At 72.3% G+C, this 113,537-nt stretch carries 112 protein-coding genes and 1 pseudogene (2 of these 113 running past the window's edge); 92 read left to right on the forward strand and 21 right to left on the reverse strand.

The genetic code is table 11. The features are described from left to right. The 6 genes in view from ABD086_RS23170 to ABD086_RS23195 are tightly spaced (at most 57 nt apart) and all read left to right on the forward strand, a layout consistent with a single transcriptional unit that may run on beyond the window. A protein-coding gene (locus ABD086_RS23170) for a class I adenylate-forming enzyme family protein (protein WP_343910644.1) crosses the window boundary here: on the forward strand, positions 1-1,314 show its 3' portion. It extends 258 nt beyond the left edge of the window; only the last 1,314 of its 1,572 coding nucleotides appear in the window; the start codon falls outside the window, past its left edge; it ends in the stop codon at positions 1,312-1,314. Next, positions 1,311-3,713, forward strand: a complete 2,403-nt coding sequence (locus ABD086_RS23175; RefSeq protein WP_343910646.1) for a xanthine dehydrogenase family protein molybdopterin-binding subunit — start codon at positions 1,311-1,313, stop codon at positions 3,711-3,713. The genes ABD086_RS23170 and ABD086_RS23175 overlap by 4 nt, the downstream gene beginning before the upstream one ends. 2 nt (positions 3,714-3,715) lie before the next feature. Next, a complete protein-coding gene (locus ABD086_RS23180) occupies positions 3,716-4,495 on the forward strand; it encodes an enoyl-CoA hydratase/isomerase family protein (protein ID WP_343910648.1) in 780 nt (259 codons plus the stop codon). A 7-nt stretch (positions 4,496-4,502) separates the two neighbouring features. Next, positions 4,503-5,411: an FAD binding domain-containing protein gene (locus ABD086_RS23185; protein WP_343910650.1), complete on the forward strand. Its 909-nt coding sequence runs from the start codon at positions 4,503-4,505 to the stop codon at positions 5,409-5,411. Beyond that, complete coding sequence (locus ABD086_RS23190; protein WP_343910652.1) at positions 5,408-6,622, forward strand: 2Fe-2S iron-sulfur cluster-binding protein; 1,215 nt, start codon at positions 5,408-5,410, stop codon at positions 6,620-6,622. The genes ABD086_RS23185 and ABD086_RS23190 overlap by 4 nt, the downstream gene beginning before the upstream one ends. Positions 6,623-6,679: 57 nt before the next feature. After that, positions 6,680-7,477 (forward strand): 2-keto-4-pentenoate hydratase, encoded by a 798-nt coding sequence (locus ABD086_RS23195; protein WP_343910653.1) that lies wholly within the window; start codon positions 6,680-6,682, stop codon positions 7,475-7,477. Here the strand turns inward: ABD086_RS23195 and ABD086_RS23200 are convergent. Genes ABD086_RS23200 through ABD086_RS23210 form a run of 3 tightly spaced genes read right to left on the reverse strand, consistent with a single transcriptional unit; the run spans position 7,392 to position 10,146 of the window. Continuing rightward, positions 7,392-8,717: an alpha/beta fold hydrolase gene (locus ABD086_RS23200; protein WP_343910655.1), complete on the reverse strand. Its 1,326-nt coding sequence runs from the start codon at positions 8,715-8,717 to the stop codon at positions 7,392-7,394. The genes ABD086_RS23195 and ABD086_RS23200 overlap by 86 nt on opposite strands. Beyond that, complete coding sequence (locus ABD086_RS23205; protein WP_343910657.1) at positions 8,714-9,493, reverse strand: IclR family transcriptional regulator; 780 nt, start codon at positions 9,491-9,493, stop codon at positions 8,714-8,716. Before ABD086_RS23205 ends, ABD086_RS23200 begins: the two co-directional genes overlap by 4 nt. Continuing rightward, positions 9,490-10,146 (reverse strand): hypothetical protein, encoded by a 657-nt coding sequence (locus tag ABD086_RS23210; protein ID WP_343910659.1) that lies wholly within the window; start codon positions 10,144-10,146, stop codon positions 9,490-9,492. The genes ABD086_RS23205 and ABD086_RS23210 overlap by 4 nt, the downstream gene beginning before the upstream one ends. Before the next feature lie 109 nt (positions 10,147-10,255). On the opposite strand from ABD086_RS23210, the gene ABD086_RS23215 reads away from it, so the two are divergent. The 15 genes from ABD086_RS23215 (at position 10,256) to ABD086_RS23285 (ending at position 24,911) form a co-directional block, all read left to right on the forward strand. Further along, the gene (locus ABD086_RS23215; protein ID WP_343910661.1) at positions 10,256-11,338 is read left to right on the forward strand and encodes a catechol 2,3-dioxygenase; all 1,083 of its coding nucleotides are present in this window, start codon (positions 10,256-10,258) and stop codon (positions 11,336-11,338) included. After that, on the forward strand, positions 11,338-12,249 hold the full coding sequence (locus ABD086_RS23220; RefSeq protein WP_343910663.1) for a catechol 2,3-dioxygenase: 912 nt from the start codon (positions 11,338-11,340) through the stop codon (positions 12,247-12,249). The genes ABD086_RS23215 and ABD086_RS23220 overlap by 1 nt, the downstream gene beginning before the upstream one ends. Before the next feature lie 10 nt (positions 12,250-12,259). After that, positions 12,260-13,315, forward strand: coding sequence for a histidine phosphatase family protein (locus tag ABD086_RS23225; protein ID WP_343910665.1), 1,056 nt, complete (start codon positions 12,260-12,262; stop codon positions 13,313-13,315). Continuing rightward, the gene (locus tag ABD086_RS23230) at positions 13,312-14,427 is read left to right on the forward strand and encodes a PEP/pyruvate-binding domain-containing protein (protein ID WP_343910667.1); all 1,116 of its coding nucleotides are present in this window, start codon (positions 13,312-13,314) and stop codon (positions 14,425-14,427) included. Before ABD086_RS23225 ends, ABD086_RS23230 begins: the two co-directional genes overlap by 4 nt. An 86-nt stretch (positions 14,428-14,513) precedes the next feature. Then, positions 14,514-16,328, forward strand: a complete 1,815-nt coding sequence (locus ABD086_RS23235) for a PEP-utilizing enzyme (RefSeq protein ID WP_343910669.1) — start codon at positions 14,514-14,516, stop codon at positions 16,326-16,328. A 37-nt stretch (positions 16,329-16,365) separates the two neighbouring features. Continuing rightward, on the forward strand, positions 16,366-17,622 hold the full coding sequence (locus ABD086_RS23240; RefSeq protein WP_343910671.1) for a Rieske 2Fe-2S domain-containing protein: 1,257 nt from the start codon (positions 16,366-16,368) through the stop codon (positions 17,620-17,622). After that, positions 17,615-17,911, forward strand: coding sequence for a hypothetical protein (locus ABD086_RS23245; RefSeq protein WP_343910673.1), 297 nt, complete (start codon positions 17,615-17,617; stop codon positions 17,909-17,911). Before ABD086_RS23240 ends, ABD086_RS23245 begins: the two co-directional genes overlap by 8 nt. Then, a complete protein-coding gene (locus ABD086_RS23250; RefSeq protein WP_343910675.1) occupies positions 17,912-18,577 on the forward strand; it encodes an HAD-IA family hydrolase in 666 nt (221 codons plus the stop codon). Continuing rightward, entirely contained in the window at positions 18,570-19,538 is a 969-nt protein-coding gene (locus ABD086_RS23255; protein ID WP_343910677.1) for a PDR/VanB family oxidoreductase, read from the forward strand. The genes ABD086_RS23250 and ABD086_RS23255 overlap by 8 nt, the downstream gene beginning before the upstream one ends. After that, positions 19,535-20,353, forward strand: coding sequence for a 2-keto-4-pentenoate hydratase (locus ABD086_RS23260; protein ID WP_343910679.1), 819 nt, complete (start codon positions 19,535-19,537; stop codon positions 20,351-20,353). Before ABD086_RS23255 ends, ABD086_RS23260 begins: the two co-directional genes overlap by 4 nt. After that, positions 20,350-21,342: an acetaldehyde dehydrogenase (acetylating) gene (locus ABD086_RS23265; RefSeq protein ID WP_343910681.1), complete on the forward strand. Its 993-nt coding sequence runs from the start codon at positions 20,350-20,352 to the stop codon at positions 21,340-21,342. Before ABD086_RS23260 ends, ABD086_RS23265 begins: the two co-directional genes overlap by 4 nt. Positions 21,343-21,353: 11 nt before the next feature. Beyond that, positions 21,354-22,484 (forward strand): 4-hydroxy-2-oxovalerate aldolase, encoded by a 1,131-nt coding sequence (gene dmpG, locus ABD086_RS23270; protein ID WP_343910683.1) that lies wholly within the window; start codon positions 21,354-21,356, stop codon positions 22,482-22,484. Then, a complete protein-coding gene (locus tag ABD086_RS23275; protein ID WP_343910685.1) occupies positions 22,484-23,266 on the forward strand; it encodes a 2-keto-4-pentenoate hydratase in 783 nt (260 codons plus the stop codon). Before dmpG ends, ABD086_RS23275 begins: the two co-directional genes overlap by 1 nt. Further along, positions 23,266-23,475 (forward strand): tautomerase family protein, encoded by a 210-nt coding sequence (locus ABD086_RS23280; protein WP_343910687.1) that lies wholly within the window; start codon positions 23,266-23,268, stop codon positions 23,473-23,475. Before ABD086_RS23275 ends, ABD086_RS23280 begins: the two co-directional genes overlap by 1 nt. Next, complete coding sequence (locus ABD086_RS23285) at positions 23,472-24,911, forward strand: aldehyde dehydrogenase (protein ID WP_343910689.1); 1,440 nt, start codon at positions 23,472-23,474, stop codon at positions 24,909-24,911. The genes ABD086_RS23280 and ABD086_RS23285 overlap by 4 nt, the downstream gene beginning before the upstream one ends. A gap of 130 nt (positions 24,912-25,041) precedes the next feature. Here ABD086_RS23285 and ABD086_RS23290 read toward each other — a convergent pair whose 3' ends face one another. After that, positions 25,042-26,133: an LCP family protein gene (locus ABD086_RS23290; protein ID WP_343910691.1), complete on the reverse strand. Its 1,092-nt coding sequence runs from the start codon at positions 26,131-26,133 to the stop codon at positions 25,042-25,044. Positions 26,134-26,267: 134 nt separating this feature from the next. Between ABD086_RS23290 and ABD086_RS23295 the strand changes: the two genes are divergently transcribed. From ABD086_RS23295 to ABD086_RS23310, 4 genes are all read left to right on the forward strand, one after another. Continuing rightward, positions 26,268-27,746 carry an AlkA N-terminal domain-containing protein gene (locus tag ABD086_RS23295; protein ID WP_343910693.1) on the forward strand — a complete coding sequence of 493 codons (1,479 nt, stop codon included), beginning with the start codon at positions 26,268-26,270 and terminating at the stop codon, positions 27,744-27,746. Between the two features lies 1 nt (position 27,747). Next, entirely contained in the window at positions 27,748-28,227 is a 480-nt protein-coding gene (locus tag ABD086_RS23300; protein ID WP_343910695.1) for a methylated-DNA--[protein]-cysteine S-methyltransferase, read from the forward strand. A gap of 305 nt (positions 28,228-28,532) precedes the next feature. Then, positions 28,533-29,882 carry an HNH endonuclease signature motif containing protein gene (locus ABD086_RS23305; protein WP_343910697.1) on the forward strand — a complete coding sequence of 450 codons (1,350 nt, stop codon included), beginning with the start codon at positions 28,533-28,535 and terminating at the stop codon, positions 29,880-29,882. Positions 29,883-29,997: 115 nt separating this feature from the next. Further along, positions 29,998-30,408 (forward strand): VOC family protein, encoded by a 411-nt coding sequence (locus ABD086_RS23310; RefSeq protein WP_343910699.1) that lies wholly within the window; start codon positions 29,998-30,000, stop codon positions 30,406-30,408. Between the two features lie 139 nt (positions 30,409-30,547). On the opposite strand, the gene ABD086_RS23315 is transcribed toward ABD086_RS23310, so the two are convergent. After that, complete coding sequence (locus ABD086_RS23315) at positions 30,548-31,270, reverse strand: IclR family transcriptional regulator (RefSeq protein WP_343910700.1); 723 nt, start codon at positions 31,268-31,270, stop codon at positions 30,548-30,550. A gap of 87 nt (positions 31,271-31,357) precedes the next feature. Here ABD086_RS23315 and leuC point away from each other — a divergent pair, with 87 nt between their 5' ends. The 3 genes from leuC to ABD086_RS23330 all read left to right on the forward strand — a co-directional run bounded on the left by leuC (position 31,358) and on the right by ABD086_RS23330 (position 34,302). Then, entirely contained in the window at positions 31,358-32,773 is a 1,416-nt protein-coding gene (gene leuC / locus ABD086_RS23320; protein ID WP_343910701.1) for a 3-isopropylmalate dehydratase large subunit, read from the forward strand. A gap of 1 nt (position 32,774) precedes the next feature. Next, complete coding sequence (gene leuD, locus ABD086_RS23325) at positions 32,775-33,383, forward strand: 3-isopropylmalate dehydratase small subunit (RefSeq protein ID WP_343910703.1); 609 nt, start codon at positions 32,775-32,777, stop codon at positions 33,381-33,383. 253 nt (positions 33,384-33,636) lie between these two features. Continuing rightward, positions 33,637-34,302: an HU family DNA-binding protein gene (locus ABD086_RS23330; protein WP_343910704.1), complete on the forward strand. Its 666-nt coding sequence runs from the start codon at positions 33,637-33,639 to the stop codon at positions 34,300-34,302. Between the two features lie 30 nt (positions 34,303-34,332). Here ABD086_RS23330 and cofC read toward each other — a convergent pair whose 3' ends face one another. After that, the gene (cofC, locus tag ABD086_RS23335) at positions 34,333-34,974 is read right to left on the reverse strand and encodes a 2-phospho-L-lactate guanylyltransferase (RefSeq protein ID WP_343910706.1); all 642 of its coding nucleotides are present in this window, start codon (positions 34,972-34,974) and stop codon (positions 34,333-34,335) included. Between the two features lie 41 nt (positions 34,975-35,015). Here cofC and ABD086_RS23340 point away from each other — a divergent pair, with 41 nt between their 5' ends. Together ABD086_RS23340 and ABD086_RS23345 are read left to right on the forward strand one after the other, a co-directional pair. Next, positions 35,016-35,777 (forward strand): lysophospholipid acyltransferase family protein, encoded by a 762-nt coding sequence (locus ABD086_RS23340; protein ID WP_343910708.1) that lies wholly within the window; start codon positions 35,016-35,018, stop codon positions 35,775-35,777. Then, positions 35,774-36,787, forward strand: coding sequence for an NAD(P)H-dependent glycerol-3-phosphate dehydrogenase (locus tag ABD086_RS23345; RefSeq protein ID WP_343910710.1), 1,014 nt, complete (start codon positions 35,774-35,776; stop codon positions 36,785-36,787). The genes ABD086_RS23340 and ABD086_RS23345 overlap by 4 nt, the downstream gene beginning before the upstream one ends. A 3-nt stretch (positions 36,788-36,790) precedes the next feature. Here the strand turns inward: ABD086_RS23345 and ABD086_RS23350 are convergent, their stop codons facing one another. After that, entirely contained in the window at positions 36,791-37,843 is a 1,053-nt protein-coding gene (locus ABD086_RS23350; protein WP_343910712.1) for a trans-sulfuration enzyme family protein, read from the reverse strand. Positions 37,844-37,876: 33 nt separating this feature from the next. Between ABD086_RS23350 and ABD086_RS23355 the strand changes: the two genes are divergently transcribed. Continuing rightward, complete coding sequence (locus ABD086_RS23355; RefSeq protein WP_343910714.1) at positions 37,877-38,998, forward strand: D-alanine--D-alanine ligase family protein; 1,122 nt, start codon at positions 37,877-37,879, stop codon at positions 38,996-38,998. 1 nt (position 38,999) lies between these two features. Here the strand turns inward: ABD086_RS23355 and ABD086_RS23360 are convergent, their stop codons facing one another. Both ABD086_RS23360 and ABD086_RS23365 read right to left on the reverse strand, forming a co-directional pair. Further along, positions 39,000-39,461 (reverse strand): DUF3515 domain-containing protein, encoded by a 462-nt coding sequence (locus ABD086_RS23360; protein ID WP_343910716.1) that lies wholly within the window; start codon positions 39,459-39,461, stop codon positions 39,000-39,002. A gap of 29 nt (positions 39,462-39,490) precedes the next feature. Next, positions 39,491-39,727, reverse strand: coding sequence for an Lrp/AsnC ligand binding domain-containing protein (locus ABD086_RS23365; protein WP_028636164.1), 237 nt, complete (start codon positions 39,725-39,727; stop codon positions 39,491-39,493). 94 nt (positions 39,728-39,821) lie between these two features. Here ABD086_RS23365 and ABD086_RS23370 point away from each other — a divergent pair, with 94 nt between their 5' ends. After that, positions 39,822-40,772 (forward strand): thiamine-phosphate kinase, encoded by a 951-nt coding sequence (locus ABD086_RS23370; RefSeq protein ID WP_343910721.1) that lies wholly within the window; start codon positions 39,822-39,824, stop codon positions 40,770-40,772. A 172-nt stretch (positions 40,773-40,944) separates the two neighbouring features. On the opposite strand, the gene rpmB is transcribed toward ABD086_RS23370, so the two are convergent. After that, complete coding sequence (gene rpmB / locus ABD086_RS23375; protein WP_011756723.1) at positions 40,945-41,130, reverse strand: 50S ribosomal protein L28; 186 nt, start codon at positions 41,128-41,130, stop codon at positions 40,945-40,947. Between the two features lie 157 nt (positions 41,131-41,287). On the opposite strand from rpmB, the gene ABD086_RS23380 reads away from it, so the two are divergent. From ABD086_RS23380 to ABD086_RS23485, 22 genes and pseudogenes are all read left to right on the forward strand, one after another. Further along, positions 41,288-42,943 carry a DAK2 domain-containing protein gene (locus tag ABD086_RS23380; protein ID WP_343910733.1) on the forward strand — a complete coding sequence of 552 codons (1,656 nt, stop codon included), beginning with the start codon at positions 41,288-41,290 and terminating at the stop codon, positions 42,941-42,943. 13 nt (positions 42,944-42,956) lie between these two features. Further along, positions 42,957-45,194: an ATP-dependent DNA helicase RecG gene (locus ABD086_RS23385; protein WP_343910735.1), complete on the forward strand. Its 2,238-nt coding sequence runs from the start codon at positions 42,957-42,959 to the stop codon at positions 45,192-45,194. Positions 45,195-45,201: 7 nt separating this feature from the next. Beyond that, positions 45,202-45,768: a 16S rRNA (guanine(966)-N(2))-methyltransferase RsmD gene (rsmD, locus tag ABD086_RS23390; RefSeq protein WP_343910737.1), complete on the forward strand. Its 567-nt coding sequence runs from the start codon at positions 45,202-45,204 to the stop codon at positions 45,766-45,768. Next, entirely contained in the window at positions 45,765-46,244 is a 480-nt protein-coding gene (gene coaD / locus ABD086_RS23395; RefSeq protein WP_343910739.1) for a pantetheine-phosphate adenylyltransferase, read from the forward strand. Before rsmD ends, coaD begins: the two co-directional genes overlap by 4 nt. A gap of 110 nt (positions 46,245-46,354) precedes the next feature. Then, entirely contained in the window at positions 46,355-46,876 is a 522-nt protein-coding gene (locus tag ABD086_RS23400) for a YceD family protein (protein WP_343910741.1), read from the forward strand. Between the two features lie 46 nt (positions 46,877-46,922). Further along, positions 46,923-47,108, forward strand: a complete 186-nt coding sequence (gene rpmF, locus ABD086_RS23405) for a 50S ribosomal protein L32 (protein ID WP_081790257.1) — start codon at positions 46,923-46,925, stop codon at positions 47,106-47,108. Beyond that, a complete protein-coding gene (gene rnc, locus ABD086_RS23410) occupies positions 47,029-47,859 on the forward strand; it encodes a ribonuclease III (protein ID WP_425571693.1) in 831 nt (276 codons plus the stop codon). The genes rpmF and rnc overlap by 80 nt, the downstream gene beginning before the upstream one ends. A 3-nt stretch (positions 47,860-47,862) precedes the next feature. Beyond that, positions 47,863-48,741 carry a bifunctional DNA-formamidopyrimidine glycosylase/DNA-(apurinic or apyrimidinic site) lyase gene (mutM, locus tag ABD086_RS23415; protein WP_343910747.1) on the forward strand — a complete coding sequence of 293 codons (879 nt, stop codon included), beginning with the start codon at positions 47,863-47,865 and terminating at the stop codon, positions 48,739-48,741. Between the two features lie 77 nt (positions 48,742-48,818). Then, a complete protein-coding gene (locus tag ABD086_RS23420) occupies positions 48,819-49,028 on the forward strand; it encodes a hypothetical protein (RefSeq protein WP_343910749.1) in 210 nt (69 codons plus the stop codon). Between the two features lie 41 nt (positions 49,029-49,069). Next, complete coding sequence (locus ABD086_RS23425) at positions 49,070-50,548, forward strand: LVIVD repeat-containing protein (protein ID WP_343910751.1); 1,479 nt, start codon at positions 49,070-49,072, stop codon at positions 50,546-50,548. Beyond that, positions 50,529-51,788, forward strand: a pseudogene (locus ABD086_RS23430) (MFS transporter). Before ABD086_RS23425 ends, ABD086_RS23430 begins: the two are co-directional and overlap by 20 nt. Before the next feature lie 274 nt (positions 51,789-52,062). Beyond that, the gene (smc, locus tag ABD086_RS23435) at positions 52,063-55,614 is read left to right on the forward strand and encodes a chromosome segregation protein SMC (RefSeq protein ID WP_343910752.1); all 3,552 of its coding nucleotides are present in this window, start codon (positions 52,063-52,065) and stop codon (positions 55,612-55,614) included. Continuing rightward, positions 55,614-56,054 carry an acyl-CoA thioesterase gene (locus ABD086_RS23440; protein WP_343910754.1) on the forward strand — a complete coding sequence of 147 codons (441 nt, stop codon included), beginning with the start codon at positions 55,614-55,616 and terminating at the stop codon, positions 56,052-56,054. Before smc ends, ABD086_RS23440 begins: the two co-directional genes overlap by 1 nt. Positions 56,055-56,113: 59 nt before the next feature. Continuing rightward, the gene (locus ABD086_RS23445; protein ID WP_343910755.1) at positions 56,114-56,299 is read left to right on the forward strand and encodes a hypothetical protein; all 186 of its coding nucleotides are present in this window, start codon (positions 56,114-56,116) and stop codon (positions 56,297-56,299) included. Between the two features lie 26 nt (positions 56,300-56,325). Further along, positions 56,326-57,450 carry a signal recognition particle-docking protein FtsY gene (gene ftsY / locus ABD086_RS23450; RefSeq protein ID WP_343910757.1) on the forward strand — a complete coding sequence of 375 codons (1,125 nt, stop codon included), beginning with the start codon at positions 56,326-56,328 and terminating at the stop codon, positions 57,448-57,450. Positions 57,451-57,631: 181 nt separating this feature from the next. Beyond that, on the forward strand, positions 57,632-58,954 hold the full coding sequence (locus ABD086_RS23455; RefSeq protein ID WP_343910759.1) for an ammonium transporter: 1,323 nt from the start codon (positions 57,632-57,634) through the stop codon (positions 58,952-58,954). Beyond that, positions 58,951-59,289, forward strand: a complete 339-nt coding sequence (locus ABD086_RS23460) for a P-II family nitrogen regulator (RefSeq protein ID WP_343910761.1) — start codon at positions 58,951-58,953, stop codon at positions 59,287-59,289. Before ABD086_RS23455 ends, ABD086_RS23460 begins: the two co-directional genes overlap by 4 nt. A gap of 106 nt (positions 59,290-59,395) precedes the next feature. After that, on the forward strand, positions 59,396-60,757 hold the full coding sequence (locus ABD086_RS23465; protein ID WP_343910763.1) for an ammonium transporter: 1,362 nt from the start codon (positions 59,396-59,398) through the stop codon (positions 60,755-60,757). Then, complete coding sequence (locus tag ABD086_RS23470) at positions 60,757-61,095, forward strand: P-II family nitrogen regulator (protein WP_343910765.1); 339 nt, start codon at positions 60,757-60,759, stop codon at positions 61,093-61,095. Before ABD086_RS23465 ends, ABD086_RS23470 begins: the two co-directional genes overlap by 1 nt. Further along, positions 61,092-63,323 carry a [protein-PII] uridylyltransferase gene (locus ABD086_RS23475; RefSeq protein WP_343910923.1) on the forward strand — a complete coding sequence of 744 codons (2,232 nt, stop codon included), beginning with the start codon at positions 61,092-61,094 and terminating at the stop codon, positions 63,321-63,323. Before ABD086_RS23470 ends, ABD086_RS23475 begins: the two co-directional genes overlap by 4 nt. Before the next feature lie 39 nt (positions 63,324-63,362). Next, on the forward strand, positions 63,363-64,922 hold the full coding sequence (gene ffh / locus ABD086_RS23480; RefSeq protein WP_343910767.1) for a signal recognition particle protein: 1,560 nt from the start codon (positions 63,363-63,365) through the stop codon (positions 64,920-64,922). Positions 64,923-64,924: 2 nt separating this feature from the next. Next, positions 64,925-65,287, forward strand: a complete 363-nt coding sequence (locus ABD086_RS23485; protein WP_343910769.1) for a hypothetical protein — start codon at positions 64,925-64,927, stop codon at positions 65,285-65,287. A 69-nt stretch (positions 65,288-65,356) separates the two neighbouring features. Here ABD086_RS23485 and ABD086_RS23490 read toward each other — a convergent pair whose 3' ends face one another. Continuing rightward, positions 65,357-66,511: an ROK family transcriptional regulator gene (locus ABD086_RS23490; protein ID WP_343910771.1), complete on the reverse strand. Its 1,155-nt coding sequence runs from the start codon at positions 66,509-66,511 to the stop codon at positions 65,357-65,359. 137 nt (positions 66,512-66,648) lie between these two features. Between ABD086_RS23490 and ABD086_RS23495 the strand changes: the two genes are divergently transcribed. The 3 genes from ABD086_RS23495 (at position 66,649) to ABD086_RS23505 (ending at position 72,760) form a co-directional block, all read left to right on the forward strand. Further along, positions 66,649-68,604 carry a glycoside hydrolase family 3 protein gene (locus ABD086_RS23495; protein WP_343910773.1) on the forward strand — a complete coding sequence of 652 codons (1,956 nt, stop codon included), beginning with the start codon at positions 66,649-66,651 and terminating at the stop codon, positions 68,602-68,604. 150 nt (positions 68,605-68,754) lie between these two features. Beyond that, complete coding sequence (locus ABD086_RS23500; RefSeq protein WP_343910775.1) at positions 68,755-71,553, forward strand: cutinase family protein; 2,799 nt, start codon at positions 68,755-68,757, stop codon at positions 71,551-71,553. A gap of 133 nt (positions 71,554-71,686) precedes the next feature. Continuing rightward, positions 71,687-72,760: an amidohydrolase family protein gene (locus ABD086_RS23505; protein WP_343910777.1), complete on the forward strand. Its 1,074-nt coding sequence runs from the start codon at positions 71,687-71,689 to the stop codon at positions 72,758-72,760. Between the two features lie 7 nt (positions 72,761-72,767). Here the strand turns inward: ABD086_RS23505 and ABD086_RS23510 are convergent, their stop codons facing one another. Both ABD086_RS23510 and ABD086_RS23515 read right to left on the reverse strand, forming a co-directional pair. Next, on the reverse strand, positions 72,768-73,679 hold the full coding sequence (locus ABD086_RS23510; RefSeq protein ID WP_343910779.1) for a response regulator transcription factor: 912 nt from the start codon (positions 73,677-73,679) through the stop codon (positions 72,768-72,770). 30 nt (positions 73,680-73,709) lie between these two features. Then, a complete protein-coding gene (locus ABD086_RS23515; protein ID WP_343910781.1) occupies positions 73,710-74,318 on the reverse strand; it encodes a hypothetical protein in 609 nt (202 codons plus the stop codon). Positions 74,319-74,499: 181 nt separating this feature from the next. Between ABD086_RS23515 and rpsP the strand changes: the two genes are divergently transcribed. From rpsP to ABD086_RS23585, 14 genes are all read left to right on the forward strand, one after another. After that, on the forward strand, positions 74,500-75,039 hold the full coding sequence (gene rpsP, locus ABD086_RS23520) for a 30S ribosomal protein S16 (RefSeq protein WP_343910783.1): 540 nt from the start codon (positions 74,500-74,502) through the stop codon (positions 75,037-75,039). A gap of 5 nt (positions 75,040-75,044) precedes the next feature. After that, positions 75,045-75,287 carry an RNA-binding protein gene (locus ABD086_RS23525; protein ID WP_343910785.1) on the forward strand — a complete coding sequence of 81 codons (243 nt, stop codon included), beginning with the start codon at positions 75,045-75,047 and terminating at the stop codon, positions 75,285-75,287. A gap of 90 nt (positions 75,288-75,377) precedes the next feature. Then, positions 75,378-75,926 carry a ribosome maturation factor RimM gene (gene rimM, locus ABD086_RS23530; RefSeq protein ID WP_343910787.1) on the forward strand — a complete coding sequence of 183 codons (549 nt, stop codon included), beginning with the start codon at positions 75,378-75,380 and terminating at the stop codon, positions 75,924-75,926. 5 nt (positions 75,927-75,931) lie between these two features. Further along, a complete protein-coding gene (gene trmD / locus ABD086_RS23535; protein WP_343910789.1) occupies positions 75,932-77,095 on the forward strand; it encodes a tRNA (guanosine(37)-N1)-methyltransferase TrmD in 1,164 nt (387 codons plus the stop codon). 190 nt (positions 77,096-77,285) lie between these two features. Then, positions 77,286-77,636: a 50S ribosomal protein L19 gene (gene rplS / locus ABD086_RS23540; RefSeq protein ID WP_343910791.1), complete on the forward strand. Its 351-nt coding sequence runs from the start codon at positions 77,286-77,288 to the stop codon at positions 77,634-77,636. Between the two features lie 34 nt (positions 77,637-77,670). Continuing rightward, positions 77,671-78,471, forward strand: coding sequence for a signal peptidase I (gene lepB, locus ABD086_RS23545; RefSeq protein ID WP_343910793.1), 801 nt, complete (start codon positions 77,671-77,673; stop codon positions 78,469-78,471). A 9-nt stretch (positions 78,472-78,480) separates the two neighbouring features. Further along, positions 78,481-79,182, forward strand: a complete 702-nt coding sequence (locus tag ABD086_RS23550) for a ribonuclease HII (RefSeq protein WP_343910795.1) — start codon at positions 78,481-78,483, stop codon at positions 79,180-79,182. Next, the gene (locus ABD086_RS23555) at positions 79,179-79,487 is read left to right on the forward strand and encodes a DUF2469 domain-containing protein (RefSeq protein ID WP_343910797.1); all 309 of its coding nucleotides are present in this window, start codon (positions 79,179-79,181) and stop codon (positions 79,485-79,487) included. The genes ABD086_RS23550 and ABD086_RS23555 overlap by 4 nt, the downstream gene beginning before the upstream one ends. A 71-nt stretch (positions 79,488-79,558) precedes the next feature. Beyond that, on the forward strand, positions 79,559-80,008 hold the full coding sequence (locus tag ABD086_RS23560) for a TadE/TadG family type IV pilus assembly protein (protein WP_343910799.1): 450 nt from the start codon (positions 79,559-79,561) through the stop codon (positions 80,006-80,008). Next, entirely contained in the window at positions 80,008-81,672 is a 1,665-nt protein-coding gene (locus ABD086_RS23565) for a pilus assembly protein TadG-related protein (RefSeq protein WP_343910800.1), read from the forward strand. The genes ABD086_RS23560 and ABD086_RS23565 overlap by 1 nt, the downstream gene beginning before the upstream one ends. A gap of 97 nt (positions 81,673-81,769) precedes the next feature. Continuing rightward, the gene (locus tag ABD086_RS23570; protein WP_343910802.1) at positions 81,770-82,144 is read left to right on the forward strand and encodes a YraN family protein; all 375 of its coding nucleotides are present in this window, start codon (positions 81,770-81,772) and stop codon (positions 82,142-82,144) included. Then, positions 82,144-83,733: a YifB family Mg chelatase-like AAA ATPase gene (locus ABD086_RS23575; RefSeq protein WP_343910804.1), complete on the forward strand. Its 1,590-nt coding sequence runs from the start codon at positions 82,144-82,146 to the stop codon at positions 83,731-83,733. The genes ABD086_RS23570 and ABD086_RS23575 overlap by 1 nt, the downstream gene beginning before the upstream one ends. Beyond that, positions 83,730-84,863: a DNA-processing protein DprA gene (dprA, locus tag ABD086_RS23580; RefSeq protein WP_343910806.1), complete on the forward strand. Its 1,134-nt coding sequence runs from the start codon at positions 83,730-83,732 to the stop codon at positions 84,861-84,863. Before ABD086_RS23575 ends, dprA begins: the two co-directional genes overlap by 4 nt. Positions 84,864-84,915: 52 nt before the next feature. After that, positions 84,916-85,815 (forward strand): tyrosine recombinase XerC, encoded by a 900-nt coding sequence (locus ABD086_RS23585; RefSeq protein WP_425571697.1) that lies wholly within the window; start codon positions 84,916-84,918, stop codon positions 85,813-85,815. On the opposite strand, the gene ABD086_RS23590 is transcribed toward ABD086_RS23585, so the two are convergent. Beyond that, a complete protein-coding gene (locus tag ABD086_RS23590; protein WP_343910810.1) occupies positions 85,788-86,369 on the reverse strand; it encodes a M23 family metallopeptidase in 582 nt (193 codons plus the stop codon). The two genes, ABD086_RS23585 and ABD086_RS23590, sit on opposite strands and share 28 nt — an antisense overlap. A gap of 473 nt (positions 86,370-86,842) precedes the next feature. Between ABD086_RS23590 and rpsB the strand changes: the two genes are divergently transcribed. The 12 genes from rpsB to ABD086_RS23650 all read left to right on the forward strand — a co-directional run bounded on the left by rpsB (position 86,843) and on the right by ABD086_RS23650 (position 95,555). Then, complete coding sequence (rpsB, locus tag ABD086_RS23595) at positions 86,843-87,814, forward strand: 30S ribosomal protein S2 (protein WP_343910812.1); 972 nt, start codon at positions 86,843-86,845, stop codon at positions 87,812-87,814. A 40-nt stretch (positions 87,815-87,854) separates the two neighbouring features. Then, a complete protein-coding gene (gene tsf, locus ABD086_RS23600) occupies positions 87,855-88,664 on the forward strand; it encodes a translation elongation factor Ts (RefSeq protein ID WP_343910814.1) in 810 nt (269 codons plus the stop codon). 115 nt (positions 88,665-88,779) lie between these two features. Further along, complete coding sequence (gene pyrH, locus ABD086_RS23605) at positions 88,780-89,493, forward strand: UMP kinase (protein WP_343910815.1); 714 nt, start codon at positions 88,780-88,782, stop codon at positions 89,491-89,493. Between the two features lie 46 nt (positions 89,494-89,539). After that, positions 89,540-90,094, forward strand: a complete 555-nt coding sequence (gene frr, locus ABD086_RS23610) for a ribosome recycling factor (RefSeq protein WP_343910925.1) — start codon at positions 89,540-89,542, stop codon at positions 90,092-90,094. A 16-nt stretch (positions 90,095-90,110) separates the two neighbouring features. Then, entirely contained in the window at positions 90,111-90,968 is an 858-nt protein-coding gene (locus tag ABD086_RS23615; protein WP_343910817.1) for a phosphatidate cytidylyltransferase, read from the forward strand. Continuing rightward, positions 90,968-91,477, forward strand: a complete 510-nt coding sequence (locus ABD086_RS23620; RefSeq protein ID WP_343910819.1) for a histidine phosphatase family protein — start codon at positions 90,968-90,970, stop codon at positions 91,475-91,477. Before ABD086_RS23615 ends, ABD086_RS23620 begins: the two co-directional genes overlap by 1 nt. A gap of 48 nt (positions 91,478-91,525) precedes the next feature. Beyond that, entirely contained in the window at positions 91,526-91,888 is a 363-nt protein-coding gene (locus tag ABD086_RS23625; protein ID WP_343910821.1) for a hypothetical protein, read from the forward strand. Between the two features lie 34 nt (positions 91,889-91,922). Then, the gene (gene rlmN / locus ABD086_RS23630; protein WP_343910823.1) at positions 91,923-93,050 is read left to right on the forward strand and encodes a dual-specificity RNA methyltransferase RlmN; all 1,128 of its coding nucleotides are present in this window, start codon (positions 91,923-91,925) and stop codon (positions 93,048-93,050) included. Positions 93,051-93,092: 42 nt separating this feature from the next. Then, positions 93,093-93,362, forward strand: coding sequence for an SAV_915 family protein (locus tag ABD086_RS23635; RefSeq protein WP_343910825.1), 270 nt, complete (start codon positions 93,093-93,095; stop codon positions 93,360-93,362). Further along, positions 93,359-93,637 (forward strand): hypothetical protein, encoded by a 279-nt coding sequence (locus ABD086_RS23640; protein ID WP_343910827.1) that lies wholly within the window; start codon positions 93,359-93,361, stop codon positions 93,635-93,637. The genes ABD086_RS23635 and ABD086_RS23640 overlap by 4 nt, the downstream gene beginning before the upstream one ends. After that, a complete protein-coding gene (locus tag ABD086_RS23645; RefSeq protein ID WP_343910829.1) occupies positions 93,637-94,809 on the forward strand; it encodes a hypothetical protein in 1,173 nt (390 codons plus the stop codon). Before ABD086_RS23640 ends, ABD086_RS23645 begins: the two co-directional genes overlap by 1 nt. Continuing rightward, positions 94,809-95,555 (forward strand): hypothetical protein, encoded by a 747-nt coding sequence (locus ABD086_RS23650; protein WP_343910831.1) that lies wholly within the window; start codon positions 94,809-94,811, stop codon positions 95,553-95,555. Before ABD086_RS23645 ends, ABD086_RS23650 begins: the two co-directional genes overlap by 1 nt. Positions 95,556-95,562: 7 nt before the next feature. Here the strand turns inward: ABD086_RS23650 and ABD086_RS23655 are convergent, their stop codons facing one another. From ABD086_RS23655 to ABD086_RS23665, 3 genes are read right to left on the reverse strand one after another with little or no spacing between them, the layout of a single operon-like run. Then, entirely contained in the window at positions 95,563-97,218 is a 1,656-nt protein-coding gene (locus tag ABD086_RS23655) for a metallophosphoesterase (protein WP_343910833.1), read from the reverse strand. Between the two features lie 27 nt (positions 97,219-97,245). Then, on the reverse strand, positions 97,246-98,328 hold the full coding sequence (locus tag ABD086_RS23660; protein ID WP_343910834.1) for an LOG family protein: 1,083 nt from the start codon (positions 98,326-98,328) through the stop codon (positions 97,246-97,248). 10 nt (positions 98,329-98,338) lie between these two features. Further along, complete coding sequence (locus ABD086_RS23665; protein WP_343910836.1) at positions 98,339-99,220, reverse strand: serine protein kinase RIO; 882 nt, start codon at positions 99,218-99,220, stop codon at positions 98,339-98,341. 162 nt (positions 99,221-99,382) lie between these two features. Here ABD086_RS23665 and ABD086_RS23670 point away from each other — a divergent pair, with 162 nt between their 5' ends. Beyond that, positions 99,383-100,819 (forward strand): M1 family metallopeptidase, encoded by a 1,437-nt coding sequence (locus ABD086_RS23670; protein WP_343910838.1) that lies wholly within the window; start codon positions 99,383-99,385, stop codon positions 100,817-100,819. Here the strand turns inward: ABD086_RS23670 and ddaH are convergent. Genes ddaH through ABD086_RS23685 form a run of 3 tightly spaced genes read right to left on the reverse strand, consistent with a single transcriptional unit; the run spans position 100,816 to position 103,456 of the window. Then, complete coding sequence (gene ddaH / locus ABD086_RS23675) at positions 100,816-101,598, reverse strand: dimethylargininase (RefSeq protein ID WP_343910840.1); 783 nt, start codon at positions 101,596-101,598, stop codon at positions 100,816-100,818. The genes ABD086_RS23670 and ddaH overlap by 4 nt on opposite strands. Then, on the reverse strand, positions 101,595-102,998 hold the full coding sequence (locus tag ABD086_RS23680) for an NAD(P)/FAD-dependent oxidoreductase (protein ID WP_343910927.1): 1,404 nt from the start codon (positions 102,996-102,998) through the stop codon (positions 101,595-101,597). The genes ddaH and ABD086_RS23680 overlap by 4 nt, the downstream gene beginning before the upstream one ends. After that, positions 102,983-103,456 carry an Lrp/AsnC family transcriptional regulator gene (locus ABD086_RS23685; protein ID WP_343910842.1) on the reverse strand — a complete coding sequence of 158 codons (474 nt, stop codon included), beginning with the start codon at positions 103,454-103,456 and terminating at the stop codon, positions 102,983-102,985. Before ABD086_RS23685 ends, ABD086_RS23680 begins: the two co-directional genes overlap by 16 nt. 163 nt (positions 103,457-103,619) lie before the next feature. Between ABD086_RS23685 and ABD086_RS23690 the strand changes: the two genes are divergently transcribed. From ABD086_RS23690 to ABD086_RS23705, 4 genes are read left to right on the forward strand one after another with little or no spacing between them, the layout of a single operon-like run. Continuing rightward, the gene (locus ABD086_RS23690) at positions 103,620-104,789 is read left to right on the forward strand and encodes a polyamine ABC transporter substrate-binding protein (protein ID WP_343910843.1); all 1,170 of its coding nucleotides are present in this window, start codon (positions 103,620-103,622) and stop codon (positions 104,787-104,789) included. Then, positions 104,773-105,936, forward strand: a complete 1,164-nt coding sequence (locus tag ABD086_RS23695) for an ABC transporter ATP-binding protein (protein ID WP_343910845.1) — start codon at positions 104,773-104,775, stop codon at positions 105,934-105,936. The genes ABD086_RS23690 and ABD086_RS23695 overlap by 17 nt, the downstream gene beginning before the upstream one ends. Beyond that, complete coding sequence (locus ABD086_RS23700; protein WP_343910847.1) at positions 105,936-106,835, forward strand: ABC transporter permease; 900 nt, start codon at positions 105,936-105,938, stop codon at positions 106,833-106,835. The genes ABD086_RS23695 and ABD086_RS23700 overlap by 1 nt, the downstream gene beginning before the upstream one ends. Further along, positions 106,835-107,638 carry an ABC transporter permease gene (locus ABD086_RS23705; protein WP_343910849.1) on the forward strand — a complete coding sequence of 268 codons (804 nt, stop codon included), beginning with the start codon at positions 106,835-106,837 and terminating at the stop codon, positions 107,636-107,638. The genes ABD086_RS23700 and ABD086_RS23705 overlap by 1 nt, the downstream gene beginning before the upstream one ends. A 97-nt stretch (positions 107,639-107,735) precedes the next feature. On the opposite strand, the gene ABD086_RS23710 is transcribed toward ABD086_RS23705, so the two are convergent. Continuing rightward, on the reverse strand, positions 107,736-109,118 hold the full coding sequence (locus ABD086_RS23710) for an aspartate aminotransferase family protein (protein WP_343910851.1): 1,383 nt from the start codon (positions 109,116-109,118) through the stop codon (positions 107,736-107,738). 103 nt (positions 109,119-109,221) lie between these two features. Here ABD086_RS23710 and speB point away from each other — a divergent pair, with 103 nt between their 5' ends. The 4 genes from speB to ABD086_RS23730 form a co-directional block, all read left to right on the forward strand. After that, complete coding sequence (gene speB / locus ABD086_RS23715; RefSeq protein WP_343910853.1) at positions 109,222-110,229, forward strand: agmatinase; 1,008 nt, start codon at positions 109,222-109,224, stop codon at positions 110,227-110,229. Then, positions 110,226-111,782 carry an amidohydrolase gene (locus tag ABD086_RS23720; RefSeq protein ID WP_343910855.1) on the forward strand — a complete coding sequence of 519 codons (1,557 nt, stop codon included), beginning with the start codon at positions 110,226-110,228 and terminating at the stop codon, positions 111,780-111,782. Before speB ends, ABD086_RS23720 begins: the two co-directional genes overlap by 4 nt. Before the next feature lie 71 nt (positions 111,783-111,853). Then, the gene (locus tag ABD086_RS23725) at positions 111,854-113,287 is read left to right on the forward strand and encodes a gamma-aminobutyraldehyde dehydrogenase (protein WP_343910856.1); all 1,434 of its coding nucleotides are present in this window, start codon (positions 111,854-111,856) and stop codon (positions 113,285-113,287) included. Position 113,288: 1 nt separating this feature from the next. Next, a protein-coding gene (locus ABD086_RS23730; protein ID WP_343910857.1) for a sensor histidine kinase crosses the window boundary here: on the forward strand, positions 113,289-113,537 show its start. 1,620 nt of this gene lie beyond the right edge of the window; the window shows 249 of its 1,869 coding nt (coding positions 1-249); the start codon lies at positions 113,289-113,291; its stop codon lies off the right edge, out of view.

Below are 113,537 nucleotides of genomic sequence, written 5' to 3' on the forward strand. Positions count from 1 at the left end.
GACGAGCTGGCCTACTGCCTCGACGACTGCGAGCCGGCGCTGATCGCGGTCGACGAGCACACCCACGACCTCGTCGTGGCCGCGCTCGGGCAGGTCCAGCGGGCGCCGCGCGTGGTGTGGGCGGGCGATCCGGACCACGCCCCGGAGGGCGTGGCGTCGGTGTGGCGGGCGGCCGACCGGGCCCCTGGTACGCCGGCCCCGGGCGTGCCGGACGAGCGCGACGTCAGCGTCATGCTCTACACCTCGGGCACCAGCGGCCGACCCAAGGGCGTCCCGCGGACCCACCGCGCCGAGCACCACGCCGCCGTCGCCCACCTGGTGCAGACCGGCCACGCCCCGGGGGAGCGGACGCTCGGCGTGATGCCGCTGTTCCACACCATGGGACTTCGCACGCTGCTCTCCAGCGTGCTCGCCGCCGGCACCTGGGTGCCGCAGGCGCGGTTCGACGCCGAGCAGTCGCTCGACCTGATCATCCGGGAGAAGGTGGGCGCGCTGTACCTGGTGCCGACCATCTACTGGTCGCTGCTGCAGACCGGCCGGCTGGCCGAGGCCGCCAGCGTCCGGAAGCTCGCGTACGCCGGAGCGGCGATGACGCCCACGCTGGCCGAGCGGCTCACCGACGCCGTGCACCCCGAGCGGTTCGTCAACCACTACGGCAGCACCGAGATCTACACCTTCACCATCGGCCCGGACAACGCCGCGAAGCCGGGCTGCGCCGGTCGCGCCGGCATCTTCTCGCGGATCCGGCTCGTCGACCCCGACCCGGAAGCGTCCCCCGACCAGGTCGTCGCCGAGGGGGAGCGGGGCCAGGTGATCGCGTCCCTGAGCAGCCCGGAGGCGTTCGCCGGCTACTGGAACCGTCCGGACGCGGACCACAAGTCCATCCGCGACGGCTGGTACTTCACCGGCGACCTCGCGGTGGCCGACGAGGACGGCGACCTCTGGGTCTCCGGCCGCGTGGACGACATGATCAACTCCGGCGGGGAGAACATCTACCCCGAGGAGATCGAGCGCGCCCTGGCGGCCAGCCCCGACGTCGACGAGGTGATCGTGGCCGGCACCGCCCACGACAAGTGGGGACACGCCGTGACCGCCTTCGTGGTCGGCAAGCCGGGTGTCTCGCCCGAGCAGACGCTCGCCGCGGTGGGGGAGTTCGCCCGCGCGGGCTCCGGCCTGCCCTCCATGAAACGGCCCAAGCGGTATGTGGTCGTCGACGAGATCCCCAAGTCGGCGGTCGGCAAGATCCTGCGCCGCCAGCTGACCGAGGGCCACTTCACCGTGCTCGCGGACTCCGAGGAAGGAAGTCAGGCATGACCGGACTCGCCCGCGTGGAGGACGCCGCACTGCTCACCGGGCAGGGGCGCTTCCTCGACGACCTGGACCCGCTGCCCGGCACCCTCGTGGCGGCGGTGGTCAGGAGCCCCCACGCCCACGCCAGGATCCGCGCGGTCCACCTCGAGGCCGCTCGCAACCGCCCCGGCGTGGCCGCGGTCATCGGTCCCGACGAGGTGCTCGAGACCCTCAAGCCGTTCCCGCTCTCGGTGAAGACGCCGCACCCCTACTACCCCACCGCCACGGACAAGACCCGGTTCGTGGGCGAGCCGGTCGCCGTGGTGGTCGCCACCGACCGCTACCTCGCCGAGGACGCCGCGGAGCTCGTCGAGATCGACTACGAGCCGCTGCCCGCGGTGGTCCGCACCGACAAGGCGCTGGAGCCGGACGCACCGCTGCTGCACGACGAGGCGGACAGCAACGTCGCCACCGACCGCACGTTCAGCTTCGGCGAGGTCGACGCGGCGTTCGCCGCGGCCGACCGGGTCGTGACCCGCCGCTACTCCTTCCCCCGCTACTCGTCCACGCCGATGGAGTGCTACTCGGTGGTCGCGGAGTGGCGGGACGGCGTGGCCGGTCCCGAGGTCACCGCGCACGCCAACTTCCACGGCCCGTTCTCGATGGCGCCCGTGGTGGCCGGGGCGCTCGGCATCCCGACCTCGTCCCTGCGGCTGGTGGTGCCGGCCGACATCGGCGGCAGCTTCGGCATCAAGTCCGGGGTCTACCCGTACATCGCCCTCATGGCGCTGGCCAGCAAGCACGCCGGCCGGCCGGTCCGCTGGACCGAGGACCGGCTCGAGCACCTGCTCGCCAGCTCCGCCGGGTCGGACCGGCTGATGACGTTCGAGGCCGCGGTCGACGGGGAGGGCGTGGTCAGCGGGCTGCGCGTGGACCTCGTCGACAACGTCGGCGCGTACCTCCGCCCGCCGGAGCCCAGCACGCTGTACCGGTGCTTCGGCAACATCACCGGTGCGTACAAGATCGACTCCGTGGCGATCCGGGCCCGGGCCGTGGTCACGAACAAGGCGCCGACCGGGCTGAACCGGGGCTTCGGCGGCCAGCAGCTCTACTTCGGCCTCGAGCGCCTGATGGACGACATCGCCCGCGAGGTCGGGCTCGATCCGGCCGAGGCGCGCCGCCGCAACATGGTGACCGCGGACCTGTTCCCGTACGCGACGCCGAGCGGGGGCATCTACGACTCGGGCGACTACCACCGCGCCCTCGAGCTCGCTCTGGAGAACGCGGGCTACGAGCAGCTGCGGAAGGTCCAGCGCACCGCCCGTGAGAACGGCGAGTGGATGGGCATCGGGGTGGCCACGATCGTGGACCCGTCCGCGACGAACATCGGCTACGTCGGCCTGGCCACCCCGGTGGCGGACCGCACGGCGCGGCGCGGCAAGTCCGGATCGACCGAGCACGTCCGGGTGACCGTGGACCCGCAGGGCGTGGTCAGCGTGCTGCTCGGCACCGTCCCGCAGGGACAGGGCCACGCCACCGTCGCCCGCGAGCTGGTCGCCCGGCACCTCGGCCTGCCGGTCGAGCAGGTGCGACCGCGCGTCGAGATGGACACCGACAGCACGCCGTGGACGATCAGCTCGGGCAGCTACTCGTCCCGGTTCGCGCCGTTGCTGACCAGCGCCCTGCTCGAGGCCGCGGACCGGATCGCGGAGACCATCAAGGTCGCCGGCTCGGTGCTGCTCGAGGAGGACCCGGCGTCGCTCGAGCTGGCCGACGGGATGGTCCGGGTCGTCGGGTCGCCCGAGCGGGCGGTCGCCTTCCGGCACGCCGCCGGCCTGGTGCACTGGGATCCCGGGTCGCTGCCGGACGGCTTCTCCGCCCGGCTCTACGAGGAGGCCGCGTTCACGCCGCCCCAGTCCAAGGCCGCGTCGCGCACCGACCAGATCAACTCCAGCCTGTGCTACGGGTTCGTGGCGGACGTCGTCGTCGTCCGCATCGACAAGGAGACGCTCGCCGTCACGGTCGAGGACCTCAGCACCGTCCACGACGCGGGCACGATCTTGAACAAGACCCTCCTCGAAGGACAGGTGCACGGGGCGATCGTGCAGGCGCTGGGGGGCGCGATGTTCGAGGAGATGACCTACTCCGACTCCGGCCAGCCGACCGCCGGCACGTTCATGGACTACCTGTGCCCCACCTCGGCGGAGTCCACCTTCCCCCTCACCAGCGACCACGTGGAGACGCCGTCCCCCCTGACCCGGCTCGGCGCCAAGGGTTCCGGTGAGGGCAGCTCCATGAGCCTCCCGGTGGCCATCGCGAACGCCGTGGCCGACGCGCTGGCCGACGAAGGCGTCGAGATCACCTCGCTGCCGCTGCACGGAAACGTCCTGCACGACCTCCTCACCCGCTCGAAGGGAAACTGACCATGGCACTCACCGGCGGACAGATCCGGCTGGAGCACAGCCACGACGGCCGCGTCGCCCACCTGATCATCGACAACGGCCGCTACAACATCATCACGATGGAGACCCGGCAGGTGATGGCCGACCGCTTCGCCGAGATCGACGCGGACGCCAACGTGCAGGTCGTCGTGATCCGCGCCGAGGGCGAGCACTTCACCTCCGGCGGCGACATCGCCGGGTTCATGGAGGTGGAGCCCTTCGACCTCACCGACCTCGGGCAGAACATCACCGCCGCGGCCCGCAGCCCGAAGCCGGTCGTCGTCGCGATCGACGGCTACTGCTTCGGCGTGGGACTCGAGCTCGCGCTGTCCGCCGACATCCGCATCGCGACGGACCGGTCCCGGTTCGCGCTGCCGGAGATGAAGCTCGGGATGATCCCGGGCAGCGGCGGCACCCAGCGCCTGGCCCGCCTGATCGGGCTCTCGCGGGCGAAGTACCACATCCTGACCGGCGAGCGGATCACCGGACAGCAGGCTCTCGACTGGGGGCTGACCTCGCACAACTGCGCCGACGCCGCGGAGCTGGAGAAGACCCTCGACCACGTGGTCACCATGCTGCTGAGCTACTCGCCGGCGGCGATGCGGACGGCGAAGGAGGTCCTCGACCGGGGCATCGACGGACCGCTGTACACCGGCATCGAGCTGGAGCGCAAGGCGTACTCGATGCTGCGCGCCACGCACGACTTCGCCGAGGGCGTCGCCGCCTTCGGTGAGAAGCGAGCGCCCAGGTTCGAGGGCCGGTGACCAGCTGATGAAGGCCGCCCCGTTCGCCTACGTGCGCCCCGGCTCCTTGGAGGAGACCGTCGCGGAGCTCTCCCGTGACGGCGCCAAGGTCCTCGCCGGGGGGCAGTCGCTGGTGCCCGTGCTCGCGATGCGGCTGGGGCGACCCAGCCAGCTCGTCGACATCAACGCGGTCCCGGAGCTCGACCAGCTCACCAGCCGCGACGGTGCCCTCCGCGTGGGTGCGACGGTGCGGCAGCGCCGGCTGCAGAACGACGACCTGTCGGCGCGCGTGCCGCTGCTGCGGCTGGCACTGCCGTGGATCGGGCACCGCGAGATCCGCAGCCGCGGCACGGTGTGCGGCAGCATCGCCCACGCCGACCCCTCCGCGGAGCTGCCGGCGGTCGCCTCGTGCCTCGAGGCGACCATGGTGCTCACGAGCGCGCGGGGACGGCGGGAGGTCGCCGCAGGCGACTTCTTCAGCGGCGCGCTGTCGACCGCTGCGGAGCCGGACGAGCTGCTCACCGAGGTGAGCTTCCCGGCGGCCGGGCCCGGTGAAGGCTTCGGCTTCGGCGAGTTCGCCCGCCGGCACGGTGACTTCGCGCTCGCGGGGGTCGCCGTCCGCGTCACCGCCGGTGACGGCGACCGGCCGACCGCCCGCGCCACCTGCTTCGGGGTGTCGGACGTGCCCGTGAGCGCGGACGTCTCCGAGCGGCTCGGCGCCGCCCTCGACCGGACCGGCGCCGCGCCGGCCCGGGCCGACCTGCACCGCGCGCTCGGCGACCTCATGGAGGAGGTGGCTCTCGACGTGGTCGACACCGGCGGCGACAGCCACGCCAGCCCCGCCTACCGGCGCCGGCTCGTCGCCGCGCTCCTGGCCCGGGAGATCGCCCGGGCGTACGCCGACGCGACCCGTTCCCGGGAGGGGAGCACCTCATGACCTTGCCGAAGAGCTACGAACGGACCGAGGCGGACCAGTCCGTCGAGGTCACCATGACCGTCAACGGCAGCGAGGTGTCGCTGTCCCTGCCCGCCCGGGTCACGCTCTCGGACGCGCTGCGCGACCACCTCGGGCTGACCGGGACGCACGTCGGCTGCGAGCACGGGATCTGCGGCATGTGCACGGTGCTGGTGGACGGCGAGGCCGCCCGGGCCTGCCTGCTGTTCGCGATCCAGCTCGACGGGGCCGAGATCACCACCGTCGAGGGTCTGGGCCGGCAGGACGACCTGCACCCGCTCCAGGAGTCGTTCGGACGCCACCACGGTCTGCAGTGCGGGTTCTGCACCCCCGGCTTCCTGATGAGCTCCTACGACCTGCTGACCCACGAGCCCGACGTACGCCGGGAAGACCTGCCCGCCGAGCTGTCCGGGGTGCTGTGCCGCTGCACCGGCTACCGCAACATCATCGACGCGGTGGACGAGGTCGCGCAGGCGCATCGAGACGGCCTGCCCGGACCCGGCAACTGCGGTCGACGCACGCTGGTGGGTCGGGGGACGTCCGGGTCGTCGGGATCGAGCCCTGCCGAGGCCGAGCCCGCCGCCCGGCCGGAGGAGACCGCCCGGCCGGAGGAGATCACGCTGCCGGAGGGCGACCCGACGGTCCGCATCGACGTGACCAGCCAGCTCGGCTCCGCACCCGAGGACGTCGCCCGCGTCTTCGGCGACATCCGGCTGCTGGCCCGCTGCCTCCCGGGTGCGGAGCTGACCGACGACCTCGGCGAGGCGTGGTACCGCGGACGCGCCCGGGTCGCGCTCGGTCCGGTCCGCCTGACCTTCAACGGCATCGCCCACGTGCTCGAGCAGTCCGGCGAGCGGATCGTGATGCGGGCGCAGGGCAAGGACACCGGAGGCGGCGGCGCGCAGGCCGGCATCGTCATGTCCGCCGTCCCGGCCGAGGGCGGGACCGTGCTCGAGGCGCGCGCCGACGTGTTCCTGACCGGCCGGATCGCCGGCTTCGGCCGCTCCCTCGCCGGCGACGTCAGCCGGCGGATGTTCGAGGACTTCGCCCGGGCGCTGGACCGCGCCGCCGCGGGAGAGGAGGCCGGACCCGAGAGCCGCCCACCGGGCGCGTTCTCGCTGCTGTTCGCCGCCCTCCTGGAACGGGTGCGAGCACGGTTCGGGCGCCGCCGTCGCGGGGTGCCGCGGTCCTGAGCCTCCGGCGCGCTCGACCGTCGTAGGATCTCGTCGGCGCACCGACGGGAGAGGCACGTGCAGGGACAGGGGAGTGCAGGAGCCGGCGGATCCGACCTGGTCTCCGCGGCCGCGCTCGAGCTCGACCGGGCCGAGCGGACGCGTGTCGGGATCCAACCCTGGTCGACCCAGGGGCACCGGCTGACGTCGGAGGCGGCGTGGGCGGTCGCCGCCGCCCGGGACCGGCTCCGTGCCGAGCGCGGCGCGGTCCACACCGGGTACAAGCTCGGCTGGACGTCGCAGGCGATGCGCGAGGCCCTCGGGATCGACCGGCCCAACTTCGGCACGCTCTGGGACTACATGCGCGTCGAGGACGGGGGGACGCTCGACCTGGCGCGGCTCATCCATCCCAAGGTGGAGCCGGAGCTCGCGTTCCTCGCCGACGCGACCCTCGACGGACCCGGCGTCACCGCGGACGAGGTCCTCGAGAGCGGGCGGTGGGCGGTCGCGCTGGAGATCGTCGATCCCCGGTGGGCGAGCTACGACTTCGACTGGTTCGACAACACCGCGGACGGCTCCTCGGCCGCGGCGTACGTCGTCGGCGCCTTCCGCCGCGCGCCGGTGCGACCGGAGAGCCTGAGGCTGACGATGCAGGCGGGGGAGATCTCGCGCGAGGGGTCGGGTGACGCGGCGATGGGATCGCCGGCGGAGGCGGTGGCCTACCTGGTCCGCCAGCTGCACGAGCGTGGAGAGGCCCTGCGGCCCGGCCTGGTGGTGCTGACGGGCGGGATCACCGCTCCGCTCGACCTGACGGCCGGGGCGACGGTCCGTGTCTCGTCCCCGGAGCTGGGCTCCTGCCACCTGCACTGTCGCTGACCGGCTCGAGGAAGTCGCTCACCAGCCGGTTGAACTCGTCGGCGTGCTCGATCTGCACCCAGTGCCCGCACTGCCCGAAGGTGTGCAGCTGGGAGTCGGCGATCAGCTCGTGGAGGCGCAGCGAGGTGGCCACGGGGATCACGCGGTCGTCGCGCCCGTGCACGAGGAGTGCCGGGCACTCGATGGCCCGGATGAGCTCCTCGTCCACGGTCAGCGCGTCGATCCCGGCCTGACGCGGCGCCGGGAACATCGAGCGGTACGCCTCCTGCACGCCCGGCCGGGTCGCCGCGTCGAGCCGCAACCGGGCCAGGTCGTCGTGCACCAGCCGGGGGTCGTGGACGAACAGGTCCAGCAGCGCGCGCATGGTCGCCAAGGACGGCTCGAACCCCCACGCCGCGTCGAGCCCGGGCGTCAGGTCGAACGGGACCCCGACGCTGCCCATCAGCACCAGGCGCTCGACCCGCTCGGGGTGCCTGGCGGCGAGGTTGAGTGCCAGTGCGCCGCCGAAGCTGTTGCCCATCACCGACACGCGTTCCAGGCCCAGGGCGTCCAGGAAGCCGACCACGTGGTCGGTCCAGCCGGCGAGCTCGTAGCGGATGCCGTCGGGGCGCTCGGTGTAGCCGAAGCCCAGCAGGTCGGGGGCGAGGGTCCGGAACCGGCGGGAGAGCGCGGGCAGCGTGAGCCGCCAGTTGGCCCAGGCGCTGACGCCCGGGCCGGAGCCGTGCAGGAGCAGGACGGGAGCTCCGGACCCCAGGTCGTGGTAGTTGGTGCGGACGCCGTTCACGTCGACGGTCGTCCCGATCTCCGGGCCGGGAGGAGGCTGCTTCTGCACGGGGACCCCTTCGGTCGAGGATGATCGAGCCTGGACGAGCAGCCACTCCCGCATGGACTGGCGGGGCCGGACCGGGGGCAGCAACGCCTCCACCCAGCCGTCGACGACCCGGGTGGCGTAGACCGTCACGCCCCGGTCGGGGAGGTCGGTGCGCTGTCCGGTCGTGAGGTCGAAGCGCCAGAAGTGGCCCGGGCAGATCAACGTCCCGTCCCGCACGATCCCACCGGAGAGCGCGACATCGCGGTGCGGGCACCGGTCGAGCAGCGCGACGTAGCCGCCGTCCTCCGCCGCCACCACGCACACCCGGTCCCGGTCCTGGCCGGAGTCGCCGACGACCTTCCCGACGGGCCGGCCGCCGGGCACGACCTCGTCGACGCGGCAGACGCGCTCCCAGGTGCGGTCGGTCACCGGTTCCACCCCAGTCCGGAGGAGATCCGCGCGGCGGTCTCGACGATCGGCGCGACCAGGTGCCGCAGGCCGGCATCCACGGACTCCACCTGCTCGGCCACCGACACCGAGGCGACCACCTGCCCGAGCGGGTCGCGGATCGGTGCGGCGACCGAGCACATGCCGGGCTCGGACTCGCCCCGGTTCTCCGCGTAGCCCTGGCGGCGCACCCGCTGGAGCTCGGCGAGGAACTCCGGCCTCGACGTGATCGTCCGCGACGTCTTCGGCGACAGCCGCATGCCCTCGACCAGGCGGGCCTGGCGCTCCGCGGGGAGGAAGGCCAGCAGCACCTTGCCGGTCGAGGTCGCGTGTGCGGCGTTGCGGCTGCCGACGGACCGGAAGACCGGGATGGCGCCGGGCCCCTCCCGCCGCTCGACGTACAACACGTCGGTCCCGTCGAGGATCGCCACGTGGAGCGTGCCCGCGGTGTACCGGCGCAGCTCGTCGAGCGGCGTCGTGGCCGCCTCGTGGAGGCGCTGGGCCGTCTCGGCGCTGGCGCCGAGCGAGCGCATCGTGGTGGTCAACCGGAACAGCCCGGTCTCCTCGACCCTCTCCAGCAGCCCCTCGTCGACGAGCGTCCAGATGATCCGGTGGGTGGTGCTCTTGTTGACGCCGACCCGGCGGGCGAGCTGGCTGACCCCCAGCTGGGTGCTGTGCTTGCCGAACTCGCGCAGGATCCGGGCGGCCGTGGCGACGCTGGAGAGCCGGTCGGTGCCGGGGGCGGACTGCTCGGTCATCGGGTCACGTCCGTGAGGACGGCCTCGAGGCAGGAGGCGGCCGGCGTGCCCGCGGGCGGGTCCACCCGCCCACCGGTGAGGTCGGCGGCGAGCAGGGCGGTGGCCCGGTCCAGACCGTTGCGGACGCAGACGCCGAGCTCGTCGACGGTCCTGGCCTGGCGGGGCAGCGCGCGGCGAAGCCGGTCCAGGTCCCGCAGGGCCTTGGCGTGCTGGTTGGCGAGCGCGACGCCCGAGTGCTGGGCGTGGTGGGCGCTCAGCCCGCCGCCGACGTCGACCGCCAGGTGGTAGACCGTGTCGGCCACCCCGAGCACCCGTCGCACGTCCGACGGCTCGTCGTCGCCGGTCAGCAGGCCCAGCTCGGGCAGGACCGAGGGATCGAGGAAGCGGACCGTCCAGCCGACGCCCTGGTAGGACTCGACGAGCTCGACCTCGGGCCCCTGGGGGGCCGGCAGCGCGTCGGTGGTGGCGACCAGGTGCAGCCGGTGCGCGGCCGCGGCGACCACGGTCACGTCCCCGGCGGCGACCAGCGGGAGACCGGCCCGCTCGGCGGGCGGCAGGTGCCGGACGTGGTCGAGGTACGCCGCGTGCAGCGCGGCCACGTAGTCGCCGACCAGCCGGCGCATCGCCTCGGGACGGGACGTGTCGTCGGTCACCACGTCAGGGTGGCCTCTTTCCGGCGGGAAGGACAGGTTGTGTCCCGCATGGAGGGACAAGGTCGGCGCGGGACGGCGCCCGCCGCCCAAGATGAGCCGCATGGTTGACGTGAACGAAGTCACAGGCCACCTGGACCTGGCGGAGGGCACGCCTGCGGGCACCCGGCGCGTGGTCGCGCCGGATGCGCCGGCCGACGGGTCCCGTTTCGACCCGTCCGACAGCCGGCAGGCCCACTGGGCGGGTGCGCGCAGCACCGTGGCCGGCCGGCCACGCGGCATCCTGCGCCTCGGGCACGTCGACGTGACCTGCACCGACCTGGACCTCGCCACGGCGTACTACACCGGCGTGATGGGGATGGAGATCAGCGCCCTGACCGCGGACTCGGTCTACCTCAAGTGCTGGGACGAGGAGGACCACCACTCGCTGCGGCTGCGCTACGCGCCGCGGATGGGGATGGACCTGATGTCCTTCAAGGTGCACCACGAGGACGACCTCGACGACCTGGAGAACCGGGTGTCCCGCTACGGGTTCCCCGTCGAGCGGATCAGCAAGGGCGAGGAGCTCGGGCAGGGCGAGTCCATCCGGTTCTCCACCCCGAGCGGCCACGTCATGGAGCTGGTCGCCGACGTGGAGAAGGTCGGCACGAGCCGGGCCCGGCACGCCCCCGACGCCGGCTCGGACGACCAGCCGTTCCCGCGGGACGTGATCGCCCCGCCGCGGATGGACCACATGCTGATCAACGCGGAGGAGGTCGGGGAGTCGACGCGGTTCTTCATGGACGTCCTCGGGTTCCGGATCACCGAGCAGCTCCTGGACGGCAACGGGCACCAGCTGGGCACCTGGCTCGAGCGCTCGCACTCGCCGCACGACCTCGCGATCGTGCACGGCCCCAACGGCGGCCTGCACCACTTCGCCTTCTGGCTCGACGACTGGGACGACGTCCGCGACGCCGCCGACGTCCTCGCCTACAACGGGATCCAGCTCGACGTGGGTCCGACCCGGCACGGGATCACCCGTGGCTCGACCATCTACTTCTTCGACCCGCTCGGCACCCGCAACGAGGTGTTCACCGGCGGCTACCGCCCCGACCCCGACTTCCCGACCCTGACCTGGACCGAGGACAACATCGGCCGCGCCGTCTTCTACTACGAGGGCGCGGTCAACGACCGCTTCATGAGAGTGCACACCTGATGACGATCCTGCGTCTTTCCCACGTCGAGATCCGCGTCCCCGATCTCGAGCTCGCCACCGCGTACTACTCCGAGGTCATCGGCATGATCGAGACCGGGCGGGACTCCTCCCGCGTCTTCCTGAAGTGCTGGGACGAGCACCAGCACCACAGCGTGGTGCTCACCATGGAGCCCACGCACGGTCTCAACCACTTCGGCTTCAAGGTGACCGACGCCGAGGACCTGGACCTCTACCAGGACCGTCTGGAGGCGGCCGGCGTCGCCGTCCGGCGCTACGCCGCCGACGAGTGGGCGCCCGGCCACGGGACGTCGATCCGGTTCGCGCTGCCCAGCGGCCACGAGATGGAGCTGGTCTACGGCATGCAGCAGGTGGGCAACCTGCTCCCGCAGACCAACCCGCCGCCGCGGCCGATGGGCCTGGTCGGGATCGCGCCGCCGCGGGTCGACCACATCTTCCTCACGGCCGAGGAGGTGGACACCAACACGCGCTTCCTCACCGAGCACCTCGACTTCCGGCTCACCGAGCAGATCCTCGGGGACGACGGCTACCAGATCGCGAGCTGGCTCGAGGTCTCCCACCGGTCGCACGACATCGCCTTCATCACCGGGCCGAACCAGGGGCTGCACCACTTCGCCTACTGGGTCGACGGCTGGAACGACCTGCGCAACGCGGCCGACGCGTGCGTCTACCACGGCGTCAACATCGAGACCAACCCCACCCGGCACGGCGCGACCCGCGGCCAGTGCCTCTACTTCTTCGACCCGGTCGGCAACCGCAACGAGATGTTCACCGGCGGCTACTGGGTCGACCCGGGCGCGGATCCGATCACGTGGACCGAGTCCGAGATGGGGCGAGCGATGTTCTACTTCGACGGTGTCGTGAACCAGCAGTTCCTCACGGTGCACAGCTGAGGCCGGGCCCGTGACGATCGAGAAGAAGGACAGCACGCCGCTGCCGCGCACCGAGCGGCCGGACGCCCCCGCCTACCTGAACCGGCACCAGGCCCGGCGCGCCGTCCCGGCACCGACGCCCGAGGAGGCCGACGAGTCCGTGCCGCTGTACCTGCGGCAGTTCCGCAGCCGGGCCCGCGGCGCCGACCCGGTGGAGCACGAGGGCACCGTCGTCGGCTCCTCACGCGCCTGGGCGGAGGTCACCCGGACCAAGGAGATCGTGCCGGAACGGCGCGAGCAGATGGCCGACATCGACTGCGACATCTACCTGGTGCGGCACGGCGAGACCCAGGGCTACTCGTCGGAGTCGGGCCTGACCCCGCTCGGGTCGTGGCAGGCCCACCGCCGCGGGCAGGAGCTCGCCCGCCGGGTCACCGACGGCATGAAGGTCGAGCTGCTGTGCGCCCCGACCAACCGCGCGCGCCAGACCGGCGAACACCTGCGCCGCGGGCTCCTCGACAACATCGAGCTGTACGGCCGGGGCGAGCCGATCGTGGGGGAGCTGCGCGACGACCCGAACTTCCGCAACTTCGAGGTGGCGACCCCGGAGGGCCCGCGCGACGTGACCAGCGCCTTCCGTCTCTACCACCGGGAGATGGAGAAGTACGAGCGGGTCGGACTCGGCGAGCGCCCGGGATGGCTGGTCGACGTGGACCGGTTCTGGGGCATCCAGCAGGGCGGCGGCGACCCGATCACCCACTGGCTGACCATGCCGATGATGTACTTCGAGCCCCCGGTCTCGTGCGTGCGCCGGTTCTGGCGCGGCATCCTCGACGCCCACGCGCGCACGCAGGCGCGGGCCGTCGTCGTCGCCACGCACTCCGGCCCGATCCGCGCCTTCGCCACGCTCGCCATGGGCTACGACCCCGGCGAGCCGTTCAACACCGAGTTCGTCCGGGTGCGGCTGGTCGCCGGCGGCACCACCGCGCTCGTCCTCTACCGCAACCGGGTCCAAGAGGTCGTCATCCCCGACCTCGACGTCCTCCCTCCGAGCTCCGACCCACGCTTCCAGGAGTCAGTGCGATGACTGTTTGTCCTACCGCGGTTCCGTTCGGCAGCCTCGCGGCTGACCTGCATCCCAACGTCGGCGGCAAGTGCGCCTCGCTGGGCACCATGAGTCAGGCCGGGCTGCCGGTCCCGCCGGGCTTCGCCGTGACCACGCAGGTCTTCGTCGACGCCAAGGACGCCTCCGGATCGAGGGAGCAGATCGCCGAGGTCGTCGACGCCGAGCTCGACCGACTGGCGGTGGTCACCCAGGACGCGCTGGAGCGGGTCGCGGCGCGGGCCCGCGAGGTGGTGATGACCTGGGAGATCCCGCAGGAGCACGTGACGGTCATCCGCGGGATGTACGCCGACCTGTGCGAGCTGTCGGGCGTCGACGACGTCCCGGTGGCGGTCCGGTCCTCGTCCACGGCGGAGGACTCGCCGGACGCGTCGTTCGCAGGGGAGCACGACACCTACCTGTGGGTCTGCGGCATCGACGAGGTGCTGGACAAGATCCGTCGGTGCTGGGCGAGCCTCTACACCGCGCGCGCCATCATGTACCGGCACGAGCGCGGCTACGACCACACCAGGGTCGACATGGCCGTCGCGGTGCAGAAGATGGTGCGGCCGCGTGCGGCAGGCGTCGCCTTCACCCTGGACCCGACCAACGGGGACCGGTCCGGCATCTGCATCGATGCCGCGTGGGGCTTCGGCGAGAGCGTGGTCTCGGGAGACGTGACCCCGGACAACTTCCTGGTCGACAAGGTGATGTGGACGATCAACCGGCGCACGATCAGCCCCAAGACGCACGCGCACCAGCTGACCGAGATCGACGGTGCCCCGCATCCCGTCGTCAGCCGCGTGCCGGTGCCGGAGGACCAGGTCCACGTGCCGTCGCTGACCGACGAGGAGATCCTCGCCATCGCCCGGCTGGCCCGGGCCGCGGAGAAGCACTACGGCTGCCCGCAGGACATCGAGTGGGCCGTCGACGACGACCTGCCCGCCGGCGAGGACGCCGTCCTGCTCCAGGCCCGCCCGGAGACGGTGTGGAGCAAGCGCCACCACGCCGTCGGCGCCAAGACCGATGCGCTGGCCTCCATCGTCGACACCCTCCTCAACCCTCTGTACGCGAAGAGGGGGTCGCAGCCCGCCTGACTCGGGGTCAGGACACCATCCGCGAGGCGCGGATGGCCTACCACCACCCTTTCCCCTGCACCACACCTGATCCACAGGAGGTCACCATGGCCGATCGTTTCCCGAGCCCCTTCGACATCGAGACACCCGCCGGCGCCGAGGGCTGGCAGGAGCTCTACACCTACTCGTCGCTGTTCGGCGAGGAACGGCGCGACTACGAGGACCGGGCCTTCTGGTTCCACGACGGCGTCCACTGGCCCGAAGCCTTGACGCCGTGGGACAGCGGGCTGGCCGAGCTCGCTCTCGCGTCGTTGGGGCAGTACAACACCCGCCACTTCCAGGTTCCGCCGGCGTACGGCGTCGACTTCAGGATCCTCAACGGCTACCTGTACCTCAGCCCCGTACCTGCCCCGGAGGAGGAGATCGAGAGCCGCGTTCCGGTCTTCATGGAGCGAGCCGGCTTCTACTTCCAGAACTGGAACGACCTCTACGACAAGTGGCTGGTCAAGGTCCGCGACCTGGTGCAGCAGATGACCGAGCTCGAGTTCAAGCCGCTGCCGGACCTGGAGGACATCGAGGTCATCACCTCCGGAGCCGGCCGCGGCTCCGCCGATGCGTTGCTGTCCGGATACCACCGCCTCCTGGACCACGCGGTGACCCTGTGGCAGTACCACTTCGAGTTCCTCAACCTCGGCTACGCGGCCTACCTGGACTTCTTCGGGTTCTGCAAGGCCGCATTCCCGTCGATCCCCGACCTCGCGATCGCCAAGATGGTCGCCGGCGTCGACGTCGACCTGTTCCGCCCCGACGACGAGCTCAAGAAGCTCGCCCGGCTGGCCGTGAGCAGCGGCATCGACGACCGGTTCTCGCCCGGCAGCTCGCCCGACGTGGTCTGGGCGAAGCTCGAGTCCGACGAGGCCGGCCGGGCCTGGATCGCCGAGTGGGAGAAGTCCGCCGAGCCGTGGTTCAACTTCTCGACAGGCTCGGGGTTCTACCACACCGACAAGATCTGGATCCAGAACGTCGAGGTTCCCCTCGGCTACATCACCGACTACATCGACAAGGTCAAGAAGGGGGAGAACCTCGACCGTCCCGTGGCGGCGCTGCACGAGGAGCGCGACCGGGTCGTCGGCGAGTACCGCGAGCTGCTCGACTCCGACGAGGACCGGGCGGCGTTCGACGGCAAGCTCGGCCTGTCCCGCACGGTCTTCCCCTACGTCGAGAACCACAACTTCTACGTCGAGCACTGGGCGCACTCGGTGATCTGGCGCAGGATGCGCGAGGTCGGCGAGGTCCTCAAGGCGGGCGGCTTCATCGCCGAGGTCGACGACGTGTTCATGTTCCGGCGGAACGAGCTCTCGGACGTGCTGTTCGACCTCTACCACGGCTGGGCCGTCGGAGCGCCGTCGCGCGGGCCGGCGTACTGGCCGAAGGAGATCGAGCGTCGCCACAGCATCCACGACGCGCTGAAGGCCTGGTCGGCACCGCCTGCGCTGGGCATCCCGCCGGAGGTGGTCACCGAGCCGTTCACGGTCATGCTCTGGGGCATCACCTCCGACTCGGTGTCGGCCTGGCTCAACTCGGGCGACGCGGGCGAGGAGGGCGTGCTCAGCGGCTTCGCGGCCTCCCCGGGACTGGTGGAAGGCCCGGCCCGGGTGATCTTCAGCGCGGACCAGATCGCCGACCTGCAGGACGGCGAGATCCTCGTGGCGCCGCTCACCGCGCCTTCCTGGGCACCGGTCTTCGGCAAGATCAAGGCCACCGTCACCGACGTCGGCGGCATGATGAGCCACGCGGCCATCGTCTGCCGCGAGTACGGCCTCCCGGCCGTCACCGGCACCGCGTTCGGGACCAAGACCATCAAGACCGGCCAGCTGATCCGCGTCGACGGGAACACGGGCAAGGTCACCGTCCTCGACTGAGCTGCGCACCCCATCCACCTGAGAAGGAGACACACACATGCTCACGGTCGAGCAGAACGAAGAGCTGACGAGCGTCGGGCCCGGCACCCGCATGGGCGAGATGCTGCGTCGCTACTGGTACCCCATCGCGTTCGAGCAGGACTTCGACAGCAGGCCCAGCAAGACCGTGCGCCTGCTGGGCGAGGACTGGACGCTGTACAAGACCCCGTCCGGCCGGTACGGGATCATCGGCGAGGCGTGCCCGCACCGGCGGGCCTCCCTGACGTACGGCGTGGTCCACGAGGACGGGATCCGGTGCGGCTACCACGGGTGGAAGTACGACTTCACCGGGCAGTGCGTGGAGCAGCCGGCCGAGAACGACAGCACGACGTTCCGCGACAAGATCAAGGCCAAGGCCGGCTCCGCCCAGGCGATGGGCGGGATGGTGTGGGTCTACGTCGGGCCCACACCGGTGCCGGAGCTGCCCCGCTTCGACGTCTACGTCCTCGACGGGATCCGCGACGTCGGCGTCGCGACCCTGCCGTGCAACTGGTTCCAGATCATGGAGAACTCGGTCGACCCGCACCACGTGGAGTGGCTGCACGGCGCCTATTTCGAGTTCCTCGGCCAGACGCAGGGCTTCGAGGCGCCGAAGTCGTTCCAGAAGAAGCACATGAAGGTCGCCTTCGACGAGTTCGAGTTCGGGATCATCAAGCGCCGCGTCCTCGAGGGGCACTCCGAAGCCGACGACGACTGGGCCGTGGGGCATCCGCTGATGTTCCCCTACGGGATGCGCGTCGGCGGCCAGTGGATCGACCAGATGCAGATCCGGGTCCCGATCGACGACACCACGACCTGGAAGCTCTTCTACACCCTGCACCACCCGGAGGGCGGCACCTGGGAGAAGCAGGACCGCCCCGTCGTCTACAACTACGAGTGGCGGGACGAGAACGGCGAGTTCATCACCGACTACGTCGAGGGCCAGGACGTGATGGCGTGGGTGTCGCAGGGCCCGATCACCGATCGCACCCAGGAGCACCTCGGCCGTTCGGACCAGGGCGTGGCGATGCTGCGCAAGATGGCCAAGGAGGCGATGGCCGCCGTCGAGGACGGCGAGGACCCGCCGGGCGTCGTCCGGGAGAAGCACGAAGTGATCCACCTGCCGTGCGAGAAGGACAAGTTCGGGGCGGGCACCGCGTTCACCGACCAGTGGATCAACGGCGGCTCGATGAGGTACAGCCCGATCCGCGAGCAGCTGCTCGCCCTGCACCGGGACGCGGCCCAGGCGCGGGAGAAGGCCGGGTCCGGTGCGTGACATCCACGAGGAGGCGCGGCGCGCGGCGCATCACGGGCCGATGCCGCCGCTCCCGCCCGACCCCCATCGCCTGCCGCCGCCCGGCGACTGGTTCGCGTCCGACGCCGCCCACCACCTCCTCGACAGGCCGAAGTTCTGCCCGCAGTGCGCCGGGTCGCTGGACCGGGGCCTGATCTCGGAGTGGTGGAGCGGCGACGACCGCATCTTCCTGACCTGGTGCGCCGAGTGTCGCTGGACCGGCAACATCGTCCTGTTCTCGCGGGCGACCATCGAGGAACCGGAGCACTGAATGACTTCTCCCGCCCTGGTGCTGGACTTCGGCGGCCCGGTGCTGCTGACCCCGTTCGAGCTCGTCGCCGACGAGCCGGGCACACCGGCGTACGGACTGCTCCACCAGCGGGGTCCGCTGGCCACCGCTGAGCATCCCGACCCGGTGTGGGAGGACCTGCAGGCCGGGCTGATCACCGAGCGCGCCTACTGGGCCGCCCGGGCCGAGCAGTGGCACGAGTCGGGCGGGCACGACCCCGACATCCGGGCGATGATCGCGCATCTCTACGACCCACCGCGACCCGAGCTGGTGCGGGAGCAGGCGCGCACCCTGGTCCGGGACGCGCACGCCGCCGGCCTCCGCGTCGGGATCCTCACCAACGACCTCCGGGCGTTCCACTCGGACGCCTGGATCGACAAGATCGAGATCGTGGGCGACGTGGACGTGGTCGTCGACGGGTCGGTCGAGGGCCACCTCAAGCCCGCGCCGCGCCTCTACGAGCTGCTCGCGGAACGGCTCGGGGTCGGCTACGAGGACATGGTCTTCCTCGACGACCAGACCACCAACATCCGCGGCGCCGAGGCGCTGGGGATCACCTCGGTCTGGTTCGACGTGACCGACCCGGACCGGTCGTACGCCGAGGTCCGCAAGCTGCTCGGTCTGCCGTCCGAGGTGCCCGGTGGTTGAGCAGCGGGAGCTGCGGGTCACGCAGATGACCCTGGAAGCCGACGGGGTGCTGTCCCTGCGCCTGTGCCGGCCCGAGGGCGACAAGCCGCTGCCCGCGTGGGATCCCGGCGCGCACATCGACGTGTACGTCAAGGACGGCACCACGCGGCAGTACTCCCTGTGTGGGGACCCGCGGGACCTGAGCTCCTGGCAGATCGCGGTGCTGCGCGAGCCCGACGGTCGCGGTGGCTCGGCCTTCATCCACGACGAGGTCCGGGTCGGCGACCGGCTGCTGGTGACCCGGCCGAAGCAGAGCTTCGCGCTCGAGGACGCGCCCTACCACGCGTTGGTCGCCGGTGGCGTGGGGATCACGCCGATCATGGCGTTCGCCGAGCACCTGGCCCGGGAGGGCCGCCCCTTCCGGCTCGTCTACGGCGGGCGCACCGAGCGGTCGATGGCGTTCCGGCAGCGGCTCGGCACCCTCGGCGACCGGGTCACCCTGCTGGCCGAGGACCGCGACGGCCGGCCGGACCTGGACGAGGTCGTCAAGGAGCTGCCCGACGGTGGCCTGATCTACGTGTGTGGCCCGCTCGCCCTGCTGCGTGCGACCCAGTCGGCCGCCGAGGCCGTGCACGGCCCCGACCAGGACCTGGTCAGGTTCGAGCTCTTCAGCCGGACGGGTGTCGAGCCGAAGGAGTCCGCGCCGCTCGACGGCGACAGCTACGAGCTGGTGCTGGCCAGGTCCGGGCACACCCTGCGGATGAAGCCCGACGCCAACATCCTCGAGACCGTCCTGGCGCTGGGGATCGAGGTCGAGAACGACTGTCGCGACGGCATCTGCGGCTCGTGCGTCACGGCGGTCCTGTCCGGGACCGTCGACCACCAGGACCTGGTCCTGACCCGCAAGGAGCAGGCCGCGATGGACAGGATGATGATCTGTTGCTCCAAGCCCGTGTCCGACCGGCTGGAGCTGGACCTGTGACCGCCGCTGCCCTGGACGCCTCGACCCGCGCCGAGGCCGCCCGGCTGCTGCTGGACGCCTACGGCACCCGGCAACCCATCGCGCCGCTCACCTCGACCTACGACGCCATGACGCTCGAGGACGCCTACGCCATCCAGCTCCTGCAGATCGAGGAGCTGGTGCGGTCCGGACGCACGGTCAAGGGGCACAAGGTGGGGCTGACGAGCGGCGCGATGCAGCGACTGCTCGGGGTCCACGAGCCCGACTACGGCCACCTCCTCGACGACTTCTTCTACCTGGAGCACCAGCCCATCCCGGTCGACCGGTTCGTCCAGCCCCGGATCGAGCCCGAGGTGGCGTTCGTGCTCAACCGCCCGCTGCGGGGACCGGGGGTGACCGTTCCGGAGGCCATCGCCGCGGTCGACTTCGTCCTCCCGGCCCTGGAGATCGTGGACAGCCGGATCGCGGACTGGAAGATCGCGCTGGGCGACACCATCGCCGACAACGCGAGCTCGGGCGCGGTCGTCCTGGGGTCCACCCCCACCAACCTCGGTGAGGTCGACCTGCGCCTGGCGGGCGCGGTCATGACCCGCAACGGCGCGGTCGTGGGCACCGGCGCCGGTGGCGCCGTCCTCGGCTCGCCGCTCACCTCCCTGGTCTGGCTCGCCAACACCGTCGGAGCGCGCGGCGTCACGCTGGAGGCCGGGCACGTCGTCCTGCCGGGTTCGGTGTGCGCGATGGTCGCGGTCGCGCCGGGAGACACGTTCACCGCCACGTTCGCCAGCCTGGGGTCGGTCACCGCCCGGTTCGCCGGCCATCGAGAGGACACCCCATGAGCAAGACCAAGGCAACGGCGGCGATCGTCGGGCCCGGCAACATCGGCACCGACCTGATGTTCAAGCTGATCCGCCGCAGCGAGATCCTCGAGCCGCGCTACATGGTGGGCGTCGACCCCACGTCCGACGGCCTCGCCCGGGCCGCGCGGCTCGGGCTGGAGGCGAGCGCGGAAGGGGTCGACTGGCTGCTGTCCCGCGACGAGCTGCCCGACATCGTGTTCGAGGCGACCTCCGCCAAGGCCCACCGGGCCAACGCCCCGCGGTACGCCGAGGCGGGCATCCTCGCGGTGGACCTGACCCCCGCCGCGGTCGGCCCGTACCTGTGCCCCCCGGTCAACTTGTCGTTCAACCTGGACGCTCCGAACGTCAACATGATCACCTGCGGCGGCCAGGCGACGGTGCCGATGGTCCATGCCGTGTCGGCCGTCGTGCCCGTCCCGTACGCGGAGATCGTGGCCTCGGTCTCCAGCCGGTCCGCCGGCCCCGGCACCCGCGCCAACATCGACGAGTTCACCGAGACCACCGCCGCCGCCGTCGAGGAGATCGGCGGGGCCGAGCGCGGCAAGGCGATCATCATCCTCAACCCGGTCGAGCCCCCGCTGATGATGCGCAACTCCGTCTTCTGCGCGATCCCCGAGGAGGCGGGGGAGCCCGGTCCCCTCCAGGACCGGATCCTCGAGTCGATCCACGCGATGGTGAGCACGGTCCAGGAGTACGTGTCCGGCTACCAGCTGCGCTCGGACCCGCAGTTCGACCCCGCCCGCCCGACCTGGCGCGGCCAGGCCCGCGTCTTCGTCCCGATCGAGGTGAGGGGCAGCGGCGACTACCTGCCCGACTACGCCGGGAACCTCGACATCATCACCGCGGCGGCCGCTCGCGTCGGTGACCTGATGATCGCCCACCGGCTGGGCACTGCGACGTCGTGGAAGTCCACCGCCGAGCTCGCGGACCGGTCCGCGGAGCCCGCGTCCGAGAAGGCAGGTGTCTGACCGTGGGTGACATGAGCATCCGGCCCGAGGACGTGCCGGTCGTCGAGCGGGAGGTCACCGAGACCGAGGTCCTGGAGCACGCCGGCTCCGCGGGCGGGCCGGCGGACGTGCGGATCACCGACTCCACGCTGCGCGACGGATCGCACGCGATGAGCCACCAGTTCACCGAGGGGCAGGTGCGGGGCGTCGTCTCCGCGCTGGACCGGGCCGGCGTCCAGGTGATCGAGGTGACCCACGGCGACGGCCTCGGCGGCTCCAGCTTCAACTACGGCTTCAGCCTCGTCGACGAGCTCGATCTCATCGCGGCGGCGGTCGACGAGGCGACGCAGGCGCGGATCGCCGTCCTGATGCTGCCCGGCCTCGCGACCGTGCGGCACCTCAGGCAGGCCCACGCGGTGGGGGCCTCGGTGGCCCGGATCGCCACGCACTGCACCGAGGCGGACGTGTCCATCCAGCACTTCGGTGAGGCCAGGGCCCTCGGCATGGAGACCGTCGGCTTCCTGATGCTGGCGCACAGCACCACCCCGGAGGTCCTGGCGCGCAACGCCCGGATCATGGTGGATGCCGGCGCCCAGTGCGTGTACGTCGTGGACTCGGCCGGGGCCCTGGTGCTGGCCGACGCGCAGGAGCGGGTCACGGCGGTTCTCGACGAGATCGGTCGCGACGGCGCCCAGGTGGGCTTCCACGGGCACCAGAACCTGAGCATGGGAGTCGCGAACTCCGTGCTCGCCTACCAGGCGGGGGCGAAGCAGATCGACGGGGCGCTGTGCGCCCTGGGCGCCGGCGCCGGGAACTCGCCCACCGAGGTGCTGGCGGCGACGTTCGAGCGCATGGGCATCCGCACCGGCGTCGACCTCGGTGAGGTGTTGTCCGCGGCGGAGGAGGTGGTGCGCCCGTTCGTGCCGCGGTTGCCGTGGATGGACCGCGCGTCGATCACCCAGGGGTACGCCGGGGTCTACTCGTCGTTCCTGCTGCACGCCGAGCGTGCCGCCGAGCGCTACGGCGTACCGGCGCACGAGATCCTCCAGAAGGTGGGGGAGCACGGGTACGTCGGAGGCCAGGAGGACATGATCATCGACATCGCGTTGCAGCTCGCCGAGGAGCGGGACCTCGGGGACCTCGCCGCGACCGGGGTGCGCTGATGCCTTGGGACGTGGCCTCGGTGGCGGCCGAGCTGCTGCGCTGCGAGGACGAGGGGGTCGACCGGCCGCCCTTCACCGACGAGTGGCCCGAGCTCGACCTCGAGACCGGCTACCGGATCCAGGACCTGAACCTGGAGGCCCGGCTGGCGCGCGGCGAGACGCTGGTCGGCGTGAAGCTCGGCCTGACGAGCAGGGCCAAGCAGGAGCGGATGGGCGTCCACGTCCCGCTCGTCGCCTGGCTCACCGACGCGATGCTGCTGGCCGCGGGGGACCCCGTGCCGCAGTCCCGGCTGATCCACCCCCGCATCGAGCCCGAGATCGTGTTCGTGCTCGAGGATCGCCTGGCGGGGCCGGGCGTGAGCTGCGCCTCCGCGATGGCCGCCGTCGGGTCGGTCTGGGGCGGCGCCGAGGTCATCGACAGCCGGTACCGCGACTTCCGCTTCCAGGCCGGCGACGTCGTGGCCGACAACGCCTCCTCGGGCGCCTTCGTCACCGGTCCGGTCGGGCTGCCGCCGACGGCGCTGAACCTGGCGCTGGAGGCCGCACTGGTCGAGGTCGACGGACAGGTCGTCGACTCGGCGACCGGCGCAGCCGTCCAGGGGCACCCGGGCGAGGCCCTGGCGTTGGCCGCCAACGAGCTCGCCAAGCGGGGACATGCGCTCGAGCCCGGCTGGATCGTGCTCACCGGCGGGATGACCGACGCCGTCCCTGCCCCTCCGGGCGCGTCCATCGCGATCCACTTCAGCAACCTCGGCTCGATCTTCATCAACGGAGGTGCGTGATGCCGCTCATCGAGGTGACCCTGACCGAGGGCCGCAGCCCCGAGCAGCTGCGGGCGCTGATCAGCGGGCTCACCCGGGCCGCGGCCGACGCGATCGACGCCCCGCTCCAGAACATCCGGGTCGTCCTGCGCGAGCTGCCGGAGACCCACTGGGCCGCGGGCGACGTCACGATCGCCGAGCGCCGGGCACGCGAGGAGGGAACGCCATGAGCGACACGACGTTCGGGCACATCATCGAGGGCCAGGAGGTGCCGTCGGTCGACGGCGCGACCTTCGACGTGTGGAACCCCTGGACCCAGGAGGTCTTCGCCCAGGCGGCCGAGGGCGGTCCCCAGGACGCCGCACGGGCGGTCGCCAGCTCCCGACGGGCCTTCGACGAGGGACCGTGGCCGCGGATGGGCCGGGTCGAGCGCGCGGCGGCGATCCACCGGCTCGCCGACCTGATGGAGGAGCGGACCGAGGACCTGGCGAGGCTGGACACCACCAACATGGCGAAGCCTATCGCCCAGGCCCGGCACGACGTCGGCCGTTCGGTGTGGAACTTCCGCTTCTTCGCCGATCACCAGCGGGACCACTGCGGCGCGGTCTACCCGATGGACTCCGGCCACCACACCTACAGCGAGTACGGCCCGGCAGGGGTCGTCGCCGCGATCAGCCCCTGGAACTTCCCGCTGATGATGGCGAGCTGGAAGATCGCGCCGGCGATCGCCTGGGGGAACACCTGCATCATCAAGCCGTCGGAGGACACCCCCGCGTCGGTGACGATGCTCGGCCGGCTCGCGCTGGAGGCGGGGCTCCCGCCCGGCGTGCTCAACGTGCTCAACGGGCACGGTGCGCCCGCCGGGTCGTCGCTCACGGCCGACGACCGGGTGGACCGGGTCACCTTCACGGGATCGTCGGCCACGGGCCGGGTCGTCATGGCGTCCGCCGCGACCCACCTGGCGCCGGTGTCCCTCGAGCTCGGCGGCAAGGGCGCCAACATCGTCTTCGACGACGCCGACCTCGACAACGCCGTGCACTGGACGGTGGAGGCGATCTTCCGCAACTCCGGGCAGATCTGCCTGGCCGGCTCGCGCCTCTACGTCGCGTCCGGGATCTACGACGAGTTCATGGACCGGTTCGTGGCGGCCGCCGAGGCGCTCACGATCGGCGACCCGTTCGACCCGCAGACGCGGTTCTCGAGCCTCGCCAGCAAGAAGCACTTCGACAAGGTGTCGTCGTACGTCGACGGGGTCGGGCTCGACGGGGGGAAGGTGCTGACCGGGGGCGTGGACGAGGAGGGGCGGTGGCTGGTCCGTCCCACCATCGTCACCGACCTGCCGTTGACGGCGCCGGCCTACTGCGAGGAGATCTTCGGACCGGTGTGCGTGGTCAACAGGTTCGAGTCCGAAGACGAGGTCGTCGGCCTGGCCAACGACACGCGGTACGGCCTCAACGCCATGCTCTTCACCGAGAACCTCTCCCGCGCCCACCGGGTGTCGTCCCGGCTGCGCGCGGGCACCGTCTGGGTGAACTGCTTCTTCATCCGCGACCTGCGCACCCCCTTCGGGGGTGTCGGCGACTCCGGCGTCGGACGGGAGGGCGGCGACTTCAGTCGGGAGTTCTTCACCGAGCCCAAGGCCGTCGTCATGCAGATCCGGCGCTGACCGGCCGCTACCCACCGCGACGGTCGATGTCGCCGCGTGATCGGCGCGGTCCCGCTCCGCCTGCACGACCTGGGCCTCCGCGACGTCGCGCACGCCGTCGTCAACCTCGGCCTCCGGCCGTGAGGAGTCCTCAGGCGCAGAGCCCGTTCTCGGCGGCCGAGTCCTTCCCGCCGTTCGGGTTCTTGCCGCTCACCGCGCCCTTGCCGAACCGGCCGAGGGGCTCGTCGTTCTTCACCCTGTCCCACAGGACCTGTGCCTCGGGCGTGAACTGGAGCCGGCCCCAGTTCGGGTCGTCGACGGGGAAGTCGGTCGTGGGGGCGCTGACGAACTTGATGTGGCCGAGGTCGGCGTGCCGCAGCGACGCTGCGAGCTTGACCAGCTTGCCGGCGCTGGCCAGGTCGGGGCTGGCCTCCAGCGAGTCCGCCAGGCTGCTCGCGAAGTGGTACAGCCGGTCCGGCCGGGTCAGCGTCCCGGCGCCCATCACCTTGCCGATCATCGACGCGATGAACGCCTGCTGCCGCTTCATCCGGCCGAGGTCGGAGTTCGCGGTCGAGTGCCGCTCGCGCACGTACTGCAGGGCCCGGTCGCCGTCCAGGGTCTGGGTGCCGGCGTCGAAGTGGATGTGCGCGACGGTGTCGTCCACGGGCTTCGGGATGCACACCTCGACGCCGTTGATGGCGTCGACCATGTCCTTGAAGCCGCCGAAGTTCACGGCGATGTAGGAGTCGACGGTGATCCCGGTGACCGCCTCGACCTGCCGCGCCGTGCAGGCGGCACCGCCGACCGTGTAGGCGACGTTCCACTGCACGTCGGACGCGGCGGGCGCCGTCCCGCCGTCGGGCGTCCGGCAGGTGGGCCGGTCGACGAGTGCGTCGCGGGGGATCGAGATGCCGTACGCCGAGCGCCGGCCGTCCGCGATGTGCAGCAGGATCGTGGTGTCCGAGCCGCCCTCGCCGGCCTGGTTGTCGATGTCGCAGCCCGCGCAGGCGCGGGAGTCGGTGCCCATCAGCAGGATGTTCATCTCGCCGGTGGGCAGCGGGGCCTGCTTGCGGGGCTGGATGTGCTCGATCGGCGCGCCCGTGTCGATCTGCTGGTCGACGTGCTCATAGGCGAACACCACGGTCGCGCCGGTCACGAGTGCGACGACCAGCTCGGCCACGACGATGACGCGCAGCGCCGTCAGGCGGCGTCGGGGCTGGGTGCTCCGCCGGTCTTGGGGCAACACGGGATCCTCTCCGGACTCCCGAGATCCTCCCTTCACCCTACGGGCGCGCGCCAGCACCTCCGGAGGCGTAGGCTCACGGCCGTGTCCGATTCCCGCCAGATCAGGACGGCGGCGTCGGTCAGGATGGCGCCATGACCAGCCTCGACCGGGAGTCGTGCTACCGGGCCGTGAAGTCCCGGGACCGCCGCTTCGACGGCGTCTTCTACACCGCGGTCCGGACGACCGGCATCTACTGCCGCCCGTCCTGTCCGGCGCGCACCCCGGCGTTCCAGAACGTCACGTTCCACCCGAGCGCCGCGTCGGCCCAGGCGGCCGGCTACCGAGCCTGCAAGCGCTGCCTGCCGGACGCCACCCCGGGCAGCCCGGACTGGGACGTCGCGGCCACCGCCGCGGGGCGCGCGATGCGGCTCATCGCGGACGGCGTCGTCGACCGCGAGGGGGTCGACGGGCTGGCCCGGCGGGTCGGGTACACGCCGCGTCACCTGACCCGCATCCTCACCGCCGAGCTCGGCGCCGGACCCCTGGCACTGGCCCGCGCCCGCCGGGCGCAGACGGCCCGCGTGCTCATCGAGACGACCGAGCTCACCTACGCCGACATCGCCTTCGCGTCGGGCTTCTCCAGCGTCCGGCAGTTCAACGACACGATCCGCGAGGTCTACGCGTCGTCGCCGACCGACCTCCGCGGCCGCCGGGGCGGACGGCCCGCCACGGGCACGGTCACCATGCGCCTGGCGGTGCGCACGCCGTACCTCGGCAGCGCCCTGCTCGACTTCCTCGCGGTCCGGGCGATCCCGGGCGTGGAGGCCGCGGGCGACGGCTGGTACGCGCGCACCCTGTCCCTGCCGCACGGCACCGGCACCGTCCGCCTCGAGGTGCCGGACGCCGACGAGCCCGGGCAGACCGCGTTCGCGACCGCGACGTTCACGCTCGAGGACCTGCGCGACACCGCCGCGGCGACCGAGCGGGTACGCCGGCTGCTCGACGCCGACTGCGACCCCGTGGCCGTCGCCGACGCGTTCGCGGGCGACCCGCTGATCGGGCCGCTCGTGCGCGCCCGCCCCGGGCTCCGGGTGCCCGGCCACGTCGACGGCCCCGAGATCGCGGTCCGGGCGGTGCTCGGCCAGCAGGTCAGCGTCGCCGGCGCCCGCACCGTCGCGGCGCGCCTGGTCGCCGAGCACGGGCGGCCGCTGCCGAACCCCGTCGACGGGCTCACGCACCTCTTCCCGGACGCCGCGACCCTGGCGGCGCTGTCGCCCGAGGACCTCCCGATGCCCCGCGCGCGGGGCCGTGCCCTGGTCGCGCTGTGCGCCGCGCTGGCGAGCGGCGAGCTGGCGCTGGACCGGGGCCCCGACCGCGACGACGTACGCCGTCGCCTGCTGGCCATCCCGGGCATCGGCCCGTGGACGGCGGACTACGTCGCGCTGCGCGCGCTCGGCCATCCCGACGTCTTCCTGCCGACCGACATCGGCATCCGCGACGCGCTCGCCGGCCTCGGCCGCGCTCCGGCGACCGCCGCGCAGCTGGCCGAGGCCTGGACGCCCTGGCGGTCCTACGCGCAGCTGCACCTCTGGCAGTCCCTGACCCCCGAGACCCCCGGCAAGGAGAAGTGACATGTGGACCGTGATGGAGTCCCCGATCGGGCCGCTGCGAATCGTCGAGCACGACGGCGCGATCACCGCGATCGAGTTCTCGCCGTTCCGCGACGGCGACGGCCGGCCGCGCGGCGACCGTGACGACACCAACGCCCTGCTGGTGGAGGCCGTGCGCCAGCTGCGGGCCTACTTCGACCGCGACCTCAAGGAGTTCGACCTCCCGCTCGCGCCCGCGGGCAGCGCCTTCCAGCAGCGGGTCTGGGCCGAGCTCCTCGGCGTCGGCTGGGGCGAGACCGCGTCGTACGGCGAGATCGCGCACCGGCTCGGCATGACCAACGCCGCCTCCCGCGCCGTCGGCCTGGCCAACGGGCGCAACCCGATCCCGATCGTGATCCCGTGCCACCGCGTCATCGGCGCCAACGGCACGCTCACCGGGTACGCCGGCGGCCTCGACCGCAAGCAGCTGCTGCTCGGGCTGGAGCAGGACGCGCTCTTCTGAGTGCGCCGGCGGTCGAGCTTGTCGAGACCCCCGACGAGTGTCCGCGGCCTGCGGGCGGGTGTGGGGTTGCGATCGACAGGCACCGGCGGAGTACGGCGGGCGAGTGGTTGCGGTCCGCTCCCGGCTGACGGGTGGGCGCCGTCTCGGTGGTTGAGGTGCGAGCGGAGTGAGCCTCGAAACCACCTCGCCCACTCGCGTTGCCCCCAGGAACAGTCTCGAAAAGAATTTCGGAAAGTGTCTCACATTGCGAGATCTGAGGCGTGAATCAGGGCCCGATTGTCGGTGGTGCCTGGTGGACTCGGTACATGCACGAAGCAGACCTGGAGGCGATGACCGAGGAGCAGATCCTCGACTTCGCCGACACCTGCGCCCAGACCGCCCGCCGCGCCGAGGTCGACCTGCTGCGCGCCGCGTATCAGTGGGCGATCGTGCACGCACCCGACCGCCTCGACCCCGCGGCCGCCGCGCTGCCGGGCCGCGAGCAGGCCCGGCGGTACGGCGGCGCCGGGACCCCGGAGGTCACCGAGTTCGCCGCCGCGACCTTCGGGGCCCGGATCGGGCGGTCGACCTACGCGGGCCGGCAGCTGATCGCCGACGCCCTCGACCTGCACCACCGCCACCCCCAGCTGTGGGCCCGGGTCCAGGCCGGCGAAGTGCGGGCCTCGTACGCGCGGCACGTCACCAAGCAGACGCGGGACCTGACCCCGGAGCAGGCGGCGTACGTGGACGCCGGGGTGGTGGAGTCAGCGGACGGGCGGATCACCTGGAGCCGGTTCGAGGCCCTGGTCGAGGCCAAGGTCGCCCAGGCCGCCCCCGAGGTGGCGAGGGAGAAGGAGCAGCGGCGCGCGGCGGCCACCTTCGCGCGCAAGACCGCGAACGAGGGCCACGGGATGGCCTCGTTCCTGATCCGCGCCGACGTCGCGACCATCAACGCCCTCGACGCCGCCGTCACCGCCTTCGCCCAGCACCTCACCACCGCGTTCCCCGACGCCACCGACGACGAGCGCCGGGTCCTGGCGGTGCTGTTCCTGATCCACGGCACCACGATTCCCGAGGCATCCGACGAGCCGGATCTACCCGATGTGGCGGACCTGCTCCCGACGGTGGTGCTGTTCGTGCACATGTACGCCGGCGCCGACCGTGAACCCATCGTCCGGGTCGAGGGCCACGGCCCCGTGACCGAGGACTGGGTCCGCGAGGTCCTCGGGCCGAAGGCCAGGTTCACCATCCAGCCGGTGCTCGACATCGAAGGCCAAGCACCGGTCGATGCCTACGAGATCCCGGACCGACATAGGACGGCCGTGCGCCTGATGACGCCGGCCGACGTGTTCCCGTACGCCTCCTGCACCGACACACACATGCAGGTCGACCACACCATCCCGCACGACCACGGCGGCGTGTCCGGGATCGGGAACTACGGCCCCCTGACCACCACCCACCACCGGATCGAGACCCACGGCCACTTCGAGTGCCGACAACCCTTCCCCGGCATCTACGTCTGGCGCGACCCCTACGGCGCCTACTACCTCGTCGACCACACCGGCACCCGCCGGCTTCCCGGCACGCCCGCCGGACCCGAACCTGGCCGCCGGCCGTTCCTCGAGCTGTTCCAGAGCCCGATCCACCTCGGGATCTCACTCGACTGGGCCGCCTGACGCGCGGCACGGTGGTGGCCCTGTCGGTGTACTGCTCCGGTGTGCACCTCGTCGACAGGAACGCACTTTCATGCTGATGTCAGCGCGCGGCAGTCAGACGCCTAGCATCCGCTGGGTGACCGATCCCACGCCCTACCTTCATTTCGCTGGAACCGCTCGCGAGGCCCTGACCTCCTACGGCGAGGTCTTCGGCTGTGCGGTGCAGTTGCACACCTTCGCCGAGTTCAACAGATCCGACGGGCCGGTCGATGCCATCGCCCACGGGTACCTGATCGACGGACCGGTCGCCCTCTTTGCCGCCGACGTTGCCGGAGACGAGCCCGCATTTCGCTGCGAAGGGATGATGCTGGCACTGCTCGGCACGGCTCCGCCCGCGACACTGCGCAAGTGGTTCTCCGGTCTCTCTGAAGGCGGGCGAGTCCTGGACGACCTGCAGACGCGACCATGGGGTGCTTCCGACGGGCAGGTCATCGATCGCTACGGTCTGCACTGGCTCGTCGGTTTCGAGGTCGAGGACGGCGACTGACCTTCGACCAGACCCAGCTCGGCAGGGGTCCGGCGACTCATGCCCCCAGCGCGCCGCCTTGAGGGCGGCTACGCTCGCCCGGATCTGCGCGCTTGCGCTGTCGGAACAGGTGGCGCGGCGTCCAGGCCCTACGAAGAGGTCACTCCGCAGCCGCCCGCCGCAGCGACTCGCTGAGCCGCTCGGCGGCGGCGAGGACGGCGGGGGCGTGCATCCGGCCGGGCTGGCGGGACAGTCGCTCGAGTGGGCCGGACACGGAGACGGCGGCGATCACCTTGCCGCCGGGGGAGCGCACAGGGGCGGAGACCGAGGCGACGCCCTGCTCTCGCTCGCCGATCGACTGCGCCCAGCCGCGCCGACGGATGCCGGACAGCGCGGCGGCGGAGAACGCGGCGTTCTGGAGGCCGCGATGCATGCGCTCGGGGTCCTCCCAGGCGAGCAGCACCTGGGCGGCCGAGCCGGCGCGCATGGTCAGCTGCGAGCCGACCGGGATCGTGTCGCGCAGGCCGGAGGGGCGCTCCGCCGCGGCGACGCAGACGCGGTGCTCGCCCTGACGGCGCCAGAGCTGGGCGGACTCGCCGGTGATGTCGCGCAGGCGCGCGAGCACGGGGCCGGCGGTGGCGAGCAGCCGGTCCTCGCCGGCGGCCGCGGACAGCTCCGCGAGGCGCGGGCCGAGGACGAACCGCCCCTGCATGTCGCGGGCTACCAGCCGGTGGTGCTCGAGCGCGACGGCGAGCCGGTGGGCCGTCGGTCGGGCCAGCCCGGTGCCGGCGACCAGGCCGGCGAGGGTGGCCGGTCCGGACTCGAGCGCGGTGAGCACGAGGGCGGCCTTGTCGAGGACGCCGACGCCACTGGAGTTGTCCATATGGCAATACTGGCGTCTCACAACATGGGATGCAAGCGCTAGCCTGTGTGACGTACCACCAGCAACGTCGAACCGAGGGAGAGTGACATGGGCAGGACCCTGTCGGAGAAGGTGTGGGACGAGCACGTCGTCCGGTCGGTCGACGGGGAGCCCGACCTCCTCTTCATCGATCTGCACCTCATCCACGAGGTCACGTCGCCGCAGGCCTTCGACGGCCTCCGACTCGCGGGTCGCGGTGTCCGGCGCCCCGACCTCACCCTCGCGACCGAGGACCACAACGTCCCGACTGTCGACTGGGACAAGCCGATCGCCGACCCGGTGTCGCGCACGCAGGTGGAGACGCTGCGCCGCAATTGCGAGGAGTTCGGCGTCCGGCTGCACCCGCTCGGCGACGTCGAGCAGGGCATCGTGCACGTCGTCGGCCCCCAGCTCGGCCTCACCCAGCCGGGCATGACGATCGTGTGCGGGGACTCCCACACCGCCACGCACGGCGCGTTCGGCGCGATCGCCTTCGGCATCGGTACGTCGGAGGTCGAGCACGTGCTCGCGACGCAGACCCTGCCGCAGGCGCGGCCGAAGACGATGGCCGTCACCGTCAACGGCTCGCTGCCCGAGGGCGTGACGTCCAAGGACCTGATCCTGTACCTGATCACGCAGACCGGCACCGGCGGCGGCCAGGGCTACATCGTCGAGTACCGCGGCCAGGCCATCGAGGAGCTCTCCATGGAGGGCCGGATGACCGTCTGCAACATGAGCATCGAGTGGGGCGCGAAGGCGGGGCTGATCGCGCCGGACGAGGTGACCTTCGCCTACCTGAAGGGCCGGCCCGAGGCGCCCCAGGGCGCCGACTGGGACGCCGCGGTCGAGCACTGGAAGAGCCTGCGCACCGACGACGACGCCGAGTTCGACCACGAGATCGTCATCGACGCCGCCGACGTCACCCCGTGGGTCACCTGGGGGACCAACCCGGGCCAGGGCGCACCGCTCGGCGGCACCGTGCCGGTGCCGGCGGACTTCGACGACGAGATCGATCGCGTCGCCGCCGAGAACGCCCTGCGCTACATGGCACTCGAGGGCGGTACGCCGCTGCGCGAGGTGCACATCGACACGGTCTTCGTCGGCTCGTGCACCAACGGCCGGATCGAGGACCTGCGCGCCGCGGCCGCGGTGATCAAGGGCCACAAGGTCGCGGAGGGCACGCGGATGCTGGTGGTTCCGGGCTCGGCCCGGGTGCGGCTGGAGGCCGAGGCAGAGGGCCTGGACCTGGTGTTCAAGGAGGCCGGCGCCGAGTGGCGGGGGGCGGGCTGCTCGATGTGCCTGGGCATGAACCCCGACACGCTGGCGCCGGGCGAGCGCAGCGCGTCGACCTCCAACCGCAACTTCGAGGGCCGCCAGGGCAAGGGTGGTCGCACCCACCTGGTGTCGGTCCCGGTCGCCGCCGCGACCGCGGTCCGCGGCACCCTCTCGTCGCCCGCCGACCTGGAACTCGTGGGGAGCAACTGACATGGAGAAGTTCACGACGCACACCGGCATCGGCGTCCCGCTGCGGCGCAGCGACGTCGACACCGACCAGATCATCCCGGCGGAGTACCTCAAGCGGGTGACCCGCACGGGCTTCGAGGACGGGCTGTTCGCGGCCTGGCGCAACGACCCCGCGTTCGTGCTCAACAACCCGGCGTACGCCGCGGGCTCCGTCCTCGTCGCCGGCCCCAACTTCGGTACCGGCTCGTCCCGCGAGCACGCGGTGTGGGCCCTGCAGAACTACGGGTTCAAGGCGGTGCTGTCGCCGCGGTTCGGCGACATCTTCCGGGGCAACTCCGGCAAGGCCGGGCTGCTCGCCGGCCGGGTGGACGAGAAGACCGTGCAGCGACTGTGGGACCACCTCGAGGCCAACCCGGGTGCGACCGTCAGCGTCGACCTGGAGTCGCGCACGGTGCGCGCCGGCGACGGTCCCGACGCCATCGAGGACTCCTTCGACATCGACGACTACACGCGGTGGCGGCTGCTGGAGGGCCTCGACGACATCGGGATCACGTTGGGCCACGAGGACGACATCGCGACGTACGAGGCGAGCCGCCCGAGCTGGAAGCCGGTCACGCAGCACGCCGGCTGACCATGACGCCGAGAGGGCGAATCCCCAGTACACACAGGGGATTCGCCCTCTTGCGTTTGTCGGACGAATTGGATTCCGGCGGGTGAAAACCCCCGAATGTGGCTCGGTTGACCGGTTCTGCGCCTTCCGATCGTAAAAAAACACGGCACGAAACGCGGCTCAGGTGATTGTGAGGACGGCCAGGAATACCTAGCGTGCAAGGGAGTTAGTCGAGCACGGGCTCGACCAGTTGTCGTTCATTGAAGGGAAGACAGTGAACAAGTCAGAGTTCATCGACGCTCTCTCGGCGCGTTTCGAGGGGAACAAGAAGGCCGCCTCGCACGCCCTCGAGTCCGTGCTGGACACGATCACCCGCGAGGTCGCGAAGGGTGAGAAGGTCGCCATCACGGGCTTCGGGTCGTTCGAGAAGCGCGTGCGCGAGGCACGGTGGGTGCGCAACCCGCAGACCGGCGCCCGCATCAAGGCGAAGAAGACGGCGGTGCCGAAGTTCACCGCCGGGGCCGACCTCAAGAACGTGGTCTCGGGAGCGAAGAAGCTGCCGAAGCTGACCCTCACCACGTCGAGTGCCGCCGCCAAGAAGGCGGCCGCTCCGGCGAAGAAGGCCGCGGCGGCGGCCGCGAAGAAGGCGACGCCGGCGAAGAAGACCACGACCGCCAAGACCGCGGCCAAGAAGGCTCCGGCCACGAAGGCGGCTTCCGCCAAGAAGGCGGCCCCGGCCAAGAAGGCCTCCGCCACGAAGTCGGCTCCCGCCAAGAAGGCACCGGCGAAGAAGACCACCGCCGCCAAGAAGACGTCGGCCACGAAGTCGGCACCGGCCAAGAAGACCGCGGCGAAGAAGACCGCCACCGCCAAGAAGGCGCCGGCGAAGAAGGCTCCGGCCAAGAAGGCGCCGGCGAAGAAGACCGCCAAGAAGTCCTGACCCCGGTCGGGAACCACGGAGGACGGGCCGTCACCCCTCGGGGTGGCGGCCCGTCGTCGTGCCGGCTCGGGTGAGGGCGGCCGTCTCGGGCCCGACGCCCAGGGCCACGGCGTCGTGCAGGTCGTCGGCGTCGTCGACGTCGCGGCGCACCGAGGGTGCCGCGTCGGTGAGCTCGAGGGCGCCCGCGTCGAGGTGTGCCTCGCGGGAGCCCGGACCGAAGCGCGGGTCGAACTCGTCGTACGCCGCGAGGTAGAGCGTCGTGCCCACGCCCGCCGCATCGGGGACGAACGCCGGGTGCGGGCCGGCCCGCAGCAGCACGGCGTCGAGGTCCGCGGGACGCAGCGCCGGCAGGTCGGCGCAGACCGCGACCGGCCGCAGGTCCGGCCAGCGCCGGCGCGCCTCCGCCGCCGCCTGGCGCAGCGTGCCGTTGAGGTCGCCCGCCACGCCGTCGGGGATCGCGTCGGTGCCGAGGCGTGTCAGCCGGGCCGAGAACGGCGCGTCGTCGGTGACGACGAGGACCTCGGCGACCGCCGACGCCGCCACGCACGCGGCCACGGTGTCGAGCGCGAACGCCTCCGCGAGCGCGCGCCGGTCGGCCACGCCGAGCAGGCGGGACTTGCCGATCGCGGGCGGCTTCACGGGGATCAGGGCGGCGTAGCGGGACACGGGCATCGTGCCGATCCTGTCAGGTGGTGACCGAGTAGCCTGCGCACGTGGTCGTTCGCAAGATGCGGGAGAAGAAGAGCTGGGCCTGGTGGTTGGCCGAGCCCATCGTCCGGGCTGCGCTGGTGTCGACCACCAAGCACGACTGGATCGACGGGGAGAACATCCCCGCGACGGGCGGGTGCATCATCGTGCTCAACCACGTGTCGCACGTGGATCCGCTGACCGCCGCACAGCTCGTCTACGACCACGGGCGGCTGCCGCACTACCTGGCGAAGTCCGGGCTGTTCAAGAACAAGGCGCTCAGCGCGTTCTTCACCGCCGCCGGCCAGATCCCCGTCGAGCGGTTGAGCAAGAACGCCGCCGGCGCGTTCGACGCCGCCGTCCAGGCCGTCCGCGACGGCAAGTGCGTGGTCGTCTACCCCGAGGGCACGATCACCCGCGATCCCGGCGGGTGGCCGATGACCGGCAAGTCCGGCGCCGCGCGGATCGCGCTCGCCACCGGCTGCCCGGTCATCCCGGTGGGCCAGTGGGGCGCCCAGCAGCTGCTCGCGCCGTACGCGAAGAAGCCCGACCTGTTCCCGCGCAAGCTGGTGACGATGAAGGTCGGCACGCCGGTCGACCTCTCGGACCTCGAGGCGAAGCCGCGCACGGTCGCGGTGATCCAGGAGGCGACCGACCGGATCATGGCCGCCATCACCGCCCTCGTCGAGGACGTGCGCGGCGAGACCGCGCCTCCGGAGCGCTTCGACATGAAGAAGGCGGGCGTGCGCCAGATCGGCAACCCCAACAAGCCCGAGGGCACGACGTGAGGGCCGCCCGCGGCAAGGTCGCGGTGTTCGGCGCGGGATCGTGGGGCACCGCCTTCTCGGTCGTGCTCGCCGACGCCGGCAACGACGTCACGATCTGGGCGCGTCGCGAGGAGGTCGCCGAGACGATCAACGACCGGCGGGAGAACAGCGAGTACCTGCCCGGGATCGAGCTGCCCCAGCAGGTCTCCGCGACCCACGACGTCGAGAAGGCCGCGCACGGCGCCGACCTGGTCGTGCTCGCCACCCCGTCGCAGTCGCTGCGCGTCAACCTCACCGAGTGGGCACCGCACATCGAGCCGGGCTCGGTGCTCGTCTCGCTGATGAAGGGCGTCGAGCTCGGCACGCTGGACCGGATGAGCCAGGTGATCGGCGAGGTCACCGGCGCCGGTCCCGATCGGATCGCGGTGGTCAGCGGACCCAACCTGGCCAAGGAGATCGCCAAGCGCGAGCCGGCCGCGTCGGTCGTCGCGTGCGCCGTCGAGGACGTCGCCCGCCAGGTCCAGCAGCGCATCCACTCCCCGGCGTTCCGCCCGTACACGAGCCCGGACGTGCTGGGCTGCGAGCTCGGTGGCGCCTACAAGAACGTCGTCGCGCTGTCGGTCGGCATGGCGGTCGGCCTCGGCTTCGGCGACAACACCACCGCCTCGGTCATCACCCGCGGCCTGGCCGAGACCGCGCGGCTCGCCACCGCGCTCGGCGCCAACCCGCTGACGCTGATGGGCCTGGCCGGCCTCGGCGACCTCGTCGCGACCTGCTCGTCGCCGCTGTCGCGCAACCGCACGTTCGGCGAGAAGCTCGGTCGGGGGATGACCACCGACGAGATCCTCGCGACCACCCGCCAGGTCGCCGAGGGCGCGAAGTCCTGCTCCTCGCTGCTCGCGCTGGCCGAGCGCACCGGCGTCGACGCGCCGATCGCGGAGCACGTGGACGCCGTCGTCGCCGGGCGGATGACCGCGCCCGAGATGATGGACGCGTTCATCGCCCGGGACACGAAGTCCGAGACCGAGTAGCCGCTAGGTCAGGTCGTCTAGCGCGCCGCGCAGGTCGTCCCACAGGTCGTCGACGTCCTCGACGCCCACGGACAGCCGCACCAGGCCCTCGGGGATGGTCGCGGGCTCGGCCTTCCAGCGGCGGCGGCGCTCGAAGGTCGACTCCACCCCGCCGAGCGACGTGGCGTGCACCCACAGGGACGTCTTGTGCACGAGCAGGTCGGCGGCCATCGCGCCCTGGGCGAGCACGACCGAGACGATGCCGCCGAAGCCCGGGTACCGCACCTCGCCGATCGCCGGGTGGTCGGCCAACCGGCGCACCAGCTCCTGGGCGTTCTGCTGCGACCGCTCGACCCGCAGGTGCAGGGTCCGCAGGCCGCGCAGCGCGAGCCAGGCCTCCAGCGTGCCCGGGGTGGCGCCGAGCAGGTCGCGGCGGCCCTTGAGCACGCCGTGCAGCTGTTCGTCGTCCGTGACGACCGCGCCCATCAGCACGTCGCTGTGGCCGGCGAGGAACTTCGTCACCGAGTGCACGACGATGTCGGCCCCCAGGCTCAGCGGCTGCTGGAGCAGGGGAGTGGCGAACGTGTTGTCCACCACGACGTACGCCCCTGCGTCGTGCGCCGCGTCGGCGATCCGCGGGATGTCCGCGACCTCGAGGGCCGGGTTGGTGGGCGACTCGAACCACACCAGCGCGGCGTCCTCGCACGCCGCCACCACCGCGTCGGTGTCGGTGATGTCGACGAGCTTCGTGCGGATCCGGCCGCGGCTCTCGAGGTCGCCGAGCTGGAGCAGCGTGCCGGTGTAGGAGTGCGCGGGTGCGACGACCAGCGCGTCGTGCCCGACCAGGTCGAGCACGGTCGTCACGGCGGCCATGCCGGACGAGAAGGCCAGCGCCCGCCCGCCCTCCAGCGCCCCGAGCGCCTCCTCGAACGCCGTCCACGTCGGGTTGGCGTAGCGCCCGTACTCCAGGTCGCCGCCCGCGACGTAGGTCGAGGCCATCGTGATCGGCTCGCTCAGCGGCCGGTCCGGCTCGTGCGGCGGGCGTCCGGCGGTGACGGCGACGGTGGCGGGCTTCATGACCCACAGGCTAGGCCGGATAGGGTCGTCGCGATGAACGAGCCCAGCCGCAAGCCCCGCGTCGCCGTCGTCTTCGGCGGCAAGTCGAGCGAGCACGCCATCTCGTGCGTGACGGCGGGCAGCGTGCTCGCCGCGATCGACCGGAACGTGTACGACGTCGTGCCGATCGGCATCGCCACCGACGGCCGCTGGGTGCTCGAGTCCGGGGACCCGGACCAACTGCGCATCACCGGACCCGACCAGCTGCCGAGCGTCGACGGCGACCGCGCGCCGGTCGCCCTCGCGCCCGAGGCGGCCTCGACGGGACTGGTCGTCACCGAGCCGTCCCAGCCGCCGCGCACCCTCGGCGAGGTCGACGTGGTCTTCCCGCTGCTGCACGGGCCGTGGGGCGAGGACGGCACCATCCAGGGCTTGTTCGAGATGGCGGGGGTCCGGTACGTCGGCGCCGGCGTGCTCTCCTCCGCGGTCAGCATGGACAAGGCGTACATGAAGGTGGTGCTGGCCGCCGCCGGGCTTCCGGTGCTGCCCTCGACGACGGTGACCGCGCGCCAGTGGGAGCGGGACCAGCCCGGCTGCCGCGAGCGCGCCGCCGGCCTCGGCTACCCGCTCTTCGCCAAGCCCGCGCGCGGCGGCTCCAGCATCGGCATCTCCAAGGTGCACGACGAGTCGGAGCTGGCGGGGGCGATCGAGGAGGCGCTGCGGTACGACCCCAAGGTGCTGCTCGAGGCGTACGCCGAGGGCGGCCGCGAGGTCGAGTGCGGGGTGCTCCAGGCCCTCGACGGCACCCCGGAGACCAGCGTGCCGGCCGAGATCCGCATCTCGGGCGACCACGAGTTCTACGACTTCGCGGCCAAGTACCTGCCCGAGGAGCACACCGAGCTCGACGTACCGGCGAACCTCCCGGACGCGGTCACCGAGCAGATCCGCGACATGTCGGTGCGCGCGTTCGAGGCGGTCGACGGCGAGGGCCTGGCCCGCGTGGACTTCTTCGTGCTGCCCGGCGACCGGGTCGTGGTCAACGAGATCAACACGATGCCCGGCTTCACCCCGACCTCGATGTACCCGCGGATGTGGGCCGCGACCGGCGTGGACTACCCGGCGCTCGTGGACCGGCTGATCCGGCTCGCGCTGCAGCGCGACACCGGCCTGCGCTGACTCACAGGCAGCGCTCCTCCAGCCTCAGGTACTTCTTGACGAGGGGAGCGAGCCCGGTCACCAGGCCGGCGGGCTGCTCGTAGTCGTCGGGCACGACGAGCCGCACGCGGGGGCGGTAGCCGTCGGCGGTGAGCGTGGTGCGGCCGTCGGTCTCCTGCACGACCCACCCGACCCCGTTGACGACCGTGCACGGCGGCACCTCGGTCAGGTCGACCGGGCCGACGCCGCAGGTGAGCACGATCGCCGGGTCGCCCCACGCGGCGCCGTAGACGGTGTCGCCGGTGGTCGCGGCCGGCTCGTGTCCCCCCAGGGTCTCGGGGAGCGCGTTCACGAAGTCGCGGCAGGTCGCCGCGTCGGCGGCCGAGAGGTCGGGCGCGTCGATCTCGGGCGGACCGTGGCTGCAGCCGGTCGCCAGCAGGACGACCGCCGCGCACGCGACGACGCCCCGTGTCCGGCGGGACACGGGGCGTCGGCGTACGGCGCGGGTCACCCTCAGATGTGCACGACCGGGCAGGTCAGCGTGCGGGTGATGCCGTCGAGGTTCTGGACCTTCGAGACCACGAGCTTGCCGAGCTCGTCGACGTTGCGGGCCTCGGCGCGGACGATCACGTCGTAGGGGCCGGTGACGTCCTCGGCGAGGGTCACGCCCTTCACCTGGGCGATGGCGGCGGCGACCTCGGCGGCCTTGCCGACATCGGTCTGGATCAGGATGTACGCCTGGACGACCATCGGGTCTCTCCCTCGTGCGATCAGCGTGCTTGTCGTCGGCCAACCTACCGTGCGGTACCGGCCGCGGACACCCCGGCATGGTGGGATGGGACGCATGCCGATCCCTCCTGACGCCACCCTCGCCGACGTCGGCGAGTTCGGACTGATCGCGGAGCTCGTCGGGCTGTTCCCGCAGGGCGAGCAGGTGCTCGTGGGGCCGGGCGACGACGCCGCCGTGCTGCGCGTGAAGACCGGGCACGTCGTGGTGTCCACCGACCTGGTCGTCGAGGGTCGGCACTTCCGCCGCGAGTGGGCCTCGGCGGCCGACGTCGGCCACCGCGCCGCCGCCCAGAACCTCTCCGACGTCAACGCGATGGGGGGCCGGGCGACGTCCCTGACCATCGGCCTGGCCGCGCCCGCCGACCTCCCCGCGCAGTGGGCGCTGGACCTCGCGCAGGGCTTCGCGGACGAGTGCGCGCTCGTCGGCGCCTCCGTCGTGGGCGGCGACCTCACCCGCGCCGACGAGATCGTGATCGCGGTGACCGTGCTCGGCGCGTGCACGCAGGCGCCGGTGCTCCGCTCGGGCGCGCGGCCCGGCGACGTGCTCGCGATCACCGGCCGGCAGGGCTGGGCCGCGGGCGGGCTGGCGGTGCTCGGCCGCGGCTTCCGCTCGCCGCGGGTCCTCGTCGAGGCCTACCGCCGGCCCGAGCCGCCGTACGACGCCGGCCGGGTCGCCGCCGAGGCGGGGGCGACCGCGATGATCGACGTCTCCGACGGGCTGCTCGCGGACGCCGGCCACCTCGCGGCCGGCTCCGGCGTCGCGATCGACGTGCACGCGGCGGCGTTCGACGTCCCCGAGCCCCTCCAGGCCGTCGGCGCCGCGACCGGCGCGGACCCGCTGTCGTTCATCCTGACCGGCGGCGACGACCACGCGCTGCTCGCGACGTACGCGTCGGTCGACGCCGTGCCGGACGGCTGGGCCGTGATCGGCTCGGTCGGGGAGGGGTCGGGCGTCACCGTGGACGGCGCGGAGTACGACGGCCCGGCCGGTTGGACCCACTTCTAGGCCGACTCGGCGCTACTGCAGGCCCCAGCCCGGTCGAGTCGGCGCTACTGCAGGCCGGCCGCCTGCATTCGCGCCGACTCGGCCCTCTTTCGGCCTGCACTGGCGCCGACTCGGTGAGAAAATGCAGCAGGCCCCGACCATCAGGTCGGGGCCTCGCGCAGAGTGCGGTGGGTCAGCGGGTGACCTTACCGGCCTTGAGGCAGCCGGTGCACACGTTGAGACGCTTCGGGGTGCCGTTGACGGTGGCCCGGACGCGCTGGATGTTGGGGTCGAAGCGACGCTTCGTGATCTTGCGCGACCACGGCCGGTTGTTGCCGAAGCCGGGCTTCTTGGCGCAGATGTCGCAGACGGCAGCCACCGTGAACTCCTGGAGACGAATCGATGATGTGTACGAAAGAAGCTGTGGGCCCGCTGGGCGGGCAACCGCACCAGAGTATCCGATGCCCCCGCGACCCCTGAAATCGAGCGCGACCCACTAACCTGAGCCACTCCAGTCTCCCTGAACTAGGACGGCGATGGAAACTCCCCGCAGCGGACGCATCACCCTCGCGGTGGTCCTGCGGTTCGTCGACATCGCCGTGGACGCCCTCGCCGCGGCCCGCGAGGAGATCGACGCGCTCAACGTCTTCCCGGTGCCCGACGGCGATACGGGGACCAACATGTACCTCACGATGTCGGCCGCCCGCGACGCCGTCCGCGAGGCCACTGGCGGCGACCCGGACGCCGACCTGGGTACGGCGCTCGCGGCGTTCTCCCGCGGCGCGCTCCTGGGCGCCCGCGGCAACTCCGGCGTGATCCTCAGCGAGATGCTCGGCGCGATCGGGCGCCGGGTCGCCCAGGCCCACCCGGACGAGCGGAACGCGCACGTGATGGCCGACGCCATCCGCCGCGCCTCGGACGCCAGCTACGCCGCGGTCGGCACGCCCGTCGAGGGCACCATGCTCACCGTCACCCGCGCCGCCGCGGAGGCCGCCGGGGAGGTCGCCAAGGAGACCGGTGCCCGCGCCCGCGACGTGTTCGCCCACGCGGCCGCCGCCGCCCGCGAGGCGCTGGCGCGGACGCCGGAGCAGCTCGCCGCGCTGCGCCACGCCGGCGTCGTCGACGCCGGCGGCCGTGGGGTGAGCGTGATCCTCGACGCGGCCGAGACCGTGCTGACCGGGCGCCGGCCGACACCGGTCGCCGCGCCGATCGGGACCCACCACATCCCGGTCCCGCAGCCGGCCAGCGGCGACCTGCACCCCGACGGGCCCCAGTACGAGGTGATGTACCTCCTCGACGCCGAGGACTCCGCCGTACCCGGCCTGCGCGAGCAGTTGTCCGGCCTCGGCGACTCGCTGGTGGTCGTCGGTGGCGACGGTCTCTGGAACGTCCACGTGCACGTCGACGACGTGGGCGCGGCCGTCGAGGCGGGGATCGCCGCCGGGCGGCCGCACCGGATCCGGGTCACGCACTTCGCCGAGCAGGTGGCCGAGCTCCGCCGGCAGACCCGGGCGCGCACCGGCCGCCGGGTGGTCGCGGTCGCCGCCGGGCCGGGCCTGGCGGCGCTGTTCGAGGAGGCCGGCGCGGTCGTGGTCCCGGGCGGCCCGGGCCACCGACCCTCGACCGGGCAGCTGCTCGAGGCGATCACCTCCTGCGCCGCCGCCGAGGTCATCGTGCTGCCCAACGACCACGACTCGGTGCGGGTCGCCGAGATCGCGGCCCGCACCGCCGAGGCCGACTCCGACGGCGCGGTCCGGGTCGCGGTGATCCCCACCCACGCGCAGGTCACCGGGCTGGCCGCCGCCGCGGTCCACGAGCCGGGCCGGACCTTCGAGCAGGACGTGCTCGAGATGACCGCCACCGCCCGGCACGCCCGCCAGGGGGCCGTCACGGTCGCCGCGCGCCAGGCGATGACGATGGCCGGGCCCTGCGAGCCGGGCGACGTGCTCGGCGTGGTCGCGGGCGACTTCGTCGTGGTGGGCGAGGACCTCTACGCGGTCGCGACCGACGTGCTCGACCGGCTGCTCGGCGGCGGTGGCGAGCTGGCCACGATCGTGGCCGGCGCCGACGACCCCGAGGGCTCCCTCGCGACGCGGTGCGCGGCGTACGTCGAGGAGCGGTACCCCGTGGTCGACGTCGTGGTGTACGACGGTGGCCAGGAGCGGTACCCGCTGCTGATGTCGGTCGAGTGAGGGGGCGCACGGGGTGATCGGACTCGACTCGCCGGTGGTCGCCGTCCTCGGCGACCACAAGAAGAAGCGCGAGGCGATCGCGGAGAAGCTCGGCCTGCGCACGGTCGGCGACCTGCTCCACCACTTCCCGCGCCGCTACGTGAAGACCGGCGAGCTCACCCGCATCGACGAGCTGCACGAGGGCGAGGTGCTCACCGTCGTCGGCCAGATCGCGGAGTCCGGGCTCGCCACCTACAAGGACCGGCGCACCGGCCGCCCGGCGTACCGCCTCGACGTCGTGGTCCGCACCGACGGCCCGTCGTTCCGCATCTCGTTCTTCGCCAAGAACCGGGGCACGGCGCAGTGGCAGCAGGACCGGATGCCCGTGGGCCGGCGCGGCATCTTCCTCGGCAAGGTCGGCCGCTTCCGCCACGAGTGGCAACTGACCAACCCCCAGCTCGTGCTCTTCGGCGACAAGGACGAGGACGCCGCCCAGCTGTCGCTGGACGCGATCGGCGAGTTCTACCCGATCTATCCGCTCACCAAGGGCGTCGACTCGTGGGACATCCAGCGGGCCGTCGCGTTCGCGCTGACCGTCATCGACGACGTGCCGGACGTCATCCCCGCGCCGGTGCGCGAGGAGTACGACCTGCTCGACGTCCACACCGCGCTCCAGCGGATCCACAACCCGCACGACCACGGCGAGATCGCCGGCGCCCAGCGCCGGTTCCGGTTCGAGGAGGCGCTGGTCACCCAGCTCGTGCTCGCCCGCCGGCGCCGGCTGCTGCGCGCCCAGGCCGCGCAGGCCCGCACCGGTGACCAGGGCGGCCTGCTCGCGGAGTTCGACGCGCGGCTGCCCTTCGAGCTCACCGAGGGGCAGCGGGCGATCGGCGCCGAGATCGAGCACGACCTCGCCCAGCCGCACCCGATGAACCGGCTGCTCCAGGGCGAGGTCGGCTCCGGCAAGACCCTGGTGGCGCTCCGGGCGATGCTCCGGGTCGTCGACTCCGGCGGCCAGGCGGCGCTGCTCGCGCCGACCGAGGTGCTCGCCCAGCAGCACCACCGCTCGATCACCGCGCTGCTCGGCGACCTCGCCGCCGGCGGCATGCTCGGCGGCTCCGCGGACGCCACGAACGTCGAGCTGCTCACCGGGTCGATGACCAAGGCGCAACGCACCGGACCGATGTCGCGGATCGCCACCGGCGAGGCCGGCATCGTGATCGGCACGCACGCGCTGCTCGAGGAGAACGTGATGTTCGCCGACCTCGGCCTGGTCGTCGTCGACGAGCAGCACCGGTTCGGTGTCGAGCAGCGCGCCGCGCTCACCGACAAGGCCGGCACCCCGCCCCACGTGCTGGTGATGACCGCGACGCCGATCCCGCGCACCGTCGCGATGACCGTGTTCGGCGACCTGGAGACCAGCACGCTCACCGAGCTGCCGGCCGGCCGGGCGCCGATCCAGACCAACGTCGTGGCGCTGGCCGAGCACCCGTCCTGGATCGGCCGGGTCTGGGAGCGGGTGCGCGAGGAGGTCGAGAAGGGCCACCAGGTCTACGTCGTCTGCCCGCGGATCACCGGCGACGAGGCCGAGCAGGGCGAGACCGACCAGGTCGACCTGGACGAGGAGGGCGACGTCGTACCGGGGTCGAAGCCCGACGGCGGTCTCGCCGCCGTCGAGGAGGTGACCGCCCAGCTCGCGGAGGGCCCGCTGGCCGGGCTGCGGGTGGAGAAGCTGCACGGCAAGATGCCGCCGGACGACAAGGACCGGGTGATGCGGGCGTTCGCGGCCGGTGAGGTCGACGTGCTGGTCTCGACGACCGTGATCGAGGTCGGCGTCGACGTCGCGAACGCCACCGCGATGGTGCTGCTGGACGCCGAGCGGTTCGGCGTGTCCCAGCTGCACCAGCTCCGCGGGCGGGTGGGCCGGGGCGGGCTGCCCGGCCTGTGCCTGCTCGTCACGCACGCCGAGCCGCAGTCGCCGGCGCGGCAGCGGCTGGACGCGGTGGCGGCCACGACCGACGGCTTCGAGCTCAGCCGCGTCGACCTGGAGCAGCGGCGCGAGGGAGACGTCCTCGGGAAGTCGCAGTCCGGATACCGCTCCGGTCTGCAGAACCTCCGGGTGCTCCGCGACGAGAAGACGATCGTGCAGGCCCGGGAGGCGGCCAACGCCCTGCTCGACGCCGACGCCGACCTCGCCCACGCGCCCGACCTCGCGGTCGCGGTCCACCGGCTCGAGCTCTCGGTCCAGGCCGACTTCATGGACAAGTCGTGATCACCCCATGACGCGGATCATCGGAGGAGCGGCGGGCGGGCGCCGCCTGAACACTCCTCGCGGCGCGGCCACCCGCCCGACCAGCGACCGGGTGCGCGAGGCCCTGTTCTCCGCCGTCGAGTCGTGGTGCGGCTCCCTGCACGGGCTCCGCGTCCTCGACCTGTACGCCGGGTCCGGCGCGGTCGGCCTCGAGGCCTGGTCGCGCGGGGCCGACGTCGTGACGCTCGTCGAGCAGGACCGCCGGACCGCCGCGCTGATCGCCGACAACGCACGCACGATCGGATTCGCGAAGGCCCACGTCGTCACCGGGTCGGTCGCCGCCACGCTCCGCCGGCCGCCGGGCGCGCCGTACGACGTCGCGTTCCTCGACCCGCCGTACCCGCTCGACGAGGCCGCGGTCGCCGCCGACCTCGCCGCCCTGGTCGAGCACGGGTGGCTGGTGCCCGGCGCGATGGTGGTCGTGGAGCGGTCGTCCCGCAGCCCCGAGCCGTCGTGGCCCGACGGCCTGGGGGAGACCCGATCGAAGAGGTACGGCGAGACCACGCTCTGGTACGCGATAGCCTCCACGCCATGACCCGCGCGGTGTGCCCCGGATCGTTCGACCCGGTGACCAACGGGCACGTCGACATCTTCCGGCGGGCTGCCGGGCTCTTCGACGAGCTCGTGGTCGCGACCGGGACCAACCCGTCGAAGTCCCGCATGTTCGACCCCGAGGCCCGGCTGGAGATGCTGCGCGAGGCGTGCGCGGACCTGCCGAACGTCACGGTGAGGGGCTTCAGCGGCCTGATCGTGGACTTCTGCCGCGAGATCGGGGCCCAGGCGATCGTCAAGGGGCTCCGCGGCGGCAACGACTACGAGTACGAGCTGCCGATGGCCCAGATGAACTCCCACCTGACCGGCGTCGAGACGGTGTTCATCCCGACGACCGCCGCGCTCGGCTACATCTCGTCCAGCCTGGTCAAGGAGGTCGCGTCGCTCGGCGGCGACGTCTCCGACCTGGTCCCGCCCGCCGTGCACGCCCGGATGATGGAGCGGCTGGGCCGCTCCTGAGCGCCTGCTTTTGCTCCGCCGGACGCCCGCCCGGTACGATTCACGACGATCTGTTTGTGCCTGAACACGGAAGTAGAACCCTGAGCAGCCTGGACCCGAGAGCGCCGCTCGTGCTCGACACCCGCGAGCTCGGCCGCCGCCCGGGGTCCCAGCAACAGGTGACGCGGACGGTTCCGGCACCGGCAGATCTGGGCATCGAAGTCCTCCGTGTCCCGGAAGGCTCGCCGGTCGACCTCGACCTGCGGCTGGAAGCGGTCATGGAGGGTGTGCTGGTCACCGGTTCGGCCTCGGCCGAGCTCACCGGGGAGTGCGCGCGGTGCCTGGAGCCGATCGAGGACGAGATCGACGTTCGGTTCCAGGAGCTGTTCGTGTACGACGACCAGGACTACTCCTCCGAGGAGGACGACGGGGTCAGCACGCTCGAGGGAGACCTGGTCGACCTGGAGCCCCTGCTGCGGGACGCGGTGGTGCTCGCACTGCCGTTCCAGCCCCTGTGCGAGGACGACTGTCCCGGACTGTGCACCGAGTGCGGTGCCCGGCTCAAGGACGACCCGGACCACGCGCACGAGGACCCGATCGACCCGCGTTGGGCGGGGCTCGCGGCCCTCACGCAGGACCAGCAGGAAGACTGAGAAACGTTCACGGCCGGAGCCTCCGGTCCTGGTAGAGGAGATAACAGTGGCTGTCCCGAAGCGGAAGATGTCGCGCAGCAACACGCGTCACCGTCGTTCGGCCTGGAAGGCCGTCGCGCCCACCCTGGTGACCTGCGCGAACCCCGCCTGCGGTGCCAAGCACCTCCCGCACCGTGCGTGCGGCGAGTGCGGCCAGTACGGCGCGCGCGCCGACCGTCGTCAGGTCCTCTGACCGGTCCGGTCCGCTGACCAACTACACCGAGCTCCGAGCAGCCCTCGGGGAGCCCGTCCTGGACCCCGAGCTGCTCGAGCGCGCCCTCACCCACCGCTCGTACGCGTACGAGAACGGCGGGCTGCCGACCAACGAGCGGCTGGAGTTCCTCGGCGACTCCGTGCTCGGCGTGGTCGTCACCGAGACGCTGTACCGCACCCACCCGGACCTCTCGGAGGGCCGGCTGGCGAAGCTCCGCGCGGCCGTCGTGAACGCCCGCGCGCTCGCCGAGGTCGGCCGGCGCATCGGCGTCGGCGACCACGTGAAGCTCGGTCGCGGTGAGGAGTCCACCGGGGGCCGCAACAAGGCGTCGATCCTCTCCGACACCGTCGAGGCGGTGATCGGCGCGATCCACCTCAGCGGCGGGTTCGAGACGTCGGCGGACGTCGTCCACCGGCTGTTCGACCCGCTGATCGAGGCCGCGTCCGCGCTGGGCGCCGGCCTGGACTGGAAGACCTCCCTCCAGGAGCTCTCCGCCGAGCACGGCCTCGGGGTGCCCGAGTACGTCATCGAGGACGAGGGCCCCGACCACATGAAGACGTTCACGGCCCAGGTGCGCGTGGGCGACGGCCTCTACGGCAACGGCGTCGGCCGGTCGAAGAAGGAGGCCGAGCAGGCCGCCGCGGAGACGGCGTACGGCGAGATCGCCACCGACCTCGGTGTCGAGGACCCGGCCATCGACGCCGCGGCGCACGCCACCCGCAAGAGCTAGGGCATGCCCGAGCTGCCCGAGGTCGAGACCGTCCGGGCCGGCTTGGAGCGGCACGTCCTCGGCGCGACCATCGAGCGGGTCGACGTCCTCCACCCGCGCCCGGTGCGCCGCGACCTGCGCGGCCCGGCCGGCTTCGCCGCCGCGCTCGCCGGCCGCCGGATCGAGGCCGCCCGGCGCCGGGGCAAGTACCTCTGGCTGCCGCTCGACAACGGCGACGCGCTGCTCGGCCATCTCGGCATGAGCGGCCAGATCCTGGTGCAGCCGCCCGACGCGCCCGACGAGCGCCACCTGCGGGTGCGGTTCGCGCTCGACACCGGGCTGCAGATGCGGTTCGTCGACCAGCGGATGTTCGGCGGCCTGTCGGTCTCCGAGGGCGGCGCCGAGCTGCCGCCCGAGATCGCCCACATCGCCCGGGACCCGCTGGACCCGGAGTTCGACGACGACCTGTTCGTGCGCAAGGTCCGCAAGCGGAGCTCCGGGATCAAGCGGCAGCTGCTGGACCAGAACCTGGTCTCCGGGGTCGGCAACATCTACGCCGACGAGGCGCTCTGGCGCGCCCGGCTGCACGGCGAGCGCCCGGGCGACCGGCTGACGGCCACCCAGGTGCGCGAGCTCCTCGGCCACGCCCGCGCCGTGATGACCGCGGCGCTGCAGGAGGGCGGGACGTCGTTCGACGCGCTCTACGTCAACGTCAACGGCGAGTCGGGCTACTTCGATCGTTCGCTGCACGCCTACGGCCGCGACGGCGAGTCCTGCGACCGCTGCGGGACGCCGCTGCGGCGGGTCGCGTTCATGAACCGCTCGTCGTACTTCTGCCCGGCCTGCCAGCCCGCGCCGCGGACCCGCCGGCCGCGGCCGGAGGCTTTGCCGGTCCCGGATTGACCGAGGGACGCTGCGGTGGGACTCTTGAAGACGGCCCGCCATCGCGGGTGACCCCCCACGACCCGGAAGGTCCATCCATGGCCAAGGCGCTGATCGGATACATGAACAGCGACCTGCGGACCCCCGCCCGACTCGTAGCCGAGAACGACCGGCTGCGCGCGCGCGTGGGCGAGCTCGAGGCGCTGGTCCTGCGCCTCACGGAGGAGAACGACAGGCTGACGGCCGCCCAGGCCGCGACGCTCCTCGACATCGAGGCCGCCTCGATGCAGGAGATGCAGCCCGCCTGACTCCCGCGTGACCGACGCCGCGTCCCGTCGTTGGACGCGACATGTTGGTCGTGCGCTCCCTCGCCGTCGCTGCCCTCGTCGCCCTCACCGTGGGCCTGGGCGCCGCCCCGTCGTCCGCCGAGGACGACTCGCTGCTCGCCAGCGGCAACGTCGCCCACATCGGCGCCCACCCGACCCAGGCGGGCATCTCCGGGTGCTTCCTGTGGACCGCGCCGGTGTTCGTGACCAGCGGCCTGGACTCGGTCCGCGTCTGGGACGTCTCCGACGCGGCGCACCCGGCGGAGGTCGGGGTGCTGCCGAGCCTGCAGTTCGAGAACGAGGCGATGAACTGCGGCGAGCGACGTACCGCGGACGGCGTCCGGCGGTTCGCGCTGATCGGCGTCGACTCGTACCAGGCCTCGCCCGACGACATCCAGCACGCGAACGTGGGGGGCGGCGAGCTCGTGGTCGTCGACGTCACCGACCCGGCGAGCCCGCGCGTGCTGTCCCGGGCCCCGGCCACCACCAGCACCCACACCGTCACCTGCGTCGACCAGCGCAACTGCACCTACGTGTACTCGGCCGGCGAGGACGGGCACTTCTCGATCATCGACCTGCGCGACCTCGACCACCCCCGGGAGGTCGACGCCGACCGGACCACCGCGGGCGTGCAGCCGTTCGCGTCACCGACCGCCGGCCACAAGTGGAACTTCGACGCCGCCGGCATCGGCACCCACACCGGCTGGGGCGGTGCCTCCATGTGGGACACCAGCAAGCCCGCGCGGCCGCGGCTGCTCACGACCACCGGCAAGGCCGGCCGCGGCACCGACCCGCGGTACGAGGGCTGGAACGACTTCATCCTGCACAACTCCTTCCGCCCGAACGCCGACGCCTTCCGCCCGGGGAGCAGGCCCGCGTTCCGCAACGGCAACGTGCTGCTGGTGACCGAGGAGGACTACGAGCAGACCGACTGCACCCGCGCCGGGTCGTTCCAGGCCTGGTGGGTCAAGCGCCTCGACGGGTCGCGCTCGGCGATCGTCCCGCTGGACAAGGTCGAGCTCGCCGACCTCGGCAACTTCCCGCTGCCGCAGGGCTCGTTCTGCTCCTCGCACTGGTTCAGCAACCGCAACGGGATCGTGGCGGTCGGCTACTACGGCGGCGGTCTCCAGCTGGTCGACGCGCGGCACCCGAGGCACCTGTCGAGCTTCGGGTACGCGATCTGGCCCGCCTCGGAGGTCTGGGACGCGATGTGGGTGCCGGTGTACGACGGCACCGGCCGGCAGACCGGCCGGACGACGAACATCCTCTACACCATCGACGCCGTCCGCGGGCTCGACGTGTACGCCGTCGACGTGCCCGGCGACGGGATCGGCGCGCTGCCGTCGTCCCGCGTCGGCCGCGCCTCCGACGCCGCGCTGCCGATCGGCCTGGTGGGGGGAGCGGTGGCGCTCGCCCTCGCCGTGCGCCGGCGCGCAAACCGGGTGCCGGCACGCACCACCGGGGGGATAGCCTCGCTGCCTTGTGAGCAGCCTCCTCAGTAGCGGCGTCGAGATCGTCGCGCCGCGCCGGTTCGGCACCGGCTTCCGGTGGCTGCTCGCCTCGTCCTGGGTGTCGAACCTCGGCGACGGCATCGCCATCGCCGCCGGCCCGCTGCTGGTCGCGTCGATGACCCACGACCCGTTCCTGGTGGCGCTCGGCGCGCTGCTCCAGTGGCTGCCGCCGCTGGTGTTCGGGCTGCTCGCGGGCGCGCTCGCCGACCGGCTCGACCGGCGGCTGATCATCGTCACCGTCGACGTCCTGCGCGCCTGCGTCCTGGTGCTGCTGACGCTGGCGATCGCCACCGACGTCGTCTCGATCGCCCTCGTGCTGGTCGCGATGTTCCTGCTCGGCACCGCGGAGGTGTTCGCGGACAACACCTCGGCCACGCTGCTGCCGATGCTGGTCCGGCGCGAGGACTTCGCGGTCGCCAACTCCCGGCTGATGACGGGCTTCATCACCGTCAACCAGCTGGCCGGTCCGCCGATCGGCGCGGCGCTGTTCGCGGTCGGCCACGCCCTGCCGTTCGCGTCCCAAGCCGCCGTCGTGGCGCTCGGTGCGGTGCTCGTCTCGCGCGTCGCGCTGCCGCCGCACCGCCGGGAGGTCGAGCCGGACCGGCACCTGCGTCACGACATCGCGGAGGCGTTCCGCTGGGTCCTGCACAACGCCGCGGTCCGGACCCTGGTGCTGACGATCTTCGTCTTCAACATCACCTTCGGCGCCGCCTGGTCGATCCTGGTCCTCTACGCGACCCAGCGGCTCGGGATGGGCGCGATCGGGTTCGGGCTGCTGACCACCGTCTAGGCGGTCGGCGGCCTGGTCGGCACGCTGTCCTACGGCTGGATCACCCGCCGGGTCAGCCTCGGCAACATCATGCGGATCGGCCTGGTCTTCGAGACGTTCACCCATCTGGCGCTCGCGCTCACCACCACGCCGGGGGTCGCGCTGGGCATCTTCTTCGTGTTCGGTGCCCACGCCTTCATCTGGGGCACGACCTCGCTGACCGTGCGCCAGCGCGCCGTACCGACCGAGCTCCAGGGTCGGGTCGGCAGCGTGAACATGGTCGGCACCTTCGGCGGCCTGGTCCTCGGCTCCGGCATCGGCGGAGTGATCGCCCAGCACTGGGGCGTGACCGCGCCGTTCTGGTTCGCCTTCGCCGGCTCCGCGCTGTTCGTGGTGCTGATCTGGCGCCAGCTGGTGCACATCGCGCACGCCGACGAGACGGCGGAGCCCACGCCCGCCTGATGCCGAGTCGGCGTGAATGCAGGTCGCCAGGGTGCCGAGTCGGCGTGAATGCAGGCCCGCCGCCTGCAGTAGCGCCGACTCGACGGTCGCACCGCCTGCACTGGCGCCGACTCGGCGAGGACGCAGATGCCGCGCTCGGGGGGTGCCGGACGGTAGGGTGAGGCTCGCTGAGCTTCCCCCTTGGCCTGCTGCGATGATCGATGATCCGTTGCGATGATGCAGCCTTCGTCCTCAGCGACGAGACCGCCGACCCTGATCAGCTGGGAGCCAGACGTTGTACCTGAAGAGCCTGACCCTCAAGGGGTTCAAGTCCTTCGCCTCCTCGACCACGCTCCAGCTCGAGCCCGGGATCACCTGCATCGTCGGTCCCAACGGCTCCGGCAAGTCGAACGTCGTGGACGCGCTCGCCTGGGTGATGGGTGAGGCCAGCGCCAAGTCGCTGCGCGGCGGCAAGATGGACGACGTCATCTTCGCGGGCACCTCCGGACGGCCGCCGCTGGGTCGCGCCGAGGTCGTGCTGACCATCGACAACAGCGACGGCGCGCTGCCGATCGAGTACGCCGAGGTCACGATCAGCCGCACGATGTTCCGCTCCGGCGGCTCGGAGTACGCGATCAACGGCAACGCGTGCCGGCTGCTCGACGTCCAGGAGCTGCTTTCCGACTCCGGCATCGGGCGCGAGATGCACGTGATCGTCGGTCAGGGCCAGCTCGACACCATCCTGCACGCGACCCCCGAGGACCGGCGCGGGTTCATCGAGGAGGCCGCGGGCGTCCTCAAGCACCGCAAGCGCAAGGAGAAGGCGCTCCGCAAGCTCGACTCCACCGAGGGCAACCTCACCCGCCTCAACGACCTGCTCAGCGAGATCCGCCGCCAGCTCAAGCCGCTCGGCCGGCAGGCCGAGGTGGCCCGGCGGGCCGCGACCGTGCAGGCCGACGTCCGCGACGCCCGCGCCCGGCTGATGGCCGACGACCTGCTGGTCGCGCGCACCGCCCTCGAGCAGGAGATGGCCGACGAGTCGATCCTCGTCGCCCGGCGCGAGCAGGTGGAGGCCGAGACGGCCCGGGCCCGCGAGCAGGAGGCGACCCTGGAGGCCGCGCTGCGCGAGGACCTGCCCGCGCTGGCGCAGGCCCAGGAGACCTGGTTCGCGCTGTCCGGCCTGCGCGAGCGACTGCGCGGCACCCAGTCCCTGGCCGCCGAGCGGGTCCGCAACGCGGCCGGGAGCACCGAGGTCGAGGCGCGCACCGGCCGCGACCCCGAGCAGCTCGAGGCCGAGGCCGCGCAGGTCCGCGAGCAGGAGCAGCGGATCGCCGCCGAGGTCGACGCCAACCGCACCGCGCTCGAGGAGGCGGTCACCGCCCGGCGTACGGCGGAGGACGCCGCCGCCGAGGAGGATCGCAAGGTCGCCGCGCTCCAGCGCGCGGCCGCGGACCGCCGCGAGGGGCTGGCCCGGCTGCACGGGCAGGTCAACGCGACGAAGTCCCGCGCCGCGGCCGCCGACGAGGAGCTCGGCCGCCTCACGCTCGCCCGCGAGGAGGCCGTCGCCCGCGCGGAGCGCGCGCAGCGCGACTTCACCGCGCTCGAGACCAAGGTCGCCGGCCTCGACGCCGGCGAGGAGGGCCTGGACGCCGAGCACGAGGCCGCCACCGCGGCCCTCGACGACATCGAGGAGCGGCTGGCCAAGGCCCGCGACGAGGCGCTCCAGGCCGACCGCGACCGCACCGCGCTCGCGGCCCGCAAGGACGCCCTCGAGATGGGCCTCAACCGCAAGGACGGCGCCGGCGCGCTGCTGGCCGCCTCCGACGAGGTGTCCGGGCTGCTCGGCTCGGTCGCCGCACTGCTGACCGTCCGGTCCGGCTTCGAGGCGGCGGTCGCGCAGGCGCTCGGCACCGCGGCCGACGCGGTCGCCGTGGCCGACGCCGACGCGGCGGTCCGCGCGATCGGCCACCTCAAGGGCGACGACCTCGGCCGCGCCGGCCTGCTGCTCGGCGGCGGGCCCGCCACGGCCCGCGACTGGCCCGCGCTGCCGGCCGGCGCGACGTACGCCGTCGACGTGGTCGAGTGCCCCGGCCAGCTCCGCCCGTCGCTGACCCGGCTCCTCGACCGGGTGGCCGTCGTCGACGACCTCGACGCCGCCCGCGCCCTGGTCCGCGACCTCCCCGAGGTCACCGCGGTCACCCGTGAGGGCGACGTGCTGGGCGTCCACTACGCGTCCGGTGGCTCGTCCAGCCAGCCGAGCCTGATCGAGGTCCAGGCCGCGGTCGACGAGGCCGCCGAGCAGCTAGCCGAGGCGATCGCGTCGTCGGAGCGGCTCGGGTTCGACATGTCCCGGCTCGAGGCCGAGCGGTTGGAGGCGCAGAAGCGCGTCGACGTCGCGCTCGCCAAGCTCCACGAGTCGGACGCCACCCTGGCGGCGGTCGCCGAGGAGCTCGGCCAGTACGGCTCCCAGGCCCGCGCCGCCCGCGGCGAGGCCGAGCGCCTCGCCCAGGCCATCGAGAAGGCCGAGGAGGCGCGCGCCCAGGCGGTCGCCGGGCTCGCCGAGCTCGAGGCCCGGCTCGCCTCCGCCGAGGACGCGCCCGAGGAGGAGCCCGACACCAGCGTCCGCGAGCGGCTGGTGCAGGAGGCGCGCGACGCCCGTCAGGGGGAGACCGACGCGCGGCTCGCGCTGCGGACCTCCGAGGAACGGGCCCGGGCGATGCACGGGCGTGCCGACGCGCTGGTGCGCGCGGCGAACGCCGAGCGCGAGGCGCGGGCCAAGGCCGCCGCGCGCCGCGAGCAGCTGCTCCGCGAGGGCCGGGCGGCCGAGGCGGTCGGCGTCGCGGTCGCGTACGTCCTCGGGCGGCTCGAGGTCTCGATCCACCGCGCCGCCGAGGCGCGGGCCGCGGTCGAGCAGTCCCGCAGCGGCCGCGAGCAGCAGCTCCGCGACGTGCGCGGCCGGCTGCGCGAGCTCGGCAAGGAGCACGACGAGCTCGTGAACTCCGTGCACCGTGACGAGATGGCGCGCACCCAGCAGCGGATGCGGATCGAGCAGCTCGAGGAGAAGGCGATCGAGGAGCTCGGCATCGACGCCGAGGCCCTGGTCGCCGAGTACGGCCCGGACCAGCCGGTGCCGTTCACGGGCGAGGTGGCAGAGGGCGAGGACGAGCCCGAGCCGGTGCCCTACGTGCGCGAGGAGCAGCAGAAGCGGCTCCGCGTCGCCGAGCGTGCGCTGCGCGAGCTCGGCCGGGTCAACCCGCTCGCCCTCGAGGAGTACTCGGCGATGGAGGAGCGGCACAAGTTCCTCACCGAGCAGCTCGAGGACCTCCGCAAGACCCGCAAGGACCTCCTCGACATCGTCCGCGAGGTCGACCAGCGCGTCGAGCAGGTCTTCACCGAGGCGTACGCCGACGTCAGCAAGGCGTTCGACGCGACGTTCGCGCGGCTGTTCCCGGGCGGTGAGGGCCGGCTGGTGCTCACCGACCCCGACGACATGCTCGCCACCGGCGTCGAGGTCGAGGCCCGCCCGCCGGGCAAGAAGGTCAAGCGGCTGTCGCTGCTGTCCGGCGGCGAGCGGTCGCTGGTCGCCGTGGCGTTCCTGGTGGCGCTGTTCAAGGCGCGACCGTCGCCGTTCTACATCCTCGACGAGGTCGAGGCCGCGCTCGACGACACCAACCTGGGCCGGCTGCTGGAGATCTACGAGGAGCTGCGCGAGAACTCCCAGCTGCTGGTGATCACCCACCAGAAGCGGACCATGGAGGTCGGCGACGCGCTGTACGGCGTGACCATGCGCGGCGACGGCGTCTCCGCGGTGATCAGCCAGCGGCTGCGGGAAGCCGAGCCCGCGTAGTGCCGGCGGAGCGGCCGACCCGCGACCAGTACGTGCACTGGGAGCGGGTCACCACGCGGTGGGCGGACATCGACGTCTACGGGCACATGAACAACGCCCGGTACTTCGAGATCATCGACACCGTGGTCAACAACCACCTGGCCGCGGCGACCGGCGTCGACATCCGGGCGCTCGACGCGATCGGCGTGGTGGCCGAGGTCGGCTGCCGCTACTTCGCCGAGGTCGGCTACCCGGAGCCCGTCGACGTCGGCGTGGTGGCCGACAAGGTCGGCACCAGCTCGGTCGTCTACCGGGTCGGGCTGTTCCAGGGCCCGGGCGACGAGGCGGCGGCCGAGGGCCGGTTCGTGCACGTGTACGTCGACAACACCGACCCGGCCCGCCCGGTCGTCCCGATGCCGGACGTGATCCGCACCGCAGTCACCCCGCTCCTGCGCGTCTGAGCGCTGCTCGGACGGGGTACGTGGGACGGTGGAGGGAAGCCGATCTCGGGAGGTAGTCCGTGCTGTTCGTCGTCATCGCGATGCTGGTGGTCCTGGTCGTCGCGGGGCTCGTGGTCGTGTACGTCGCCTACCCGCACCGGGGCGAGGAGGTGCCGGCCGCGCCGTGGCTGGGGGACGCGATGACGCGGGCGACCGTGGCCGCCCCGGTGCTCGAGCAGGAGTACGACGACTCCCGTCCGCTCTGACCGGACCCCTCTGATTGGATTGAGTCATGGCTGACTGGCTCTACCTCGTCATCGGCATCGCGGTCCTCGCGGTGCTCACCGTCGCCGGCTTCGTCGTCGCGCGCCGCCCCGGGCAGCGCGGCACCGGCGCCGACATCATCGCGCCGCCGCCGCCGGTCGACGTCGAGGTGCCGACCGAGATCGAGCCCGGCGCCGAGCCACTGGTCATCACGCCCGAGCCGACCCTCGAGAGGCCGGAGGGCACGGCGTCGCGCCTGGTACGGCTGCGCCAGCGGCTGGCGGGGTCGCAGGGCGGCCTGGGCCGCGGCCTGCTCGCGCTGCTCTCGCGCGACCGCCTCGACGAGGACACCTGGGAGTCGATCGAGGACACCCTGCTCACCGCCGACGTCGGCGTCACGCCGACCCGGGAGCTGGTCGAGCACCTGCGCACCCGGCTGCGCGTGGAGGGCTCCCCGGAGGACGCGCGCTCGGTGCTGCGCGAGGAGCTGCTGAACCTGGTCGGACCCGACATGGACCGCCGGCTCCAGGTCACCGGCGCGGACGGGAACCCGGGCGTGGTGCTCGTCGTCGGCGTCAACGGCTCCGGCAAGACCACCACCGTCGGCAAGATCTCCCGGATCCTCGTCGCCGAGGACCGCAGCGTCGTGCTCGGCGCCGCCGACACCTTCCGTGCGGCCGCCGTCGAGCAGCTCGCCACGTGGGGCGAGCGGGTGGGCGTCGACGTCGTCCGCGGCCCGGAGGGCACCGACCCGGCGAGCGTCGCGTTCGAGGCGGTGAAGGAGGGCGTCGCCACCGGCGCCGACACCGTCATCGTCGACACCGCAGGCCGCCTGCAGAACAAGGCCGGCCTGATGGACGAGCTCGGCAAGGTGAAGCGGGTCATCGAGAAGCAGGCGCCGGTGACCGAGGTGCTGCTCGTGCTCGACGCGACCACCGGCCAGAACGGCCTGATCCAGGCGCGCGTGTTCAGCGAGGTCGTCGACGTCACCGGCATCGTGCTGACCAAGCTCGACGGCTCCGCGAAGGGCGGCATCGTCGTGCAGGTCCAGCGGGAGCTCGGCGTGCCGGTCAAGCTGGTCGGCCTCGGCGAGGGCCCGGACGACCTGGCGCCGTTCGATCCCGGCGCGTTCGTCGACGCGCTGCTCGGCTGAGCGGCCCGGCTGCCGTAACACGGAAGTAACGCGGGCCCGGAACTCGTTGCCTGTTCGCAACACGTGACGGCCGGGCCTGAAACGTCGGCCGCCGAGGGTCTTCCCCAATGGGGCGGACCCCGGCGCGACAGCGCGGTCACCCGCGGCGCCGCCCTCCCGAGATGTGATCCCTGGAGGTTCAGTGGACGGCTACTACGCCTGGATGATCGTGGCGACAGCCCTCGTCCTGATGATGACGACCCCCGCACTGGCGCTCTTCTACGGCGGCATGAGCCGCTCCAAGTCCGTGCTGAACATGATGATGATGTCCTACGTCAGCCTCGGCATCGTCGGCATCGTCTACGTGCTGTGGGGCTGGTCGATGGCGTTCGCCGGCGACGACGTCGGCAGCCTCTTCGGCAACCCGTTCGACGCATGGGCGCTCAAGGACGTGCCCTGGGAGTCCTACATCGGCGGCGTCATGTTCCAGATGACGTTCGCAGCCATCACCGTCGCGCTCATCTCGGGAGCGATCGCGGACCGCGTGAAGCTCTCCGCCTGGGTCCTGTTCGTGCCGGTCTGGGTGACGGTCTGCTACTTCCCGATCTCCCACCAGGTGTGGAGCACGGGCGTCGGGTTCGTGTCCAAGCACTTCGGCGCCCAGGACTACGCCGGCGGCACCGTGGTGCACATCAACGCCGGCGTCGCCGGCCTGGTCCTCGCGCTGGTGATCGGCAAGCGGGTCGGCTTCGGCAAGGAGCCGATGCGCCCGCACAACCTGACGCTCACCATGATCGGTGCCGGCTTGCTGTGGTTCGGCTGGTACGGCTTCAACGTCGGCTCGATGGTCTTCCTCGAGGGCGACGGCGGCGAGAAGGACATCGCGCAGTTCATGTCCGAGACCGGCGTGACCTTCCTGAACACCACGATCGCCACCTGCGCCGCGATGCTCGGCTGGCTGGCGATGGAGCGGATCCTGCACGGCAAGGCGACCTCGCTGGGCGCCGCGTCGGGCATCGTCGCCGGCCTGGTCGCGATCACGCCGTCCTGCGGTGCGGTCGACATCACCGGCGCGATCGTCATCGGTGCCGCCGCGGGCGTCCTCTGCGCCTGGGCGGTCGGCCTGAAGTTCAAGGTCGGCATGGACGACTCGCTCGACGTGGTCGGCGTCCACCTCGTCGGTGGCCTCGTCGGCACCCTGCTGATCGGCCTGTTCTCGACCGCCGACGCGCCGGGCGGCATCGACGGCCTCTTCTACGGCGGCGGCTTCGGCTCGCTCGGCGACCAGGCGGCCGCGGCCGGCTGGGCGATCCTGTGGACCGGCGTCCTCACCACCGTCATCGCGTTCGCCATCAAGTTCACGCTCGGCTGGCGCGTCACCGAGGAGGCCGAGGTCGAGGGCATCGACTCCGACCAGCACGGCGAGTCGGCGTACGACCTGCACAGCGGCCTCGGCGGCGGCACCACCGCGCCGTCGACCTCCGTCCTGGCCAAGCACACCGTCACCGAGGGGGTCAACGCATGAAGCTCGTGACCGCGGTCATCAAGCCGCACAAGTGGGAGGACGTCCGCGAGGCGCTCGAGGCCTTCGGGGTCACCGGCATGACCGTCAGCGAGGTCAGCGGGTACGGCCGCCAGAAGGGCCACACCGAGGTCTACCGCGGCGCGGAGTACGACATCGCGCTGGTGCCCAAGATCCGCATCGAGATCGTCGTCGGCAACGACGACGCCGACGACGTGGTCGGCATCATCGTCAAGACCGCACAGACCGGCCGGATCGGGGACGGCAAGGTCTGGGTCAGCCCGGTCGACACCGTGGTCCGGGTCCGCACGGGCGACCGGGACGACGCGGCCCTGTGAGTCCGCGGCCCGGCTCCTCACGCAGGGGCCGGGCCGCGGTGCTCGTTAACGTGCGCGAAACACAAGCCGTCGCCGCTCGTAACAGCCGCTGGCGACGGTGGACGCCGTGCTCTCCCTCTCCGCCGCTTCTGCCCTCGACACCGGTGACACCGCCTGGTTGCTGGCCGCCTCGGGGCTGGTCCTGCTGATGGCGCCCGGCCTGGCGCTCTTCTACGGCGGGATGGTCCGCTCCAAGAGCGTGCTGAACATGATGATGATGACGTTCGGCGCGCTCGCCGTGATCACGGTCGTGTGGGTGGTCGTCGGCTACTCGCTGGCCTTCGGCGACGACCTGGGCGCCGGCCTGCTCGGCGACCCGCGGCAGTACGCCGGCCTCGGCCAGCTCCTCTCCGAGGCCAGCAACGGCGCCTCGCAGGTGCCGCTCGTCCTGTTCGCCGTCTTCCAGGGGCTGTTCTGTGTCGTGACCGGCGCCCTGGTCTCGGGCGCGATCGCCGACCGGGCGCGGTTCGGCGCCTGGATCGTGTTCGTCGCCGTCTGGACCGTCCTCGTGTACGCCCCGGTGGCGCACTGGGTCTTCGACTTCGACCGCCCGGGCCACGCCGGCGGCTGGCTGGTCAACCACGTCGGCCTCGTCGACTACGCCGGCGGCACCGCGGTCGAGATCTGCTCCGGCGCCTCGGGCCTCGCCCTCGCGCTGGTGCTGGGCCGGCGGATCGGGTTCGGCAAGGACCCGATGCGCCCGCACAACCTGACGCTGGTGATGCTGGGCGCCGGCCTGCTGTGGTTCGGCTGGTTCGGCTTCAACGCGGGCTCGGCGCTCGGTGCCGGGCAGGCGGCCGCCGTCGTCTTCACCACGACGCTGGTGGCGGGCGCGGCCGGCTCGCTCGGCTGGCTCGCCCTCGAGCGGGTGCGCGACGGGCACGCCACGTCGCTGGGCGCCGCCTCCGGCCTGGTCGCCGGGCTGGTCGCGATCACGCCGTCGTGCGGCTCGCTCTCCCCGCTGGGCGCCCTGGCGATGGGAGCCGTCGCGGGCGTCGTCTGCGCCTGGGCGATCGGCCTGAAGTACCGCCTCGGGTACGACGACTCGCTCGACGTCGTCGGCGTCCACCTGGTCGGTGGGCTCGTCGGCACCCTCGGCATCGGCCTGATCGCGACCGCCGCCGCACCCACCGGCGTCGACGGCCTGCTGTACGGCGGGGGCGTCGGCCAGCTGGGCCGGCAGCTGCTGGGCGCAGCAGCGGTGCTCGCCTACGCGTTCGTGGTGTCTGGGATCATCGGGATCGTCGTCGACAAGACCATGGGCTTCCGGATCCACGAGGAGCACGAGGTCACCGGCATCGACCTGGTGGTGCACGCCGAGACGGCGTACGACCTGCACGCCACCGCGGGCGCCCGGTCCGGGGGACACGGGACCCTGGGTGCGAGCACCCGCCAACACGACGATCAACGAGAGGGAGAGCCACGCTGATGAAGCTGGTCACCGCGGTCATCAAGCCGCACAAGTGGGAGGACACGCGCACCGCGCTCGAGGCGGCCGGCGTGTCCGGGATGACGATCAGCGAGGTCAGCGGGTACGGCCGGCAGAAGGGGCACACCGAGGTCTACCGCGGCGCCGAGTACGACATCGCCCTGGTCCCGAAGGTCCGCGTCGAGATCGTGGTCGACGACGCGGACGCCGAGGCGGTCGTCTCGGCGATCGTGTCCAGCGCGGGCACCGGGCGGATCGGCGACGGCAAGGTGTGGGTGACCCCCGTCGAGACCGTGGTGCGGGTCCGCACGGGTGAGCGCGACGGGGCAGCGATCTGACCGGCGCCGAGCGCTCCGCGCGCACCGCCGAGGCCGATGCTCTGTGCGCCTCGGCCTACGAGCAGGCCGGCGGGCCCGACACGGGCGCCGCGCTGGTCGCCGTGGGCGGCTACGGCCGCGGCGAGCTGGCGCCGTACTCCGACCTCGACGTGGTGCTCGTGCACGACGACGGGGTCGACGTCGGCGCGGTGGCGCAGCAGCTCTGGTACCCGCTCTGGGACTCGGGCACGAAGCTGGACCACTCGGTGCGCACGATGGCCGAGATGGTCGACGCCGCCGACGCCGACCTCAAGGTCGCGCTCGGGCTGCTCGACGTGCGCCACCTGGCCGGTGACCCGGGGCTGACGATGCGGCTGCGCACCACGATGCTCGCGCACTGGCGGCGCGGCTCCCGCGACCGGTTGCCGGCGTTGCGTGAGCTGGTCCGCGCCCGGCACGAGACGGTCGGCGAGCTCGCCCACCTCTCGGTGCCCGACGTGAAGGAGGCCGAGGGCGGCATCCGCGACGCGACCGTGCTCAAGGCGCTGGTGGCGACCTGGCTGGTCGACGTCCCGCACGTCGAGCTGGAGCGCAGCCGGCTCGCGCTGCTCGACGTCCGCGACGCCGTCCACGAGGCGGCCGGGCGCGGGACCGACCGGATCGCGCCCGAGCTCTGGAGCGAGGTCGGCGACCGGCTCGGCCTGACCGACGCCCGCGCCGCGCAGGTGTACGTCCGCGAGCTCGGGCGGCGAATCGCGCACCTCTCGCACCTGACCTGGCGGCGCGTGGACGCCGTGCTGGCCGAGCCCGCCCGGCTCCGTGGGCCGCGGCGGCCCCAGCTGGAGCCGCTCGCCCCCGGGATCGCGCTGTCCGCCGGCGAGGTCGTCCTCGACGCGCGGGCGCGGCCGGCCGACGATCCGCTGCTCCTGCTCCGCGCGGCCGCCGAGGCGGCCGAGCGCGACGTCGTCCTGGCGCCGGCGACCGCGGCCCGCCTGACCCGCGAGTCGGCGGCGCTGCCGCACCCGTGGCCGACGGAGGCGCGGCGGCTGCTGGTCCGCCTGCTCGCCTCCGGCCGCGGCCTCCGCGCGGTCTGGGAGACGCTCGAGGAGACCGGTGCGCTGCCGGCGCTGCTGCCCGAGTGGGAGCGGATCCGGCTGCTGCCGCACGCCTCCGCGATCCACCGCTTCACCGTGGACCGGCACGTGGTCGAGACCTGCGTGGAGGCGTCCGCGCTGATCCGCCACGTCGCCCGGCCCGACGTCCTCATGGTCGCCGCCCTGCTCCACGACATCGGCAAGGGCGGCCTGACCGAGCACAGCGTGGCGGGGGAGCCGATCGCCCGCGAGATCGCGACGCGCATGGGCTTCGACGCCGATGCCGTCGACCTGGTCGCGACCCTGGTGCGCTGGCACCTGCTGCTCGCGGAGACCGCGACCACCCGGGACCCCGACGACCCCGCCACCGTCGACCTCGTGGCCTCCCGGCTGGGATCGGTCGAGGCGCTCGACCTCCTGCTCGCGCTCACCGAGGCCGACGCCCGGGCGACGGCGCCCAAGGCCTGGTCGTCGTGGCGCTCCGGGCTGGTCCGCGACCTGGCGCGCCGGTCCCGCGTCGCGCTCGACACGGGCGCGGCGCTGCCGTCCATCGTCACCGAGGACGTCGAGGTGCCGAAGGCGGTCCGCGCGGGCGGCATCTCGCTCGCGGCGGAGCCCGCGGGCGACGGCTCGCGGGTGACCGTGGTCGCTCCCGACCGGGTGGGCCTGCTCGCCGACCTGGCCGCGACCTTCGCGCTGGCCCGCATCCCGGTCCGCGCCGCGCGCGCCTGGGCGCAGGAGCAGTACGCCGTGTCCGTCTGGGAGGTGGGGGAGACCGGGCTCGACCCCGCCGTGCTCAAGCAGCGCTACGACGGGGTCGTCGAGGGGCGCCTCGACGCCGCCCGGCGGCTGCGCCCGGGCGACGGGGGCGTGCTCGACCCGACGGTCGTCGTCCGTCCCGAGGCCTCCGACCAGGCCACGGTGCTGGAGGTCCGGACCGCGGACCGGCCCGGGGTGGTCTACCTCGTGTGCGCGGCGCTGGCCCGGCTCGACGTGGCCGTGCGCTCGGCGCACGTGGACACGCTCGGCCCGCAGGCCGTGGACGTGTTCTACCTGCAGGAGCCCGGCGCCGGCGCGCTCCCGGACACCCGTGCGGCCGAGGCCGCGCACGCCGTACGAGCCGCGCTTTCGGGGCCCGCGACGCCCCCCGGTTAGTCTTGACCGACGCGCACGTACGACTGCTGAGGGACGCTCTTGTTCGCCACACTCTCCGACCGGCTCGCCGACACCTTCAAGAACCTCCGGGGGAAGGGCCGGCTCTCCGAGGCCGACATCGACGCCACCGCGCGCGAGATCCGCATCGCGCTGCTCGAGGCGGACGTCGCGCTGCCCGTCGTCAAGGAGTTCGTCGCGGCCGTCAAGGAGCGGGCCCGCGGCGAGGAGGTCAGCCAGGCGCTGAACCCCGCGCAGCAGGTCGTCAAGATCGTCAACGAGGAGCTCGTCACCATCCTCGGCGGCGAGACCCGCCGCCTGCGGTACGCCAAGACCGGCCCGACCGTGATCATGCTCGCCGGCCTCCAGGGCGCCGGCAAGACCACGCTCGCCGCCAAGCTCGCGCTCTGGCTCAAGGAGCAGGGCCGGACGCCGCTGCTGGTCGCCGCCGACCTCCAGCGGCCGAACGCCGTCAACCAGCTGCAGGTGAACGGCGAGCGCGCCGGTGTCCCCGTCTTCGCGCCCGAGCCGGGCAACGGTGTCGGTGACCCGGTGGCGGTGGCGCGCGCCTCGATCGACGAGGCCAAGCGCACCCTGCACGACACCGTCATCGTGGACACCGCGGGCCGGCTCGGCGTCGACGCGGAGATGATGAAGCAGGCCGCGGACATCCGCGACGCCGTCCAGCCCGACGAGATCCTGTTCGTCGTCGACGCGATGATCGGCCAGGACGCGGTCACGACCGCGCAGGCGTTCCTCGACGGCGTCGGGTACGACGGCGTCGTCCTCACCAAGCTCGACGGCGACGCCCGCGGCGGCGCGGCGCTGTCGATCGCGTCGATCACCGGCAAGCCGGTCATGTTCGCGTCGGCCGGCGAGAAGCTCACCGACTTCGACCTGTTCCACCCCGACCGGATGGCCTCGCGCATCCTCGACATGGGCGACGTGATGACGCTCATCGAGCAGGCGGAGAAGGCGTTCGACGCCGAGCAGGCCGCGAAGGCGGCCGGCAAGCTCCAGAGCGGCGACTTCACCCTCGACGACTTCCTCGAGCAGATGCAGCAGGTCCGCAAGCTCGGCTCGATGTCGAAGATCATGGGGATGCTGCCCGGGATGGGCCAGTTCCGCGACCAGCTCGAGAACTTCGACGAGCGTGAGATCGACCGGATCCAGGCGATCATCCAGTCGATGACCCCCGCGGAGCGGGCCAACCCCAAGCTCATCGACGGCTCCCGGCGGGCCCGGATCGCCCGCGGCTCCGGCCGCCAGGTCTCCGACGTCAACCAGCTCGTCGACCGGTTCTTCGAGGCGCGGAAGATGATGATGTCGCTCGCCCAGGGCGGCGGGATCCCGGGCATGCCGGGCCTGCCCGGGATGGGCGGCAAGCGCTCGAAGGCCAAGCAGGCGCAGAAGAAGGCGAAGGGCAAGCGCGTCTCCGGCAACCCCGCCAAGGCCGCCCAGCAGGCAGCGGCGGAGAAGCAGCGGTCCGACGCCGCGCGTGCCAACCCGTTCGGCAAGCCGGACGGCGCGGAGGAGCTGGACTACGAGAAGGCCGCGGCGCAGCTCAACCTGCCGAAGGACTTCTCGAAGTTCCTCAAGTAGCCATGAGCACCCTGATCGTCGACGCGGCCAACGTGGTCGGCAGCCGCCCGGACGGCTGGTGGAAGGACCGCGCCGGCGCGGCCCGGCGCCTGCACGAGCAGCTGCTGGTCGCGGACCTGCCGTACGACGACGTGGTGCTCGTGCTCGAGGGCCAGGCCAAGGGCGGGGTGAAGGCCGGCCGCGACGGCCACGTGCGCACCGTCCACGCCCCCGGCGAGGGCGACGCCACGATCCTCGAGCAGGCCCAGGGCGCGGCGGCGTCCGGCCGGACCGTCGTGGTCACCGCTGACCGGATGCTCCAGGCCCGCGTCGGCGGGGTGGGGGCCCAGACGCTGAGCCCGGGCTGGCTGCTCGAGCAGCTGTAACGCGGGGTTGGCGCCACTGGGAACCCGCTGCAACGGGCTCATAGTGCTCCTGACACCGCGTCACATGCGTCAGACCGCCACGCGCGCGATCGCCAGCGACACCGCGCCGACGACCTCGGCGCGGTCGCCGAGCGAGCCGGGGACCACGCGCAGCGCGGCCGCGGTGTCGGGCTGGGCGTACCGCTCGACCGAGCCGCGGATCGCCTCGTCGAGCGACGCCGAGGCGCCGAGGGAGCCGCCGACGACGACGAGCTCGGGGTTGAGGTTGTTGCAGAGGTCGGCCAGGGCCCGGCCGACCGCGCGGCCGGCGTCGGAGAGCACCCGGCGCACGCCGGCGTCCCCGGCGGCGTCGAGCTCGAGGACCCGCGCGACCGACAGCTGCTCGTCGTACGCCGGCTGCAGCAGGTCGAGCAGTCGCGGGGCGGAGACCAGGGTCTCCAGGCAACCGCGGTTGCCGCACCGGCAGACCTGCCCGTCCTCGCCGACCTGCACGTGCCCGAGCTCCCCGGCGATGCCGGACGCGCCCCGGTGCAGCCGCCCGCCGAGGACGATCCCGGCGCCCAGGCCGCTGGCCACCTTGACGTAGACGACGTCCGTGGCGCCGCGCGCCGCGCCGTGGCCGAGCTCGGCGAGCGCGCCCAGGTTCGCGTCGTTGTCGGCGAAGACCGGGACGCCGAGCCGCCGGTGCAGCTCCTCGGCGGGCGAGAGCTCGCGCCAGCCCGGCAGGATCCCGGTCCGCACGCGCGCCGAGCGCCGGTCGAGGGGAGCGGGCACGCACATCCCGACGGCGGCCAGCGTCTCGGTCGCCATCTGCTCCACGAGCCGGGCGGCGCGGTCGAGCACGGCGACGCCGTTCTCGTCGACGTCCATGGGCTCGGTCCGCTCGGCGAGGACGACCCCGCGCCGGTCCGCGACCGCGACCCGCACGTGCCGGTGGCCGATGTCGACGCCGGCCACACCGCCGGTGGGTGCGGCCAGCGCGACCAGCAGCGGTGGCCGGCCGCTGCCGCCCTTGTGCGGGCGGCCGCGGTCCGCGGTCTCCACCACCTGGCCGGTGCCGATCAGCTCCCCGACCAGGCTCGAGACGGTGGTGCGGGAGAGGCCGGTGCCGCGGACCAGGTCCGCCCGGCTCATCGGGCCCTCGACCGCCAGCAGCGAGGTGATCGCGCGCCGGTTGCTCTCGCGGAGCCGTTCCAGGGAGCTCGCGTGGGGCAGGGAGGGCATGGCTCCGACCGTACGCCCGATTCGTCCGGAAATCGCACTAATGAAAGCCCGTCGCGGGATCTTTCCGCATTGACCCGGAGGTTTCGCCGTCCCTACGGTGACCGGCACCACTTCTTGATCTCGGGCAAGGAGCCCCCATGTTCCGTGCTGTCCTCGCCAGCCTGGCCGGCGGTGCACTCGCCGCCGTCCTCCTCCAACCCACCGCACCCGCGACCGGCAGCCCGCCGTCGGCGGTGCCGCCGTACCAGGACCCCCACCAGCCCACCTCCGTCCGCGTCGCCGACCTGCTGAGCCGGATGTCGCTGGCGGAGAAGATCGGCCAGATGACCCAGGCCGAGCGGGCCGACATCACCGACCCGCAGCAGATCACCGACGCCCGCCTCGGCAGCCTGCTCTCGGGCGGTGGGTCGGTGCCGACGCCGAACACCGCCGAGGCGTGGGCCGACATGGTGGACTCGTTCCAGGAGGCGGCGCTGGCCACGCCGCTCGGCATCCCGCTGCTGTACGGCGTGGACTCGGTGCACGGCCACGGCAACCTGCTCGGCGCGACCGTCTTCCCCCACCACATCGGCCTCGGCGCGACCCGCGACCCGGGGCTGGTCGAGCGGATCGGGCGGATCACGGCCGAGGAGACCCGTTCCAGCGGCCCGCAGTGGGTCTTCGCGCCCTGCGTGTGCGTGGCCCGCGACGACCGGTGGGGCCGCACCTACGAGAGCTTCGGCGAGACCCCGAAGCTGGTGGAGTCGATGGAGACGGAGATCGACGGGCTCCAGCACGGCCACGAGGTGCTCGCCACCGCCAAGCACTTCGCCGGCGACGGCCTCACCGCCTACGACGCGTCCAAGGCCGGCACGGGCGCCTACCCCATCGACCAGGGCATCGACCGGGTGACCCGCGCGGAGTTCGACCGGCTGGCGCTCGCGCCGTACTGGCCGGCGGTGCAGAAGCACCACGTCGGCTCGGTCATGCCGTCGTTCTCCAGCACCGACTTCAACGGCGGCTCGACCGACGACGCCGTGAAGATGCACGGCAACCACGAGCTGCTGACCGACGTGCTCAAGGGTGAGATGGGCTTCGAGGGCTTCGTGATCTCGGACTGGCAGGCCATCCGCCAGCTCCCGGGCACGTACGCCGACCAGGTCGAGACCGCCGTGAACGCGGGCGTCGACATGTTCATGGAGCCGTACTCCGGCAGCGCCACCGGCTACCGCGAGTTCATCGACACGCTCACCGGGCTGGTCGGGAGCGGCGCGGTCAGCGAGGACCGGATCGACGACGCGGTCTCGCGGATCCTCACCGCGAAGTTCGACCTCGGACTGTTCGAGCACCCGATGACCGACCGGTCGAAGATCGACCAGATCGGCAGCAAGGCCCACCACGCGGTCGCCCGCCGGGCGGCGGCGGAGAGCCAGGTGCTGCTGCGCAACCAGCACCGCACGCTGCCGCTGAAGCGGAGCGCCGACGTGTACGTCGCCGGGTCCAACGCCGACAACATCGGCAACCAGGCGGGCGGCTGGACGCTGACCTGGCAGGGCGGCTCCACCAACGTGATCCCCGGCACCACGATCCTCGACGGCATCGAGCAGCTGTCGCACGGCGACGTCGTCTACAGCGAGACGGCCGCGAAGCCGGTCCCGCGCAAGGCGGTCGGCGTGGTCGTGGTCGGCGAGACGCCGTACGCCGAGGGCTTCGGCGACGTCGGCGGTCCGCGGTGGGCCTACGACCCCGGCGACAACGGCGTCCCGCGGCCGCCGCAGACGATGGAGCTCTCCGACGCCGACCGGCAGGCCGTGACGAAGGTCTGCGCGCGCACGGTCTCGTGCACGGTGCTCGTCGTGTCCGGGCGGCCGGTGATCATCCCGCCGGCGCTGCTGCGGCGGACCGACGCGCTCGTCGCGTCCTGGCTGCCCGGCAGCGAGGGTGCCGGCGTCGCCGACGTGCTCTTCGGCAAGCGCAGCTTCACCGGCAAGCTGCCGGTGACCTGGCCGCGCAGCCTCGACCAGGAGCCGATCAACGTCGGTGACGCGACGTACGACCCGCTCTACCCGTACGGCTTCGGGCTGCGCACCCGCGGCCACAGCCACCACCGCTGACTGAAGCCGACCGAGGCCTCGGGCGCCGCTTGGCGCCCGGGGCCTCGTCGTGCCCGCGGACTAGTCCGCCGTGGGATATCGGCCCGACCGGCTGCCGGACGCGACGCGGGCGGAGATGCTAGATCGGCCAGCCCCCGGAGAGGACGACCGATGCGGCGCACGCCCCTCATGCTCGCGTTCTCAGGCCTGTTCTTGGCCTGTCTCGCCGCCGTACTGCCGCTGGGTCCCGCACAATCCGCGGCCGACGAGTGTCGAACGGCGTTCTTCCTCGGTGCCCGGGGATCGGGCCAGAAGACCGTCGAGGGCGAGGGCTACGGCAAGGAGGTGCTCAGGGCGCGGAACCTCCTGGCGCGCGAGCTCCCTGCCGACTGGCTCGGGTCAGAGCCTCTCCTGAGTCCCGGCTACCCGGCGCGCGGCACCGAACTGCTCTACCCGAACGCCACGCAGTTGGCTCTCATCGCGGCGGGGCGGAAGGCGCGGGCTCTGGAGCTCTACGCCAGCAACGTGAACAGCTACCTCTCCGGCATGTCGTCCGGGGTCGACGCGGCAATCAATCGACTGGAGCAACGCGCGGCCGCCTGCCCCACCGAGCGGATCGTGCTGTCCGGGTACTCCCAGGGCGCGATGGTCATGCACCGCGCGCTCGTCCGGCTCGAGCGGAAGGGCAGGACCGACATTCTCGGTCGCGTCGACGGCGTCATCCTCTTCGCCGACGGAGACCGCGCCGCCGACATGACGGCCAAGATCTACGGACGCGATGTCGCCGACCGCGGGGGCCAGGGACTGACCGAGGTGGTGCCGGTGACGCGCCAGGCGCCGATCCCGGCGAGCGTGCGCCCGTTCGTCTACCAGCGCTGTGCTAGCGGTGACCTCGTCTGTGACTTCCTCGGGGCGGACGGGCTCAGCGAGTTCAGGCACGCCATCTCTGTGCACGGCACGTACGACGTCGACGAGGGTCTGGATCAGATCGCCCGTGCGGTGGCGAACACGATCGAGCGCCCGGAACGCCCACGGACGTTCCAGATCCTGCGCGATCCCGGCGGCACGGCGTACCTGGTCGATCCGGCCGGTTCGCGCCGCTGGATCCCCGACGGCATGACGTGGGGGTGTCAGACCGCTCGCGGTACGGTCGTCACTACCCAGGACCAGTCGACCTCGGTCGGGACGTACCCCGACGAGGCGGGCTGGTGGTACTGCTTCGACCAGTCGACGGCCACGGACCGGATCGTGACTTACATCGGTGCCGACAGCGGTGGCTACCGGAGGGACAGCACCTACTGGGTCGACGGGACCGGTCGTCGAACCCGCATCCTCGACACCGCCACCGCGTTCTGCCGATCGGGGCGGGGTGCCACGGGTACGACGACCATCTGGAGCCAGTACCTAGACCGGCTCACCAACGGCGGCGATGACCGCTGCTTCGACGCGGCGTTCTTCAGGAACCGGATTGTGACAACGGCCCTGGGCGGCCGCTGGTTCGTCGATGGCGACGGGAGGAAGCACCCGATCCCGACCGACGCGATGCAGAACTGCTTCAAGGCACATGGTTATCCGGAGGACCGAGTGGTGGTGCTGCCATACCTCGACCGGCTTCCGATCGCCGCCACTGCCAACTGCATCGACGGGACGACGGCGCGGTACAAGATGCTCCGAGCCCCCGAGGGCGACATCCACTACATCGCCGCGGACGGCCTTCGACACTGGGTGCCGGACGACGCGACCCTGTTGTGCCGGCAGGCGGCCGGTGTCCCGATGCTCGACGTGACCCGGGACGACATCAATGTCATCGGCGAAGGTGGGTGGGACAACTGCTTCGACCTGAACGTCTTCAAGGGCAGGATCCTCCGGCACCAGGAAACCGGGGCGGCCTACCTGGTCGACTCCGACGGCGCCGCGCGGCACTGGATCCCGGACGAGCTGACCTGGATGTGCCGCACGGAGGAGCAGGGCGTCTCGGTCGTGAACGCCCGACGCGACAACTACTTCACCGCGATCCCCGAGGGTGGCTGGGACAACTGCTTCGACATCGATGTCGTGCGGAACCGGATCATGCGGAACACCGAGAACGGCGTCTCGTTCTTCGTGGGTGACGACAACCAACGGCACTGGGTCCCCGACTCCGCGACGTGGGACTGCCGGATGGCGCGCAACACGAGGGTCGTGGGCTACCGGCGCAGCAACTACGAGTCCGACGTGACGGAGGGCGGCTGGGACTACTGCTACGAGCCTTCCATCTTCCGGGGCAAGGTGCTCAGCCACTCCGACGGCGACTCGCACTACATCCACCCTGACGACACCCGGACCTGGATCCCGGACGAGTTCACGTACGACTGCCGGATGCGGCAGGGCAAGCCGGTGGTCAACACCCGTTGGCGGCAGTACGTCACCAACCACCGGGAGACCGGCTGGGACTGGTGCTTCGACATCGAGACCTTCAAGGGAAAGGTCATCGAGCACCCCTCGGGAGACATCCACTTCGTGGACCAACGCGGCGTCCGGCACTGGGTCTCGACGTACGGCGACCGGGACTGCCTGCGAGACACCCGTGGCATGGCGCCGCGGACCGTGCGGTGGCGGGAGTACATCAACAACATCCCCGAGGGCGAGTGGGCGATCTGCGGCGACACGATGCGGACCGGCATGAAGCTCGACCGTGGCCAGTGGCTGCGCTCGACCGACGGCCGCTACAACCTGCACATGCAGACCGATGGCAACTTCGTCGCGTACAACTCGGCGGGCCGCGCCATCTGGGCGACGAACCGGACCGGCAACTACGTCGTCGTGCAGGGCGACGGCAACCTGGTCCAGTACGGCGACCGCGGTGCGGTGTGGGCGACGAACACCGTGGGCTCAGGAGCGAATCGTCTCGTCATGCAGAGCGACGGGAACATCGTCCTCTACAACGCAGCGAACCGGGCCGTCTGGGCGAGCAACACGGTCGGTCGGTGAGGTCCAACGCGCGCGGGAGCGCGTCGGCGCAGGTGATCGACTTCCAGGTCGCCGCACGCGGCTCCGCACGTTTCGAGATCGGGACAGGGGAGGTGTTCACCCTCCGCCTGTGCGGGTCGGTACGGTCACGATCATGAGTGCGCATCGGTTCTCCGGTCCGGTCCTGCCCGATGGCGAGCCCCGCACGCTGTACGTCGCCGACGGCCGCGTGACCCTCGACCCCGTCCCCGGGGCCGAGGGTGGCGTGGACGGCTGGATCGTGCCCGGGCTGGTCGACGCGCACTGCCACCTCGGCCTGGACGACGACGGTGCGATCTCCGACGAGGCCACCGAGCAGCAGGCGCTGGCCGACCGGGACGCCGGGGCGCTGCTGATCCGCGACTGCGGCTCGGCCGCCGACACCGCCTGGGTCCACGACCGGGACGACCTGCCGCGGCTGATCCGGGCCGGCCGCCACATCGCGCGGACGAAGCGCTACATCCGCAACTACGCCCACGAGGTCGAGCCCGCGGAGCTCCCGGAGTACGTCGCCCGGGAGGCGCAGCGCGGCGACGGCTGGGTGAAGCTGGTGGGGGACTGGATCTCCCGGGAGGACGGCGACCTGCGGCCGTCGTTCCCGCCGGAGGCGTTTGCCGAGGCGATCCGGGTGGCGCACGAGCACGGCGCCAAGGTCACCGCGCACTGCTTCGGCCACGAGGTGCTCCAGGGCCTCATCGACGCCGGCATCGACTGCGTCGAGCACGGCACCGGTCTGCACCCCGACCAGGTCGAGACGATGGCCGCACGCGGCATCGCGCTGGTGCCGACGGTGATGCAGACCGACAAGTTCCCCGAGCACGCCGCCGGGGCGCGCAGCAAGTTCCCCGGCTACACCCGCACGATGACCGACCTGTTCGTGCGCCGCCGGGACACGCTGATGGCGGCGTACGAGGCCGGGGTCGCGCTGTACGCCGGCTCGGACGGTGGTGGCGTGACGCGGCACGGCAACATCGCCGGCGAGGTCATCGCGATGGCGGCCATGGGCCTGCCGCCCGAGTACGCGCTGGGCGCCGCGTCGTGGCGGGCGCGCGCGTGGCTGGGCTGGAACGCCGACCTCGGCGAAGGCGCTCCCGCGGACTTCGTCGTCTACGACGCCGACCCGCTCGAGGATCTCTCGGTGCTGCTCCGCCCCGCGGCCGTGGTGCTGCGCGGTCGGGTCGTCGCCTGAGGGCGGCTCAGTCCCGGGGCTCGACGAGCTGCAGCTTGCCGTTCCCGACACGGAACCAGCGCGGCCAGTGCGGGGTCTCGTCGACCAGGGTCAGCAGCTCGGCCATCGCCGCGTCGAACCAGGCCCGGTCGTCGACGGCGGACCGGCTCGCGGTCGCCTCGGTCTCGCCGCGGAACCGCAGCGCCAGCTGGCGCGCCGTGAGCGTCACGGTGCCGGCGTACAGCATGGTCTCGACGAGCTTGATCTGCTCGGGGAAGGTGTCGACCAGGCGGTCGTCGACCACGAGCAGGTCGCGCGAGGGGTTCACGCGGAGCCCGTTGAACTCGATCCAGCTGCCGACGAAGCGCATGCCGAGCTCGAGCATGCCGTCCCGGCCGTCCTGCCCGTCCTCCTCGCGGCTCTCGTCCGCGCGGCTCTCGTCCTCGGGGAAGCCGACCGGCTCACCCGCGACGACCAGCTGCAGGTACGCCCCGCGGGCGTGGTCGGCCGCCGCCGGCGCCCACGCGACGGTGGCCTGACCCTCGGTGACGGAGGCGATCGGGCGCCGGGCCACGGCGGCCAGCCGGGCCTGCAGCTCGCGGGGGCGGATGGGCTTGGGGATGTAGTCGTCGGCGCCGGCGTCGAAGCCGGCCAGGACGTCCTGCTCCTGGGAGCGGCCGCTGATGATGACGATGTAGGTGTCGGTGGCCTCGCGGACCCGGCGGGTGACCTCGAGGCCGTCCATCTGCGGCATCGTGACGTCGATGGTCGCCAGCACCGGGCGGTGCCGCAGCGCCAGCGCCAGGCCGTCCGGGCCGTTCGAGGCGGTGACGACCTGGAACCCGGCGCCGGTCAGCACGATCTCGAGCAGGCCCAGGGTGTCCTCGTCGTCGTCGATGACGAGGGCGACAGGCGTGGGGCCGGCGGCACGTTCGGACACGCAGGCGATTATCCCAGCCGACGGCCCCTCTCACGCACGCTTCGGCCGCGGTTGGCGCGTCGACCACAAGATGCCGGTCACCAGGATGACCACCAGGCCCGCCAGTCCGAGGACGCCGGGCACGACGATCGCGACCAGGATGCCGACCACCAGGCTGCCGATCCGCGGCATCGCGCTGATCAGCACGGCGCCGGAGCTGCTGCCGTCGGTCTGCACGCAGGTGACCTCGAGGTGGCCGGAGCCCGGGTCGAACTTCAGCAGCCCCTCGAAGTCGCCCCGGGAGTCGGAGCGGGAGAAGGTGCCACTGACCCGGTGCAGCGGGATCGTCTCGCCGCTGTCCCGGTCGATGATCCGACAGGACTGCGCGGTGGAGTCCATCCACAGCATCCGCTCGCCGTCGGTGCTGACCGTGACGTTGTGCGGCCGGCCGTCGGCGTCGACGTAGGCGTCGAAGTCGAGGAACGCCGCGACCAGCCAGACGAAGACGCCGAGACCGATCCCGATCGCGAGGACGACCAGCCCGGTGCCGAGCGCGAACCACCAGCCGCTCGGGCGGTACTTCTGCGGCTTCGGCGGGTAGGGCGGCTGGTACCCGTACGGTGGCCCCGGGGGTCCCGGGGGCGGCGGGGCGGTGCTCACGGGACCACTCTGCCCGATTTCGGCCCCGGCCGGGACGTCTGGCAGACTTGGCCGCTGAGTCCTGCGCGCCCGGACCCTCTCACCCGGACGCCGCAGAGCCCATCGAAGGTCCGGGCCGGTGCTTTCCCCACCTGGTGAGGATCCTTCACCCACACACGAATTCCGAGGAGACACCACAACCGTGGCCGTCAAGATCCGTTTGAAGCGCCTGGGCAAGGTCCGGGTGCCGCAGTACCGCATCGTCGTCGTCGACTCCCGCAAGAAGCGCGACGGCCGCGTGATCGAGGAGATCGGCAAGTACCACCCCAAGGAGAACCCGTCGTACATCGACGTCGTCTCCGAGCGGGCGGCGTACTGGCTCGGCGTCGGCGCGCAGCCGTCGGACGCCGTCGTCAAGATCCTGACGATCACCGGTGACTGGCAGAAGCACAAGGGCTACACCGGCACCGAGGGCACGCTGAAGACCGCCGCTCCGAAGGCGGACAAGCTCGAGGCCTTCAACCAGGCGCTCAAGGACGCGCAGTCCGAGCCGTCCGGCGAGGCCGTGACCAAGAAGTCGGCCGCGAAGAAGACCGCCGAGAAGACGGTCGAGGAGGCTCCGGTCGAGGAGGCTCCGGCCCCGGTCCCGGCCGACGAGACCCCGGAGGGCGCCACGGCTGCGGCCGAGGCTGCGGAGGCCGCCGAGAAGCCGGTGTCCGACCCGACCGAGGCGGACAACTGAGCGCCATGCTCGCCGAGGCGCTCGAGCACCTGGTGCGCGGAGTCGTCGACCACCCCGACGACGTGAGCGTGCGGGACAAGCAGCTGCGCCGCGGCTCGATCCTCGAGGTCCGGGTGCACCCCGACGACCTCGGCAAGGTGATCGGCCGGGGCGGTCGCACCGCGACCGCCTTCCGCACCGTGATCTCAGCGCTCGCGGGTCGCGGCGGGGCCCGGGTCGACTTCGTCGACACGGACCGGCGCCGCTGAGGGCGCTCGCGCCGCAGCGCTCGAATCGCGCTTGAATTGGGTGCCGCCCCGCGAGGGCGGCACCCGTTCGCATTTCCGGAGAGGGAGCCAGTGGAGACCATCGAGGTGCTCGTCGGGCGGATCGGCAAGCCGCACGGCCTGCGCGGTGACGTGACCGTCGACGTCCGCACGGACGAGCCGGACCGCCGCTTCGCGGTCGGGTCGGTGCTGCGTGCCGAGGCGCCCCGGGGCTCCCACTCACCGCTGACCACCCTCACCGTGGCCGGAACCAAGTGGCACCAGTCCGTCCTGCTGGTCAGGTTCGAGGAGATCCCGGACCGCAGCGCCGCCGAGGCCGCGCGGGGGATCCTGCTGCACACCGAGATCCCGGCCGACGCCTCGCCCGACGACCCCGACGAGTACTACGACCACCAGCTCGTCGGGCTCGCGGCGTACGACGTCGACGGGACGGTGCTCGGCGAGGTGTCGGCACTCGTGCACGGCGGCGCCCAGGACCTGCTCACGATCCGCACGCCCGGGGGCCGCGAGGCGCTGGTGCCGTTCGTGAAGGCGTTGGTGCCCGAGGTCGACGTGCCCGGCGGCCGGGTCGTCATCGCCGACCGGCCGGGGCTCGTGACGCCGCTGCCCGACGAGGACTGAGTCCGATGCGCATCGACGTCGTCACGATCTTCCCCGACTACCTCGCCCCGCTCGAGCTGTCGCTCGCGGGCAAGGCCCGGGAGAAGGGCCTGATCGACGTCCGCGTCCACGACCTGCGGCAGTGGACGCACGACCGGCACCGCACCGTCGACGACACGCCGTACGGCGGCGGCGCGGGCATGGTGATGCGGCCCGAGCCGTGGGGCGAGGCGTTCGACGCGCTCGGGATCGAGGGCGCGACGGTCGTCTTCACGACGCCCTCCGGGCAGCCGTTCACCCAGGCGGTGGCCCGCGAGCTCGCCACCCGCGACCGGATCGTGTTCGCCTGCGGTCGCTACGAGGGCATCGACCAGCGGGTGCTCGACGACGTCGCGACCCGCGCCGAGGTCCGCGAGATCTCGCTCGGCGACTACGTGCTCAACGGGGGAGAGGTGGCCGCGCTCGCGATCACCGAGGCGGTGGTGCGGCTGGTGCCCGGGTTCATGGGCAACGCCGAGTCGCTGCTCGAGGAGTCCCACACCCTGTCCGACTCGGGGGCGAGGCTCCTGGAGTACCCCGTCTACACCAAGCCCGCGACCTGGCGCGGCCACGACGTGCCGCCGGTCCTGCTCTCGGGCGACCACGCCGCGATCGCCTCCTGGCGGCACGACCAGGCCGTCCGGCGTACGGCGGAGCGGCGGCCCGATCTGGTGCACCCGTCGGTCCTGCTCGACGACGTCGAGATCCGCCCGGTGCGGCCGTCGGACGCGGGGGAGCTGTACGTGCTCCAGCGGGCCTGCTGGGTGCAGGAGCAGCACGACAACCCGGACGTGCGGATCCCCGCCCTCCACGAGACGTACGACGACGTGCGGGACTGGATCGCCCGCGACACCGTCCTGGTCGCGCGCTCGGCGGGCCGGCTGGTCGGCGCGGTGCGCGGGCAGCTCGACGGCGAGGTGTGGGAGATCGGGCGGCTCATGGTCGCGCCGGACCTCGCCGGGCGCGGGCTGGGCCGGACCCTGCTGCGGCGGATGGAGGAGCTCGCTCCCGAGGCGGCGACGTCGTACGCCCTCTTCACCGGCGCGGGTAGCGCCCGGAACCAGCGGATGTACAAGAAGGCGGGCTACCGGCTGCGCGGCGAGGAGTTCCCGGGCGCGGTGCGGATGGAGAAGCGAATTTCTCCGCGCTGACCTCGCTGTGGCAGACTTGACCCTCGGTCCAGCCGGCCAAACACGGATCGCCCCGCAGGACTCGTCCGCGAGGGGTCCGCACCACTTCCTGCCACAGGGGGAACGTGGCGCCGCCGGCCACACCAGCTGGACCTCACAACAGAACCGTTCCTGTACCGCGGCTGACCTGTGGCACTCGCGAGGAGAGACAATGAGCAACGTCATCGCCGACCTCGGCAACGCGATCAAGCGCACCGACGTCCCGGACTTCCGCGCCGGTGACACGGTCAAGGTCCACGTGAAGGTCGTCGAGGGAAACCGCTCCCGCGTCCAGGTCTTCCAGGGCGTGGTCATCCGCGTCCAGGGCTCCGGCATCGGCCGCAGCTTCACCGTCCGCAAGGTCTCCTTCGGCGTCGGTGTCGAGCGCACCTTCCCGCTGAACTCCCCGATCTTCGAGCAGATCGAGATCGTCACCCGCGGTGACGTCCGCCGGGCGAAGCTGTACTACCTGCGCAACCTGCGCGGCAAGGCCGCCAAGATCAAGGAGCGCCGCGAGGCCTGAGGGTTTTCTCAGGCACCCCGGTTAGCCTCTGCGCGTGACTTCTGACGACCGCGACCCGACTGCCGTCGCTGAACCCGACGAGCCGGTGTCGCGGTCGTCGCACGTCGACACCCGGGACCGGCCGAAGAAGAAGCACCTGCCGGTCTGGCAGGAGACGATCCTGCTGCTCGGCATCGCGCTGGTGCTGGCGATCGTCATCAAGGCGCTGTTCGTCCAGGCCTTCTACATCCCGTCGCAGTCGATGGAGCCGGGACTCGTCAAGAACGACCGGATCCTGGTGCAGAAGATGTCGTACTGGTTCGGCGGCACGCCGCAGCGCGGCGACGTCGTGGTCTTCGAGGACCCGGGCGGCTGGCTGAACGCCGAGGAGTCCGCCGGCCCCACCAGCGCCGTGGGCAAGGCACTCTCCAAGGTCGGGCTCTACCCGTCCGGCGGCCACCTGGTGAAGCGCGTGATCGGCGTCGCCGGCGACACCATCAAGTGCTGCGACGACCAGGGCCGGCTGCTGGTCAACGGCCAGCCGCTCGACGAGAAGGAGTACGCCCGCGTCGGGGGCGCCGACTGCTACGGCCCGATGCCGGCCGGGTCCTCGCACTGCAACTGGACCGTCGGGCCGGTGCCGGCCGGCCACGTCTTCGTGATGGGGGACAACCGCAACAACTCCGCGGACTCCACGGTCCACATGTGCCTCAAGACCGACCGCGACTGCACCAAGAACCCGTACGTCGACGTCGACGACGTCGTCGGCAAGGTCTTCGTGCTGCTCTGGCCCAGCGACCACTTCACGTTCCTCCACCGTCCCGACACCTTCGCGGACGTGCCGGACGCCTCCTGAGGTGCGGTCGTGACGGTCCTGCCCCGCGGTGCCACGGTCCGGAAGGACGCCGGGCTCTACGGGTACGAGCGCGCCCTGCGGCGGCACGGGATCGAGCCGATCGCCGGCGTCGACGAGGCCGGCCGGGGCGCCTGCGCGGGGCCGCTGGTCGCGGGCGCGGCGATCCTGCCCGCCGGCAAGGCGGGGATCGTCCCGGGGCTGGCCGACTCCAAGCTGCTGACCGAGAGGGCGCGCGAGCGCTGCTACGAGCAGGTGGTCAAGCGTGCGGTGGCCTGGTCGGTGGTCGTCGTCTCGCACGAGGAGTGCGACCGGCTGGGCATGCACGTCGCCAACGTCGAGGCGCTGCGGCGGGCGGTCGCGCTGCTCGACCTGCCGCCGGCGTACGTCCTGACCGACGGGTTCCCGGTCGACGGGCTCGGCGTGCCGGGCCTCGCGGTCTGGAAGGGCGACCGGGTCGCGGCCTGCATCTCCGCCGCCTCGGTGATCGCGAAGGTCACCCGCGACCGGATCATGACCGAGCTCGACCGGGAGTGGCCGGCGTACGACTTCAAGACCCACAAGGGCTACATCACCGACGACCACACGGCCGCGCTGACCGCGCACGGCCCCTCGCCGGTCCACCGGATGCGGTTCGTCAACGTGCGGCGCGCGGCCGGTCTCGAGCCGGACGCCCCGGGCACCGAGGTCGCGCATATAGAGTCTCTTTCGTGAGCGCGGAGGACCTCGAGAAGTACGAGACCGAGATGGAGCTGACGCTCTACCGGGAGTACCGCGACGTCGTCGGGATCTTCAAGTACGTCGTGGAGACCGACCGCCGCTTCTACCTCTGCAACCAGGTCGACGTGAAGGCCCGCACCGAGGCCGGCGACGTCTTCTTCGAGGTGTCGATGAGCGACGCGTGGGTCTGGGACATGTACCGCCCGGCCCGCTTCGCCAAGAACGTCAAGGTGCTCACCTTCAAGGACGTGAACGTCGAGGAGCTCAGCCCCGCGGACATCGACCCGTCGAAGGCCTGAGCCGGCTCCCTGGACCAGACCAGCGCGTCGACTCACCCCGCGGGGGGTAATCCCCAGGCATGTGGGGAGGGGTGGCCGGACGCGCCCGCCGGGAGGAGCGGGGCGCGGCGGCGGTCGAGTTCGCGCTGGTGGTGCCGTTCCTGCTGCTGATCCTGTTCGGGATCATCAGCTACGGCTTCATGCTCAGCGTGCGCCAGAGCATCTCGCAGGCGGCGGGGGAGGGTGCGCGAGCGGCGGCAGTGACCCTGGTCGACGCGAAGAAGAAGGACGCGGCGATCGCGGCGATCGACGGCGCGCTGTCGTACGGCCTGTCGTGCGACGGCGTGAACCTGGTGCGGGACGGCGAGACCATCGGGACGTGCACGGTGTCCGGCCTCCAGGGTTGCGACGACGGAGCCACGTGCGTCACCGTCTCGATCAAGTACTTCTACCGGGACCACCCGATCGTGCCGTCGATCCTGGGCCTCGGCGAGGTGATGCCCGAGGTCCTCGAGTACACGACGATCGCCCGGGTGAGCTGATGCGGCGGCAGCGCGACGAGCGGGGCGCCGTCGCCCTCTTCGCGGCCCTGGTCATGGTGGTGCTGCTCGGCGTCGGCGCACTTGCCGTCGACATCGGCACCCAGCGGGTCGCGCGTGCCGACATGCAGGCGCTCGCCGACGTCGTCGCGATGGACCTCGCTCGTCAGCTCGACGGACGCCACGCGTCGGAGGTCGAGGCCGGTCTCGAGGCCGCGAAGGACCGGTCCGTCGCCCGCAACTCCGACACGATCGGGCAGGACGTGCAGGTCACCGCCGAGCTCGGCACGATCGACGACGCCGGCGTGTTCAGCGCGGTCAGCGGGGACACGGTGCCCGACGCCGTGCGGGTGTCGACGAGCGCGAGCGTGCCGTTCCACTTCGTGTCGGGCAGCGGCGGAGTCAGCCGCGCCGCGGTCGCCGTCGCCCGTGCCCAGGGCTGCTACAAGCTCGGGTCGTGGGGCGCCCGGCTGGGCCCCTCCGACCCCAACGGCGCCGCCAACGCGAGCCTGCTCTCCCGGGTCCTCGCCGCGCACGGGGTCGACGCGTCGGTGAGCGCCGCGACGTACCAGGGGCTGGTGGGGGCGACCGTCGGCGCCGCACCCCTGGCGGCGGCCCTGGGCCTCGCCTCGCCCGAGGCGCTCGGCACCGCGTCCGTCACGCTGACCGCCCTGCTCGACGCGGCCGCCCAGGTCGTCGGCACCAACGGCGCGAGCTCGGCGCAGGTCGCGGCGCTCAACGCCGTCCGCGCGCACGTCGGCTCGCTGGGCGGCCACCAGATCGGCCTCGCCCCCCTCTTCTCGGTGGCCTCGGGAGCAGGGGCCGGGCTGACCGCCGGGGTCGACCTCGCCGACCTGGTCGTCGGCGCGATCCTGGTGGCTGACGGCAACCGGGCCGTCGACGTCGACCTCGGGAGCGCCGTCCCGGGCACGGGGTCCTTCGTGGCGAGCATCGGGCTGATCCAGTCGGCTCGCGTCGCGTGCGGGTTCGCCGGGTCGACGCCGAACTCGAGCAACCAGGCGAGCGTGTCGAGCAGCACCACGAACACCCTCACGCCGGACCAGAGCGTCCCCATCGCCGGCCTGGTGGCTCTCGTCCCGGAGCTCAGTGCCATCACGGTCGGGTCGCCGGCGCACCATCCGGTGAGGCTCACCGTCACCACGGCTTCGGCGTCCTCCACGCTCGACACGATCAGCTGCAACGCCACCACGCGTTCGGCGACCGTGACCACGTCCGGCGGGCTGCTGAGTGCGGAGCTCGAGGTGCCGGTCGAGGTGAAGGTGACGTTGGGCATGGCACCGGCCGCGATGACCGTGACGGTCCCCGCCACCATCCGGGCGAGGCTCGATCCGTCCGGGTCGGTGGGCGCGGTGACCATCTCGGTGCCGTCGCAGCACTACGACACGCCGTACTCGAACGGCGGCGAGCGGGCCCAGCTGCCCGCGGCCACCGTCGACCCGCCCGTCACCGGCGTCGAGCCCCTGTCGGCTTCCGCCGTCGCCGGCATCCTGGACGCCGTGCGGACGGCTGTCGTGACGCCGATGGTGACGTCCCTGAACGCCAGCGTCGTCGGCCCGCTGTCGGACCTGGCCGGGCTGCGCACCTCCGGCGCCGACGTCCTGCTGCTGGACCGCCCGAGCTGCACCACGCCGGCCCTGCGCGGCTGAGGCCACCTGGCGTCCACAGCGCGCCCCGAAGCGCCGGCATCCACAGCGGCACCGCACGGCCGCCCCGCCCGTCCCCGCGGCCGGGCACCCTCACGGCATGACGCGAACCACCGCCGGAGCGATCAAGCAGGCCCTCGGGAGGTACGGCGAGCAGCTCGCCGCGCGACACCTCGTCGCGCAGGGCATGGTGCTCCTGGACCGCAACTGGCGCTGCGACGCCGGAGAGATCGACCTGGTGCTGCGCGACGGCGACGTGCTGGTCGTGTGCGAGGTGAAGACCCGCAGCAGCACCGACTACGGCACGCCGCACGAGGCGGTCACCGACCTCAAGGTGGCCCGGCTCCGGCGGCTCGCGGTGCGCTGGCTCGAGGAGCGTGGGGTCACCGCCGGGGACATCCGGATCGACCTGGTCGGCGTCCTGCGGCCGCGCCGTGGCGCCTCGCTGCTCGACCACGTGCGGGGGATCGGCTGATGCCCTTCGCCACCGCCCACACCGTGTCGCTGCACGGCGCCGTCGGCCACCTGATCGACGTCCAGACCGACGTGTCGCCCGGCCAGGTCGGCGTGACGATGGTCGGTCGCGCCGACACCACGATCAACGAGGCCCGCGACCGCTGCCGGATGGCGATCATCAACAGCCGGATGGACTGGCCGGCCACCCGGCGCATCACGATCCTGCTCTCGCCCGCCGACCTGCTCAAGCACGGCACCCACTTCGACCTCGCGGTCGCGGTCTCGGTGCTCGCTGCGGCGGGCAGCGTCCCGGCGACCTCGCTCGCGGGCACGGCGTTCATCGGCGAGCTCACGCTCGACGGCAACCTCCGGTCGGTGGCCGGGGTGCTGCCGATGGTGCTGGCCGCGGCGGCGCGCGGGATCCGCGCCGTCTTCGTGCCGGAGCCGCAGGCCGGCGAGGCGTCGATGGTGCCGGACATGAGCGTGGTCGGTGTCCGGTCCCTGGCCCAGGTGGTCGCCGTGCTCCGCGACGACGAGGAGCTCCCCGAGGCGCCGCCGGTCGCCCCCGACTCGGGTGCCCGGCTGCTCGCCTGGCGCGGCCAGGAGCGACTGGAGGAGCTCGACCTCGCCGACCTGCTCGGCATCGCCGACGCCCGCTACGCCGTCGAGGTCGCCGCCGCCGGCGGCCACCACCTGCTGCTGTCCGGGCCGAAGGGGTGCGGCAAGACCAGCCTGGTGGAGCGGATCCCGGGGATCCTCCCGGACCTGACGAGTGACGAGTCGCTCGAGCTGAGCGCCATCCAGTCCCTCGCCGGCACCCTCGACCCGGGGGCCGGGTTCCCCACGCGGCCGCCGTTCTCCGCGCCGCACCACGACGCCAGCAAGGCCAGCCTGATCGGCGGCGGCCTCGGAGTCGTCCGCCCGGGAGAGGTCAGCAAGTCCCACACCGGCGTGCTCTTCCTCGACGAGTTCCCGCTGTTCCGGTCCGACGTCATCGAGGCGCTGCGGCAGCCGCTCGAGAACGGCGACGTCACCATCGCCCGGCGCGACGAGTCGGTCACCCTGCCGGCCCGGGGGATGGTGGTGCTCGCGGCCAACCCGTGCCCGTGCGGCGACTACAGCGGCGACGTCCGCCAGAACCGGTGCTCGTGCCGGGAGGTCCAGCGCCGCGACTACCGCAACAAGGTCACCGGCCCGGTGGCCGACCGGGTCGACATCGTCCGCCACCTGCCGCCGCTGCGGAAGCACGACGACAAGGTCGACCTGGAGGCTCCCGAGTCGTCCGCCGTGGTCCGGGGCCGGGTGGAGGCCGCCCGGGCGCGCCAGGCCGAGCGGTACGCCGAGGAGAGTTGGCGCCTGAACGGCCATGCTCCCGGGCCGGTGCTCCGCGAGCGGTGGCCGCTCACCAAGGCCGGGCAGCAGGCCGTCGACACCCAGCTCTACGACGGGAAGATCACCCGCCGTGGCGCCACCCGCGTGCACCGTCTGGCCTGGACGGTCGCCGACCTGCGCGGGCTCGATCGGCCCGGGCTGGACGAGGTGGACACGGCGCTCCGGCTGCGCACCGGGGAGCCGCTGCTCCTCTCGATGCTGGAGCGTGCCGGATGAGCGACTCCGACCGGCTGGCGCGGGTCGCCCTGGCCGCCACCGTCGAGCCGGGCCGACACCAGCTGCTCACCCTGACCTCCGACCTGGGCGCCGAACACATGTACGCCCAGCTCCTCGAGGAGCCGGACTTCGGGGCTCGGCTCGCCGAGGCCGACCCCGTCCGACTGCTCTCCGAGGGGGCCCGCGCCGGGCTCCGGTTCGTCACCCCGGCCGACGACGAGTGGCCGCGCCAGCTGGACGACCTGTCCCGGGCGGGCACGCTCCAGGAGCGCGGCGGGACGCCGCTCGGCCTGTGGGTGCGCGGCCCGCTCCGCCTCGACGCGCTCGAGGGGTCGGTCGCCGTGGTCGGGTCGCGCTCCGCGACGACGTACGGCGCCGACGCGGCCGCCGACATCGCGGAGGGGGTCGCCCGCGCGGGCCGGGTGGTGGTGTCGGGCGCGGCGTTCGGCATCGACCAGGCCGCGCACCGCGGCACCCTGGTCGGTGACGGGGCGACGGTCGCGGTCCTGGCCTGCGGCGCGGACCGCGTCTACCCCGAGGCCCACCGCCGGCTCGTCGAGCACATCGCGGCCGAGGGGGCGGTGATCTCCGAGACCGTGCCGGGCGGTGCGCCGATGCGGTTCCGCTTCCTCTCCCGCAACCGGATCATCGCGGCGCTCACCGTCGGGACCGTGGTCGTCGAGGCCGCGGTCCGGAGTGGGGCGCTGAACACCGCGAACTGGGCGGGCCGGTTGAACCGGCACCTGATGGGCGTCCCGGGGCCGCGCACCAGCGCCGCGTCCGAGGGCGTGCACCAGCTGGTCAGGAGTGGCGCCGCCTCCCTGGTCACCGGACCCGAGGACGTGCTCGAGGTCGTGGCGGCCGCGGGGGAGCACCTCACCGAGCCGCCGCGCGGGCCCGAGCGGCCGCGGGACCGGCTCGACCACCGGCACCAGCAGGTGCTCGACGCGGTCCCCCTCGCCACCGGAGCTCCCGCGGTCTCGATCGCCCGCACCGCCGGGCTCGGGCTCCAGGAGGTGCGCGCCGCGCTGACCCGGCTGGCCGGGGCCGGGTTGGTCGAGCCGAACGGTCCGGGCTGGCGGCTCGCCGCGCCGGCTCACGAGCCCGGGGCCGCACCGTTCCTAGAGTGAGGGGGTGAGCGGGGAGCAGGAGTCGACCGAGCTGCCGGGGCTGCCGGAGCCGATGGCCCGGGTGCTCGGCGAGTACGAGCGGCACCTCGCCGCCGAGCGCGACCTGACCGCGCACACCGTCCGCGCGTACCTCGGGGACGTCGGCGGGCTGCTCGAGCACGCGGCCCGCCTCGGCCACACCGACGCCGCCACCCTGGACCTGCGCACCCTGCGCAGCTGGCTGGCCAAGCAGCAGACCCTCGGCAGGTCCCGGACCACCATCGCGCGGCGGGCCACCGCGGCGCGGGTCTTCACGGCCTGGCTGGCGCGCACCGGTCGGGCCGCGACCGACGCCGGCGCCAGCCTGGGCTCGCCGAAGAAGCACGCGTCGCTGCCTCCGGTGCTGCGCGCCGACGAGGCCAGCGACCTGATCCGGGCGGCCGCCGAGCTGGCCGACGACGGCAGCCCGGTGGGCCTGCGCGACGTGGCGATGCTCGAGCTGCTCTACGCGACCGGGGTCCGGGTCGGCGAGCTGGTCGGCCTCGACGTCGACGACATCGACCGCGAGCGCAACGTGATCCGGGTGTTCGGCAAGGGCCGCAAGGAGCGCACCGTCCCGTTCGGCCGCCCGGCCGCACGCGCCCTGGACTTCTGGCTCAAGCACGGCCGCCCGCAGCTCGCGGTCCCCGGCAGCGGGCCCGCGGTGTTCCTCGGCGCCCGCGGCAAGCGGATCGACCAGCGCGCGGTGCGCACGATGGTGCACCGGCGGATCGCGGACGTGCCGGGCGCGCCCGACATCGGCCCCCACGGCCTGCGGCACACCGCCGCCACCCACCTGCTCGAGGGCGGGGCCGACCTGCGCTCGGTCCAGGAGCTGCTCGGGCACGCGTCCCTGGCCACCACCCAGCTCTACACGCACGTCACCACGGATCGGCTGCGCCGGGCCTACCAGCAGGCGCACCCGCGCGCCTGACCAGGTCGACCGACCAGGTCGATCAGCGGGGTCCAGCGCGCGTACGGGACCGGCACCGGCTCATCCCGCCACAGTGGCAGCAGCCGCACCGGTCCGAGCCCGACCAGGCGCAGGGGATCGAGGTAGGTCTCGCCGTCGATCCAGCCCCAGTGCAGGCAGGAGCGAGGCAGGCAGTGGGAGCCGACGGGGGAGAGCCGGCCGATCCGGTCGCCCGCCGCGACCCGGTCACCCACCGCGACGGTGGCGTCCACCGGCTCGTACGTCGTGCGGGTCGCGCCGTGGTCGACCACGACGACGCCGCGCCCGGCGAGCACGCCCGACCAGGTCACGGTGCCCGGGAGCGCCGAGCGCACCGGCTGACCGGGGGAGCCGAGCAGGTCCACGCCGCGGTGGCCCGCGCCCCAGGGGTCGTCCGGCGGGTCGAAGCCGCGCACCACCTCGGGCTCGGGCACCAGCGGCCACACGCCGACCGGGTCGGGTGACGACGCGCGCGCCGGGGGCGGCGCGAGCAGGGCGGCGAGCAGCGTCAGGAGGAGGGCGAGACGGGTGGCCATGGGGCCGACGATGCGCGGCGCCGGAGACGGTGGCGAGCGGGGTGCGCGGAGCCTGTGGACAGGACCGACGGGAGGCCGTCCTGTGGTTTCGAGACGGCTCGCGCCGTCGCTGCCGCGCCGGCGCCGAGCCTCCTCAACCTCCTCGGCTCTCGCTCGTCCCGGGCGAGCCTCGTGCGAGCGGCCTCGGAGATTCGCCGTGGCACCCAGGGGTCGACTACGCTGGTCAACGCAATCCTTGCGGATTGACTACGCACGCTCGCAGACCGCGACGGGCCCTGGAGCTCCGAGGACCCGGCCACCCGTGGGCGCCACCCTCAGTCCGGCTGAAGCCAGCCGGTCGGGTCGCGCGCGAGCGTCAGGGCCGCGGGCACCCGTCCGAGGCAGCAACTGAAAACCAACTGGAACACACCCCGGTCGGACCTGCGTCAAGGCCGGCACGAACGGGCGTGTGCTCCGCGAAACAGGAGATCCCCATGGCAGTCGTGACCATGCGCCAGCTTCTCGAGAGCGGCGTGCACTTCGGACACCAGACCCGGCGCTGGAACCCGAAGATGAAGCGCTTCATCATGACCGAGCGCAACGGCATCTACATCATCGACCTGCAGCAGTCGCTGGCCTACATCGACCGCTCGTACGCCTTCATCAAGGACACGGTCGCCAAGGGCGGCACGATCATGTTCGTCGGCACCAAGAAGCAGGCCCAGGAGGCGATCGCCGAGCAGGCGACCCGCGTCGGCATGCCCTACGTCAACCAGCGCTGGCTCGGCGGCATGCTCACCAACTTCCAGACGGTGCACCAGCGGATCAACCGCCTCAAGGAGCTCGACGAGATCGACTTCGACGACGTCGCCGGCAGCAGCCGCACCAAGAAGGAGCTGCTGCAGATGCGCCGCGAGCGCGACAAGCTGAACAAGTCGCTCGGCGGTATCCGGGAGATGACCCGGACCCCGGCCGCGGTCTGGATCGTCGACACCAACAAGGAGCACCTGGCCGTCGAGGAGGCGCGCAAGCTGCGCATCCCGATCGTCGGCATCCTCGACTCCAACTGCGACCCGGACCTCGTCGACTTCCCGATCCCGGGCAACGACGACGCGATCCGCGCCGTCGGCCTGCTGACCCGCGTGGTCGCCGACGCCGTCGCCGAGGGCCTGATCGCCCGCTCCGGCGGCGAGGGCACCGAGGCCGTGGGCGCCGAGGAGCCGCTGGCCGAGTGGGAGCGCGAGCTGCTGGGCGGCGAGGCCGAGCAGGCCGCGGTCGAGGCCACCGGCGGCGACGCCGCTGCCGAGGAGACCCCGGCCGCCGAGTCGACCGGTGCCGCCACCGAGGCCGCGGAGGCCACCGAGGCCGCGGAGGCCACCGAGGCTGCTGCGGAGCCGACCGAGGCCCCCGCCGAGGCGACCGAGGCCCCCGCCGAGGCGGCCCCCGAGGCCGCCGAGCAGGCCTGACCACCGCCCCGAATCCCGACGTACCCGAAGAGGAACACACATGGCTTACACCGCTGCCGACGTCAAGAAGCTCCGTGAGCTGACGCAGGCCGGGATGATGGACTGCAAGAAGGCGCTCGACGAGACCGACGGCGACTTCGACAAGGCCGTCGAGCTGCTCCGCGTCAAGGGTGCGGCCAAGGCCGCCGCCCGCGCCGCCGAGCGCGAGGCGTCGGCCGGCCTGGTCGCCGCCTCCGGCAACGCCCTGATCAGCCTCAAGGCCGAGACGGACTTCGTCGCCAAGAACGACGCCTTCATCGCCGCCGCGCAGCAGATCGCCGACGCCGCCGACGCCCACAAGGTCGGCGACGCCGAGGCGCTCAAGGCCGTCTCGCTCGGCGACAAGACGGTCGGCGAGACCGTCGAGGAGCTGGCCCGCACCATCGGCGAGAAGATCGAGCTGGGCGAGGTCGCGTACTTCGACGGCAACACCACGGTCTACCTGCACAAGAAGGCGACCGACCTGCCGCCGACGCTCGGCGTCCTCGTCGAGTACGACGGCGACGAGGCGGCCGCCAAGCAGGCCGCCCAGCAGGCCGCCGCGCTCAAGGCGCAGTACCTCACCAGCGACGAGGTCCCCGCGGACGTCGTCGCGGCCGAGAAGGACGTGCTGACCAAGAAGACGCTCGAGGAGGGCAAGCCCGAGGCTGCCGTCGCGAAGATCGTCGAGGGTCGCATCAACGCCTTCTTCAAGGAGATCGTGCTCCTCGACCAGGAGTCGGTCTTCGAGGCCAAGAAGTCGGTCAAGCAGGTCCTGGACGCCTCCGGCACCACCGTGAAGCGGTTCGCCCGTTTCGAGGTCGGCGCCTGACCGGATAGGTTCTAGCCAGACGACACGAGGAGGCCGGTTCGATGACAGCTCACCTGATCATCGGACCGGCCTTCTCGCATCTCCACGCCCGCCCCGCATCTCGGAGGAGCCGCCCGTGACCGGTTACAAGCGCGTCCTGCTCAAGCTGTCCGGCGAGGTGTTCGGCGGCGGCAAGGTCGGGGTCGACCCCGACGTCGTCCAGACGGTCGCCCGCGAGATCGCCGCGGTCGCCCGGGCGGGGGTGCAGATCGCCGTGGTCACGGGCGGCGGCAACTTCTTCCGCGGCGCGGAGCTCCAGCAGCGCGGCATGGACCGCGTGCGCGCCGACTACATGGGCATGCTGGGCATCGTCATGAACTGCCTGGCGCTCCAGGACTTCCTCGAGAAGATGGGCGTCGAGACCCGGGTCCAGACCGCGATCACCATGGGCCAGGTGGCCGAGCCGTACATCCCGCGGCGCGCGATCCGGCACATGGAGAAGGGCCGCGTCGTGATCTTCGGCGCCGGCATGGGCATGCCGTTCTTCTCCACCGACACCGTCGCCGTGCAGCGCGCGCTGGAGAGCAAGTGCGACGTGGTGCTGGTCGCCAAGAGCGGCGTGGACGGCGTGTACACCGCCGACCCGCACCTCGACCCGACCGCGACGAAGTTCGACGAGCTGACGTACGCCGAGGCGATGAACCGGGGCCTGCGGATCATGGACCAGACGGCGTTCGCGCTCTGCGGCGAGAACAAGCTGCCGATGGTGGTGTTCGGCATGGAGCCCGAGGGCAACATCCTGCGGGTCGTCCAGGGTGAGAAGATTGGCACGCTGGTCAGCGCCGGCTGACCCAGCCCCCGCAGCACGTGAAGCAACGAGCACAGGAGACGCCGTGATCAACGACATCCTCAACGAGGCCGACAGCAAGATGGACAAGTCGGTCGAGTCGACGCGCGAGGAGTTCGCGGCGATCCGGGCCGGCCGGGCGCACCCGAGCATGTTCAACAAGATCGTGGTCGACTACTACGGCTCGCCGACGCCGATCCAGCAGCTGGCGTCGTTCACCGCCCCCGAGGCGCGCGTCATCCTGATCTCGCCCTACGACCAGGGCGCGATGAAGAACATCGAGAAGGCGATCCGCGACTCGGACCTCGGGGTGAACCCGGCCGACGACGGCAAGGTGATCCGCTGCGTGTTCCCGGAGCTGACCGAGGAGCGCCGCAAGGAGTACATCAAGGTCGCCCGGGCCAAGGCCGAGGACGGCCGGGTCGCCGTCCGCAACCTGCGTCGTACGGCGAAGCAGCACCTCGAGAAGCTCGAGAAGGACGGCGAGGTCGGCAAGGACGACGTCACCGGCGCCGAGAAGCGCCTGGACGGCATGACCAAAAAGCACACCGACGCCATCGACGAGATGCTGAAGAACAAGGAGTCCGAGCTGCTCGAGGTCTGAGCAGACCGGGTCTCCCATGACTGAGGTCAAGGACCACGGCCGGGCCGGCCGTGACCTGCGTGCTGCCGTCACGAGCGCGGTCGTGCTGCTCGTGGCGATCGCGCTGTCGCTGCTGTTCTGGAAGACGGCCTTCATGGTCATCGTCGCGGCCGCCGTGGTCGTGGCGATCTGGGAGCTCGGCCGGGGGTTCGCCGCCAAGGGCATCGACCTGCCCGAGCAGCCGCTGATGATCGGCGGCGTGGTGATGGTCGCCGTCGCCTACTTCTGGGGTGCGCCGGCGCTGGTCACCGCCACCGCGGTCACGGCCCTCGTGACGATGCTCTGGCTGCTGCGTCGTGGCGTCGAGGGCTACGTCCAGGACGCCACCGCGTCGGTCTTCAGCCTCGTCTACGTCCCGTTCCTCGGCTCGTTCGTGGCGCTGCTGCTCTCCGAGGGCGGCACCGGGATCAACGGCCACGGCCTCGACGACCCGGGCGTGCAGGGCATCATCACGTTCATCCTGGTCACGATCGCCTCCGACATCGGCGGGTATGTCGCCGGCGTGCTGTTCGGCAAGCACCCGATGGCGCCGGTGATCTCGCCGAAGAAGTCGTGGGAGGGCTTCGCCGGCTCGTTCGTCTTCTGTCTCGCCGCCGGGTGGGCGCTGGTCGTGCACCTGCTCGACGGTGACTGGTGGGTCGGCCTGCTGCTCGGCCTGATCACGGTCGTGATGGCGACGCTCGGCGACCTGTGCGAGTCCGTGATCAAGCGGGACCTCGGGATCAAGGACATGAGCCAGGTGATCCCCGGCCACGGCGGCCTGATGGACCGCCTCGACTCGCTGCTGGCCACGGTCGCGCCGATCTGGCTGCTCCTGCACTACCTCGTGTACTGATGCTGTACCTCGTGCGCCACGGCCGCCCGCGGATCGAGCCCGGGCTGCTGCCGAGCGCCTGGGAGCTGGACCCGGCCGGGTTCGACGACGTCTGGGCGCTGCGGGAGTCGGGCCGGCTCCCCGCGCGCGCTCGCTGGTTCACCTCGCCGGAGGCGAAGGCGATCGCCACCGCCCAGCTGCTCACCGACGCCGACGTGGCGATCGTCGACGGCCTGCGTGAGCAGGTGCGGGACACCGGCGAGTGGATCGACGACTTCGACGAGACGGTCCGCCGGGCGTTCGCCGAGCCGGACCTCCCGGCGTACGACGGGTGGGAGCCGCTCGCCGCGACCCGGGCCCGCGTGGTCGCCGTGGCGCGCAGCCTGCTCGACGAGCACCCGGGGGAGGACCTCGTGCTGGTCGGGCACGGGACGGCGTGGACGGTGCTGGCCGCGGAGCTCACCGGGACGCCGCCCGACCTGGAGCGCTGGCGCACGATGGCGTTCCCGGACGTGATCCCCGTCGCGTGACGGCACGCCGCCGCCCGACATCGGGGCGGGGCGCCTAACATCGAGGAGATGTCGACCGAGCAGGAGAACGCCGAGCAGGCAGGCGCGTCCGACGGCGAGCGCACGCCGGACTGGTGGCACCGCGACCACCCGACGTTCACCGCGCTGACCGGCTTCTTCACCGGCCTGGCGTTCGTCATCGTGGTGCCGGGCCTGTTCGCCGCCCTGCTCGGCCTGGTCCTGGAGGACCAGGCCGCCGAGGACCTGTTCCCGTTCGTGCTGGTGACGCTGGCGATCCCGGCCGGGCTGGTCATCGCGCCGCGGACCCGCCGGTTCGGCAAGTACATGCTGATCGGCATGGTCACGACCGCCCTGGTCGTCGCCGGCGTCGCGTCCGTCGTCCTCTGGTACCTGGTCAACCGCGACGGTTAGGGCCCGCGCCGGTCCCGATGGGACACTGGGGGCGATGTCCGACGAACAGCGCACCTCCCTTCCCCTCGTGTTCGACGAGCCCCGCGGCCGCGGGAAGCCGCCGCGCCACCTCGCCGACCTCACCCTCGACGAGCGGGTGGAGCAGGCCAAGGAGCTCGGCCTCCCGGGCTTCCGGGCCAAGCAGCTCTCCACGCACTACTTCGGCCGCCTCGTCGACGATCCCGCCGAGATGACCGACCTGCCGGCCGCGCACCGCGACGAGCTCGTCGCCGGGCTGCTGCCGAGCCTGATGACGCCGCTGCGCACGCTCGAGGCCGACCGCGGGACCACGCGCAAGACGCTCTGGAAGCTGTTCGACGGCGCGCTGGTCGAGTCGGTGCTGATGCGCTACCCCGACCGCGCGACCATGTGCGTCTCCAGCCAGGCCGGCTGCGGCATGGCCTGTCCGTTCTGCGCGACCGGCCAGGGCGGACTCCAGCGCAACATGTCGACCGCCGAGATCGTCGAGCAGGTCGTCGCCGGCGCCCGGGCGCTCGCGCGCGGCGAGGTGCCGGGCGGGCCCGGCCGGGTCTCGAACGTCGTGTTCATGGGCATGGGGGAGCCGCTCGCGAACTACAAGGCGGTCCTCGGCGCCGTCCGCCGGCTCACCGACCCCAGTCCCGAGGGCCTGGGCATGAGCGCCCGCGGCATCACCGTCTCCACCGTGGGCCTGGTGCCGCGGATGCGCCAGCTCGCCGACGAGGGCATCCCGGTCACGCTGGCGCTGAGCCTGCACGCCCCCGACGACGAGCTGCGCAACGAGCTGGTCCCGATCAACACCCGCTTCTCGGTCGCGGAGACCGTCGACGCCGCCTGGAACTACGCGCAGGTCACCAAGCGCCGGGTCTCGATCGAGTACGCCATGATGCGCGGCATCAACGACCAGGCGTGGCGCGCCGACCTGCTGGCCGACGTCCTGCTGGAGCGCGGCGACTGGGGCTGGGTGCACGTGAACCTGATCCCGCTGAACCCGACGCCGGGCTCGAAGTGGACCGCCTCGGACCCCGCCGACGAGCGCGAGTTCGTGCGCCGCCTCGAGGCCAAGGGCATCCCCACCACGGTCCGCGACACCCGCGGCCGCGAGATCGACGGCGCCTGCGGCCAGCTGGCTGCCGCCGAGTAGCGGGCCGTTTCCCCGCCGGGCGGAGCGGGAACGCTGGGCGACATGACCGCTGAGCACCCCTTCCCTCCGGTGGTCTACGTGCCCACCGTGGAGCCGGTGGCCGACGGTGCGGCCCGCTTGGCGATGCACCACACCGACGACGGCCGGGTGGCGCTGTTCGTCTACTCCGCGCTCGACCGGCTCGTCGAGTTCTACCGCGCCGACTCGCCCTGGGCGCTGCTGACGGTGCCGGACCTGCAGCGCGCGCACGACGCGGCGCCGTACGACCTGATCTTCCTGGACCGGCGCCCGGCACCCGCGGAGGCGTCGTGACCATCGACCTGACCTGGGCCACCGCGGAGGCGATCGCGACCGGCCTCGACCACGCCCGCGCCGGCCTCGACGACAGCGCCGGCTCGGCTCCGTCGGGCGTGGACGCCGGCGACGCCACCGCGCTGGTCACGGATCTGATCGCCCGCGTGAGCGAGAGTGCGGCCGGCCTCAGCGAGGGGCTGGCGGCGGCCAGCGGCAAGGTCCGGACGTCCGCGGCCTCGTTCCTGAACGTCGACCTCGGCGTGCAGCAGGGCTTCCTGACGGGCGAACCGTGATGCCGATCGACACCGAGATCAAGGGCTCACCGGGCTCGGTCGAGGGCGCGTCCGACTGGCTGCGGAGCACCCTCGGCAAGGCGGTCACCTCGAGCGCCGACGCCCTCGCGGCCGCGCGGTCGACCGCGGGCTCCGACTGGCAGGGCGAGACCGGCAGCACCTTCGCGAGCACGATGGGGACCGCGGTCGGGCGCGCCGACGCCCTGGCCTCGGCGGCCTCCGGGGTGGCGGGTGCGCTGGACGCGTTCGCGGCGCGGCTGAGCAGCCTCCAGAACCGGATGGCCGACATCCGGGGTACGGCGCAGGGAGCCGGCCTGACGGTCTCGGCGTACCTCATCGAGGACCCGGGCGCCGGTCCGGCGAACCCGGGCCCACCGCCGAGCGGCCCGATCTCGCCCGACGCCGCCCACGCGTACGACGCGGCCGTCGACGCGTGGAACGCCCACCAGGACAAGGTCCGTGCCTACAACAAGGCCGCGGAGGATGCCGCCGACGTGCGGTCCGACCTCGCCACCGCGACGCAGGGGCTGCAGGACGAGTACCGCGGCCTCGAGGGGCCGGACTGGGTCCTCAACGCGTCCGACATCGCCGGCGGCTTCGCGGGCGCGGTCATGGAGTACAACGCCTCGGCCTTGCGCGGCACGTCGAAGTACTTCGGCGACCTGGCGTCGCGCTACGTCGAGCACATCAAGGCGACCCCGGGCTCGTTCTCGAACGCCGACCTGAACTACTGGGACGACGTCGCCCGGAACGCCGACGACGTCGCCGGCGCGGCCGACGACCTCGAGCGCGCCAGCAAGGGCATCCCGCTCAAGGTGGGCGGGGCGCTGGCGATCGCCGGCATCGGCCTGGACATCGCGAGCGGCGAGGACCCGGTCCAGGCGACCGCGTCGGGCGCCGGCGGGTTCCTCGCCTCGGTGGGCGCCGGTGCCGCGACCGGCGCGGTGGTGGGCAGCTTCGTCCCGATCCCGGGCTTCGGCACCGCCGCGGGAGCCGTCGTGGGTGCGGGCGTCGGCATCTTCACGTCCGGCGCCATCGACTCGCTGTTCGAGAACGGGCCCGACGTCGGCGCGGCGGTGGACTCCGGGCTCGATGCGCTCGAGGACACCGCGGGCGCGATCGCGGACGGCGCCGGCGCCGTGGTGGACGGCATCGGAGGGCTGTTCGACTAGTGACGAACAGACGCACCGGCCGCAACGCCCTGTACGGCCTCGGCTACCTGCTTCTCGCCCTGCTCGGGGTGGCCCTGGTCGTCACCGCCGGCGACCGCACGCTCGGGCTGCTCTCCGGGCTGCTGCTCCTCGTGCTCGCCGCGAGCGGCTTCGTGCTGGTCGGCTTCGACTGGTGGTACGCCGGACACCGGCCCGGCCTCACCACGGCGACCGCGCCGTCCGGCCGGCCGGCGACGGCCTTCCCGCGCTCCCGGGTGCCGTTCGTGATGTCGGTGGTCGTGCCCGTGCTGCTCGCCGTCTGGGCGCTGGCCGGCAGCCTGCTGGTGGAGCACGTCGCGGCCCGCGTCGGCCTGCTGCTGCTGGCGGTGGTCTTCGCGTCGCCCCTGGTCGCCGTCGTCCGCGGCCGGGTCGCCCCGGGCGGCCTGTACCTCACCCCCGAGGGCGTCGAGCAGCGCAAGGAGGCGGTGAGCTGGTCACTGCCGTGGGACCGGGTCGCCGGTGTGGTGCCCGGAGAGCCGCTCGCGCTGGTGCTGAACGGCCCGCCGCCGGACCAGGTGGTCCGGACCCGCTGGCTGTGGCGCCGGGAGCCGACCGGGCCGGCGGGGGTGGTCGCCGTCGACAGCCGCTACCTCGCCGAGCGCCCGGAGGTCGTCGCGGAGCTCGTCGCGCGGTGCATCGTGCACCCGCCCCTCCGGGAGCGCCTGGGGACCCCCGAGGTGGTCGCCGAGATCCGGCGCGAGGGGTAGCCGCAGGTCAGCGCAGGAACTTCGGCGCCCGCAGGACCAGCTCGGTGTTCCGCGAGCCCGTGGTCCCGCGGCGGTCGGAGCCCTGCTCCTGCCAGTCGTTGGCGGCCAGCTCGCGGCTCAGCGCCGCCAGCTGCACCGGGTCGTCGATCGCTCCGGACCACTCGGCTGGCCCGGCGTGGTCGAGCAGCGTCGTGAAGATCGAGATCGTGCCGTCCCTGTTGTCGGCGACCTCGATCAGGCGCGCCTGCTGCGGCCAGTCGATGTGGGAGGCGGTGTTGATCTCCCAGAACCGGCCGGGCTTGCCCTTCACCTGCTGCGGCCAGATGTGGTTCGTGTGGGTGTGGCCGTTGACCCAGGCGATCACGTTGTCGTGCTCGACCAGCTCACCCAGGATGTACTCGCCGAGCACCCGCGGGCCGGGCTGGGCGCTGCCGGTGTAGCCGTTGGTCATCGTGCTGAGCGTGTGGTGGCTGGCGACGACGACCAGCTTCTTGCTGCTCTTCTTGAGCACCGACTGCAGCCAGCTGAACTGGGTCGGGTCGATCGACCCGTTCTGGTTGCCGTTCGGGTTCACGGTGTCGAGGACGATGAACCGCACGAGGCCGGCGTCGAAGTAGTAGTAGCCGAGGCCGGTCTCACGGTTGTGCTGCTTGAACCCGTGGCCCACCGGGCCGGGAGCGGTCGCGCTGTTGGTCGTGAAGTGCTCCTCGATCCACTCCTTCTTCGACAGCGGCCGGCGGTCGGGGTCCGGCGTCACGGTGCGGTAGACGTTGGGAGTGATCTGCTTCGTGTCGCCGGTGGCACGGTCCTCGAACGCCTGGTCCCAGACGAAGTTGCCCTGCCGGAGCGCGTCGTGGTTGCCGAACGCGGTGTACCAGGGCATCGCGAGGCCCTCGGCCTGGAACGGCGCCCGCGCCGCGTCGAGCAGGCCCGGGACCACGGGGAAGCCGAACATGCTGCGCGGCCGGTCGTCCTCCAGGCCCTCCGGGGTGCCCTCGGGGTGCCAGTAGCGGACGTCGTAGTACTCGGGGGTGCCGTCCATGGCGCCCTCGAACCTCGTCAGGTCGCCGGAGTCCGCCCGCACCTCGGCGCCGTCGAGGACCTCGATGTTCCAGCGGACCTCGTTGTACTGGCTGTTGTCGGAGTTGTCGCCGGTCTGGATCGCGAACGCGAGCGGCTTCCCGGTGACCGGGCCGCGCCGGATCTGGTTGATCTGGCGGACCATGGCGTCGGCGACGTGCGCGCCGAGGATCTCCTGCGGCCGCCAGGCGGACTTGTAGATGCCGTGCCCGTCGTTCTGCCCGTCGCCGTCCATGTCGTCGTCGTTCCGGTCGAGGTAGTCCACGCGGCCCGGCGACTGGGAGTCGACGATGTGGACGTCGCTCAGCTGGGCGAAGGCGAGCAGCGGCTTGCGGCGCTTGCCGCGACCGGCCTGGGGCTTGGCGCCCAGGCTCCGGACGACGTACGGCTCGCCCGGACCCTCGACGACGGGCCGCCACCCGGTGGCGTCCGGCTCTCCCTTGAGGTAGACGCGCTTGCGGGTCGTCGGCGCGAGCGGCACCGTTCCGGCGACCGCGGCATCGGCGAGACCGAGCCCGCCGAGGGTGACTCCGCCGGCGACGGCGGCGGACGAACGGAGGAGGTCGCGACGGGAGATCTGCACCGCGTCAATCTATGGTTACCGGCGCGTTCACGTCCCCGAAACCAGCAGGTTCGCGGCCTCCGCGGGCGAGTCGACGAGGTGCACGTGGCCCTCCATCGGCTGGCCTCGGGAGAGCCTCTGCAGCAGCGGCCACGCGGGCAGCTCCTCGGTCCAGTAGCGCGCACCGACCAGGACCATCGGCGCGACCCCGCTCTCGTCCGCGTAGTAGTTCTCGCAGGCGTCCTGGAACACCTCCTGGACCGTGCCGCCGGCGCCCGGCAGGAACACGATCCCGGCCTCGCAGATCTGGAGCAGGATCGCCTCCCGGGTGGAGTTGCGGAAGTACTTCGCGATGGCCGTCGCGAACGCGTTGGGCGGCTCGTGGCCGTAGTGCCAGGTCGGGATGCCGAGGGTCTGGACGGTGCCGGGGAACCGGTCCAGCACGGCGAAGGCCCCGCCCACCCAGTCGTCGACCGAGGGGCGGTACGACGGGACCTCGGCCAGGATCGCGAGTGCGGCGTCGAGGTCGTCGGGGCGATCGCTGAAGTGCGGTCCCAGGTTCGCCGCCTCCATGGCGCCCGGCCCACCCCCGGTCGCCACGACCAGGTCGCGGCCGAGCGCCGCGCCGAGCCGGGCCGCGTCGGCGTACCCGGGGTGGGTGCGCTCGAGCCGGTGGCCGCCCATCACGCCGACCATCCGCTTCCCGGCCACCCACGACTCGAGCGCCCGGTCGACGGTGTGGTCGTGCAGCGCGCGGGCGAGCGCGTCCTGCGGGTCGGGCGGGCGCTGGGACCAGGCGTACGCGCGGCCGTCGAGCGAGTCGGCGTACCGCGGGGTGTCGTACAGCTCGGCCGGGGTGTAGAGCTCCGACCGCGGCTCGACCGGCACGTCGTCGGGCACGGCGAGGACCAGCGCGCCGCGCTCCGCGACCAGGTCGTCGTCGCCCGGGGCGAACGTGCAGGCGAGGAACGTGGCGCCCCCGACGTCCACGCGCGCCAGCGCGTCGTGGCGGGCACGGAGGTCGACCGAGCGGATCCGCCACCCGCGCAGCGAGGTGGCCCCCGCGGCCAGCCGGTCGTCGAAGGCCGCCAGGGACTCGACGTGGACGACACGGCCGCGGGAGCGCTTCACGCCCCGGACTCTAGAACGCGTGGGCGAGGAGCTCGCTGAACAACGCGTGCTCGTCGGCCTCGAGTCCCCGCGCCAGGAACCAGGTGCAGACGTTCGTGCAGTCGCGCAGCAGGAAGTCCATGCCCTCCGGGTTGCCGACCAGGTCGACCATCTGCGGCAGGTCGATGACGACCAGGCGGTCGCCGGCGGCCAGCACGTTGTACGGCGACAGGTCGCCGTGCACCAGGCCGTGCCGCGCCAGCTCGGCGAGGAACTCCCGGAGCTGGTCGAAGTACGACGCCAGCAGGTCCCGGTCGGGCCGGGTCTGGGCGAGCCGCGGCGCGGTCTCGCCGTCGTGCGTGATCCACTCCATCAGCAGCTCGGTGCCGTCGATCTGGACCGGGTAGGGGACCGGCAGCCCGAGGCCGTGGCAGCGCACCAGCGCGTTCCACTCGGCCCAGGCCCACTGGCCGGCGGCGACGGCCTTCCCGTGCGCGGTCTTCTTGGCCATGGCCCGGTTGTCGCGGGTGTTGCGGACCTTGCGGCCGGCCGTGTACGCGGCCGACCGGTGGAAGTCGCGGTGGTCCGCGCCGCGGTAGCGCTTGGCCACCATCACGACGGACTCGCCGGTCGCGTCACTGTCGGGGACGGCGCGCTCGAGCAGGTACGCGTCGGCCTCCTTGCCGGTCTTGAGGATGCCGAGCTCGGTGTCGATCGCGGCCTGGGAGGTCACCACCCAGTCGGGGCGGGGCTCCGGGCCACGGCACAGCGGCTCGACACCGAGCCAGGTGGACCAGCGCTGGCCGTCGCCGACCTCGTCGTACTGCTGGAAGTCGAAGACGAACGAGGCGTCGATCTCAGAGAGATCGGGCCCGGGAACGCGCCCGGGATCGTGCGTGAAGTCGTGGGACATCGGTGTGGGTGCTCCAGGAAGGTGAGAAGAGGCGGTCTGCGGACAGGCCGGGGACAGTCGTGGACATGTCACGCCTCCTCTCGTGGAGCACCCGGCCGGTCCGGGCGCTGGAGAAACACTCGGGCGTGCCGGGGGTGGCTCGCAACCGAATAACATGCCCGCGTGACCCGACGCCGCGCGCTGGCCCTCGTTCTCGCCTCCGGACTGGCCGCCTCGTCGCTGGCGGCCGCTCCCGCCGCGTACTCCGGCCCCGCGGACCCGCACGGCGCTCCCGGCATCGGCGACCCCTACTTCCCGCTGGACGGCAACGGCGGCATCGACGTGGCGTCGTACGACATCCACGACCGGTACCGGTTCGGCACCGGCCGGCTGTCCGGGTGGACCGCGATCCGGCTGACCGCGACCGAGTCGGTGTCGGGCTTCGACCTCGACTTCCTGCTACCGGTCTCGCGCGTCGAGGTCGACGGGAGGCGGGTGGCCTTCGACCACGGCCACCACGAGCTCTCGATCGACGCCCCGCTCGACGAGGGCGACAGCGCGCGGGTGGTGGTGCGCTACTCCGGGCTGCCCGGCAGGTACTCGTACGCCGGCGAGAGCAACTGGCTCGCGAACGACGACGAGGTCGTCGCGATGAACCAGCCGCACATGGCGCCCTGGTGGTTCCCCGCCAACGACCACCCGCTCGACAAGGCTTTGGTGCGGATGTCGATCACCGTGCCGCGGAGCAAGCGGGTGATCGGGAACGGCCACCTCGTCGACCGCGAGGTCCGGCGCGACCTCGCGACGACGACCTGGGAGGCGACCGAGCCGATGGTGCCGTACCTCGCGTTCTTCGCGGCCGGGCGGTACGAGATCGCCCGGGGCCGGACCGACGGCCGGCCCTGGTACGTCGCGGTGTCGAAGGGGCTGCCGACCTCCTCCCAGCAGGAGGCCATGCGGCTGATGAAGCAGACCCCGCAGCTCCTGCACTGGCTCGAGCGCGTGATCGGGCCGTACCCGTTCGACACGACCGGCGGGCTGACCACGGCGCTGCCGGTCGGCTTCGCGCTCGAGAACCAGACCCGCCCGACGTACCCGTTCATGGGCACCGGCGCGGGAGCGGTGAAGACCGTGGTGCACGAGCTCGCGCACCAGTGGTTCGGTGACTCGGTCGCCGTGGAGGGGTGGGCCGACATCTGGCTCAACGAGGGCTGGGCGACGTACTTCGAGAACTTCTACACCGAGACCCACGGCGGGCCGACCACGGACGAGCTGCTGCGCGAGGGGTACGGCTGGTACGACGCCGACGACGCGTTCTGGCAGCTCGAGGTCGCGGACCCGTGCCCGGACCACGAGGACTGCGTCAGCTGGATCTTCGACCGCCGGGTCTACGAGCGCGGCGGGATGGCGCTGGCCGCGCTGCGCAACCGGATCGGCGACGCCGACTTCACGACCCTGATGCACCGGTGGGTCACCGACCGGCGGGGCGGCAACGGGAGCACCGCGCAGTTCGAGGCGCTCGCGGAGTCGGTCAGCGGAGCGGACCTGTCCGGGTTCTTCGACGCCTGGCTGCACTCGACGACGAAGCCGGCGGACACGGTCGCGAACGGGCTCGGCTAGTCGCGCAGGCGCACCGACAGGCAGGTCACGCAGCCCTCGAGCTTCTCGTACTCGGAGATGTCGACGGCCACGACGCGCAGGCCGCGGTCCTCGAGCAGCGCTCGGGTGGCCGGGGCGCTGGTGGACATGAGCACGGTCGACGGGTCCAGGACGACGACGTGCGCGCCCGGCTCCTCGGGCACCGCGAGGAACTCCGGCCACCCGGCCGGGTCGTCGACGAGCGGGGGATACCCGAGCACGGTGCCGTCGGGCAGGGCGGTCACCGCGGACTTCAGGTGCAGGACGAGCGAGACGGGAACGCCGACGGTGCGGGCGCCCAGCGGCGCGAGGTGCGCCGCGAGCTTGTCGAGCCCGGCGGCGTTCGTGCGGCCGCCGAGGCCGACCCAGACGGTCCCTCCCTCGGGAGTCACGTGCTTGAGGACGTCGCCGCCGTCGAGGGTTCCGGGCGCCTCGATGCGGGCGATCCGGTAGCCCAGGTCGCGCAGCGTCGCCTCCGTCGCCGCCGTCTCCGGCTTGCGCTCGTCGGCCCCGGGTCGGGTGATCACCGCCAGGTCGCCGTACATCACGACGGTGTCCTCGACGAAGACGGCGTCCGGACAGTCGTCCGCGGGCGGGACCTCGACGGTCTCCCAGCCCTCGGCGGCCAGCGCGGCGACGTAGCCCTCCCACTGGCGGCGCGCGAGGTCGACGTCGACAGGCACCCGCTCGAGGTGGGTGAGGAGGCCCTCGGCGAGGCGGGGGCCGGGCCGGCGGACGAGTGCGCGCTTGGTCATGGTCATCCGATCAGGGGGGAGACGGCCTTGGCGGCCAGGCTGGGCAGCCGGGTCAGGGACTCCTCGGCGTCGGCGAGGGTCATCGCCCGCAGGCCGGTGTTGATGCCCAGCCAGCGCAGCGGCTCGCGCTCCCAGGCGGGGGAGCGGTGGCCGACCCACGGGAGCCGGGTCAGCCCGGTGTCCCGCCCGAGGACCAGGTCGCGCAGGGTGCGGCCGGCGAGGTTCGTCGTACTGACCCCGTCGCCGACGTAGCCCCCGGCCCAGCCGAGGCCGGTCTCCGGGTCGAGGCCGACGGACGCGCACCAGTCTCGAGGGATGCCGAGCGCGCCGCCCCACGCGTGGGTCACCCGCGTGCCCTCGAGCATCGGGAACAGGTCGGTGAGGGTCGCATAGAGCCGGGCGAACACCTTCTCGTCCCGGTCGAACTCCGGCTTGACCCGCGAGCCGAAGTGGTACGGCGCGCCACGGCCGCCGAAGACCAGCCGGTCGTCGGCGGTGCGCTGTCCGTAGATGACCAGGTGGCGGTGGTCGCTGAACGTCTCGCGCCGCGCCAGGCCAATCTCGTCCCACGTCGAGGCGGACAGCGGCTCGGTCGCGATGACGAGCGAGTAGACCGGCACCAGGTCGCGTCCGTGGCCGGCCAGCGACGGGGTGTAGCCCTCGGTCGCGCGGATGATCGTGGCGGCGCGGACGTCGCCGTCCGCCGTGTGCGCCCGGCCGGGCTCGATCGAGCGCACCGGGGTCCGCTCGTGGACGGTCACGCCGCGGCGCTCGACGGCCTCGGCGAGCCCGCGCACCAGCTTGGCCGGGTGGATCGCCGCGCAGTCGGGCGTGTACGTCGCACCGAGCGTGCGGCTGCCGCGCAGGATGCCGGTCGCCTCGGCCTTGCCGAGCAGCCGCAGGTCGTCCTCGCCGCGGTCCCACGAGCGCGCCTCGGCGACCTCGTGCCGGGCGCGGCGCAGCTGCGCGCGGCTGCGCGCCAGCACGATGGTTCCGCCCTTGGCGAGGTCGGCGTCGATGCCTTCGGCGGCCGCGGCGCGGGCGACCTCGTCGACGGTCTCGCGCATCGCGCGGTGCTGCGCCAGGGCGCCGTCCCGGTCGGACATCGCCGCCAGCGTCGGCAGCGAGGCCGGGAACAGCGCCGAGCACCAGCCGCCGTTGCGGCCGGACGCGCCGTACCCCGCGGTCTCCGCCTCGAGCACGACGATCCGCAGGGACGGGTCGGCCTCGGCGAGGTAGTACGCCGTCCAGAGGCCCGTGAGGCCGGCCCCGACGATCGCGACGTCGGCGACCGTGGCACCGGCCAGCGCCGGCCGCGGCGACCAGTCGGTGTCGACGGTGTCGTGCCAGAGGGAGAGTCGCTCCCAGTGCGGGTCCTTGCGCGTGGGCTTCAGCGCACACCCCAGGAGTAGGTCTGCTTGCGCAGCCGCAGGTACATGAAGGTCTCGGTGCCGGCGACGCCCTCGATGGCCCGGATGCGGCCCGAGATCAGCTCGAGCAGGTGCTCGTCGCTCTCGCACACGACCTCGACGAGCAGGTCGTAGGAGCCCGCGGTGACGACGACGTAGTCGACCTCCTCGAGCTCGGCGATCTGGTCGGCGACCGGCTCGAGCGCGCCGCTGACCCGGATGCCGACCATGGCCTGGCGGGCGAAGCCGAGCTCGAGCGGGTCGGTCACCGCGACGACCTGCATCACGCCGCTCTCGATGAGGCGCTGGACCCGCTGGCGGACCGCCGCCTCGGACAGGCCGACGACCTTGCCGATCGCGGCGTACGACCGGCGCCCGTCCTGCTGCAGCTGCTCGATGATCGCCTTGGACACCTCGTCGAGCTGGGCGGCGGGCCGCCCGGTCTTCCTGGTCATGGGCGAGATGGTTCCCCATCGGGGCGGGTGGGTCAAAGGTCTTCGCGGCGTGTGGACAAGCGATTTCGTTGCGGGGATGTTTCGGACCGACGGTTTCGCTTGTCGAGAGGGCAGTGTCGTGGCACGATCCGAGGGATCCAGCAGCCGTCGCCAAAGGAGCCGCATGACCGGACTGACCCGCAGGGGACTGCTCCAGGGCGGCGGTGCCGTGGCCTTCGCGGGCGTGAGCCTGGCCGCGCTGAAGCTGCCGTTCTTCTCCGTCGACGGGGCCGAGCAGGACCCGGCCACGTGCCGGGCCAAGGACCTCTCGGAGACGGACAAGAAGCTGGTCATCTCGAACTGGCCGGCCTACATCGACCCCAAGAAGAACAAGAACGGCACCTTCCAGGTCTTCCAGGACCGGACCGGCATCACCGTCGACTACACCGACGACGTCAACGACAACTCCGAGTTCTACGCCAAGGTCCGCAACCAGCTCGGCGCCTGCGAGCCGATCAACCGCGACATGATGATGCTGACCGACTGGATGGCGGCGCGGATGATCGGGCTCGGCTGGATCCAGCCGCTGGACCCGAAGAGCATCCCGAACGTCCTGGACAACCTCATCGACCCGCTGCGCAACCGGCAGTGGGACCCCGACCTGACCTACCACGCGCCGTGGCAGAGCGGCCTGACCGGCATCGCCTACAACGCCGCCAAGACCGGCGAGGTCAAGAGCTTCGAGGAGCTGATCAGCAGGCCGGACCTCAAGGGCCGGATCACGCTGCTCTCGGAGATGCGGGACACGATGGGCTTCATGCTCAAGGTGGTGGGCGCGGAGCCGCAGAAGTTCACCGACACCGAGTGGGAGAACGCGGTCGACCGGCTCCGCCAGGCCGTGAGCGACGGGCAGGTCCGCGCGTTCACCGGCAACGAGTACATCCAGGACCTGGCGGCCGGCAACATCGTCGCCTGCGAGGCCTGGTCCGGCGACGTGATCCAGGCGCAGTTCGACAACCCGGACATCAAGTTCGTCGCGCCGGAGGAGGGACTGTCGCTCTGGAGCGACAACATGATCGTCCCGAACCTCGCCACCCACCAGGCCAACGCCGAGAAGTGGATGAACTACTACTACGAGCCGGCCGTCGCCGCGAAGCTCGCGTCGTGGGTCAACTACATCTGCCCCGTCAAGGGCGCCCGCCAGGAGATGGAGAAGATCGACCCGTCCCTGGTGGACAACCAGCTGATCTTCCCCGACGACGAGACGCTCTCGAACACGTTCGACTTCATGCCGCTGGACGACCAGCAGCAGGTCCGCTACGAAGGAGACTGGTCCGATGTCACAGGTGGCTGAGACCCCGCAGGCGGTGGCGCAGGACGGGTCGTACGACGGTCTTCGGCTGCGCGCGCTGACCAAGTCGTTCGGCTCCTTCCACGCGGTCAAGGAGCTCGACCTGGACGTCCCGCGCGGCTCGTTCTTCGCGCTGCTCGGCCCGTCCGGCTGTGGCAAGACCACGACGCTGCGGATGGTGGCCGGGCTGGAGACCCCGACCTCGGGGACGATCACGCTGGCCGGCAACGACATCACCTACGCCAAGCCCTACCGGCGCCCGGTCAACACGGTCTTCCAGAGCTACGCCCTGTTCCCGCACCTCGACATCCACGAGAACGTCGCCTTCGGCCTGAAGCGGCGCAAGTCCTCCGACGTCGACCGGCAGGTCCAGGAGATGCTCGAGCTCGTCGAGCTCGAGGCGCAGGCCCGCAAGCGGCCCGCGCAGCTCTCCGGTGGCCAGCAGCAGCGGGTCGCGCTCGCCCGGGCGCTGATCAACCGGCCCGAGGTGCTGCTGCTCGACGAGCCGCTGGGCGCGCTCGACCTGAAGCTGCGGCGGTCGATGCAGATCGAGCTCAAGCGGATCCAGGTCGACGTCGGCCTGACGTTCATCCACGTCACCCACGACCAGGAGGAGGCCATGACGATGGCCGACACCGTCGCGGTGATGAACGCCGGTGTCATCGAGCAGATGGGCGCTCCGGCGGACCTGTACGAGAACCCGCGCTCGACGTTCGTGGCGAACTTCCTCGGCCAGTCGAACCTGATCGAGGGCCGGATCACCCAGCGGGCGTCCGACGTGGTCACCGTCGAGATGCACGGCATCGGTGTCTCCATCCCGGCCGGCCGCGCGCACGCCGACGGCGACATGGGCTGGGTCGGCATCCGGCCGGAGAAGGTGCTGATCGGCGAGCCCGGCGAGGCGCTGGACGCGCCCGGCAACACCATCCCCGGCGGCGTGATCAGCGACGTCAGCTTCGTCGGCGTGAGCACGCAGTACCTGGTGCGGATGCCGTGGGGCCAGGAGATCCAGGTGTTCGCGCAGAACACCGGCCGCCGGCGGCTGTTCCGCCAGGGCGAGTCGGTCGAGCTGTCCTGGCGGCCGGAGTACGCGTTCCTGCTCGACCACGCCCAGGACGCCGCCGCCGGCGCCCAGAAGGAGGACGTCTGATGGCCAGCACGGCCGGCGCCGCCCCGGTCGCCGTCACGCCGGTGGACACCGGGCGCCGCCGCGGGGGCATCGGCTACCTCCTGCTGCTGCCGGCCGCGCTGTGGCTCTGCCTGTTCTTCGTGGTGCCGTTCTACTCGCTGCTGGCGACCAGCCTGTTCGACCCGAGCGGATCGGACTTCCGCGGCTACGACATGACCTACCACTGGCAGAACTACGTGGACGTCGTGAAGGAGTACTGGCAGCCGATGCTGCGGTCGCTCTGGTACGGCGCGCTCGCGACGTTCTTCTGCCTGGTGCTGGGCTACGTGCTGGCGTACGCGATCGCGTTCAAGGCCGGCCGGTGGAAGAACCTCATGCTGGTGCTGGTCATCGCGCCGTTCTTCACCAGCTTCCTGGTGCGCACGCTGTCGTGGAAGCTGATCCTCGCCGACGACGGCGTCGTCGTGAACACCCTGCAGTTCCTGCACATCCTCGGGCCGGACGGCCGCCTGCTGGCGACCTCCGTCGCGGTGATCGCGGGCCTGACCTACAACTTCCTGCCGTTCATGGTGCTGCCCCTGTTCGCGAGCATCGACAAGATCGATCACCGGCTGATCGAGGCCGCCGGCGACCTGTACGCGAACCCGATCGTCGGCTTCTTCAAGGTGACCTGGCCGCTGTCGCTGCCCGGCGTGATCTCCGGGACGCTGCTGACGTTCATCCCGGCCGCGGGCGACTACATCAACGCCCAGCTGCTCGGCAGCCCGAACCAGCGCATGGTGGGCGGCGTCATCCAGAGCCTGTTCACCGACGCGAACGACTACCCCGCGGCGGCCGCGCTCTCGATGATCCTGATGGTCGGGATCGTCGCGATGGTGCTGGTCTACGTCCGCCGGGCCGGCACGGAGGAGCTGCTCTGATGCGCTGGCTGCGCGAGAACCTGGTGCTGCTGCTCGGGCTGGCGGTCCTGGCCTACACGTTCGTGCCGATCGCGATCGTGGTCCTGATGAGCTTCAACGACCCGTCCAGCCGGCTGATCTACCAGTTCGACGGGTTCACCCTGCACAACTGGCTGAACCCCTGCGAGGACCCGAGCATGTGCCACGCGCTCGGCCGCAGCATCGAGATCGGACTTGTCGCTACGCTCGTCTCGACGATCCTCGGGACGCTGGCCGCGTTCGCCCTGGTGCGGCACGAGTTCCGCGGCCGCTCGGCGTCCAACCTGCTGATCTTCCTGCCGATGGCCGCGCCCGAGATCGTGCTCGGCTCGTCGCTGCTGGCGCTGTTCGTGGCGTCGGGCTTCGCCGGCCAGCTGGGCTTCTGGACGATCCTGATCGCGCACATCATGTTCTGCCTGTCGTTCGTGGTGGTCACCGTGCGCGCGCGCCTGGCCGGTCTCGACGACAACCTCGAGCAGGCGGCGATGGACCTCTACGCGACCCCGTCGCAGACGTTCTGGCGGGTGACGTTCCCGCTGGTGTTCCCCGGCATCCTGGGCGCCGCGCTGCTGAGCTTCTCGCTGTCGTTCGACGACTTCATCATCACCAACCTCAACGCCGGCAACACCACGACGTTCCCGATGTACGTCTGGGGCGTCGCCCAGCGCGGCGTCCCCATGCAGGTGAACGTCGTCGGCACGGTCATGTTCCTGATCTCCGTGCTGATCGTCGTCGGCGGCGAGGTCAACTCCCGCCGCCGCAGCGCCAAGCTCGCCGCCCGCTGACGCCGAGTCCGCCGAGGCGGTGGCTCGGGACGTCATACGGACGGTGCAAGGGGACACACTGTCCGTATGACGTCCTGGCGCCGTCCTGGCGCTCAGCTCAGAGCAGCGACCAGGCCTTGTCGAGGACCACGCGGAGGATCTGCTCCATCTCGTCGAAGTGCTGCTGGTCGCAGATGAGCGGCGGCGAGAGCTGGATGACCGGGTCGCCGCGGTCGTCGGCGCGGCAGTAGAGGCCCTCGGCGTACAGCTGCTTGGAGACGAAGCCGAACAGGATGCGCTCGCACTCCTCGTCGCTGAAGGTCTCGCGGGTGGCCTTGTCCCGGACCAGCTCGATCCCGTAGAAGTACCCGTCGCCGCGGACGTCGCCGACGATCGGCAGGTCCAGCAGCCGCTCCAGGGTGGCGCGGAACGCGTCCTCGTTCGACCGGACGTGCTCGAGGACCTTCTCCTCCTCGAAGATCTGGAGGTTCCTCAGCGCGACCGCGGTGGAGACCGGGTGGCCGCCGAAGGTGTAGCCGTGCGCGAACATCGCGTCGCCCTCGAGGAACGGCTCCATCAGCTTGTCCGAGGCGATCATCGCGCCGAGGGGGGCGTACCCGGAGGTGATGCCCTTGGCGCAGGTGATCATGTCCGGCTCGTAGCCGTACCGCTCGGCGCCGAACATGTGGCCGAGCCGCCCGAAGGCGCAGATGACCTCGTCGGACACCATCAGCACGTCGTACTCGTCGCAGATCTCGCGGACCCGCTGGAAGTAGCCCGGCGGCGGCGGGAAGCAGCCGCCGGCGTTCTGCACCGGCTCGAGGAAGACCGCGGCGACCGTGTCGGGGCCCTCGTTCTCGATCGCGACCGCGATCTGGTCGGCGGCCCAGCGGCCGAACGCCTCGGGGCTCAGTCCTTCAGGGGCGCCGTGCTCGTGGGCACGGTAGATGTTGGTGTTCGGCACCCGGAACGTCGACGGGACCAGCGGCTCGAACTGCTGCTTGAGCGGCGGCAGCCCGGTGATCGAGAGCGCGCCCTGGGTGGTGCCGTGGTAGGCGATCGAGCGGCTGATCACCTTGTGCTTCATCGGCTTGCCGGTGAGCTTGAAGTAGTTCTTCGCGAGCTTCCACGCGGTCTCGACGGACTCGCCGCCGCCGCTGGAGAAGAAGACCCGGTTCAGCGACCCCGGCGCGTAGCCCGCGACCTGCTCGGCCAGCAGGATCGCGCTCGGGTGCGCGTAGGACCACAGCGGGTGGAACGCCAGCTCCTTGGCCTGCGCGGCCGCGGCCTCGGCCAGCTCGGTGCGCCCGTGGCCGAGCTGGGACACGAACAGTCCGGCCAGGCCGTCGAGGTACCGCTTGCCCGCCGCGTCGTAGATGTAGGCGCCCTCGCCGCGGACGATGATCGGCACGTCCGCGTCGGCGTACGACGAGTGGCGGGTGAAGTGCATCCAGAGGTGGTCCTTGGCGGCACGCTGGAGGTGGTCATGGTCGTGGGGCATGCCCCCATGGTGCTCGGCCACGCACTCCAATTGCAAGTGAATCCGTCGCGCAAGAGGGTGATTTGCGCGGAATCCGTCGTACGCGACGTGACAGGATGTGCCCATGACGAGGTACGGCGCGCAGTTCGGTCCCGACATCACCTTCCTCGGCGTGGACCGCGTCGACCTGGCCGACGCCGCCGCGCTCGCGGCCGCGGACGTCGTGGTCGTGGGCGCGCCGTTCGACGGCGGTACGTCGCACCGGCCGGGCACCCGCTTCGGGCCGATGGCGATCCGGCAGACCGACTACCTGCCCCAGGACGGGTCCCGCCCGCACCTCGCGCTCCGGGTCGATGCGCTCCAGGACCTCCGGGTGGTGGACGCGGGCGACGTCGAGATGCCGCCCGGCGAGATCGAGCGTGCGCTGGGTGCGCTCGAGGAGGCCGTCTACCGGGTCGCCGCGGCCGGGGCGATCCCGCTGGTGCTCGGCGGTGACCACTCGATCGCGCTGCCCGACGCGACCGGCGTCGCCCGCCACCACGGCTTCGGCCGCGTCTCGATGATCCACTTCGACGCGCACGCCGACACCGGCCACATCGAGTTCGGGTCGCTCTACGGCCATGGTCAGCCGATGCGGCGGCTGATCGAGTCCGGGGCGCTGCGCGGCGACCGGTTCCTCCAGATGGGCCTGCGCGGCTACTGGCCGGGCCCGGAGACCCTCGACTGGATGGCCGATCAGCGCATGCGCTCCTACGAGATGACCGAGATCGGCAAGCGGGGACTGGAGGAGTGCCTCGACGAGGCGTTCGAGATCGCCCTCGATGAGTGCGACGCGGTCTTCCTCTCCGTCGACATCGACGTCTGCGACCCGGGCCACGCGCCCGGCACGGGTACGCCGGAGCCCGGCGGCCTCTCGAGCCGCCAGCTGCTCGACGCCGTGCGCCGGATCTGCCGCGAGCTCCCGGTCGCCGGCATCGACGTGGTCGAGGTGTCGCCGCCGTACGACCACGCCGAGATCACGGCCTACCTCGCCAACCGGGTCTGCCTCGAGGCGCTCTCGGGCCTGGCCGCCCGCCGGCGAGGCATCACCCACGACCCGGCGGGCCCGCTGCTCGAGGGCCGCGGGACGTGAACGGAGTCCTGCGCGCGGCGAGCGCGTTCGACGGGCACCGGCACCTGGGCCCGACCGAGATCACGGTCGAGAGCGGCCGGATCACGTCGGTCCGCCCCGGGAGCGGCCCCGTCGACGTCCCATTCCTCTCGCCCGGCTTCACCGACGCGCACGTGCACCCGATCCAGGGCGGCCTCGAGCGGCTGCGCTGCGACCTGAGCGAGCTCGGCACCCGTGAGGAGTACCTCGCCGCGATCCGGGCGTACGCCGTCGCGCGGCCCGGCGTCGCGTGGATCCTCGGCGGCGGCTGGGCGATGCCGGCGTTCCCCGGCGGCACGCCGACCGCGGCCGACCTCGACGGCGTCGTCCCCGACCGGCCGGTGTTCCTGCCGAACCGCGACCACCACGGCGCGTGGGTGAACAGCCGCGCGCTCGAGGTCGCGGGCATCGACGAGCACACGCCCGACCCGCCGGACGGCCGCATCGAGCGCGACGCCGCCGGCCGCCCGACCGGCACGCTGCACGAGGGCGCCACCGCGCTGGTCTCGCGGCACGTCCCGCGCACGACCGGCGCGGACTACTACGCGGCGCTGATGGCCGGGCAGGCCTACCTCCACTCGGTCGGCGTCACCTCGTGGCAGGACGCGATCGTCGGCGCCTACTCGGGCATGGACGACCCCGCCTCGACGTACGAGACCGCGGCCGCGAACGGCGACCTCCGCTCGTACGTCGTCGGTGCGCTCTGGTGGGAGCGGCGGCTCGGGGTCGAGCAGGTCGCGGACCTGGTCGGCCGCCGGGAGCGCATGACCGGCGGGCGGTTCCGCGCGACGACTGTGAAGATCATGCAGGACGGGGTGGCGGAGAACTACACGGCCGCGATGCTCACGCCGTACCTGGACCGCTGCGGCCACCCCACGGACAACAGCGGCCACTCGTTCCTGACCGCGGGGGCGATCCGGGACGCCGTCCGGGCGCTGGACGCGGCCGGGTTCCAGGTACACGTGCACGCGATCGGCGACCGCGGCGTGCGCGAGGCGCTCGACGCCTTCGAGGGCACCTCGCCCGAGCGGCGCCACCACATCGCGCACCTGCAGGTCGTCCACCCCGACGACGTGCGCCGCTTCGCGGGCCTCGGCGTCGCGGCGAACCTGCAGATGCTGTGGGCCTGCCTCGACGACCAGATGGCCGACCTCACGATCCCGTTCCTGGGCGAGGAGCGGAGCCGCTGGCAGTACCCGTTCGGCGACCTGGCCCGCGCGGGTGCGCGGCTGCTCGCCGGCAGCGACTGGCCGGTCAGCACGCCGGACCCGCTGCAGGCGATCCAGGTCGGGGTGACCCGGCGCGAGCCGGGCGGCGGCCGCGAGGCGTTCCTGCCCGAGCAGGCGCTGACCCTCGAGCAGGCGTTCGCGGCGTACACCTCCGGGTCGGCCTGGGCGAACCAGCGAGACGACGCCGGAGTGCTCGCGCCGGGGGCGGTCGCGGACCTGGTGGCGCTGGACCGGGACCCGTTCGCCGAGCCGGACGCCCGGGTGGTCTCCACCTGGATCGACGGAAGCCCCGTCTTCGAGGTCTGAATCAACGAAATCCGCGTGACTACACGGCGGACCCCTACAGATTCCGTTGTCGGGTCACTAGGCTCCCGGCCATGGCCGATCAGACCTTCAAGAACGTCATCAACGGGCAGCTCGTCGACAGCGCGTCGGGGGAGACCTACGACGTCATCGACCCGACCACCGGCGAGGTGTACGCGCAGGCCCCGAAGTCGGGCGCCGAGGACGTCGACCGGGCGTACGCCGCGGCCGACGCCGCCTTCGAGGGGTGGGGGTACGCGACGCCGCAGGACCGCTCGAACGCGCTGCTGAAGATCGCGCAGGCGATCGAGGACCGGGCCGACGAGATCAACGCCGTGGAGTGCAAGGACACCGGCAAGCCGCTCGGGCTGACCATGGCCGAGGAGATGCCCTACGCGTCCGACCACTTCAAGTTCTTCGCCGGGGCCGCTCGGCTGCTCGAGGGCAAGGCGGCCGGTGAGTACATGGCCGACCACACCTCGTTCGTACGCCGCGAGCCGGTCGGTGTCGTCGGCCAGGTGACGCCGTGGAACTACCCGCTGTTGATGATGATCTGGAAGATCGCGCCCGCCCTCGCCGCCGGCAACACCGTCGTGCTCAAGCCCAGCGACACGACGCCGGCGAGCTCGACGCTGCTGGCGGAGCTGTGCCAGGAGTTCCTGCCGCCGGGCGTGCTCAATGTCGTGTGCGGCGACCGCGACACCGGCCGGGCGCTGGTCTCCCACAAGACCCCGCAGATGGTGGCGATCACCGGCTCGGTGCGCGCGGGCATGCAGGTCGCCGAGGCGGCGGCGCACGACGTCAAGCGGGTCCACCTCGAGCTGGGCGGCAAGGCCCCGGTCGTGGTGTTCGACGACGCCGACATCGCGAAGGCCGCCGAGGGCATCGCCGGCGCCGGGCTCTTCAACGCCGGCCAGGACTGCACCGCCGCCACCCGGGTGCTCGTGCAGCAGGGCATCCACGACGAGTTCGTCGCCGCTCTCGTCGAGGCGGCGAAGGGCATGCCGACCGGCGACCCCGCCGACGAGAACACCTACTACGGGCCGCTCAACAACGCCAACCAGCTCGCGCACGTCTCCGGCATGGTCGACCGGCTGCCGGACCACGCCAGCATCCAGACCGGCGGCACCCGCCAGGGCGAGAAGGGCTACTTCTACGAGCCCACGGTGCTCTCGGGCCTGCAGCAGACCGACGAGCAGATCCAGACCGAGATCTTCGGCCCGGTCATGACCGTGCAGAAGTTCACCGACGAGGCGCAGGCCCTGTCCTGGGCCAACGACGTCCAGTACGGCCTGGCCTCCAGCGTGTGGACCCGGGACCACGGCCGGGCGATGCGGATGTCGCGCAAGCTCGACTTCGGCGCGGTCTGGATCAACACCCACATCCCGTTCGTCTCCGAGATGCCGCACGGCGGCTTCAAGCACTCCGGGTACGGCAAGGACCTTTCCGGCTACGGTTTCGAGGACTACACCCGCATCAAGCACGTGATGTCCTACATCGGAGACTGACATGAGGATGCTGCTGGCCGGCGCCGGGCAACGTCGGCCCGGAGACGTTCGACGCCGCGCCAGCCCCTGGGGTACCCCGGAGGTCCAGGGCTCGCGTCCGGCGCTCAAGGGCCCGGGACCGGACGCCGATGGCATCTACATGCCCGCCGCGCCGCTGTCGCTCCGCCGGCGGTGGCCGTCCTGGCTGCCGCGCGGTGGCTCGCTGCCCGACCCTGCGTGGCGGGCGCGGCACCGGGCCGTGATGGCGCTG

Origin of the sequence: Nocardioides aquiterrae (assembly GCF_039526625.1) — a bacterium.
Lineage (GTDB): Bacteria > Actinomycetota > Actinomycetes > Propionibacteriales > Nocardioidaceae > Nocardioides > Nocardioides aquiterrae.

Coding starts and splice junctions, on each gene's coding strand:
- ABD086_RS23370 (WP_343910721.1), top strand. CDS start 39,822: ATGCCGATCCCTCCTGACGCCACCCTCGCCGACGTCGGCGAGTTCGGA.
- ABD086_RS23635 (WP_343910825.1), top strand. CDS start 93,093: ATGACCGCTGAGCACCCCTTCCCTCCGGTGGTCTACGTGCCCACCGTG.
- ABD086_RS23235 (WP_343910669.1), top strand. CDS start 14,514: ATGGCCGATCGTTTCCCGAGCCCCTTCGACATCGAGACACCCGCCGGC.
- ABD086_RS23500 (WP_343910775.1), top strand. CDS start 68,755: ATGCGGCGCACGCCCCTCATGCTCGCGTTCTCAGGCCTGTTCTTGGCC.
- ABD086_RS23485 (WP_343910769.1), top strand. CDS start 64,925: ATGAGCACCCTGATCGTCGACGCGGCCAACGTGGTCGGCAGCCGCCCG.
- ABD086_RS23230 (WP_343910667.1), top strand. CDS start 13,312: ATGACTGTTTGTCCTACCGCGGTTCCGTTCGGCAGCCTCGCGGCTGAC.
- ABD086_RS23185 (WP_343910650.1), top strand. CDS start 4,503: ATGAAGGCCGCCCCGTTCGCCTACGTGCGCCCCGGCTCCTTGGAGGAG.
- dprA (WP_343910806.1), top strand. CDS start 83,730: ATGAGCGACTCCGACCGGCTGGCGCGGGTCGCCCTGGCCGCCACCGTC.
- ABD086_RS23305 (WP_343910697.1), top strand. CDS start 28,533: ATGCACGAAGCAGACCTGGAGGCGATGACCGAGGAGCAGATCCTCGAC.
- ABD086_RS23490 (WP_343910771.1), bottom strand. CDS start 66,511: ATGCCCTCCCTGCCCCACGCGAGCTCCCTGGAACGGCTCCGCGAGAGC.
- ABD086_RS23205 (WP_343910657.1), bottom strand. CDS start 9,493: ATGACCGAGCAGTCCGCCCCCGGCACCGACCGGCTCTCCAGCGTCGCC.
- ABD086_RS23470 (WP_343910765.1), top strand. CDS start 60,757: ATGAAGCTGGTCACCGCGGTCATCAAGCCGCACAAGTGGGAGGACACG.
- ABD086_RS23565 (WP_343910800.1), top strand. CDS start 80,008: ATGCGGCGGCAGCGCGACGAGCGGGGCGCCGTCGCCCTCTTCGCGGCC.
- ddaH (WP_343910840.1), bottom strand. CDS start 101,598: ATGACCATGACCAAGCGCGCACTCGTCCGCCGGCCCGGCCCCCGCCTC.
- rplS (WP_343910791.1), top strand. CDS start 77,286: ATGAGCAACGTCATCGCCGACCTCGGCAACGCGATCAAGCGCACCGAC.
- ABD086_RS23645 (WP_343910829.1), top strand. CDS start 93,637: ATGCCGATCGACACCGAGATCAAGGGCTCACCGGGCTCGGTCGAGGGC.
- ABD086_RS23175 (WP_343910646.1), top strand. CDS start 1,311: ATGACCGGACTCGCCCGCGTGGAGGACGCCGCACTGCTCACCGGGCAG.
- ABD086_RS23705 (WP_343910849.1), top strand. CDS start 106,835: ATGCGCTGGCTGCGCGAGAACCTGGTGCTGCTGCTCGGGCTGGCGGTC.
- ABD086_RS23495 (WP_343910773.1), top strand. CDS start 66,649: ATGTTCCGTGCTGTCCTCGCCAGCCTGGCCGGCGGTGCACTCGCCGCC.
- ABD086_RS23190 (WP_343910652.1), top strand. CDS start 5,408: ATGACCTTGCCGAAGAGCTACGAACGGACCGAGGCGGACCAGTCCGTC.
- ABD086_RS23525 (WP_343910785.1), top strand. CDS start 75,045: ATGCTCGCCGAGGCGCTCGAGCACCTGGTGCGCGGAGTCGTCGACCAC.
- ABD086_RS23300 (WP_343910695.1), top strand. CDS start 27,748: ATGTGGACCGTGATGGAGTCCCCGATCGGGCCGCTGCGAATCGTCGAG.
- ABD086_RS23570 (WP_343910802.1), top strand. CDS start 81,770: ATGACGCGAACCACCGCCGGAGCGATCAAGCAGGCCCTCGGGAGGTAC.
- ABD086_RS23285 (WP_343910689.1), top strand. CDS start 23,472: ATGAGCGACACGACGTTCGGGCACATCATCGAGGGCCAGGAGGTGCCG.
- ftsY (WP_343910757.1), top strand. CDS start 56,326: ATGGCTGACTGGCTCTACCTCGTCATCGGCATCGCGGTCCTCGCGGTG.
- ABD086_RS23350 (WP_343910712.1), bottom strand. CDS start 37,843: ATGAAGCCCGCCACCGTCGCCGTCACCGCCGGACGCCCGCCGCACGAG.
- ABD086_RS23180 (WP_343910648.1), top strand. CDS start 3,716: ATGGCACTCACCGGCGGACAGATCCGGCTGGAGCACAGCCACGACGGC.
- trmD (WP_343910789.1), top strand. CDS start 75,932: ATGCGCATCGACGTCGTCACGATCTTCCCCGACTACCTCGCCCCGCTC.
- leuD (WP_343910703.1), top strand. CDS start 32,775: ATGGAGAAGTTCACGACGCACACCGGCATCGGCGTCCCGCTGCGGCGC.
- rlmN (WP_343910823.1), top strand. CDS start 91,923: ATGTCCGACGAACAGCGCACCTCCCTTCCCCTCGTGTTCGACGAGCCC.
- ABD086_RS23665 (WP_343910836.1), bottom strand. CDS start 99,220: ATGTCCCACGACTTCACGCACGATCCCGGGCGCGTTCCCGGGCCCGAT.
- leuC (WP_343910701.1), top strand. CDS start 31,358: ATGGGCAGGACCCTGTCGGAGAAGGTGTGGGACGAGCACGTCGTCCGG.
- ABD086_RS23710 (WP_343910851.1), bottom strand. CDS start 109,118: ATGCCCCACGACCATGACCACCTCCAGCGTGCCGCCAAGGACCACCTC.
- coaD (WP_343910739.1), top strand. CDS start 45,765: ATGACCCGCGCGGTGTGCCCCGGATCGTTCGACCCGGTGACCAACGGG.
- ABD086_RS23240 (WP_343910671.1), top strand. CDS start 16,366: ATGCTCACGGTCGAGCAGAACGAAGAGCTGACGAGCGTCGGGCCCGGC.
- mutM (WP_343910747.1), top strand. CDS start 47,863: ATGCCCGAGCTGCCCGAGGTCGAGACCGTCCGGGCCGGCTTGGAGCGG.
- ABD086_RS23315 (WP_343910700.1), bottom strand. CDS start 31,270: ATGGACAACTCCAGTGGCGTCGGCGTCCTCGACAAGGCCGCCCTCGTG.
- ABD086_RS23625 (WP_343910821.1), top strand. CDS start 91,526: ATGTCGACCGAGCAGGAGAACGCCGAGCAGGCAGGCGCGTCCGACGGC.
- speB (WP_343910853.1), top strand. CDS start 109,222: ATGACGAGGTACGGCGCGCAGTTCGGTCCCGACATCACCTTCCTCGGC.
- ABD086_RS23365 (WP_028636164.1), bottom strand. CDS start 39,727: ATGGTCGTCCAGGCGTACATCCTGATCCAGACCGATGTCGGCAAGGCC.
- ABD086_RS23295 (WP_343910693.1), top strand. CDS start 26,268: ATGACCAGCCTCGACCGGGAGTCGTGCTACCGGGCCGTGAAGTCCCGG.
- ABD086_RS23685 (WP_343910842.1), bottom strand. CDS start 103,456: ATGACCAGGAAGACCGGGCGGCCCGCCGCCCAGCTCGACGAGGTGTCC.
- ABD086_RS23280 (WP_343910687.1), top strand. CDS start 23,266: ATGCCGCTCATCGAGGTGACCCTGACCGAGGGCCGCAGCCCCGAGCAG.
- ABD086_RS23425 (WP_343910751.1), top strand. CDS start 49,070: ATGTTGGTCGTGCGCTCCCTCGCCGTCGCTGCCCTCGTCGCCCTCACC.
- ABD086_RS23420 (WP_343910749.1), top strand. CDS start 48,819: ATGGCCAAGGCGCTGATCGGATACATGAACAGCGACCTGCGGACCCCC.
- ABD086_RS23695 (WP_343910845.1), top strand. CDS start 104,773: ATGTCACAGGTGGCTGAGACCCCGCAGGCGGTGGCGCAGGACGGGTCG.
- tsf (WP_343910814.1), top strand. CDS start 87,855: ATGGCTTACACCGCTGCCGACGTCAAGAAGCTCCGTGAGCTGACGCAG.
- ABD086_RS23615 (WP_343910817.1), top strand. CDS start 90,111: ATGACTGAGGTCAAGGACCACGGCCGGGCCGGCCGTGACCTGCGTGCT.
- ABD086_RS23590 (WP_343910810.1), bottom strand. CDS start 86,369: ATGGCCACCCGTCTCGCCCTCCTCCTGACGCTGCTCGCCGCCCTGCTC.
- ABD086_RS23265 (WP_343910681.1), top strand. CDS start 20,350: ATGAGCAAGACCAAGGCAACGGCGGCGATCGTCGGGCCCGGCAACATC.
- ABD086_RS23700 (WP_343910847.1), top strand. CDS start 105,936: ATGGCCAGCACGGCCGGCGCCGCCCCGGTCGCCGTCACGCCGGTGGAC.
- ABD086_RS23250 (WP_343910675.1), top strand. CDS start 17,912: ATGACTTCTCCCGCCCTGGTGCTGGACTTCGGCGGCCCGGTGCTGCTG.
- ABD086_RS23690 (WP_343910843.1), top strand. CDS start 103,620: ATGACCGGACTGACCCGCAGGGGACTGCTCCAGGGCGGCGGTGCCGTG.
- rsmD (WP_343910737.1), top strand. CDS start 45,202: ATGACGCGGATCATCGGAGGAGCGGCGGGCGGGCGCCGCCTGAACACT.
- ABD086_RS23380 (WP_343910733.1), top strand. CDS start 41,288: ATGGAAACTCCCCGCAGCGGACGCATCACCCTCGCGGTGGTCCTGCGG.
- ABD086_RS23620 (WP_343910819.1), top strand. CDS start 90,968: ATGCTGTACCTCGTGCGCCACGGCCGCCCGCGGATCGAGCCCGGGCTG.
- dmpG (WP_343910683.1), top strand. CDS start 21,354: ATGAGCATCCGGCCCGAGGACGTGCCGGTCGTCGAGCGGGAGGTCACC.
- ABD086_RS23220 (WP_343910663.1), top strand. CDS start 11,338: ATGACGATCCTGCGTCTTTCCCACGTCGAGATCCGCGTCCCCGATCTC.
- rpsB (WP_343910812.1), top strand. CDS start 86,843: ATGGCAGTCGTGACCATGCGCCAGCTTCTCGAGAGCGGCGTGCACTTC.
- ABD086_RS23460 (WP_343910761.1), top strand. CDS start 58,951: ATGAAGCTCGTGACCGCGGTCATCAAGCCGCACAAGTGGGAGGACGTC.
- ABD086_RS23575 (WP_343910804.1), top strand. CDS start 82,144: ATGCCCTTCGCCACCGCCCACACCGTGTCGCTGCACGGCGCCGTCGGC.
- cofC (WP_343910706.1), bottom strand. CDS start 34,974: ATGCCCGTGTCCCGCTACGCCGCCCTGATCCCCGTGAAGCCGCCCGCG.
- ABD086_RS23355 (WP_343910714.1), top strand. CDS start 37,877: ATGAACGAGCCCAGCCGCAAGCCCCGCGTCGCCGTCGTCTTCGGCGGC.
- ABD086_RS23505 (WP_343910777.1), top strand. CDS start 71,687: ATGAGTGCGCATCGGTTCTCCGGTCCGGTCCTGCCCGATGGCGAGCCC.
- ABD086_RS23725 (WP_343910856.1), top strand. CDS start 111,854: ATGGCCGATCAGACCTTCAAGAACGTCATCAACGGGCAGCTCGTCGAC.
- ABD086_RS23275 (WP_343910685.1), top strand. CDS start 22,484: ATGCCTTGGGACGTGGCCTCGGTGGCGGCCGAGCTGCTGCGCTGCGAG.
- ABD086_RS23585 (WP_425571697.1), top strand. CDS start 84,916: ATGGCCCGGGTGCTCGGCGAGTACGAGCGGCACCTCGCCGCCGAGCGC.